Source organism: Succinivibrio faecicola, from assembly GCF_019448115.1.
Taxonomy (GTDB): domain Bacteria; phylum Pseudomonadota; class Gammaproteobacteria; order Enterobacterales; family Succinivibrionaceae; genus Succinivibrio; species Succinivibrio faecicola.
On record NZ_JAGFNY010000002.1, the window covers coordinates 1 to 115,343 of the forward strand.

The window sequence follows — 115,343 nt, forward strand, 5'->3', positions numbered from 1 at the left end:
TCTCTTTGTTATTTAAGTAATTTTACTTTACTGCAATACTTTTTATATTTTATTATTTGACAAGTATATTTTTTATTGTATACTTTAAATGTAAGGTTAACAAAAATAAGTTTTTTCTTACGTTTCTTCTTATAACCTCCTGTTAACCTTACATCCCCCTCAAAAAAAATTCTAATTTTCCAAAATTATCGAAAATAAACTCAAAATGGATACTAGCGATCCGTAAGGAGCATTTATGTTGGATTTTAATAACTGCTTTTATTTATATAGAAGTAACTATGAACTGAGTATTGTTGATAATTTCAGGATCATTGACGACAAGCAAATCGAACTGAATATAAAACACGCTGACAACTCAGTTTCAAATGAAATTGTAGACAAGAGTTTCATAACAAGCTTTCTTAAAGCTCTCGACGAAAAAGAGTTAAATGATCTTATAAATAACAGAGACATCGCCATTGTAGAGAGAAAATTCTACTGTATAGCCCAAAACAATGAAATTTGTCTTGATATTCAGAACGTTATCGATGGAATAAATCAATCGATTTATGGTTACTGTCTGACAGATGGTGATTTTAATGAATACAGAGCTTTAATGTACTACTACGTCATTAAAAATTTCATTGAGTTTAATGTAATTAAAGTAGATACAAAAGTGTCTTTTGAAGCACTTCCATCAAAAAAGGACTGCATTTTAGCCATTCTAGAAGGTTTTTATGACTATATTTGCTATACAAATAAATCAGAGCTTATGCTAAAAGATCTTGAACAAATGACAAAAGCATATTTGAAGGCAAAAAAGATCACCTATGCTAGAGCTTTGTGCAACGACTTTGCAAAACTTCATTTTGTAAAGAACTTCAATAAGTTGTCTGAATGTTCTAATTCTCAAAGAGAATTATATAAAGATGCAGCTTTCTATCTTGCAAAGAAAGGATATAAATCTGCAATGAAGATTTGCATAAACGGTCTTTTCTATGAAGAAAAATGGTGTGGTTCAGATGACAGGCGACTGTTTAGACTCCTTCACAATTCTTTATACAGTTGCAAAAGAGAGATGAGAGAAAACAATGGAGAATGCACCGACAGCATGTTCAGTGAATACTATGTTCTTTTAAGCAAGGTTTATCTTAGAAACAGCAAAGATACAAATGATTATAAGGACATGGCAAAATGCATTCTAAATGAGGCTATACAAATGGGTTTTGATACTGCAAAGATCTATTTAAAAGAGATTGAAGATAAAGAAAAAGCTGACATACAGAATAAAGCGTTTTCAGATAAAAACATTTATTCATACATAACTGTAAATGACATTACCTGTGAAGAAATAGCCAAAAAAGAATTTTTAGAAGGAAAATTCGATAATGCCTTTGCTCTGCTTATGTTAAGAGAGTCTGAGTATTATGAAAACTTTGCAAGAAGAGCTAATTTAAGTTTCGGCTTTTATCAATGCATGTATTTCTCAGCTCAATCTTGCATGATTGCATTAAGAGCACTTCTTTACAAAATGCAAAATAATGAAGAGAAAAAAGACAGAGCTCTATTTGACTCAATTTTAAGCATATTAAAAAAACTGATGAAAGTACGTGATTTTGATGAGCCAAAATACAGGATCATTGAAAATAGCAGAGGCTTTTACTATCTACTTAAATATTCTCTATTTAAGAATGATTATATGAAACTAGTTGTTAACGGCGATTGTATAACTGTCACAAGATACAATGCTGATGGCCAAAAATTACCTGTTTTTATCACCTGCAAAAAGTGCTGGTACTTTGGTTTTGAAGATTCTCTTGTATTAAATATTAAGAACAAAAATGCAAATAAGAATCTATTAGAGAAAAAAGAAATAATTTTTGATGAAGTACACAGCGATTACCTCTCTTATAAAGGAGAAAAAGTATGTTCAATCGAAAATCTAAAGTTTGAATATATTCCACCATATCAGATTGATTTTTCAAAAGGCTATGAAACTATGAAAGAAAACTGCCTACCATTTGATGAGACTGTAAGAAAAGATTTAGGTTCACAAATAGATGGCAAAGATAGAAAAACAGCTGATGCACTTAATAAAGCATATACAGTTATTGAAAAAGAAAAGAATTCATCCTGGAAGATAAAAGAATACTATCTTCATAAAAAAGATGGAAAATCTTATTTTAGTTCAAAAAACGGATCTCTTTTTAATAAGGGTAGTGCTTTACAAACTAAAGGTACTCAGACAGGATTAGAATTTTCAAAAGATGAATTTGAAAAGCTACCTAATTTAGATGAGGATACACTCTCAATGCTTTTAGCATGTCCTACAGAAAAGATGATTGACGATTTTTTAAGTCATGAATACCTGTTAACACAGACAATGTATGCCGATATCGAATCGATGATAAGTAGCTTTGTATATTTACAGAAAATTGATAAAAAACACAGATGTGAGTACAAGAAGATCATCAAATTTTACTGTGCAAATGCAATGTTCTGTTTTCCTGAAAAGCTAGAAGAACAATTTAGAGATGACGGTGTAAGTACCTACGATCTTGTTGAAGAGTTCCTCTTCTTAATAGATCAGGATGAGCTGAGTTTATGTTCATCATTTGTTGAAAAGCTTGAACTTATAAAGGATGGAAAGGATTTTAGTGCTATCGAAAGTAAAAAATACACACCTTCGCAGAAACTAAAAAGAATTAGAGAAATTGCAGATGAAGAGCCGATGTTTGCAAGCAGCCTTAGCAAAGAAGCTGATAGGAATTTAATCAGAGCATTTTTAAAAGAAATAGAACAAACCCACCCTGAGGATTATAAATATTTCAAGAACTCTGAAATGAACGAAATATATGAGGTGATCTGATTATATAAGTTCAGGTAAATGATCTTTTAAAGATCTAAATCATTTAGTTTGCAACTTCTTAGATAAAAGCATTTTATACACAAAGAAAACAAAATACTAACAAGTAAATTCTCAGATGTTGCAAACTTTAATTTACTCTAACAGAATAAGGAATTTTTATGAATAATCTATTTTTTAGAATTAATGATCAGTGGTTAAGATACGATCTTGATAATTCAAAGCCAATTGCAATTCAGTCAAAAGATGATGGTATCGATTTATCAGATAATATTTTCAAAGTAATTGAAGATGACAAGGAATGTTTAAGAAAACTTACTGATTTAGCATATGCTCCTGCATTTGGACTGAATGAACTTATAGAAAATCCATCTGAAATAAAAAACGCACTGTGCTCTTTTAATTTAGCACAATCTGATAATTCTAAAGATTCTTTAACTTACCATGTCAGTGCTGCATTCTGCTGTGAAATAGATATAAATGACGAAATTCCAGTTACAGCAAAAGTATTTGAAAAAATACTGACAGAACTAAAAACTATCGATCAGAAACCAGGTGAAGCGTACTGCTCTTTACTCTTCTTTTTAAAAGAGTCCTACATTATAGAACTTTTGCAGATAAAGGATTACGGCTACGGATTTCCAAAGCTTACAGATTTCTTTGATTTTGCAATGGATGCTGTTAATGAGAAGTTTACTCAAGGACACAATATATTTTTTGATACTTTTATAGAGTGTGCCCACAACATAGCATTCCATGATGAAAAACAGCCTGAAAAATTCAGTTTTTCAACTGATCTTGAGATGCAGTATTACACATCATCAATGACTTCATTATACGGTTTCGATCTTGAACAGGCTCCTGATGAGGTTGTTCAAAGATTCAGAGACTGCATGGAATATTTAAGCTCTCAAGGTGATGCCTGTGGACTATATTATATTGGTAAGGTCAGTGTTCTTGATGGAAACAGAGTTTTTCCAAGAGATGTTAAAACAGGCGAAGAGTATCTGCATATTCTTCTAGAGGATTGCGATGATGAAGAATTCACTCATTCAGATGAGGTATGCACCTTGCTAGGTGATCTGTATAGTGCAGATAGCGAACTTGGTGAAGCTGATTACGATAAGGCCTTTAAGTACTATTCCATTGCAGAAAAATATGGTTCTAAAATGGCAATTAACAGTATATTCAAGTTGCTGCTAGATGACCGTATTGAGCACATACCAAGTTCTCTTGTAGAGAAATATTCTGATCTTTTAAAGAAAGAAATCACAGACAGCTCATTCTTTTTATTTAAAGCTGCTAATGACTATGTTGCCGCAATGCTAGTATCACTTGGCGATGAGTGCAGAAATAATGCTGATTATCTGGCAATTGCATGTTACGACTATGTTAAAGACAATTATCTTCTCAAGGCATTAAAGTACTACCTTGAAGCACAAAAATGCATTGAACTTCTCATGAAAAAAGGCTTTGATTTCAATCTTGTTAAGCTCAACGATGATCTCGAATCAAAAATTGATGAAGTAAAAAGCATTCTAAAAGATAAATGCAACCACAAAGAGATCACTATCAACACAGATAAAATACTTGAAAAATTTGACTATATCGTGCCACTTATGAAGCAATCTGGTTTGTCTTTTATGTTTGAGTACAACAAAAATACAAAAGTGCTGAGCATTACTGCAGATAATACAGAATATCTAGATGATGTAAATTTCATCTGTTGCATACCTGAATGCTCATTTTGCGAATATGTTGACAGGATAATACTTAATGTAGACAACATAGACTTTCTTCCAAAAGATGAAAGATTTGATTTTGAAGATACAATCGAGGTTCCTTTTGATGCAATTGATGGCTTTACCTTGAAGGAAGGTGATGAAGAAGTTGCAACAATAAATAAAACATTCACAATAAGGATCAGCGATCAGACTGCTAGCGAGTATGAAGTAGAAAATTCATAAAAAAAATTTTGCAATGACCTATTGATTCTGTAAGAAAAATTAGTATAATTTCCCGCGTTGACTGGATATCAGAGCGGGAATAGCTCAGTTGGTAGAGCATAACCTTGCCATGGTTAGGGTCGCGAGTTCGAACCTCGTTTCCCGCTCCAGATTACAGTAACCTTCCTTTTACAGCTTTATGCTGTTTTTTGCCCAGGTGGTGAAATTGGTAGACACAAGGGACTTAAAATCCCTCGGAACTTATACTTCCGTGTCGGTTCGACTCCGACCCCGGGCACCACTTTAAATCCCAGACATTTGATTAAAATCGTAAGTATATTTATTACATTTCCTTTGATTGATTCAAAAAGATAGTCGCTATACATGATTTCTCTATTTAATCATTCACTCTGATATAAGAATATAATTAGTGTGACATTAGGCATAAAAAAAAATGCGAATTATATTGCGTTCTACATTAGAAAAAATTTGTGACTTTCTTCTAAGTCTTTGAAATAAAAAGCTCTTTTTTTAACCAATTTCATTAAAATATTCAGATAACTTTTGCAAACCTGAATAATTGCATTTTTATATGCAAACGTTTGTATTCTTATCTATATAAAAAAAATAAATAGAACTAGGCTATATGGCGGTTATCACTTTAAAGAACAATCCATATAAACCACTTCCTATAGGACTTTTTGAAAATATTGCCTATGGAATGGGTGATTTTGCAAGCTGTATGCTCTATGTAGGAGCGCAGACTTTCCTAATGTACTATTACACCGAATTTGCTGGCGTGAATATGGCAATTGTTGCTCTTATCATGCTGTTTTCAAGAATTTTTGACGGTGTTACAGACATCATTATGGGACATATCATTGAGCATACTAACTCCCCTCTTGGAAAAGCAAGAAGCTGGATCTTCAAAATGCTCATTCCCTTTATACTTGGTTCAACTCTCCTCTTCTCAGTTCCTCAAGGATGGAATGATGTCTCAAAGCTCATCTATATATTCTTTACATACAACTTTACAATGAGCTGTGTGTATACAGCAATTAACCTGCCATATGGTGCAATGAGCGCATCAATGACACAGGATCAAAAACAGAGAACTATTCTTGTTCTTTTCAGAATGGTACTTGCTGCAGCTGGTCAGGCTCTGATTGTTAACATCACCATGCCTCTTGTTAATTTCTTCGGTGCTGATGCAAAAGCCTGGACATATACATTCTTGATCGTTGGTTTTGCAGGCTCAATTATTTTCTTTTTTACTTTCTTATTGTGCCATGAAAGAGTTCAAGCAAAAGAGACCATTAAAAATGACGGTGTAGCTGATTCACTAAAGTGTCTGTTCTCTAACAAGTACTGGCTGATGCTGACAATTGCATTCTTCTGTGTATATACAGCAGACGTTACTTTCAATACTGTAAATATCTACTACTGCAAATATTACCTTTCAGATGACGGTCTTGTAGGTATTTTTGGTACCATCTTCAATATATCAAGACTGGTTGTAATGATTGCAATAATACCAATCCTTGTACGTTATATATGTAAACGAAACATGCTTCTTTTTGCATGTGTTCTTATGATAATTTCGGTATCATTCCGTCTTGCAATGCCATACAGCATGAATGCATTTTACGCAGGCTCACTTTTCTGGGGACTAGGTCAGGGTTTTGCTATGGCTAATCTGTATGCAATGATCCCTGATACTGTTGAATATGGTGAATACAAAGATGGTGTGAGACATGAAGGATACATTTATGCAGGTGCATCTTTCAGCTCTAAGGTTGCAGGTGGTTTTGGACCTGTAATCATGGGATTCATTTTAAGTCTTGCAGGCTATATACCAAATGCACAGATTCAGCAGGAGAATGCTTCACAGGCTATTCTTTTGACCAGCACTCTGGTTCCTATGATTATTCTTTTAGTTGCAATTATTGCAATGTCTAAATACCGTCTTGATAAAGAATACACTCAAATTCTTGAAGAAATTAAATTAAGAAAACAAAAAGATTTCTTCTAAGATCAATTAAGCTCTGCAGATTGTTGATTCTGCAGAGTTATTTTTCATGATAAACCTTATATGGACATACCAAAAATCGTCATGGATATTGTAAATAGTGGACTCTCAATATAATGAATGTGCTTCTTTAACTCAACTAAAAAAACGACTTCTTTATTTTGAACTAAGGATCTGTTAGCGGAATTAATTATCCCATATTAAAATATATACGAAGATAATAATATGGCACGCAAAAATAAGTATTCATGTTAAAAATCTATTCAAGATGATCCGGTTTTTTGGGTACAAAAGACGGATCAACTTCGCATGATATTGACGGATCACTTTCGTGATTTTTAACAATACATTAAAAAAAATGAATATCACCAAACTTACATCACGTAGAGCACTCTACACCGGTAGTTTTACCAGAACAGAAATAACTGATGTTTTACACAGGATCTTATCAGTCAGATTTGATTGCGAGCTTATCCCCGCCAGAGATATGAAAGAGGCTTTAAAAGCATCTAAAAAATAAGAAAAAAATTTTTTCTGATTAAAAATATTACTACAAGTTAAAATGACTAACTTGTTGTAATATAAAGATTTTAAGCTGTAACTGTAAAAATCGAGATTATAGCAAAGTCCGCATTATAAAAAGTGGTGTAGCTAGACGAATTTCGGGCGCCTTGCCACCCGAGAACGATTTTATGCCGTCACAGTACCTTGTGAAACATCTTGTTTTGCTTCTTTGTTTGTTCTACCTGGCTTATTATATGATTGTAATCCATCAATATGCTCAAATAAATCATCTGCGACAGGATGCCAGAGAGGATCAAGAACAAAATCAATACCTTCTCTTCTTGCTAATTTTGCAGCAGGAACAAAATCACTATCACCAGCAATAAGGATAATCTGATCAACTTGTTTTTTTAGAGCCAAGGAAGTAATGTCAATGCCAATACGCATATCAACACCCTTCTGTTTTGCATTTATTCTTAAATCGTCTTCTGTTAACTCAGAAAAATTTTTATCTCCTCTAAAGAGTTTCTTTAAAACATCCTCTTTCAAAACATACTGAGGAGCTTCAGATAACCTTCCCATACGTAAAGCAAACTTTCTTCTATGCTTTAATTCATCATAAAAAGCTTCCGTCCACTTAAATACGTCTGACTTTCTGAAATTAACAGTCTTTCCTGTAATAGGATTAAAAATATTATCTGTAAGCCATGGACAATCATAATAAAAGACTCTATACAGATATGAATTACCTACATGTTTATGACAATAAGATTCAAGCTCATCAGCTCTTTCTTTTGCAGACTTTTCTCCCCATAAAGATTTTGCTCTTTTTCTGTAAAATCCACCATCTACAAGAATAGCTGTTCTGATTTTGTCCATAAAACAATATTCCATATACTATAAGACCTCGACTTCGTCACTTCTCTGAGAGTGAGAGGACTAATGTCGAGGTCTGAAACTTTATTTACTAAAAAGATTACAGCAAAAAATAAAAATGTCAATATATTAGGATAAAAAAACATAACTTAGGACAAGTCAGAAATTCTCCATAAACTGCTGATACATTTTGTCTTTGAATTTAGAGTTCCGTTCCTCAGACTTTTGCAAATCCTGCTCATAAAGAAAGGTCTTTGGTTCATTGCTTTTAAACGGTTCTATTCCCAGAAGCCATTTTGCTGCAATGGTTGGATCTTTATGAGCGCGCATATAATGTCTGCAGAGTATTCTCTTCTTCTGATAAGAAACACCGCGCTCTTTACAGAATAAGCTCATTGAGCGATAACACTTGCCTTCAAATTCAAACACCTTCATTCATGATCCTTAGCTGTTGAGAATCAACCGTCCCCCCCTTCTGATTAAATCACAGATAGCCTGAGTAGTAACATATTTTAGAGCAGTATCTACAGCAGGATTAAATCTAAAATAGTTTGAACAATGACGTGAAGCACACTCAATTAAAAGAGTCTTCAAATATTTGTTACCATGAGTGATACTTCCAGAATATCTTTTTCCTGCAGAAACGTTATTACCAGGAGCTAATCCAATCCATCTGCAGAAACGTCGTACTGATGTAAAATTGCTTAAATCATTTCCTAATTCACATACCAAACCAATTGCTGTAATCTCTTTAATTCCTGGTATTGTCATTAATAGAGATATTGCAGCTTTGTCTGCATCATTTAGGTTATCTTTGATATATTGCAATCGTTCATCAAGTGATTTATCTAATGCATGAATGATATTCAGATGATCTTTAATTGAAAACCACACAAGACTATTTTTATCAGATTCTAATGCTTCGTATATTTGCTCAGGTTTTGCTTTTAATCTGCCTCTGCCGACATGACTACAAGCATCATTGATAGCCTCTTTTAAAACATCACCTTCAGCACCGTCAATTAAAGCAGTTAGAATCTTAGTAGCAGTCTTTCCTCTAATATCACTGAATACACTAGAAGCTCTACAACCAACCTGACATAATTCTTTATGCAGTATGTTTAAGTGCTTTTTTCTGGTATTCTTGGCATTAGCGTATGCTCTCCATAAACACCTTAATTGCCTAGTGTGCTTTGAAGGAACAAAAGATGCTTTATAACAGCCTTGTCTTGCAACTTCAGCTAGATGCATTGCATCTGCAATATCAGTTTTGCTACCAGATTTATTCTTTACATCTCGAGCATTTACAACAATGATCTGCCTACTTGTAAAACCTACATCTTCAAGAGATTCGTATAAAGACTGCCAGTAAACACCTGTTGATTCCATAATCAAAACTTCAGGTGATTGTTTCTTACACCAATCTGCAAAATCATGTAGAGGTTTCTTGTTTGCTTCACATTGCCAATCAGCAGTGCTTAATTTACCTCTGATAAGGTAAAGGTTACCGCTATTAGCAATTCTCTGTTCAAGCTCTTCGTCTACGTAGCCTCTATCACAGATAATAAGGCAGTTATGGAATCTGTCAGTAAGAACAGAATCCCTTTCAGAGCCTACAGCTTCTGTGATTTCTACATATACGAAGCTTTGTCTTAACACAGAGAAAGCTATATGAAGCTTTAAACCAGGTCTTGGTGCAGAGCCATCAGTATGTGGCCTTCCTTTGCCTTTACAGTCAAAGTTATCAGCACATGAGTATGATAGGTCAATTTCAGTACCATCTACTAAGATGATGTCATCTACCTTAAGCTTTTCTAATAAAGACTTTAAATCCCCGCTAATGAACTTCTTAATCTTTTTAAGAAAGCTCTTACTAAAGGTAGCTGTCATTAGTTCTGACAACATAGTCTTAATAACTTTAAGAGTATTTTCTGACTGTAACTGCTTATGTATGCATTTATGAGTTAAAAGTGATTTACCTAACTTTTTGCAGCCTCTTAAGTAAGCATCATGTACAGAGCGAAGCGTAAACTCAGACTTCTGTGTGGATTTACTCATCTGTGAAAGTGAAGTCAGAATGTAGTCTGAGATAGAGAACTTACGCTCTCTCTTTAAAGCACCACAATCACGAGCATATTGCTTTAAGTTATCCTTAGATAAAACAGTTGTGAATGAATGAGCAGTTGACAAAGATGCTGGGAATATAGATAATTTTGACATGGGATTTCCTTGTTGTTGACGTACTTTTATTATAACATGGGAAATCCCATTTTTATTTAAAAATCATACAGTTAACATCATTTATCCACTTTCCGTTCAATCGTCCAATTTTTTGGAAAAAACACACCAAAATCAGGCGTTTTAACGAAAAGTTAATTTTTTAACCTATTGATTTGTATATCAAATTTTTAAAGAACTTTACCTACAGATTGTCTGTCAGGTAGTAATTTTATAAATACCCTTGATTTCAAATAGTTACTAAGATCTTGGGTATGTTAAAATATATACGAAGATAATAAAATGGCACGCAAAAATAAGTATTCATGTTAAAAATCTATTCAAGATGATCCGGATTTTTTGGTACAAAAGACGGATCAACTTCGCATGATATTGACGGATCACTTTCGTGATTTTTAACACTAATCTAAGAATTGTAAGTAACGTATGCAATCCATAGGCAGAAGAGAAATAAAACACCCGCAACAAAATATAAAATCATTTATTCCTCCTAAGGGCGCGAATAAGCACTGTACCAAATAATAATAGCAAACTTGATGTACCTATAATTATAGGCTCTAGTAAATTTGATCGCCAATCCGAATATGCCTTGATCGTATCTTAATTTACATAGTAGTAGGAACATACTCCACATAAAATCAAGAAACAGGCCTTGATTATACCGACATAGATCTCTTTTTTATCTTCTATCTTCATATTCTCTCCTTAAAGATCAATAACCCGAAGGCGTTGACAGGTCGTCACAGTACCTTATCAGGAATTAGACAGATCAAGTAAATCAAAATACATCAGTCTGGTATTTGGTTTTTCCTGATTCGCATTCACTTTCTCATAAGCTAATTCCTGGGTATCAGTTGAGAACAAGAAACGAAATTTGTTTTCAGAATAAAATTTTAAAACTCTAGGAGAGTTAAGAGCATCAACTATCACAAAACGACAGCCGGTTTTATTTTCAGGTTCACTAAACCAATTTTTTACATAATCAAGGATCTCACTGCCATAACCTTTACCGCAATAGTCTTTATTAACTCCAAGACGTCCAATCAAAACAGCAGGATATCTTTTCAGGTGCTTATGTGTAGATTCAATTAGTTTCTTTCGTCTGTTGTTTGGCAAATCATAAATTCTCAAACTGTCATTTGCGACAGTAAAAGCAACAATAATTCTGTATTCTTTTCCTAATTGATTAGTTTCTTCTGGAGTAAGAACTTCAATTAAACAATAGGTCTTACCCATAAGCTTTTCTCTGTAAAGAACAGCTTCATTGTTAAAAAAGTCATCTAAATCATCATCACCGCAAGAAAAACAAAAGCTCCTATCAAGGAGCTTTTTAGTCAGTTCGGCGAACCTAAGACCGTCTAATGTACTCATAATTTATAAAACCAAAGGATTGGCAAATAATTTCTTCATACCCTGATATTTAGGATCTTTAGTTATATCTCTTAATTTACCGGCAGCTTTACGCTCTTTATAACGACGCTCAGCATCTTCTGCTATTTTTAAGAAGGTTGCTGCAGCCTCACCCTCTAAAGTAGGGATCACTTTAATTGGTCTAGCCATTTTTCAGTCCTCTTAAACAAATTATTCTTAGAAAGAAGTATAGTTAACTATTCAAAATAAAACTTGTACATTATATACAAATCTTAACCAAAATATACAAACATTACACTTATTGCAACACATAAGAGCAGATAAAGATAAGTTAAAGCACATCAGAATGCGAGTTTTAAATGATTTCGGGATAGGTTAGGATAGATAAGATTTTATAGAATTGGTGCCCAGGACGAGACTTGAACTCGTACTCCTTGCAGAACTACCCCCTCAAAGTAGCGTGTCTACCAATTTCACCACCTGGGCAACGGTTGATATAATAACAAATATATAGATAAAGTAAATACTTAAATAATATTTTTTTACATGCATTTAATTTATTTTTTCAAAATGATCTCTTTTGAAAAATAAATTTAATAAAAATGAGGACCCCACACTTTCAGAACCTTACAAAATCCTTTAAAAGTGACTTTTTCTTTTCTCGATACTGTATTCTAGTATCTGTAATTTTTCTCATGAGAATACAGAAGATTATCCTCTTTTCCGGTCAGAAGCTTTTTATAGATGACATCATACAGGATCACATTCTGCACATATAATCTTGTTTCCTTAAATGGAATATTCTCAATGTACATTGCACTATCACGTACACCTCCATCCTTTGAAGCCCAGATCTTTATTCTGCCAGGTCCAGCATTATATGCAGCTGCTGCAAGAATTCTGTTATTATCAAATCTGTTGAGCATATCCTTCAGATAAGCAGAACCCAATCTGATGTTATACTCAGGATTTACAAGATCAGACGGACCTCTGTAAGACCATTTATTCTTCCTTGAAACAAGTTTTGCAGTTTCAGGCATAAGCTGCATTAAACCTACAGCACCAACTGGAGATTTAATATTTGGATTTAGCATACTCTCCTGTCTTGATATGCCATATAAGAATGAAATAGGCACATTTGAATAGTCAGAGTACTTCTGATACAGCTCAAGATATGGCTTTGGGAATCTGTAATCAAGTGCATCCCATCTTTTTCCTGCAACAACACTTGAAATTGAGTATGCGATATTTCCTGATGATAAAGCCCACTCAGCCATAAGTAAGGCATCTTCGTTTGTAGAGGTCTTTGCAACCTCCTTCCACTCAACAGATGCACAGTAATCATTGAGAACTTTAAATTCAAAGAAACGCACAGCAGCCTTGTTGTGTTTTAGTTTTCCAGGCCAAACTGCTTTTTCAGGCAGTTTTTCATGGTTGAATGGCAGTGGCTTTGACAGCTCTGTTGCGGCAAGGAAACCAAAGAAGCTTCTGTCAGTTGAAACCTGCTCCATTAACTGGTTACTCTGCTCTATACGACCGATTTCACGGGCAGAACGTGCTTTCCAGTATCTCCAGTTAATCAATGAGCGATCATATTCTGTCAGATGATCATACAAGTCATAAACAATCTGCCATTGAGAGAACCAGATTGCCTTTCTCATTCTCATGATTTTGATATCTTCAGTCCACAAAACTGCAGGCAGATTTCTGTCAACCCATGTTACCTCTTCGATAGTAGCCTGTCTTGAAAGGAATGACTGAGCAAAAATCTGCATTATCTCAAGGCGCTGATGATCTGTTACATCGTATTTTTTGCAAAACTGGTCAAAAAGCTCAATTGCATCCTTAGCATTAAGATTTGCAAATCGTTTGAACGCAAGTACAGCAGCTCTGCTCTTATCATCACCATTTATCTGGTACTTTTCATCCATGATTTTTGATGGGTCGTCATATAGATCCATAAGAGCTAATATTCTGTCCTTATAAACTGTATTTGAAAGCGATCTTGCAAGATTCTGTGTAGTCTGCTCATAGTTTCTTGAAATATATGCTCTCTCAAAACGCTCAAGTGTTAGCTTATCTGTAAGATATCCGTGCTTTGCCCAGGTACTAATAAGACCTTCACAACCTTGTGGATACTGCTTTAATCTAAGATAAAGCTTTGAAGCAAATACAGAAGCTGAACTATCTGCAAAACCTCTGTTCCATCTTGCTTCATAATAACGGCACTGTCTTGACAGCTGAACAGAGTTCAGTTCAACATTGTCTTCAAAAGGCTTCTTTCCTATGAGTTCAAGAACCTTTTTATATTGTTTTCTTTTAGACAGATAATCAATATAAACACTCTTAACATAGGAGTTTAACTCCTGATGATGGGACTGCTTTAAAAACTGTTTTACCTGTGAATACTTTTCAATCTTAGGATCTTCAACCAGATAATAGTAGTCAATCCAGACAGCAAGAGGATAGCCTTTTAAATAATTGTGCTTTATATACAGAGCTTTTTGCTCATCTCCCTTTTTAATGGCTGTTTTTGCATCAACAAAGTAATTTCTCTGCATAACAAGCTTGGGAGTTGTTTCAAGAAGCGGATTTTTCAGCATTGAATCTGAAACTGATTTTGGAGTTTCCTTGTTAAAAGGAGGCTTAACATTTAAAGGAGGCTTTTTGACAGATGCAACACTTTTATTTGCAACACTCTTTTTTACTGCAGTTTTCTTTTTTAAATTACTTTTAATCTGAGCTTTTGAGATAGCCTTTTTTATATTCTTTCTGGTATTGGCTTTTTTCAAAGCTCTTGCATTTTTCTTTTTTGCAGCCTTTACAACTTTCTTTTTAGCTGTACTCTTCTTGGTGCTGCTGGTGGTGTTATCTGCAGCATAGGCATTAAATACTGGAGTTACTGATGTAATAAAAAATAAAACTGATAAACAAAGTATCAGTTTTCTAAAAAAAATCTTCATTAAAAAGCTCTTTGTCATGTTCTATCCTACCTTTAAGATTATACGACAAAGAGCTTTAAATGAACTTATTTTTTATCGCAAAGTTTAATTAACTTCTTGTAAATACTGTGTAATAGCCGATTAACAGAAGAACTGCAATTACAGAAGTCAGGATATAGCGGTAATAGATCCTAAGTTTTGATGAAACTCTTGCACCCTTACCAGTATTACACTCATTAATGTAGTTAAGCCAGCCCATACCAGACTTTGATGTTACAAACAGTACTAAAACCAATGATCCGATTGGAAGAATATTGTTTGAAATCAGGAAATCACAAAAATCTGTAATATTTGTATTAGAGCCTATAAGATGTACATCACTTAGCACATTAAAGCCAAGAACAGGAAGAACTGACAGCGCCAGTATTACAAAGAAATTGTATAAAACAGCAGTCTTTCTCTTGATGTTAAACAGCTCAAGACTTGCTGCAATAATATTTTCAAACACAGCAATTAAGGTTGATACTGCAGCAATGAGCATAAACAGGAAGAATAATCCACCCCAGAATGAGCCTAAAGACATATTTGAAAATACGCTTGTCATGGTAACAAACAGAAGATTTGGACCTGCATCTGGCTGAATATCATAGGTAAAGCATGCCGGGAAGATTACAAAGCCGGCTAAAATGGCAACTATAGTATCAAGTGCTGCAATAAACAGAGCCTCATTAAGCAGCGAGTGACGGTTTGACATATAGCTTCCAAAAATAGCTATACCACCCATACCTGTTGATAAGGTAAAGAATGCCTGTCCCATAGCTGCCCAGATTGCCTCATAGATATTCTCACTGAATTTTTCAAAATCAGGCTTCAAATAGAACTCAACACCTTTAGAAAAACCATCAAGTGTGCATGATCTTGCAGCCATGAATACTAAAAGTGCTATAAGAATAATCATAAGTGGCTTTGTATATTTTTCTACGCCCTTTACAACACCTAAAGAAACAATCATGAATGCAAAACATACAACTGCAACCATGCAGCTGAATAATGCTGCAGGATTTGAAAGCAGTGATGTAAAATTATCAATAGCCATCTGCTTTGGCATATTCTTTGGAATTGAATCTGACATGAACAGGAAAAAATTGTAAAGCATCCAGCCTGTTATGATGCCGTAAAATGACATCAGAATATAGTTACCTGCAAGCTGCCACCATTTGTTTACATGCCAGTGAGAGCCTTTTTGCTCTAAGGTCTCATAACACATTGCAATAGACTTTCTTGAGGCTCTGCCAACTGCAAGCTCAACTGTTAAAAGAGGAATGCCTAATGTAAGCAGAAAGAAAAGATATACAAGTACAAAGCATGCACCGCCATACTGACCTGCAATGAAAGGGAAGCGCCAGACATTTCCAATACCAACAGCACAACCTGCGGCAATTAAGATAAAGCCAAGTCTTGTTTTAAAAAGTTCTCTTGTCTGTTCCATATCTAACCTTTAAAAAACAGTGAATAATAACCTAACAGTAATACAGCTGTTACTATTGGTGTCAGAACAAATTTATAGTAGTTTTTAAGCTTTAATGACATGTTAAAGCCCTTACCGATATTGCACTCTTCAATATATTTTTCAAATTTCATACCTGATTTTGATACAACAAACAGGACAAATACTAAAGAGCCAATAGGCATGATGTTGTTAGATACCAGAAAATCAAAGAATCCCAATAGATCAAATCTGCCGTTAACAAGCTTTACATCACTTAGAAGATTGTAACCTAGCAGTGGCAGCAGACACAGTGTAATGATTACAACAAAGTTGATGATTACAGCTGTAAGTCTTTTTACCTTTAGAAGTTCAATTGTTCCTGCAATTGAGCTTTCAAAAACAGCAATCATTGTTGAAATAGCAGCTATAAGCATAAACAGGAAGAATAAGCTTCCCCAGAAGGTACCAAAAGTCATGTGAGAGAATACAACAGTCATTGTAAGATACAGAAGATTTGGACCTGAATCTGGTGAAATTCCGTATGTAAAACAGGCAGGGAAGATTACAAGACCAGAGAGGAAGGCAACGAGTGTATCAAATACAGCAATAAAGATAGCTTCGTTTAAAATCTTGTGACGCTCTGACATATAGCTGCCAAAAATAGCAATTGCACCAAAGCCTACAGACAGTGTGAAGAAAGCCTGACCCATTGCAGCCCAGACAGCCTCTAAAAAGTTATTCTCAAGCTTTGCAAGATCAGGTTTTAGATAAAAGGAAATACCTTCAGAAAAACCATCAAGAGTAAATGAGCGAACTGCCATTGTAATCAGCAGAAGAATAAGGATAACCATAAGAGGCTTGGTTATTCTCTCAACTCCCTTTACAACACCTAAAGCAACTACTGCATAAGAGAATATCACACATACAAGTACTAAGCTGTACATCAGACTTGGGGACGCCAAAAGCTCGGTAAATCTTTTTGCTGCATCAGCTCTATCAATATCATGAGGGATCTCATTGAAGGCAAAAGACATGAAGTAGTACAGCATCCAGCCTGCAACTACAACATAAAATCCCATCAAAAAGTAGTTACCGGAAAACTGCCACCACTTGTTTACATGCCAGTAGGAGCCTTTATCTTCAAGTTTCTCATAGCAGTAAGCCATTGATGATCTTGAGCGTCTTCCAATTGAAAGTTCGATAGTTAGTAAAGGAATACCGATTAGTAACAGGAAGAAAAGGTACATGAGCACAAAATATGCTCCACCATACTGACCTACAATAAATGGGAATCTCCATACATTGCCGATGCCGACTGCACATCCTGAGGCAATGAGAAGAAAACCAAGTCTTGTCTTAAAGATCTCTCTTTGCATATATACTCCAATTTTTATTGATATTTAATTATGCAAATTTTGCTATATAACCTTGAGCAAATAATGCAAGAACTATAACAGGTAGCACATATTTAAAATAGAAACGAAGCTTTGTGCTTATAGAAAAACCAGAACCAAGATTTGCCTCTTTTATATAGGAATCAAAGCCCCAGCCATAGCTATAGCTTGCATACAGGACATAAACTAATGAGCCTAACTCTATAATGTTCTGTGAGAAAACAAAATCATATAAATCAAGGATTACAGATTTTTCACCCATAGGTTTGATGAATGAAAGCACATTGAATCCTAAAATTACAGGAAGGCCAAGCAACAGAATAATTATCATGTTAACTATTACAGCATTTACTCTTGTTGTCTTGAATATATCAAGTGAAATACCAATGATATTTTCAAAAACAGCAATTAAAGTTGAAACAGCAGCAAACAGCATGAAGATGAACAGAAGTGATCCCCAGAAATAGCCAAACTGCATATTTGAAAATACTGACAGTAATGTTACAAAGATAAGACCTGGTCCCTGTCCTGGCTGAACGTCATAGCTAAAGCAGGCAGGAAAAATGATAAGACCTGCAAGTATAGCAACGATAGTATCAAGAATCGCTATGGTAGTTGCCTCATATGGGATAGAGCGTGACTTGCTCATATATGATCCGAAAATCTGTAATGAACCGACACCAAGACCTAATGTAAAGAAAGCCTGACTTACAGCTGCAGACAGGATTTCATAGATAGAATCCTTTGTGAATTTTGAAAAATCTGGTTTTAAGTAGTACTCAAGACCTTTTTCAAAACCTGGCAGGAAAAATGAGTGCACTGCAAGAAAAACAAGAAGAACAAACAGTAGAACCATAAGAGGTTTTGTAATTCTCTCAACACCTTTTCTAAGACCAAATGCACAGATAGAAAAAGCAAATACCGTTACAAGAACAGTACACAGAATCATGGCATTTGGATTTGCCAGCAGTTCACCAAAATACTGACCTGACTGAGCTTGGGTTAATGGCTCAACTGTAAAATCTCCTTTTAGCATTCTGTAGCTGTAGTAAAGCATCCATCCTGTAACCATTGTATAGAATGCCATAAGCAAATAGTTACCAGAGATCATGAAATACTTGCACAGATACCATTTCTTACCAGGTGTCAGTGTTTCAAAAGAGTAGCCTATACTCTTTCTTGAGGCACGGCCTATTGCAAGTTCAATACTTACAAGAGGAATACCTAAAATCACAAGAAAAAGAAGATAGATTAGTACAAATGCAGATCCACCATACTGTCCTGTAATATAAGGAAATCTCCATACATTGCCAAGACCGATAGCACAGCCTGCTGTAATTAAAAGAAAACCAAGTCTGGTTGAAAACTGTTCTCTAAGTTGAGTGTTGTTTTTCATAGAATAGCTCATTAAAAAGGCCCGCAGTATTAGTTACATACGAGCCTTTTGATTATTAAAAATTTTCAGTAAGGATTACTGCTGTTCCTGTTCTTCTGACTGAACAGATTCTACCATCTGTTCTTCAACAGGAACTTCCTGCTCTACAGACTCAGTTGTTGCAGGCTCTTGTGACACAGCAGTCTGCTCTTCAGTAATTGCCTTGATTGACAGACGGATACGACCTGTGTTGTCAATATCAAGAACACGAACACGAACCTCATCACCAATCTGCAGATAATCGTTGATATTCTCAACTCTTTCTTCAGTGATCTGAGAGATGTGAACAAGACCGTCACGACCTGGAAGGATGTTGACGAATGCGCCAAAATCAGTGATTCTTACAACCTTACCTACATAATCCTGACCTACTTCAACCTCGATGAGTAAATCATTGATACGCTTGATTGCACCTTCAGCTGAAAGCTGTGAAGTTGCAGAAATCTTAACAGTACCATCATCCTCAATATCGATCTGGCTGTTTGTATCTGTCTGAATTGAACGGATATTGAAGCCACCCTTACCGATGATTTCCTTAACCTTGTTAGCTGGAACCTTGATGGTTACAACTCTTGGAGCATATGGAGATAATTCCTTGACACCCTCTGGTACAGCCTTCTGCATTACGTTTAACAGATGAATTCTTGCTGCATGTGCATCAGTTAATGCATTTTGCATAATCTCACGGGTAATACCGTCTGTCTTGATATCCATCTGAAGAGCTGTAACACCATCACGAGTACCTGCCACCTTAAAGTCCATATCACCTAAGTGATCCTCATCACCCATGATATCAGTAAGAATTGCAACTCTGTCATCTTCCTTAACAAGACCCATTGCAATACCTGCTACAGGAGCCTTGATAGGAACACCTGCGTCTAATAATGACAGACAGCCTGAGCATACTGAAGCCATTGATGAAGAGCCGTTTGATTCAGTAATTTCTGAAACAACTCGAATTGAATATGGGAACTGCTCTAATGAAGGTAGAACAGCTTTTAATGCTCTCTTTGCAAGACGGCCATGACCGATTTCACGACGCTTTGGAGAGCCGATTAAACCGATTTCACCTACACAGTATGGAGGGAAATTGTAGTGAAGAATGAATCTGTCAGTACGAACACCAGACATATCCTCAAATGTCTGAGCATCGCGCTCTGAACCTAGAGTACATGTACCGATTGACTGAGTCTCACCACGGGTGAATAAAGCTGATCCGTGAACTCTTGGAAGGATGCCGGTTGCAATGGTGATAGGACGAATCATACGTAATGAACGGCCGTCGATTCTCTTTTCACCAGACAGAATTCTTTCACGAACGATGTTGCGCTCAAGGTCAAAGAAGATCTTTGCAATCTCGTTGTCCTTTTCTGCCCACTCTTCTTTTGAAGATTTTATCTTTTCAGCAACGCTCTTTTGGATCTCTTCTAACTTATCCTGACGCTCTAACTTGTCAACGATTCTGAAAGCCTCACCTACAGCTTCAGTTGCCTCTGATTTAACAGCTTCAATTAAAGCGGTGTCCTCTTCTGGCTTTACCCAGTTCCAAACTGGACGGTTAACCTGCTTTGCGAACTCTTCAATCTCATTGATTACAGTCTGCTGCTGCTCATGACCGTACATAACAGCACCTAGCATTACTGACTCTGGCAGGCAGTTTGCCTCTGACTCTACCATCACAACAGCCTGCTTTGAACCTGAAACAACAAGGTCAAGATCTGAAACCTTCTGCTCTTTTGTCAGTGGGTTTAATACATACTGACCATCAATGTAACCTACACGTGCTGCACCAAGAGGACCATTCCATGGTAGACCTGAAGTCTTTAATGCTGCTGAAGCTGCAATGATAGAAATAATATCTGTTGGAATTTCAGGATTTGCTGACATAACTGTAACAACAACCTGAACCTCGTTTACGAAACCTTCTGGGAATAGTGGACGTAAAGGACGGTCAATCAGACGAGAGATTAAGGTCTCACCCTCGGTAGCTCTACCCTCACGGCGGAAGAAGCTTACCGGAATTTTGCCAGCTGCGTATGAACGCTCCTGGTAATTAACTGTTAATGGAAAGAAATCACGACCTGCAACTTCCTCTTTTCTGTTACAAACTACTGTTGCAAATACTGTAGTGTCATCCATAGAAGCCATAACGGCTGAGTCTGTTTGACGACCAATTGCACCTGTTTCTAAAGTAATTGTATGACGACCGTATTTAAAGGTGCGGATTATTGGTTTTAAATTCATTATATTTTCTCCACTACACCCACTTTTTGCCTCTTTAAGTGGGGCCTATAAAATTAGGGCGGCATTCAAGCCGCCCAGCCAGACGCTAATTATTAGCGACGGAGCTTTAACTTCTCAACGATTGCTGTATAACGAGCAACATCTGAAGTCTTTAAGTAGTCAAGCAGCTTACGACGCTGAGCAACTAAACGTAATAAACCACGGCGGCTGTGGTGATCCTTCTTGTGAGCCTCAAAGTGAGGTTGAAGATCAGAAATTCTTGCAGTTAATAATGCAATCTGAACCTCTGGATAGCCTGTGTCCTGTGGGTTACGACCAAATTCAGCAACGATCTTTGCTTTCTGTTCTACTGTTAACATTTAAAATGCTCCTTTGTGATAATTAAACAATATGACTCTCAGACCGATCACAAACTCAGTTGAAAGCCGACTAATTTTAACATAATTTTGCTTACTTTATTATTAGATATAAAAAAAAGGTGATATAAAGAATAAAATTTCTATACAACGCACGAAATTTCAAGCAAATCATCAGTACTTTTTCTGAAGTTCCTTCTTATTTGATATTTTTCTTACTTTAGACTGTTTTTGATATTTCCACGCACTTAAAAAGTAAGGATTCCTTGTCACCACATCATTCTGTTCAATTGGCCTAACGGCAAAGCATAAAACTCTTATTTGCCAAAACTAAAATTTCCTTAAGTGTTGTCACAAATGAAGTGAACTTCGATGAATTAAGAGAATTTTCTCTTTAATTTATGTACAAAAACAAGGTAATTTCCTACAAAAGGATTGCTGTCAAATAAAATATAATTCGTGGTCTCATCCAAACGGTTAAACCGTGGTCTTTCACGCCAGCATAATTTATAAAAAAAATGCCTGAATGGTAATTTCATGCACTTTTCTCATAAAAGTAAACTGCTTTTATTAAGACAGCTTATTGCTATCCATGTTATCCAATATTCGATGCTATCTTGATAATGGTCTCGGTAAAATAATCTGTTCCTGTTCTATTTGAATTAGATCCAGACAACAACTGATAGGCTCTTTTAATTGACTGATATCCCTGAACAAAAGGCTCCTGACAGATAACGAATTTAAAAATACCTGCTCTTACAAGCTCCACCGTTGTATAGATATCATCAAAGGCTATTCCAAAAATATCCTTTCTGCCACTTGCTATGATTGCAGAGCCAACGCCCTGAACGGCAGCTCCTGTAACATAAACACAGTTGATTTTAGGATTTTCCTTTAGGTATTTTTGAACAAGGATCTGAGCTTTTATATCTGAATCGTCAGACTCAATGGTATTTACAACACTGTAGTCACACCCAAGCCTGTCCAACTCATCTTTAAAACCAGAAATTCTCTGCTGATGTCCACGCATTTTTTCAGAGCCGGTTACAATAAGAATATTGATATGCTCTTTTTGTTTCATCAAAGATAACAGACCAGCACAGGTTTTGCCTGCTTTTATATAGTCAGATCCTACATAACAGATCCTGCCAGAACCTTCTATGTCAGAATTTACAAGAATAACCTTTATACCTGATTTCTGGCACTCTTTAATCTTCTGAGCAATCGCTTCTGTCTGCATTGTTGCAAGACACAAAGCACTGCAACCTTTTGATACAAGCTCGTCAATTGATTTTAAATGAACATCCTCCTTGTAGCCTTGCACCTTTGTAAATACAACTTCTACACCAAGCTCTTCATATTCTCTTATAGCTTCTTCAATACCGTTTGTAACTCCATCAAAAAAGACGTTGCCTATACTTGGCAGAAGAACACCTATTTTGTAGCTTAGTTTAAAACCGGACAGTTCTCGTCCTGCTCTGTTTGGTACATATCCAAGCTCTTTTGCAAGAGCTTTGATTTTTACGGCAACCTCTTTTTTGACGTTACCTCTGTTATGCAGAACTCTATCAACTGTTCCTCTTGAAACTCCAGCGGCAAGAGCAAGGGTCTTTACAGTAACACTCATATGCAACCTTTTTTGTTATAAATTCAAACGGTATTTTTATTTATTTCAGACTCTAAGATTTTCACCTATCAGTCTGCCGGTGCTTACCTTGGATTTTCCTTCGTTTGAATCCTTATGGGCAAACAGCCATTTATTGTTATGGGTAAGATATCCTGACTCTCCACATCTGTGTAGAGCTGAAGGTCTTTGTGTATTTGTGCCTTTAGGCAACACAACCATCATTTTAAAATGCTCCTCATTATCTGCAACGCATGGTGCATAATGAAGAGTTGTTTCATAAAACAGTACAGCCTGACCTTTCTTGACTCTGAAAATCTCTACACTCTGAGAATCAATGATTCCATCCTTGACAGCTGTAGCAGGAGCTACCATTAGATAGGCATCATTTGCTGCAACATTAAGCTCACTATTTCTATGATACTCAAGAGCATTGAGATCTTTATTATGACCGTTACAGTATCCTATTTGAATATCAAGTCCGCCAAAAACCTGATTTTTCATGATATCGACAAATTTTTCGGTCTCTAAAATCTCACTTGATGCAACATAGTCAGTACCATCTGTAAGAGGAGTCTTTTCAAGAGCACTTACAAGCTCATCTGTTGGAATATCGCTAATAACCTTGCCGTAACGCTCGAACTCAACATCAGTTACATCCTTGTATTTTCTTCTGCCACCGTCAAGTACATCACGAAGAGCTGAAAGCTTTGAGAATGCAGGTCTTAACTGAGGATATAAGAATCTGTAAACCTCATATACAGCATTGTATTTTTCAACATCCTCTGTATTTGCCTTGCAGTTGATATCTGATTTATGAACAAGCATTGAACAGGCTTTTTCAACTGATGGGAATACACCTGATGCAACACCTGCAAGAATTGCAGCACCAAGAGCAGGACCTTCTTTTGAGGTGGTTGTTGTAATTGAACAGCCAAGAATGTTTGCCAGCAGATAACGCCAGAATTCAGATCTTGCACCGCCACCACAGGCAATAAGCTGTGATGGTTTAATATCCATCTGTTTTAGCACTTCAAGATTATGACGCTGAGATAGAGTGATTCCCTCTAAAAGAGCTCTTGTCATATGTGCCTTGCCATGTCTTGCACTTAATCCAAAGAATACACCACGTGCATTTGGATCAAGAACAGGTGATCTTTCACCCATTAAATATGGAAGAAAAATCAGGCCATCGGAGCCTAAAGGAATCTTTGATGCATTCTCTGTCATAAGATTATATACATCACGCCCTGCTTTTTGCTCCTGTTCATTTTCATAAGAGAAAAGCTCATCGCGAAGCCAGCGAAGTGAAAGGCCTGCACTTAATGTACATGACATTGCAGTCCATCCATTCTTTACAGCAGCACAGAAAGTATGTACACGACCTAAAGGATCAATTGATGGTTTGTCAGTATGAGCAAAAATAACTCCAGATGTACCAAGAGTGATAAATGCATCTCCACATGAACATACACCTGTACCCAAAGCTGCAGCTGCATTATCACCTGCACCTGCTGCCACAACTGTACCTGCCTTGAGGCCTGTTAGTTTTGCAGCTTCATCACTGATATGTCCTGCAACTTCCTCTGATTCAATGATAGGTGGTAGAAGAGACTTATCAATATTGAGTTTTTCCAAAATCTCATCTGACCACTTTCTTGCCTTGATATCAAGAAGATTTGTACCTGATGCATCAGATACTTCCATAAAGAGTTTACCTGTAAGCTTGAATCTTACATAATCTTTTGGAAGTAAAATGGTACGGCACTTTTTGTAAACATCAGGTAAATGCTTTCTTACCCATAGAATTTTTGGAGCAGTAAATCCTGTTAGTGCAGGATTTGCATTAATCTCAATTAGTCTTTGTTTTCCAACAAGAGCTTCAATCTCATCACACTCTTCTTGTGTTCTTGAATCACACCACAAGATTGCATTGTTTAAAACATTGCCATTTTCATCGAGCATTACAAGACCATGCATCTGACCTGCAATTGCAAGACCAGAAACATAAGATGGGTCAATCTTGCTTTCTTCTAATACGGATTTAATCGAATCTACTGCTGCATGATACCAGCATTCAGGATCCTGCTCTGCCCAGCCGTTTTTTGGTTGAATCAAAGGATATTCAATTGTCTTTGATGCTACAGTTGCTCCCTTTTCATCAAATAAAACTGTCTTTGTACCGGAAGTGCCTAAATCAACACCTAAAAGATAGCGCATAAATAAACCCCTCGATGAATTGTCTGTATATGATTTGTTTTAAAATTTCTTTGTAAGATCTTCTAGTTAAAAGACTTTAGAAAGAAATCTTGAAAAAAAGGGGGCTATGCCCCCTATTACTGGATGATTAGTTCTGTACTCTCTTCTTTGACATAACGTCAACTACAACAGCTGCAAGAAGAACTAGACCTTTAACAGCCTTCTGCCAGTTGGCGTCAACACCAAGAATTGACATACCGTTGTTCAGAACACCCATGAAAACTGCACCAATAACAGCACCACCAACAGTACCTACACCACCGTATGCTGATGCACCACCAATAAAGCAGGCGCCGATTGCATCAAGCTCATAACCTGTACCAGCCATTGGAGATGCTGAATTGAAACGAGCCACACAAACTAAAGCTGCTACTGCTGCCAACAAGCCCATGTTTACATAGGAGAGGAATAATAGACGGTTTGTGTTAACACCTGACAGCTTGGCTGCCTTTTCATTACCGCCAAGAGCATAGATTCTTCGACCGATAACAGTCTTGTTGGCAATGAATGCATAGATGATAACGATAGCCAGAATCAAGATTAAGATAACTGGGATACCCTTGTTCTTGCCTAAAAGTACGCTTGAAGCAATTACTGCTGCAAGAATAATAATATGCTTGAACAAGAATGCATACATAGGATCAACTTCATAGCCCTTCTTAATCTTGTTAAGACGGTCAAAGAGAATTCCAAATACATATACAACCACAATGAAGCCTGTTACAACCATTGTTGTATCAAATGCATTTGCTCTGTTTGCAGGAATAAATGAGGTAAACAGATCAAGATATTCTCTTGAGAATGGGCTGATTGTAATACCATCAAGTACAATCAGTGCCAGACCTCTGAACAGTAACATACCTGCTAAAGTTACAATGAATGATGGGATTCTGATATATGCAATCCAGAAACCATGCCATGCACCTATGAGAATACCCAAGAGCAGACATACTGCAATTGCAAAGTACATGTTCATTGTAGGATTAGAGAAGAAAGCTGTTTCATTCTCTGGCATTACTACCATAAGAACGCCGGCTACCGCTCCTATAAGTGCGACTACAGATCCTACAGACAAGTCGATGTTACCGCAGCCGATAATCAAGAAGAGCATACCGACAGCAAGAATAATAACATAGCTGTTCTGGTAGATAATGTTAGTGAAGTTCTGTGGTGAGAATAATGAAACTGCACCACCTGTCTTTAAACGAATTGCGATCTCAAAGAGGATCATTACCAGTATAAGGGCAATTAACAGTGAATTGCGCTTTAACATATTTAGAATTAGCATAATAGTTTACTGCTCCATTGTAGGTTTCTTATCAGAAGAACGTAAGATTGCACCCATGATGCTTTCTTGAGAGGCATCCTTTCTAGGCATTTCTGCTACGATTTTGCCTTCATTCATCACGTAGATTCGATCAGACATACCAAGTACTTCTGGCAGTTCTGAAGAAATCATAAGCACTGCTTTACCAGCTTCTACAAGTTTGTTGATGAGGCAGTAAATCTCATACTTGGCGCCAACATCAATACCACGTGTAGGCTCATCAAGAATTAGTACATCAGGTAGTGCAAAGATCCACTTTGCAAGTAGAACCTTCTGCTGATTACCGCCTGACAGATTACCTACATTCTGAAGAACTGAAGCACACTTAACGTTCAGATCCTGTTTTAATTCCTTTGACTTAACAAGCTCAAGATCCTTATCAATCACAAGCCTTGATGAAACCGCCTCAAGATTGGCTAAGGTCATGTTTGTTGAAATAGGATTTTCAAGAACAAGACCATCACCCTTTCTATCCTCAGTTACATATGCAAGTCCGTTTTTGATTGCATCAGTTACGGTATTGAGAACGACTTCCTTGCCGTTGATTATTACCTTACCTGAGATCTTTGCTCCATAGGAATGACCAAACAGACTCTTTGCAAACTCTGTTCTGCCTGCACCCATGAGACCTGCAAATCCTACAACCTCTCCTTTGTGAAGTTTGATTGAAACATTATCATTTACCTTTCTGTTTAGATTTAAAGGATGATATACAGTCCAATCCTTAACCTCTAAAAGAACTTCGCTGGAAATTTTATGATCTGGATTTCTCTTAGGGAAGCGGTCAGTAAGGGCTCTACCTACCATTCCTGCAATAATTCTGTCTTCTGAAACGTCGTGATTTGAATTATCCAAAGTTTCAATTGTTGAACCGTCTCTGATAACAGTAATTGAATTTGCAATATATGATATTTCGTTTAATTTATGAGAAATGATAATACTGGTCATGCCCTCTGATCTGAACTTATCAATAAGCTCCAGCAGTTTTTGAGAATCGCTTTCATTTAAAGATGCTGTTGGCTCATCGAGAATAAGCAGTCTGCAGTTTTTTGAAATTGCCTTTGCAATTTCTACAAGCTGCTGCTTACCAACACCAATATCCTTAATTAGAGTATGTGGATCTTCATCTAGACCGACCAGTTCTAACAGCTCTTTTGCTCGCTGGAATGTTCTAGGCCAGTCTAATACTCCTTTTGATAATGAACTTGTACGTTCATTACCTAGAAACATGTTTTCTGCAATTGATAGATAAGGTACAAGAGCAAGTTCCTGGTGAATGATTACAATACCTTTATCTTCTGAATCATGGATTTTACTGAACTTACAGGTTTCATTATCAAAAATAATATCACCATCATAAGATCCATATGGATAAATGCCACTTAAAACGTTCATCAGAGTTGATTTACCAGCGCCGTTCTCGCCTACAAGAGCATGAACCTCGCCTTGCTTCACCTCTAGATTCACATCACGAAGAGCGGTAACTTTACCGAATGTCTTTGTGATATTTTTCATCTTAAGCAGAATATTTTGTTCTGTCATAAGTACCCCTTATAATCAGGCCAGTTTCCTGGCCTGATGAAGTTTGAATAATTGTTGTTTATTTAATTACTTAACTTCTTTTTCTGTGTAGTAACCAGACTCGATTAAAACTTCCTTTAAGTTATCCTTGGTTACAACGATTGGAGTACATAGATATGATGGGATTACACCGGTACCGTTATTGTAGGTTATTGTATCGTTAACTGGAACATCCTTCTTCTCAACGATAGCATTAACCATACGAACTACCTGATCTGCAAGAATACGGGTATCCTTGAAGATTGACATGGTCTGAATACCGCGACGCATGTTCTTTACAGAAGGCTTATCACAGTCCTGACCTGTTAGAATTGGGAAATTTTCTGCATTATAACCAACAGATACTAATGCATTGGTAATACCGTTAGCAACAGAGTCATTTGATGATAAAACAGCATCTAACTTGGTGCCTTCAGGACCATAACCGATTGATGCAATCAAGTTCTCCATACGCTTTTGAGCTTCTTCTGTTGACCAGTTTAAAGTTGCAACCTGTTCCTTCTTGGTCTGGCCTGATTTACAGATTAACTTGCCACTGTCTAAGTATGGCTTTAACACATCCATAGCACCGCCAAAGAAGAAGTTAACGTTGTTGTCATCAATAGAACCTGTAAATAATTCGATGTTCTTTGGATCAGTGCCTTCCTCATTTAGCTTTAAAGCATCAACAAGGTAGTTACCCTGAATCTGGCCTACCTTATAGTTATCAAAGGTAGCGTAGTATGAAATAGCATCAGAATTCATGATAAGTCTGTCGTATGAAACAACAGGAATACCCTTATCCTTAGCTGCAGTTAAAACTTCTGTTAATGAGCTTCCATCAATAGGAGCAATAACAAGAACGTCGCAGTTTGAAGCAATCATATTCTCAACCTGATTCAACTGAGTAGGAATATCGTTATCGCCTGCATATAATAATTCAACTTTATGGCCTGCATCCTGTAACTGTCTTTCTAGATTGTGACCATCCTGATTCCAACGCTGTAATGACTGAGTTGGCATTGAAACACCAATTTTTGCAGCATTTGCTGAGCTGATAGCTAATAAAGCAGCACATAGAGTGGTTAAAGTTGTTTTTAATTTCATAGTAAAGCCTCATGTTTGTATAAAATATTGTGCACGTGCACACATGTTAATAGTAAAGCCAATAAATAAAAATTGCATCTATACTTTATGATTTGTTCAAAATAATTAGAGATGTATCATAATTTAACATAACCATTTGAATTATAAAATAATTTTTTAATTAAATAGTTACTATAGTGTAATATTGGCTATGTTAATAATAATTTTTTATATATAAAAGCTGCTATATTCATATTGTAAAAACAATCGAAAACAATATATGTATTTTATTATTTATCTATCTGATTCATATAGACTTTTAATCATTTTTATTAAATTCGCAAAATATTTAATATTTTTCAAAAAGTTTAGGTAGGTCAAAATTGCGTACTTTTGTACAGAGTGGTTAATTTTGTGTAATCTATTTTTTGTGTTTTTTTTAAATTCTATTATTGGTAACCGTTTTCATTATCGTACATATAATTATTTTCTATTTGATTTATAAAGTTTTTTTATTTTTATAAAAAAAAACAATGCCGGATCCTTTTTCTGGATCAGGCATGTCAAAAATGAGTTATGACTATTTATGATTTTTTAGTAGCTCATAATTATCGCAACCTTGCTTGAATTCAAGTTTGCAAGATTTTTCAAACAGTTTTAATGCTTTATTTCTATCTTTTCTGACTGAGAGGCCATCCTTGTAGAAAAAAGCCTCAAGATTGCATGCTAATGCATTATTCCTGCCGCATGCCCATGATATGTGATGATGCCCCTTGTTTAGATCCTTTTTAGTACCATCACCATATACATACATTAGGCCTAAATTAACACAGGCAAGATTATCTTCTAAAGAACATGCTTTTTCATATAGATTGAAAGCCACTTTAAGATCATCTTTAGATTTAGACTCATCCTTTATCTGAGTTGCAAGATTATTGCATCCTTCTGCACAGCCATTTTGGCAACTGATAAAAAACAACTCTCGTGACTTCTGATAATCCTTATTCTTGTGATAGTAAAGCCCAAGTGATGAACAGGCAAAAGCATTGCCAAGAGAACATGCCCTTGAGAATGATTCTGCTGCAAGTTTTTCATCATAATCGCTAAACTGCTTATCCTGATATAACATTCCAAGATGCAGACAGGCTTGATCATCATTGGCTTTACAGCTTTTTGTAAAAAGGTTTAATGCTGTATTAAGATCAGTTTTTACAGCTATTCCTTTTGCATACATAAGTCCAAGATTAGAGCAAGCGTGCGCATCTCCACCTTTACAGCCTTTATCAAATAGTAAAAATGCCCTGTTAAGATCCTTTTCCACCCCATATCCGTTTATATACATATTTCCAAGATTTGAACAACCCTGTGGTGAATTGTAATCACAGGACAATTTGAACAGATTGAATGACTGACCTAGATTCTTTTTTGAACCAAGTCCGTAATAATACATAAGACCAAGATTAGAACAGCCATGTCCGTTTTTTAAATCACAGCTTTTTTTAAAAGATAATCTTGCCATCTTATTTGATTTTTCTACACCACCAAGGCCTTTTTGGTAAATCTCGCCTAATAGATCACAGGCAACTCCCTCATTCTGTTTACAGGCTTTTTTAAAGAATCTGTATGATTCACCAAGATTTGTTCTTATCTCTTTTTTCTGAGAATACAGCATTCCTGCTGCAGTACACCCCTTTACATACTTTGCATCACAGGCTTTTTCATAAAACTCAAGTGAGGCTACTCTGTCCTGCGTATACTTTGAATTTTCAAACTCAGAACCAACCTTGAAGCAGGATTCGCCATCCTTAAATTCACATGCCTTTGTAAGAAAATGAAAAGCCTGTACTGTATCTACCGGATAATCAACATCATCATCTTTATAACCGTAAAGATGATAATCTACAGCACTAAGACAGCTTTTTAAATTTCCATCAGAGCATCTTTTCTCAGCCTCGGCAACGATATCCTTTTTACAGGATGTTAACAATGAACACAATACAATAAGAATAAGTACTGAAAACCGCATATTTAGTCCTTTTTACAATTAAGTTAAATGTAATGCAAAAAAGAAAAAATCTCAAATTTTTATAATCAATACAGCTTGTTTGACTCTGATTTTTCTGAAGAAAATTCAAAATTGTGGTATCTTGATGTAATCATTTTCTACAATTTTTCAAACACAAAAATGAGCTACACAAAATTACAGATAAAAAAAGAAAAACTAGCAGGAAAAGGTGCATTTTTGCTGACTGGTATTGGAATAGCCCCATGGGCTTCTATTATGCCTTTCGTCAAAGAGAATCTTAACCTTAACGAGCTTTATTATACTTTTCTGCTTTTAAGCTTCGGTATTGGTGCCGTTATAGGTATGCCTCTTGCTGGACCTCTATCTAAAAAATTCGGAGTTAAAAGAGTTCTTACACTATCTTTTATTTCTCTTTTTGTTTGTGTTGCTACAATTTCTATTCCTTGTATTAACTACATTTCCTGCGCTCTTGTAATCTGTATCTGGGGAGCCTCGCTTGGTGTCACAGAGGTTGCTAACAACATTCACGGTACATATTTTGAGGAAATTTCAAAAGAGCATATGCTCTCTGGATTTCATGCTTTTGAAACGATAGGCTGCCTTTTAGCAGCTTTCTTGTTTCCTTTTCTACTTGTTCTTGATATTCAGGTTTTCTATGTAAGTCTTTGCGTATGTATTCCTGCAATACTGCTGTCTTTATGTATCGATCATGGATTGCTAAATACACATGGCATAAAAGAAGAAAATACTATTAAGCAGACACAGAAAACTCCTATACGTACGCTTATCATCATATCTGGCCTTGCCTGTATGCTTATGTATCTTTGTGAAGGTCTTGTATATGACTGGAGTGGAATATACTTATTTGATAAATGCAGTATCTCTTTAAATACAGCTTCTTTAGGTTATGTGTTCTTTCAGATCACAGTAGCTCTCTTTCGTATTAAAGGAGATATGCTTATTACTCTTTTAGGAGCCAGAAAGGTTCTGGTTATAGGCTCTTTATTTGCTTTTATATGCCTGTACCTAATTTCTCTGTGTCACAATCCATATGTGGTTATTGCACTGTTTGCCCTTCTAGGAATCTGCGTTGCCAATGTTGTTCCTGTAATTATTTCTAATGTAGCGCAAAACTGCGGACAGGATAAGGCAAAAGCAATATCAATTGTAGGTACAATAAGTTATGCAGGAGTAATGATTGGACCTGCAGTATTGGGATTGATTGCATCCATTGTTTCACTGGATGCAATCTTTGCCTTTTCAGGTTTTCTTATGATTGTGATGGGTATCTTGTGCTTTGCAGCTTTAAGGCATAAGAGTTTAACTAATTAATAAGTTTTACATCCTTGGCAAATTTTTCAATAAAATCATCCATATTTGACTGTTTTAACTGCCAGTCAAGGCTTTCCTTTTCTGCAAGTTTTTCAATCTCTGTATCGACATAGACATTCTGATCTGGAGATACATAAACAATTGGAGTTCCATAGAACATTCCGACAGTATCCTTGACATTATCTAAATTCCAGTCAGGTTTATGTTCAAACGATCTTGCATACATGAACATAAATCTCATTGTATCAACCTTGCTAACATTCCATTTATCAAGTTCATAACTGAATGAAGCTGCATCGTAAAACATGGACGACATATTCTCTACATTTGAGACATCCCATGAGGAAATATCCTGATTAAAAGCAGAGGCAAACTGAAACATACCACGCATGTTTTTTACCTTTGATACATTCCAGTTTGATATGTTCTGATTGAAATTTTTAGCATAGCAGAACATATAGCTCATGTCAGTCACGTTTGAAACGTCCCATTTTTCAATACCATCAAAAAAGAATCTTGCCTGATCGCCTGTTTCAAGAACAGGTTCAAAAAGATGGCTCATATCAGTAATTAATGAAGTGTCAATTGAACCTAATTCAATATCCTCATTTAAAATGATCCTTCTTAATTCATTTTTGGATTTAGGACGTAATTTTTTTGAAAACATAACCGACTCCATGTTTGTACTGTTTTTTACAATAGCATATTTATGCGATTTCTTGAAACTAATATGGAGTAGTATTTGATGTGATTTTGAAATTTGAAAGGGTGTTCACACACCTAAAAAAAATACCCTCATTTTTGAGGGTATTTGCGTTTTCTTAAATACTTAAGAAGTCAGGATTAAGCACCTAAAGCTGCTTTAGCCTGCATAGCAATAGCCTTGAATGCTTCCTTATCGTTGATTGCAAGATCAGATAAAACCTTACGATCGATTTCGATGTTAGCCTTCTTTAAGCCATTGATTAACTGGCTGTAGCTTAAGTCTAACTGACGAGCTGCTGCATTGATACGAACAATCCATAGCTCACGGAACTGACGCTTCTTCTGACGACGATCACGGTAAGCATACTGACCTGCCTTGGTAACAGCCTGGACAGCAGTACGGAAGGTACGTGAACGAGCACCGTAGTAACCCTTAGCAGCCTTTAAAACTTTCTTGTGACGAGCACGTGCAGTTACACCGCGTTTTACTCTAGCCATTTGTCAAATCCTCCAATTAAGCGTATGGTAACTGACGAGCGATTGCACGTAAGTTACAGGTCTTTACACAGGTCATGCTACGTAGCTGACGCTTACGCTTGCTTGACTTCTTGGTAAGGATGTGACGTAAGTTCTGGTGACGGCACTTGTAGTGACCGCTACCGGTTTTCTTGAAGCGCTTTGCTACGCCTCTATCGGTCTTCATTTTGACCTTGACTTTTCCAGCCATTATATACTCCGCATTTTTAGCAGTTAACACACAATATAGGAGCCTGGTAAACCAGGACTTGTTACCCTATACTATTTCTTCTTAGGAGCCAACACCATAGTAGCCTGTCTACCTTCAACACGTGAAGCAGACTCTACTGATGCGATTCCTCTTTCAACGCATAGATCATTCTCTACACGCTTGAGAACATCTAAACCTAAGGACTGATGTGCCATTTCGCGACCGCGATAGCGCAGAGTTACCTTAGCCTTATTGCCCTCCTCTAGGAAGCGAATTAGGTTGCGTAGTTTAACCTGATAATCCGCTTCATCTGTTCCAGGACGGAATTTGATTTCCTTAACCTGAACAACCTTTTGCTTCTTACTCTTCTGATCTTTACTCTTCTGATAAAGATACTTACCATACTCAATTAGCTTGCAAACTGGTGGCTCTGCATTAGGACTAATTTCAACTAAATCAATCCCCTGCTCTCTTGCCATGTTGATAGCTTCAGCAGTTGGCATTACACCAACTAACTCGTTATCAGCGTCTAAAACACGAACCTCTTTACATCTAATATCGTTGTTAATCCGGTTCTTAGGCATTGCCTTGCCGGTCTTTCTGCTGTTGTTTATAGTAAGTACTCCTAAAAAAAAGTAAACGGCGTTATGCCAGAAAACGCATTTTCATGCGTTTTCTAATCTCCAAAGGATAAGAAGAACTAATCCTTTTTCTCTGCCTCTGCACGGGCTTTTTCAATAGCTACGTCTGCATCAGGCATATTTTTGCGCTGTATGATATCTGATTTTATTAATTTAATCAAGTCATCAACGCTCATTGTTCCCAAATCTGCACCCTTTCTGGTACGTACTGCAACTTTACCCTGTTCAGCTTCTCTTGCACCACATACAACAAGATAAGGAATGTGCATCAAGGTATGCTCTCTGATCTTAAAGCCAATCTTATCGCTTCTTAAGTCAGTTCTTGCACGAAGCCCCTGCTCATCCAACTTCTCGAACACGCTCTTAGCATAGTCTGCCTGATCATCAGTTAAAGACATTACGACTGCCTGAACTGGAGATAACCATGTAGGGAAGGAGCCAGCATATTCTTCTGTCAGAATACCAATGAAACGTTCTAATGAACCTAACATTGCACGGTGGATCATAACAGGTACGTGCTCCTGGTTATCCTCACCGATGTATGCTGCACCTAAACGTCCTGGTAAAGAGAAGTCTAACTGAACGGTACCACACTGCCATTCTCTGTCTAAAGAATCATGCAGAGTGAACTCGATCTTAGGACCATAGAATGCACCTTCGCCAGGCTGTAGTTCATACTCAAGACCGTTTGCCTCTAAAGCCTTCATCAGGTCCTGTTCTGCTCTATCCCAGATCTCATCTGAACCGATTCTCTTCTCTGGACGTGTAGATAACTTGATATCAACGTTGTGGAAATTAAATACGTCGTATACATCGTAAACCATCTTGATACAGTCTGATACTACATCAAGGATCTGGCTGTCGGTACAGAAGATATGACCATCATCCTGCTCGAAGCCTCTTACACGAAGAAGACCATGTAATGAACCTGATGGCTCGTTACGGTGATCCTTACCAAATTCAGCCATTCTGATTGGAAGATCACGATATGATCTTGTACGTGAATTAAAGATCTGAATTGCACCAGGGCAGTTCATTGGCTTAATCGCATAATCGCGATTTTCTGACTTGGTTGTAAACATGTTCTCAGCATATTTCTCCCAGTGGCCAGATCTTTCCCAAAGTACTCTATCCATAATCTGAGGAGTGTTAACCTCTATGTAGTGGTACTTGTGTAACATTTCACGCATGAAGTTTTCAACAACACGGTAAATTGTCCAGCCGTCATTGTGCCAGAAAACTAAACCAGGTGCTTCCTGCTGGAAATGGAATAAATCAAGTTTCTTACCAAGAACACGATGGTCACGTTTTGCAGCTTCTTCTCTGCGCTTTAAGAATACCTTTAATTCATCCTTTGAAGCAAAACAGCAGCCATAAATACGCTGAAGCATCTTGTTCTTTGAATCACCTCGCCAGTAAGCACCAGCAAAGTGTGTTAATTTGAAATTCTGACAGAAACCCATGTGAGGAACGTGAGGGCCACGGCACATATCGGTATATTCATTGTGGTGATACAGGCCGATTGACTTATCGTTTCTATCAATGTTCTCTTCTAGAATGAGTTTCTTGTATGGCTCATTACGCTCTGTAAAGGTGTCATAAGCCTTCTGCCAGTCAGCAACTTCCTTTACAACCTGATAGTCAGTCTTTGCAAGCTCATGCATTCTTTTGTCTAAAGCTTCAAGATCTTCTGCTGTAAGCTTGTGGTCAATATCAACGTCATAATAAAAACCATTGTCAATGACAGGACCAATAGCCATCTGAGTTGAAGGCCATAGCTGCTTGATTGCATGACCTAAAAGATGAGCGCATGAATGACGAATGATTTCAATACCCTCTTTATCCTTTGGGGTAATGATTGATACTTCAGCATCATTCTCAATTAAATCGCAAGCATCGTGTAACTCACCGTTGATTTTACCTGCAACGCAGTTACGAGCTAAACCTGCACCAATTGACTGAGCTAATTCGAATATAGAAATTGGCTTATCAAACTCTTTGATATCGCCGTTTGGAAGTGTGATTTTTGGCATTTTCTAAACCTCGATGCATACTCTGCATCTCAAGGCTCCATAATTAAAGTAAAAAAATATTGAAAGTGAACCTTGTATTACAACTCAAGTTATAAACTTTCAACGAACTGTGAGATTATACGCCTTTTTTAACTGTTCTGAATATAAAGGGAAGTAAAAAAACATTTTTTTGTTTCTACCGATAGAAAGGATACTCTGCTTTTAACTTTACAGGATATGTTTTGTTTTCAAACAAATTTCAAATAACTGATATTTTTTATGATACTTTTTTTACCAAATTATGCCGAAAGGACCTTGGCTTCAACCATGGGGAGCTGTCAATTTTCATTAGAATAATCATACGTTGAAGCTAAGAGAACAAAAAAAGTATTCCTTCTATTATTTGTACAAACATGATGGTTTTTATCTTTTTGTTATAAAATAATTGACTTTAATATTGAAATATAACAATTATTTTGTATAATAAATTCACTTTGCGACCTTAGCTCAGTTTGGTTAGAGCATCACCTTGACATGGTGGGGGTCGGTGGTTCGAGTCCACTAGGTCGCACCATCTGAGAAGGCAACCAGTTGGTTGCTTTTTTTTGTATCCATTTATTGTTTTCTAGTTTTCTCTTTATAATCCGTATAATCTTTAAAAACGAAAATTCGTTATTATTCTGATTTTTTCTAAAAATTACGCTCTGCACAATATAAATATTTAATTACTTTTCTCCTTAACATGACATTATTCCCCCAAATGCACGTATTTTTGGGAGAATAATTTATTATTTTGGGAGAATTCTTAAGATGATAACCTTCGATTTCACTTAACAAGCTAAATGAAGCTAAATAGAATGCTACAGACATCAAAACATCTACCTATACTCTTGGTAAGGCTCCTGAGAACCTTACTTCTAACCAGGCAGCCAGACTTGAAATGATTGCTGATACCAATCCAAGACTGTTCCGAGGCTACAAGTTAAAAGAACAACTAAGACTTGCTTTAAAGTATCCTGACTTAGAAGAAACTAAAGATGAGCATAAATCTTTCTTTTGGAGAGCCACTCACAGCAGAATTCAAGTTTTCAAAGAGCTTGCCTATAAAATTAGGCGACATGAGAAGCATATTCTCAATACAATAGAGACTCAACTGAACAATGCCAAAGTTGAGTCTATAAACGACAAGATTAAGTTGTTTTTACGTAAAGCTTATGGCTGTAGAAACATCCAAAATATGCTCGATATGATCTAGCTTGGATGTTCAAAAATTATAATTCCAACTTCCTAATCGAGGTGGTAAGTGGCTTAGATTAAGGCTCTAACCGTGTTCTGCTTTCATTATTTACCTATAAATATGCACGAAGAGCCTTTTTTTTATTAGCAAAGGTTTATTTGTGTAAATAATTCATCATTGCAAATCAAGAATTTCTTTTTCTGTAAAAGTTTTACATTTTTGCGCTTAACGAAAATTCCATAAAATAACTCTAAAAATAATAATAAATGCTCTAATTCGTTGGTACATAAGGTTTTTAATACTTTTTACAGACAAGTAAAATTATTTTGACGTAATACTCATTTTTTAAACAAAAACTTTCATAATTTGACCAAATATACACTATCTGACATTTTAGTTTACTATTTTTGACTATCTCAAAAATTACTTTTTTCAAAAAAATTTCTTCAGCTAACTTAATGTATCAAAAGGCTTATTTATGCTGTCTAATTGCAAATTCGCTAATTTTGCAAATAAAAATGTTGACGTATATCACAATTTTGTTTAATGTGATATTCATCATATTCACCTTTATGTGCTTTTTAGTGTGCACATTTTTAAATTTATAAATTACAACTAACACATCGATGTTAATCGAGGTATTTATGAACTTTATAAATCTAGCATCAATAAAATCAAAGCTTATTACCAGCTATGTAGTTATTGTTTTAATGACTGTTTTTCTTGCATTCATTGCAATTACAAGCATGAACAATTCTCAGGGAATTGCTGTTGAAAAAATCGAACAGCTAAACCAGCGATACGAGAGAACCAGATTATCAACAAATGCTATGAACAAATTCAATGACGCAGTTAGAAAAATAGCTACAAATTCTCAAAGAAGAGGCTCTAATACTGATATACCTTCTCTTTTAGAAGAGCTCAAGATGCGTGTTGACAAGCTGCAGACAACAAGATTTCCAGTTGAAATTGGAGCTATTAAAAAGAGTACAAAAGACTATATAGACATTTTCAACAACGTTTTTATGCCAGCTGTTCAGGAAGGTGACTACACTCTTGCAAACTCTGTATATGTTTCAAATCTTAGCTACTACTATTCTGACTTTTTAGAAAATATGGCTGAAGTTAACGCAAAGCAGTTAAATGAAACAAAAACAGCAATGCAGTCTCTTCAGAAAAACACAACAGCTCTAATCATTATCGGCTGTGCTGCGATCGAAGCTATAATTGCTGTAATTATGGCACTTAGAATTCCTTTGGTAATTGTTCAGGCAATCAAGAACATTGGTAAGAGCATCAACGTATTTGCAAATGGAAACCTGGTTGAGAAGATCAGTACCGACAGAAAGGATGAGTTTAATCCACTAGCATTGGATCTTGAAGGAATGAGACACAGTCTGCATAAAGATATGTTCAAGGTTGTTGATGTTTCAAACAAGCTTGGCAAGGTTATCGATGAGCTGTCAGACACTTCAGAAAAAATTAACGCTACTGCCGAAGAAAACCAGAAGAGAGCCTTAACTGTTGCTGCAGCCTCTGAAGAAATGGTTCTTACAACAAGCGATATTGCAAAGAACTGTGAAAACGCAACTGTTGCAGCGCAGGAATCAGCAGCATCAACAACTGATGGCGTAAACAAGGTTCAGACTATCATTGACAAGATTGCAAATCAGGTCAAGAAGTCAAAAGAAGATGCTGTTCTTGTTCAGAATCTGTCAGTTCAGGTTCAGAAGATTGAAAGCATTGTTAACACAATTGATGACATTGCATCGCAGACTAACCTGTTAGCTTTAAATGCTGCAATTGAGGCAGCTCGTGCAGGTGAAGCAGGTAAAGGCTTTGCTGTTGTAGCTGATGAAGTTCGTGCTTTAGCATCAAGAACAACAGCATCTACAAACGAAATCACAGCTATGGTTTCAAAGATCCAGACAGATGCGTCTGTTGCAGATTCTGCAATCCAGGAATCAGTAGTTGTAATGGATGAACTTTCAGAGGAAAGTTCACAGGTTGAATCTATCCTTGGCAATCTGACTGCTATGGTTAATACTGTATCAGAGCAGATCACTCAGATTGCTACAGCTGCAGAACAGCAAACTGTTGCAACTCAGGAGATTTCAACAAACATGAAATCAATTACAGATGGCTCCAAGGAACTTTCAAATACTATCAATTTCGTTAACAGCGAAATCAAGGACTCAAACGATCAGGTTGTAACCTTGATGAATATGGTAAGCAAGTTTACTGTTTAAAAATCGTTAATACTCAAAATCAGACTAGTCCATTAACTTTTGTTAATGGACTTTTTTATCTAGAACTCAATACACTCTTTTTGAGCAGGTACAAAAAGATTGGTAAGCGACTCAAGTTTTCCATAGGCTCTTAAACTGTCTGCACTTACTGTTGCATGTGATACACAGTCAAGATGTGTAGCAACTATACTGATATTCTTAACATATCTGCATAGTACTCTAACATCATCAAGCCCCATCATTATGCTGTGAGATGGACACATCTGAGCACATGCTGCATTTACTGCTATAACGTATGGTCTGAATTTTTCAATTGCTTCAAAAACTCTTTCATATAGGATTGTATCTCCAGTAAGATAAAAAGCTCCTTTTTCCTTTTGGGATTCAAGCACAAAACCATGTGCAGTGCCATCAATACCTTTATCCTTGAAAATCTTATGGACAACTGGATCGCCATCTCCATGTTCACAGTCTGTTACGCTGATTTTTATATCTTTGAATGTTACTCCCCCCTGTGCATTTATAACTGTTTTAAATCCTATATCATTCATGAACCAGGCATCTTTACTGTTTGACACTATTACAGGAATATCCTTTGGAATAAGCTGTTTTGCTGCCTCATCAAAATGGTCAAAATGTAGATGTGTCACTAAAAGAGCATCAACATTAAAAAGCTCGTCTACAGGACAAGGCAGCTCCGTTGTTGGATTTCCTTTTGCACAGTTTATTGTTGTTGGTACATCAGGATAAGAAAACTTCTTTGCAAGCATAGGATCAACTAAGAATCTTACTCCTGCATAGGTTACAATGCTCGTTGCACCTCTTATCTGTTCAAATTTCATAACATATCTCCATAATTGTTGAACCGACTGTAGCTGAAGTATAAAATCTACAGTAACTGTAGAGACAAGGACTTTTTTATGAAGATCGGTGAACTTTCAAAACTTACAGGTTTTCCTGTAACTACAATACGATTTTTTGAAGAAAAAAATCTTATCACGCCAGTAAACAGATCACTTAGTGGCCAAAGAATATATGATGAAAAAAGCGTTGAGAGATTACAGTTTATTAAAGCTGCCAGAAACAGCGGAATGCATTTGTCATGCATTTCAAGGATCGTAGACTATGAAAACAAGAAAATAACCGACAATGACGATCTAGAAAAAAGAATTGAATCTATTCTTTATGAATGCGAAGTAAGAAAACAGCAGATGCAGCTTCTTGAAAAGAAGCTTAATGATGTACTCTGTAATATCAGAAAAGACAAAAAACAGTCTAATTCATTAAACAGAATCTATAAAGCATTCAACAAAGATAAATAAGTTATCAAGGAAAGCACTTGAGTGTATTCAAAGTGCTTATATGAACAGTAGGAATATTGAGATTACAAAAAATGTCATCCAGCAGATAAATGGGAGATCGCTGTATCCTTTAAGCTTTTCACCACAGTTTTCAGAAATATAAGCAGCTATCAATGCCGCAACTGCATTAAAAGCAATCATATACAATATCTGACCAATACCAGGCATATACTTCTCTCTTTTTAGTCAAAATAGCCAGGAGCGAGCTCCTGGCTAAACTTACTTGTCTAATCTAAAGGATATATAAGATTAGAATGTGTAGCGAGCACCGATCTGAGCTGACAGTTCGTTAGTCTCAGATGAACCGGTGTAGCTTAAGCCTGCACCAAAGGTTGCAGCACCCTTAGTAGCACTTACACTAGCACCAACGCTATAAGTTACATCATCCATAACCTCAGCATCCAGGTTCAGAGTATTCTTTTTCTTTACACCAGTAAACTGAGTTGATGATGAAACAGTCTTATCACCTGTATTGAATGTTACCTTAGCAGTAAATGCAGGCTTTACATTCCATTCGCCAGCAGTAATCTGCTTAGATAAATCAAATCCTACAGGAATTGAGAAGATATGAGCTGTATCAGCATCAGTGTATGCAACGATACCCTTTGCACTCTTAACAGCATAGCTCTCTAAGTTGAAGCTGGTATAACGAGCACCAACGAAAGGAGAAATGTCTGCAACCTGAGTGTTGAAGGTGTACTTAACATTAGCACCTGCAGTGAATACCTTCATATCAGCATCTGCATTTACAATGCCCTTGAACTCGTTCTGAGCAACTGTATAGCCAACATCTGACAGGATTGAAACACCTGATGCTAACTTAGCTGAACCGTAGATACCAAAGCCGTATGTATCAACATCGTTCTTAACGTTGTGACCTGCGCCCTTGCCATCAACATCACCTGTACCGAAGGTTGCATAAGCACCAACCTTAGAGCCTTCTGCAATACCGTAATCAGCACCGATTACTAATGATGTTAAATCAAGATCAGCACCGTAGTTTGCACCCTGAGTGCACAAATGATTTAGCTGATTTCGCTGTGAAGAAATTTTTCATAACGCTGATTTTTATGTTGTTTTGTATAATGTTTCTTGATAAATCAATACAATTCGACGGTTAAATAGATTATTTAGAATAGATAGTGTATAAATATATATTTTTTATACACTGCAAAAATTTGTGCTAGAATTATAAAAAACTCACCCATATAAGAGAGACATCATGACAAGTATTACTTCATCATTGCTACTTATGTTAGTTATTCTTCTGACAGGATTTATTGGATTTCTTGTATTTTCACTTCTAAAACAGAAGCCGGAAAAAACTGAAGCTGAGGTTGAAAAGGCAAGCCTCTATTCAACTTTAGAAGGAATTGAAAAAAGCCGTACAGATTTACAATCAAAGATAGCTATTCTTGAAGAACAGCTTGTTTTTGCACAAAATGAAAAATTACAGCTGGTATCTGATTTGAATGTTCAAAAGAATACTTGTCTTAATTATGAAAATGAACTGACTGAGCTTAAAAAACTCAATCAGGAACTTGATAGTCAGAATAGAGAGCTAATTGCAAAGAATTCTAATCTATCTGCAAAAATCAACACATCTGAACAGCTTTTTGATGAGCAGCAAAAACGTTTTGATACCTCATATAAGGAATTACAAGAACAGCTCAAAGTAATGGGACATGAGCTAGTTAAAAACGCATCAGAGGATTTGAACAAAAACTCAAATCAGACATTATCAACCGTTGTTAATCCTTTAAAAGAAGAATTAACCAATTTCAAGAAGCTTTTAAATGACAGTCAGGAAACCACTGCAAAACGTCATGGAGAACTTCAAAAGGAAATTGAGCTTTTAGAAAAGAGTCATTCTACTCTATCTAAGCAGGCTGAGGATTTGACAAAGGCTTTAAGACAGGGTGGTAAATCCCAGGGTATGTGGGGAGAGCTTCAGCTTGAAAGAGTTTTAGACAGTGCAGGTTTAGTAAAAGGAATTGAGTATCAAAGAGAAGTTGCAGGATTTAATGCTTCAGGTGATCGTGGCAGACCTGATGCTGTAGTATTTCTTCCTGAGAAAAAATGCATCATAATCGATGCAAAATGCTCTATTACTGCATATATTGATTACATAAATGCATCAGATGATGCCCAAAGAAGCTCAGCCTTAAAAGATCACTGCCAGTCAATTAGAAAGCACCTTGATGAACTAATTAAAAAAGACTACAGCTCATATGAGCAAATGAATTCACCAAGTTTTGTATTCATGTTCGTTCCTGTAGATGATGCTCTATCTGTAGCACTACGTGACGATCCTACAATGTATGACAAGGCTGCAAAGAGCAAGATTTATCTTGTATCACCTTCATCTTTGATGCCATCATTGAGAGTCGTTTCAAATCTCTGGATCCTATCAGAACAGACTGAACATATGAAAGATCTTGCAAAACTTGCTCAGAGAATTATCTCTAAATTCTCTAATATTGAGTCTTCTCTTGATGATGCAATAAAGGCTGGCAACAAGTTCCAGAGTGCAATGCAGGAAGTAGATGCAAGACTTAGAAATGGCAAGGACAACTTAAAGACTATGCTTTCAAGATTTGATGCAAACTCAACTAGAAAATTCAAAGAGCTTGAAGGTGTTACTATAGATGCATCAACAAAAGATCAGCTAACTGTAGTGGATTAAGATCTTTTCAATCTTTTCACGGAAAGACAAACGGATCATATATTCTATGATCCGTTTTTTTAACTAAAAATGGTGCTGCGTTTATTGCACCTGTTATCCGCGCATATAGTGAGTACCCTTAGCAATGCCAAGAACGCCTGAGCGTACAACCTCAACAACCTCTGCAAGCTTGCACAGAGTCTGAATAAAGTTATCAGTCTGCTCTGAGGTACCTACATACTGAAGAGTGAAGATCTCTGCATTGACATCAATGATTTCTGCTTTAAAGATATCAGCAAGACTTTTTACCTCATCTCTTACATTTCTGTTGGGAGTTGATACCTTTACAAGGATCATTTCGCGCTCAATTCCACCTTCAGTTTCTTCTTCAAGGGCAGATACTCTGTACACACATACAAGCTTGTGAAGCTGCTTTGTGATCTGCTCTGCCTCATCAGCATCACCTGTTGTTAAAATAGTACAGCGGGACAAGGTAGGATCGTCAGTTGGAGCAACTGTTAAACTGTCAATGTTGTATCCACGCTGAGAAAACAGACCTACAACACGTGAAAGAGCACCAGCCTCATTCTCTAATAAAATTGAAATAACGCGTCTCATTAGCACTCCTCCTCATTTAACATCATATCAACCATTGATCCGTTTGCTCTCTGCCAAGGCATAACCTTAGTATTGATATCTGTAATAACATCAACCAGAGTAAATTCATCTGAAAGCAGAACTTCCTTAATTGTGCTCTCAAGATCTTCACGTTTGGAAATTCTGATACCCTTGAATCCATAAGCCTGAGCAAGCATTACAAAATCAGGATTTCCATCAAGATTGGTTGCACTGTAGCGTCTGTCATAGAATACAGTCTGGAACTGACGAACCATTCCAAGTACTGAATTGTCAAGGATAAATACCTTAACTGGCAGATTATACTTACGGCATACAGCAAGCTCCTGCATATTCATCTGGAATGAACCGTCACCTGAAATACAGATTACCTTTGCATCAGGAAGAGCAAACTGAGCACCGATTGCAGCTGGGAAACCAAGTCCCATTGTTCCAAGACCACCAGATGTCAAAAAGTGTCTTGGAGTTTCAAACTTGAAATACTGAGCTGTGAACATCTGATGCTGACCAACATCAGTTGTAACATATGGATCAAGATTCAGCTCATGAGAAAGTTTTGAAATGCATTCAATAACTTCCTGAGGTCTTATTACATCCTCAGGCTTCTTATATGAAAGACATTTCTTTGCTCTGTACTCTTCAATCTGAGTCCACCAGGCATACAGTGCTGGATTTACCTTTGCATCTAGCTCGTTGAGAGCCTGAATAACCTGATTTAATACGGTCTTTGCGTCACCTACGATAGGTACATGAGCCTGAACTGTTTTTGAAATGGAAGCAGGATCAACATCAATATGAATAATAGTAGCTTCTGGACAGAATTTTGAAACCTTGTTGGTTGCTCTATCAGCAAATCTAGTACCAACTGCAAAAATCACATCTGAATGATGCAGTGCCTCATTTGCCTCATAAAGACCATGCATACCAAGCATACCAAGATACTGACTGTCAGAGCATGGATAACCGCTGATACCCATAAGTGTACTAGCTACAGGCAGATTCAGTTTCTTTGCAATGGTCATTATCTCCTGTGTAGCATTGCCCTGTACAACACCGCCACCGATAAGCATTACAGGCTTTTTAGCATCGCAAAGTAACTTTGCAGCTCTCTTAACCTGACCTTTATGACCAAATACTGTTGGATTATATGAACGGATAGAAACGTCAGATGTTGGATCATAATCAAAGAAATATGAACGGTTCTGACAATCCTTTGGAATATCGACTACAACAGGACCTTTTCTGCCTGTTGATGCAATATAGAAAGCCTTTCTTAAATTCTTTGCAATATCCTCAGGCTTCTTACATAAGAAACTGTACTTAACAACAGGACGTGTAACGCCCATGGTATCAACTTCCTGGAAAGCATCTGTACCAATTAATGAGGTACTGACCTGACCTGTAATAAGAACAAGAGGAATTGAATCACCATATGCAGTTGCAAGTGCTGTAACGGTATTTGTAGCACCAGGACCTGATGTTACGATGGCAAAGCCAACCTCACCTGTAGCTCTTGCATAACCATCTGCCATATGAACAGCACCCTGTTCATGTCTAGCTAGTGTATGAGTGATCTTTTCTGAATCAAGTAATTCGTTATATATATCTGTAACAGCAGCTCCTGGATATCCGAAGATCCTTGTAACGCCCAGATCTTCAAGTACTCTTACTACCTGCTGTGCACCATTTAGCTGTTCCATATTTCAATTCTCTTTTTAAACTGTCTGTATTTTACACTATTAGATATTTATTTTTCAGTTATTCTTACTTTTCCTAGTACATCATCACGAGTAGCAATAAAAGGTGTTAACGCGATCCTGTTTTCCTTAAAAACATTGAGTAGATCTTCTGCTGAGTGATGTTTTCTATAATTAAGTTCAAAAGGCTTTAAAGGTATCAGCTGATACAGTTTCACGACTTTATCTTCAAGCTTTATCTGCTGATAATCATCATTAAAGTCACCAAGAGCACTTAACATAACCGCATTAAAGGAAGTATGTGCACTAAAACCATTTTCCTTTTCAAGATAATAACCAAAGCCTACATACTCTTTTCTGACAGCAAGGTATTTTAAAACCTCAATCATCATGAATATTTCAAAATTTCCAGTATGCTCTGGATTGAATCTGTACTCTTTTGGAAGAGGTAACATAACCTCATAATACTCAGAAAAACTTTCTGTTTTCTGCTCTATATTGGACATTCCTACAGAGATTATGATGTTATAGTCATGTTTCTGATCGGGACCTATATGATAAAGCTCAATATTGTCAAAAGAGCAAAGTTTTGCAGGATTTCCAAAATAGGATGTTATCTTTTCAAGCAGCTGAGTTTTATGCTTGTCATCAAGTGGCTTATGATCTTTTAAAGCTACAGTATTCTTGGTATTTTCTAAAAGAGTGTTTATCTTGAAGAAAAGATCTGAATCACTGATGTCTACAAGTTTTAATGCCTTTTCAAAACGGATAAGAGCATCTTCGAACAGATCTTGTTTATAAAGAATGTAGCCTTCATAAAAATGCCATTTTGGCTCGTTGTAACATGAAGTTGAAATCTTGTTTAAGATAACAAGAGCCTTTTCATATAGAGAATATGGATCAGATGCCTTTGATGCGGCATTTATATAGGCTCTTACAAGTTCAAGACACAGAGAATCGTCAAGATTTGAATTCTCTAATAATTTAATGACATCAAATATTCTGTTTTCTTTATATAAATTCTCAATTGTATCTAAAATAGCTTTTTTCTGCTCTTTATACTCGTCTATGTTCATTTTTTCTACCACTAAAACTAAAAAGCCCCGCTATTTTGCGAGGCTTGTTGAATCATTACAGCTTATGAATGCAGTGACTGCTCGCCTCTGAATATTCCACACACACCTGAACGCACGGTCTCCACGACCTCAGCCTGCTCTTTGACAGCCTTTAAGAAGCGATCGACCTCAAATGAGGTATCCACATACTGCAGAATATATAGTTCTGGAGTTATATCTACAATCTGAGCCTTGAATATATCGCAAAGAGTCTTGATTTCCTCTCTCTGGGTATGACCGATTGCCTGAACCTTAACAAATAAGATCTCTCTTGAAACTATATTTGAAGAGTCATCCTGTTTGCTAGATACCTTGATAACATTGACAAGCTTGTGAAGCTGTTTTGTAATACGCTCAACAATAGCTTCATCACCATCTGTCAGAATAGTGATTCTAGAAAGAGCAGCGTCTTCAGTTGGAGCTGCTGTGATGTTCTCAATGCTGTAGCCTCTTTGTGAGAAAAGGCCTACAACTCTTGATAATGCACCAACCTCGTTTTCAAGAAGAATAGAAATAATCTGTCTCATTTACTATTCCTCGCTTAAGAACATATCTGACATGCTGCCACCAGATTGCTGCATTGGAAGAACTTTTGCATCAGTGTTACACAGAATATCAACAATAACAAGTTTGTCTTTCATTGAAATAGCTTTCTTTACAGCATCATCAAGCTCTGAAGGCTTCTCTACTCTGATACCCTCATGACCATATGCTTTTGCAAGAGCAATGAAATCTGGATTTGAGTTAAGATTTGTTGAGCTGATATGTCCTTTATAGAACATTCTCTGCCACTGACGAACCATTCCTAAGGTATGATTATCAAGAATAAAGATCTTAACAGGGATACCATACTCTAAACAGGTTGAAAGCTCCTGAATATTCATCTGGAAAGAGCCGTCACCTGTAAACAGACATACCTGTGCATCAGGACAGCCTATCTTTGCACCTATTGCTGCAGGGAAACCATAACCCATGGTTCCAAGACCACCTGAGGTCAAGAAATGACGTGGCTCATCAAACTTGTAATATAAAGCTGTAAACATCTGATGCTGACCAACGTCAGTTGCAATAATTGCCTTTCCGTCTGTTGTTCTGTAAACAGACTCGATGATCTCCTGTGGCTGAATCATATTCTCATCATGACGGTAGTTCAGACAGTCAATATGTCTGAATTTCTCAATTTCTGTCCACCATGATTTCATAGCCTCAGTATTTTCTTTAAGATCAAACTCATTGAAAGCATCGATAAACTGATTTAAAACAATCTTTGCATCACCTACGATTGGAAGATCCGCGTTAACAGTCTTTGAAATTGAAGCAGGATCGATATCGATATGAACAATCTTTGCAGCAGGACAGAATTTAGCAAGATTGTTAGTTACACGATCATCAAAACGACAGCCGACAGCAAAAACCAAATCAGCCTTGTCCATGGCATTGTTTGCCTCATAGGTACCATGCATACCCAGCATGCCAAGGAACTGTCTGTCTGTTGATGGATATACACCAAGTCCCATAAGAGTTGAGGTTACAGGTATATTAAAGCGTTTGGCAATTGCTCTTACCTCATCTTTAGCGCCTGATAACTGAGCACCACCACCAACGAGCATAATAGGATGGCTTGCCTCAGCAATCATTCTTGCAGCTCTCTTTACCTGCCCTTTATGACCCTGAGTTGTTGGATTATAAGCTCTCATCTTAACCTCACCTTCTGGCTCTGGATACTCAAAGCGCATTGATGGGCGAACACAGTCCTTTGGAATATCAACAACAACAGGTCCTGGTCGACCGGTTGATGCAAGATAGAAAGCCTGTCTTATGTACTTTGGAATATCAAGTGCACACTGGCATAGGTAAGAGTGCTTAACGATAGGTCTTGTGATACCTACAGTGTCAACCTCCTGGAATGCATCAGAACCGATAAGTGGAGTTCCAACCTGGCCAGTAAGAATAACCATTGGGATAGAATCCATATATGCAGTTGCAATAGAAGTAACAGTATTTGTTGCACCTGGACCTGATGTTACAAGACATACACCAACCTTACCGGTTGCTCTTGCATAACCATCTGCAGCATGTGCCACACCCTGCTCATGACGTCCTAGAATGTGCTTAATCTTTTTAGACTCCAGCAGTGCATCATAAATATCAAGCACGGCACCGCCTGGATATCCAAATAAACTTTCTACACCTAAATCTTCTAGTGTACGCACAACCATCTGTGCGCCTGACATCATTGTCATGAACTTCTCCTTGAACTATCTTCTTGGTGTTTTTGGCCAAAATCTGTTAGGTACATCCTGTACCCATTTTTCATATTCGTCTTTAAAATCTTTATGTAATCTTTTCTCGTCAACTAATATTGCATACAGATAACTTATAACGAGAAACAAGAATGGAAATAGCAATGTTATAAATGAATTTATAGCACAACTCAAGCCTAAATAAAATAGGATAATTCCCATATGCATGGGATTTCTGCACATTGCATAAGGTCCTGTTGTAACCAGTTTTTCTGTTTTTCGTGTAAATTCAATACCAAAAAGTTCAACAGCTCCACCTCTACCTTCCTTTAAAAGAAGATAATTTGACCATATCACAAAAAACAGTCCTGAAGCTGAACACAATGATGAAAACACAAATGTCAGTGAATTTACCGGCATGAAATCATATACAAAAAGCTCACCTGTATATACCATTGCAACTGGTACCATTACAAACAGTATGAGTGAGCCTATGGTATATGAGAGGATGTTTCTAATCATCTGATAACACTTCTTGTAAAAGGTCATCTAAGACAAACAGTGGATGAACAGCCTCTTTACCTTCCATTCTATGAACCTGAGATCTGCAGCTAAAGCCAGTGATTAGACAGTGGTCAAAATCACGCTTAGCAATCTGTCCTTTCCAGTTCTTGTTATAAACTGCATATGTTTCATCCTGATTCTTTGCAATATGACCGAATAGACCAGCCATACCACAGCAGGCAACATTTACTGGAATTAGATTTAAAGAGAATCTGTTCATAATGTTCTGCCACATAACAGGAGCAGGTGTTACAAGAGCTCTTTCTGTGCAGTGTGTAAACAGATAATATGGATCACTAAATGCTGATGTTGCAGCAACAGCCTTTACTTTGCTTTCAATCTTTTCAAAGTTATCAGCAAACTTCTTTGTTGCCATTATCTGAGTTAACCACTCTTCTGGCAGAAGAACGTTAAAATCGCCTCTTGCATCGCCTAGTAACTGTGTATACTCATCACGATAGCAGATGGTTAAAGCAGGATCATAACCGACTAATGCCTTCTTTGTCTTTGCAATCGCATCAAGTCTTGCAGCCTGTTTTGCTGCAAAATGAACAAAGCTTCTTCTCTGACCTCTGATGATCTTAATCTTTCCGTTTACATAAGGACGCAGGAAAGATACCCTGTAGCCTAATGCTCTTATCACATTAGCCATCTGAATCAGACCATGAGCCTCATAGCAGACAGTGAAAGGATCGGTAACGATAATCACATCATCATCGCTGGCCTTTGCCTTTGATGCTGTAAGAATATTAAAACCGTTTAATCTGCATTCTTCCTTGAAGGTAACCTCGCTGAATAATGGAATATCAACGAATCCGAATACCTTTTTGAATATGCCTTTTACAAGAGAGTTCTTTAAAATGACATTTGACAGCTTAGGGAATTTTGACATTATTGGCAGAGTGAACTCTGCATTTAGTATCAGAATATCCATAAGTGGTCTTAAATATCTGCTGTAATATAAAGACAGGAATCTTGAGTTCATGTCAGCTGCATTTACGTGAGCTGGACATATGCTCTTACATGATTTACATGAAAGACATGTTGAAATATTCTCAAGATATTCTGTTGAAAAATCTTTGCCTCTTGAGTGAATTGTATTAAACACTCTTCTTAAGAAAGTAAGAGGATTTGGCAGTGAGGTCATTATTGAAACTTCCTCAGTTGCAATATTCACACCTCTGTCAGACATAAGTCTCATCCACTCACGCATAAGTTCTGAGTAGCCTTTTGGTGAACGGATATGATTCTTTGTATAACGATAGCTTGGGCACATCAGTGCACTTGTCTGATAGCTAAAGCACTGACCGTTACCATTACAGCTTACTGCCCCCTTAAATGCATTTCTTACTGTCTTTGGAACTGTTCTATCAAGATCGCCTCTCATCAGAGAATCAATTTTTACAAGCTCATCTGTACCATTTGATGCAGGAACACAGATCTTGCCTGGATTGAAAATATTCTGAGGATCGAATGCTTCCTTTACTGTTCTTGCAGCACCATACAGTGACTTGAAGAATTTCTCTCCATAAACAGAACGGTAGCCACGTCCATGCTCCCCCCACATCTGACCTTGGTATTTTGAAACAAGTTCAACAACACCATCTGAAATCTTTACTAGCTTCTCTCTATCCTCATCTGTTGTCAGATCAAGAGCAGGTCTTACGTGCATTAGGCCTGTATCAACGTGACCGAACATACCATAGGTCACATTCATAGAATCAAGAAGTTCACGGAACTCCTTAATATAATCAGCAAGATTTCTTGGAGGAACTACAGTATCTTCTGTAAAGGCAACAAGTTTCTTGTCACCTGCAGCAGCACCTAGTAAACCTACAGCCTTCTTACGCATTCCGTATATAGCAGCAACAGCCTTTTCCGTTACTGCAAGCTGAGCCCCTAGAATACCGTTTTCAAATGTTTTGGCTCTCTTGTTTACAATCTTGAAGATCTTATCTAGTTTAGCTTTTTCCAAAGCCTCATCATTACCGTTGAATTCAACAATATTGATTCCCTGAATATCATGACCTTCAATCTCTTGAATATATTCTTTTACGCTATCCCAGACAGTATCTTTCTTTGCAAGATTTAAAACTCGTGAATCAACGGTTTCAACAGAGAACACACCTGCATCGATAAGTTCTACTGCATGGCGAAGTGCACTGTCAAAGTTTTCATACTTTACAACCATAAGTTCTCTTACCTTTGGAATAACGGTAAGATCCAGTGTTGCACCGAGAATTACAGCTAATGTACCTTCAGCGCCACAGATGATTCTTGCAAGATTTAAAGTATCAGTCTTTGGATCATAACAGTTGTAAAGATCGTATCCTGTCATGAAACGATTAAGTTTAGGGAAGATTTCTTCAATTGTTTCTCTTTTATCTTTAACAATTGAATATACAGTTCTGTAAATTGAACCTAAAAAGTCATCTCTATTTAATTCATGCTTTAACTTATCGCCACTTACAGGACCTAGTGTTGCCTTTGTACCGTCTTTTAAAACTACAGTTACATCCTTGATATGACATGATGTTCTGCCATAGCGAAGAGATCCCTGACCTGCAGCATCGTTTGAAATCATGCCTGACAGACATGCTCTTGAAGAGGTTGAAAGCTCAGGAGAGAAGAAGAGACCATATGGCTTTAAAAATTCATTTAACTCATCTTTGATTACACCAGCTTGAGCATAGATTTCTCTTTTATCTGCATCAAAAGCAGATGTAGATTTCATATATCTTGAACAGTCAATGGTAATACCACTGTTTAATGACTGACCGTTTGTACCGGTACCACCGCCTCTAGGAGTAAAAATCAGTTTTTCATATAAAGACTGATTTCTAAGTTTCATTGCAATGACAACATCATCATCGTCTTTTGGGAAGATAACACCCTGAGGCATTTTCTGATAAACGGAGTTATCTGTTGCAACAAGCAATCTTGATGCATGCGCAGACTCAATATCACCTTTAAAACCTGAAGACTTTAATGCATCAAGGTATTTTTTATACATAGGCTCTATATTTGGTAAATCAGAAATATGTGGAATCATTTAAGAAATTCCTCTTAATCGGATGACAGTTACAAAATATGTATATTCTATCCAATTTTGTGATTAATAGGTCAAAATGTAGGGAACTTAAGTGAAAAAAAGTGGGGAAAATATTTTAGGATGTATAAAAACGAAAAAACCACTCATCTTTCGATAGTGGTATTGGTAGCTATGACTGGAATTGAACCAGTGACCTCAGCATTATGAGTGCCGCGCTCTAACCAACTGAGCTACATAGCCAACGTGGCTGGGGTACTAGGATTCGAACCTAGGTAATGGCGGAATCAGAATCCGCTGCCGTACCACTTGGCGATACCCCAACATAATGGATTGTCTGAACTATCATGGTGGCAGGGGTACCTGGACTCGAACCAGGGAAATGGCGGGATCAAAACCCGCTGCCTTACCACTTGGCTATACCCCTTTACAGAGTATCTAACAATTCGTGACAACGGTGCTCATTATAAGGAATAATTTTGGTATGTCAACAAAAAAAACAACAAAATTTAAAAATTTTTTACCTTATTTTTATTACTTTTTTTACAAATGCGATTTCTTTGCGATTCCATGTATTAACTTACAAAAAATTTTTTTATACCTCGTCATACTTTCTAATATTTTTTTATCTTCACTATATGCGCAGTTTTATACTTTTTATCATTGAACCACCTACCAAATAAAAGGATTACTATGAAAAAGATACTGACAATAGCAGCACTGACTCTTTCACTTTGCTTAAATGCACAGGCAAAACAGAACCTTGATTATCTGCCTACATATGAACAATGGCAGGATCATACCCACTCTCTTATGAAATTCTGGCTTCACAAAGACGCAAAAGGTGTTCCTGAAGGAAATTTCCCAACATGGCGATGTGATGATGGAACTCTTAGAAATCAGAAACATTGCAAAAATGAAAAAAATATAGAATGGATAAAGAATCGAACCGGTTACGACTATGTAAGAATGCAGGCTAGACAGACCTTTGCCTATGGTGCTCTGTTCAATCTTACAGGAGATAAGGAAGCATTAAGACTTCACAAGGCCGGAGTAAAATTCCTTATAGAAAATGCCCTGGATAAAGATGGTGGATTCCACTCTATTCTTGTAAACGGAAAACCACTAAACATTGCAAAAGACGGTATATCAGATGAACGTCTTGCAAGAACAACTCAGGATTTAAGTTATGCTCTTGTTGGTCTTGCAATGAATGCCTATCTGACTCACGATCCTGAAACTATCAGAATTATTCAGGATACAAAAAAATATATCTATGACACCTATTTTGACAATAAGCAGAATCTTATGAAGTGGTGTCTGAAAGATACTGAATTTGATAAGACAACTCAAAAAGAACTTGTTGCACTGCTAGATCAGTTAAATGCTTACATGATCCTGACATGGAGATTACTGCCTGAAGATGATAAGGTTGCATGGAGCAAAAATATAAGAAAGACTGTAAGAGCAATTAACAAGAATTTCTATAACAGAAAATATAACAGATTCTTCGGTTGCACAGACAATAATACATGCTTTGATTATTCAAAAGGCAGACATCTTGATAACGGTCATTCTGTAAAGGCATTCTGGATGGAATATCTTGCAGCATTAGGTCTTGATGATGATAAGCTTGAGCACTTTGCAAAGAAAGGCATGAAGAGCGTTTTAAGAGCTGCACTTAAGGATGATAAGAGTGGCTGGTATGAAGATCTTGCAAAAAACGATGCATCCTGGTGGGTATACGCAGAACTTGATCAGGCTGCATTAACATTAGCATTAACTGATGATTATGTCCTGTCCGATACTTTAAGACCTTGGCTTTTCAAATATACTGACAAGACCTATGGAGAATTAAAGCACTCAGGACTTAAAACACATTTCTGGAGAAATGGATTCCACAGCTGTGAACATGCTCTTATTGGAACTATTCTGTCAAACGGCATCAGATACAATTACTGTGATGAAGACAAACAGTGTAAGACTTTGAATAGAACAAAACTGTATTTTGCTCCAGTAGATATGAATGATAACAATTTCACTCCATATCTATACAGAGGCAAGATTGCTGATGTTAACAATAATGGTGATATAAAAGAAATTACATTCTCAAAGATAAAATTACCAGATGAGGTAATAGACGATTAGCCGTTAGATTTTGTATTAAGAGCGTGCAAATGCACGCTCTTTTTTTCTAATAGCTTAGCTTATCCTTGAGTGTTTCATTATAGAAAGCCTCTTCGTGTTTCTTTACAATTCTTAATAGTCCAAACTCCAGTGCTGCAATATAAAGCATGAAGAGAACTATATCCACACAAAGGCCTACAAAATTCTTTGACATGATTGCAACAACTATCATATATACACTGAACAGCAAAAATAAAATCTCTGCTATAAAAATGCTTGTATGTAGGCTTCTTACCTTTCTTTTTGCTCTTGCTCTGTAATAACCGTTTAAAACGATAATGCCAGGAAGAGCCCATACAAGACCTATGAATGCGGCTGTAAATGATGGCATTGTCGCCATTAAAAGAGCAAAAATTGATGAACTTACCAATGTAAGATATACACAAGAAACATTAAAGAAAAAACGCTCTGTTGATGAAAGAGGAGCCTTTGAATAAGGATTGAATTTGGCAGGTGAAATACCATTTGAGATGGTGGCATCATTAGAATATGGGTGATTCTGCTCTATTATCTTTGAATTATCCTTGTTTTTCATAAATTCCTCTATTTTTTTTCAAAGCCTTGCACTTTACTCAAACAATTGTAGTTTATTTTACAGTAATATTTATAAAAAAGTATTTAGGACAGCACTATGATTTACCAAAAAGAAAATATTCTTGCTATTTGTTATGACTTTGACAGAACACTAACCCCTTTTGAAATGCAGGCACAAGGTTATATTCAACAGATTAATGATGATGTTGATGAATTCTGGAAATGCGCAACCGATCTTGCCATAAAAAATGATATGGATCCTAATCTTGCATACATGTATCTGATGTTAAGCGGTGCTAAAGGTAAATTTCAGGTAAAAAGAGACAAATTAAACGAATTTGGTTCAAAAGTCGAACTTTACAAAGGTGTTGACAGTTGGTTTGACAGAATAAATACATTTGCACAAACTTTGAATATAAAGGTTGAGCATTACATCATATCCTCTGGCCTTAAGGAAATGATTGAAGGCACATCAATTGCTGATAAATTTACTGCAATTTATGCTAATTCTTTCCTTTATGATTTTAACGGCAATGCAATCTGGCCTGCACAGAACATCAATTTCACAAACAAAACACAGTTCCTTTTCAGAATATCTAAAGGAACTCTCAACGTAAACGACAACGATGTTAACCGCTATTACTCAAAGGAAGCTTTAAGGATCCCTTTTGATAATATAGTTTACATAGGTGACAGCCAGACTGATATCCCATGCATGAAGCTTGTAACATCACTTGGAGGAAACTCCATTGGAGTTTATGATCCTAAACTGAAAAACAAAGAGCGTGTTTACGAGCTTATTAAGGATAAAAGAATAAAACATTTTGCTCCTGCTGATTATTCACAGGACAGCACTCTTGAAATACTTATCAAAAAGATCCTATTAAATTCATCTACTGAATTTGATCTAAAAATGCAGTATATGAAAGATCTTGAAGAGGCTGGAGCATAATTACTATTGTAGCGAATATCAGATAATTCCTGTTAATAAGCTATAATAGTGAATAGTTTAGGAGTATAGAAATGAAATCAATCAGTAATTCTGGATCGTTTACAGATTTTTACAATAATAACAGGATCTATATCGATAAAACTGAGACTATCTATAATCTACTGATGACTCATGATAAAGTTTTTATTTCTCGTCCTCGCAGATTCGGTAAATCATTAACTCTCAATACAATTGCAACACTATTTGAAAAAGGTGTTGAACCTTACTTTAAGGATACTTGGATTCACGACAAGTGGTCAGAAGATACATATCCAGTTCTTAAAATCGATTTTCTTGGATACTCTGTGTCAGATATCGATGAGTTTAAAAGAGTATTAGTAAAAAGCATAACTGATTTTGCTACAAAATACAGTATCAGCGGATATACACAAGACAAAGAGCCATATGTTTCACTAGCAAATTTATTAGATTCATGTACAGAACTAGACAAAAGAATTGTAATTCTAATTGATGAATATGATGCTCAGTTATCTGCAAACATTAATAATCCAAATCTTTATAAAAAGTTTCATGATCTTATAAGAAGCATTTATGCAATCATTAAAATAAAAAACTCAATCAAATTTCTTGCTGTAACTGGAGTTACAAGACTAAAGGATACCACCATATTTTCTGTAGGCTCTGACATAAAGGATATTTCAAACTATACAGAATATTCTCAGCTAATCGGTTTTACTAGAGATGAGATAAAGACATTTTATAAAGACTATCTGAAACTTTCTGTTTCTTATGAAAATAAAATACCTACAGAGGATGTAACAGAATCTCAGATAGATAAGATGCTTGACAAGCTTGCTTATTATTATGATGGTTACTGCTTTGATAAAAGAGGACAAAAAAAGGTTTTTTCAACCTGGTCTGTAAACAATTTCTTTCAGGAAGTTAAAAACACCAAAGAAGTACTATTTGGAGATTACTGGTACGATAATGGTGGTATACCTTCAATTCTTGCTAACTATCTGAAATCTCATAAACTAAATGCCGTTGACTATTTTGATAAAAACAAAGTAGTAACAGTGCCTGTTGAAGTATATGCAAATCCAACTTCATTACTTGATATTGACCAGAATGTTCTAATGTGTCAGACTGGATACCTTACATTACGTTCATCTCTAACGGTAGGTGCTTTTGGAGTTAATCTTGGTATACCAAACTATGAAATTCAAAAGGCACTATCTTCTCTTTTAGCAACAAAGATTTTTGAAAGTAACACAATAATGACTCTTTCAATGGATGCAAATGATCTGTTCAATAACGGTTCAACAGATTCCATCATTGAAAGACTGAATTGTATTCTTAACTGCATCACCTATGACAATTATCCTATAACCAGTGAGTCTGCACTTGTAAATTATATAAATCTGTTTTTAACTGCTGTAGGAATACAAACAACTATTGAATGTCATACTTCAAAAGGAAGAGCTGACTTAACACTAGAACTTGCAAGCCGTAGAATTGTCTTTGAGTTCAAATATGCACAGAATCAAGCTGATGCGGTAACTAAACTTGAAGAAGCCGTAAACCAGATTAAGACACATGACTATGGCAACATTATTCCAATAAAGGAACTCATAAGAATTGCAGCTGTTTTTAATGCAGAGCCTGCAGTAAGAAGATTTTCTGAATATATGCAAGTTTAAACAACTTCATATTATCAATCAATAACCACATAATAAGAAAAGGCTGTTCAAAAACTGTACTGATAATACATTGAAGGATGTCTGTGATTTGCCTAGCATACATATTCTTTTACTTTTCTTACAGTTCACCAATATAAAATTCGATTATGGATATGAATGATTTCTTTTAGTGTTTATCAAGAGAGTAATATATCCTGTTAATAAGCTATAATAGTGAATAGTTTAGGAGTATAGAAATGAAATCAATCAGTAATTCTGGATCGTTTACAGATTTTTACAATAATAACAGGATCTATATCGATAAAACTGAGACTATCTATAATCTACTGATGACTCAGGATAAAGTTTTCATTTCTCGTCCTCGCAGATTTGGTAAATCTTTAACTTTAGATACTATTGCTACATTATTTCAATATGGTGTTGATCCTTACTTTAAAAATACTTGGATTTACGACAAGTGGACAGAAGATACATATCCAGTATTAAAGCTAAGTTTCTTAACTTTAGGTGTTGATTCTATTGAGTTATTTAACCGTAAATTAGTATCACAAATATCAATATTTGCTAAAGACAATAATGTTGATAGATACGTTGAAAGTGACGATCCTTCTTCTTGTTTATTTAACCTACTAACAGAACTTAATAAACAAGAAAGACAAATTGTAATTCTTATTGATGAATATGACTGTCAGCTTACAGCAAACATTAACAATCCAATGCTTTATGAAGAATTTAAAGCCGCTCTTAGAAATATATACGGATGTTTAAAAGATCAGTCGTCAATCAAATTTTTTGCTGCAACAGGAGTTACAAGACTAAAGGATACCACCATATTTTCTGTAGGCTCTGACATAAAGGATATTTCAAACTATACAGAATATTCTCAGCTAATCGGTTTTACTAGAGATGAGATAAAGACATTTTATAAAGACTATCTGAAACTTTCTGTTTCTTATGAAAATAAAATACCTACAGAGGATGTAACAGAATCTCAGATAGATAAGATGCTTGACAAGCTTGCTTATTATTATGATGGTTACTGCTTTGATAAAAGAGGACAAAAAAAGGTTTTTTCAACCTGGTCTGTAAACAATTTCTTTCAGGAAGTTAAAAACACCAAAGAAGTACTATTTGGAGATTACTGGTACGATAATGGTGGTATACCTTCAATTCTTGCTAACTATCTGAAATCTCATAAACTAAATGCCGTTGACTATTTTGATAAAAACAAAGTAGTAACAGTGCCTGTTGAAGTATATGCAAATCCAACTTCATTACTTGATATTGACCAGAATGTTCTAATGTGTCAGACAGGATACCTTACATTACGTTCATCTCTAACGGTAGGTGCTTTTGGAGTTAATCTTGGTATACCAAACTATGAAGTTCAAAAGGCACTATCTTCTCTTTTAGCAACAAAGATTTTTGAAAGTAACACAATAATGACTCTTTCAATGGATGCAAATGATCTGTTCAATAACGGTTCAACAGATTCCATCATTGAAAGACTGAATTGTATTCTTAACTGCATCACCTATGACAATTATCCTATAACCAGTGAGTCTGCACTTGTAAATTATATAAATCTGTTTTTAACTGCTGTAGGAATACAAACAACTATTGAATGTCATACTTCAAAAGGAAGAGCTGACTTAACACTAGAACTTGCAAGCCGTAGAATTGTCTTTGAGTTCAAATATGCACAGAATCAAGCTGATGCGGTAACTAAACTTGAAGAAGCTGTAAACCAGATTAAGACACATGACTATGGCAATATTATTCCAATAAAGGAACTCATAAGAATTGCAGCTGTTTTTAATGCAGATCCTGCAATAAGAAGATTTTCTGAATATATGCAAATATAAGCACTTTTTTTCATATTTTCTTATTTCTAAAATTTAGCTAACGGCAATAATGAGTTCTCTATCAAAATCAAAGTCAATTTCTCTACAAAATGTTGAAGATAATTCCATTATGTAAAAAATCCGATAAAAATCATGTTTTGTCATGATTATTATCAATTTCTATTGCATATTATGGAGCAATTTTTATCTAACCTATTATTTCATAAGACTTTCTAAGTATCTTCTAAGTTTTAAAGCATAAAATGAAAACCAAGTTAAGAAGATGCGTTTCTTTCTTAGCGAGTGAAAGGTTTTGATGTACTTTCATAGTGTTTTAGATAATTAGCGTTTTTGCTAATTTTGTACGAGTTCACATACCTCATCAACGCCCAGACCGATCTTGGTCTGGGATTTTTTTATCTTTTTTTCAATAATTCAACCCCATTCTCAATCTAGAAAAATATTTTACTAAGCAAAGCTAAATTCCTAACTTTGAAAAAAGTATAAATATTTATCCTTACAAACCTGACAGGTCATCTAAACTAGATACCAAAGAAGATATTTTCATATAGTTATAAAACTTTGTAGATCCTTATTGATACTATTAGTAAACGTTTTCTTGCAAATGTATTAATCTTTGGATTTGTGATAGAATATGCAAAAAATTTTCGTATATGCAAGGCAGATAAAAAAGGACATATGACCGTTATTCTGCTGTAATTTTGATTATTTAATCGATCAGACATTCAATCATGCTAAAAAAGTTATCATTTATATTATCAGCAGCAATCTTGTGCATCTCACAGGCTGAAGCCACAAACATCTATCCACTCAATGGAAACAGAGTTGTAGGCGAAGAGTTAACCTACAAGCTTAATCCTAATGGAACAACTACCCTTGAATATGTTGCTGCTGAATACCATCTTGGTCTTTCAAACATGATTGAGGCAAATCCAGGAATCGATCCTATTGTTCCACAAAAGGGTGCATCACTTGTTATCCCAACTAAACTGATTCTGCCTGCAACAGTTCAAAACGGAATCGTTGTTAACTCAGCAGAAATGAGACTTTACTACTACACTGGCTCAAAAGTTTATGTTTATCCTATTGGTATTGGACAGCTTGGAAAAGGAACTCCTTTAGACTGGGTAACAAAAGTTGAAAGAAAAAGAGCAAATCCTACATGGACTCCAACTGCAGAAATGAGAAAAGAATATGCAGCTCAGGGTGAATATCTGCCAGCAGTTGTTCCAGCAGGTCCTGACAATCCTATGGGTCTGTTTGCAATGTATGTAGGAAAGCTATTTGCTATTCACGGAACTAACGCTGACTTTGGTATTGGTCTTCGAGTATCTCACGGCTGTGTCCGTCTTAGAAATGATGATAATGAAGATCTGTTCAACCGTGTAGCTGTGGGTACCAGGGTTGAATTTATCAATAAACCAATCAAATATGCTATTGAGAAAAACGGTGATATCTATATTGAGGTTCATCAGCCATTATCTAGATCTCAGTCAGAATTTGACAATTTTGATAGCACAGTTCCTTTTACTTTTTCAAAAGATGAACTAGATTTCTTTAAGGATCCTAGAATTAATCAGGATATTCTGAGCAAGGCCCTTGAAGAGAGAACCGGTAGACCTGTTTTATTAAATCCAGCAGAGTTCTAAAAAGTGAAAAAGCTTTTTCTGGCAGTCATTACTTTAGTGCTTCCACTGCAGTGCTATGCAGAGGATAGCTCGTCATATATTGACTACAGATACGTTAAGCCTAATGCAACCCTTTATGACATTCTCAATTCATCAGCAACACCTGATGAAACATTTATTCTGAACAATACTCTGTTTAGACTTGATTTTGTTTACAACAAAAAGAAAACAGAAAAGCTGTACTCTAACATTCTTTCAAAATCAGAAAGCATTCCTAATTCAACTGATAGATATTTTTCAGACAAACAGATTTATCTTACACGGTCTGTAGAAAGCATTATCACATATATGCTCAAGGATTACGCAAAAGATATAGGTCCTATTAGAATACCTCTTGTTATTTCAGCGGATAAATACAGAGACTCTTTTTTTTACGACACTAAAATATTCTCTGATATCGGTTGTAAAGGTTATGGTATTGCAGAAAGTTATATAAAAGGCTGTGAACTTTCCACTGATGAGAGAACAGACTTTCTTGAGGTTGCCTACCATCCTGATTTAAAAATGTCTGATGATCCTTATCAGCTTAATCAGATCACAAATAACAGCTTAAAAGAGTCTTATTCATATAAGCTTTTATCTAATATCCCTCAGCTTTTAGGATTCAGATCATCCATTAGTACAAAAGGGTATCAGGCGCCATTATCAAGTCTTGATAAGGTACTGTATTCAGATTTTTTAGAAAACAGTGTTCATGAGGGACTCAACTTTTCAGATATTCATGAAAACTGCTTTGTAAATTCTAATGAATCATGTGGCCTGTATGTAAAAACAGATGAGTTAAAAACACTATTCTCACTTAAAAGCAACAGCGATAAAAGCACCAGATTGAATACGAAAGAATATCCTTATATTCACTATGCACTTTATTTAAAGCCATATGTAAATATTCCAAGAACAATACTCTCTTCAGGATCATTCATAAATTATGGTTTTTATACACAGCTTGAACTTGAGCTGTTAAAAGCTATTGGATATAAAATTAATACAAAAGAATTCTTTGGTAACTCTCTGTTTTCATCAGGTTCTCCTACAAAACGCCAAAGCGTCGTTTTCAAGAGCGGTTTTTCAGCATGGTCAAAAGAGAACAATGATTACAAAACAGATCAGGCTTCAAGAGTACCATTAAGCATTGGAACAACTATCTATGGAAGTTACAACGACATAGTTCAGGAAGGAACTATTGCAAGCGTTGGCTACGGCAGTGTTGGAATCAGAGTTGATGGTAGCTTCAATACCATAACAGTTCCAAAAAAGACTTCTATCATTGAAAATGGACACAACTCATCAGGAATTGCTGTCACATATGGTAGAGACAATGTGATTAACATCGATGGCGATGTTACTGCATCAACTGAGGGCGGTATTGCAATCAATCTTGATTTTGGATCAAACGTTCTATCTGATTATGTTGAATTTCAGGGTTCCTACCATAGAGTTAGAACTCTTGATGTAAAAGAAAAAAGAATGACAAGAGAAAAGGGCGCTGCAGTCAGTGCTCCATCAGACATTCGTGGACCTTTAGTATCTAAACTGAATATCACCGGTAATGTTACTGGAAACAAAAACGCTATATATATTGATGATACAGCGCATGTTAAGGAAATTAATATTACTAACAGAGCTAAAATCAATGGTGATATTGTTTCTTTATGGGAGCCTTTTGTTAACGACAAGAAAACTGGTGTTTATGTAAACTCTCAGCATGTAAATCTTATTTCAGGAAAAGTCCAGCTTGATACAAACTACGATGCAAAAAAGTCTCATGTTAGAGCTAAGATCTTAAATGATCTGAAAACAAACCTGTATCTAGGCTCTGATATCAGTCATGTCTCTGAAAAAGCAAAATACAAAAAAGAGAACAGCAGAGCAAATATAAGTATTGATGGAAATATTATCGGTAAAACTATAAACATCTCTGCAATTGGTGGTGTTACAAATCTTAGTGGTTACATTGATACTAATAAACTTCTTATCAATAATGCATCTATAAATATCAAAACACCAAACTATATGACAAACTACGTAAATACACTTGATTTAAGTCATGGTGGTCAGCTTAACCTTGCTAATGGAAATCCTGAGGTTATTGTAATTAGGGATATCATCAAGGCTACAGCAAACAGCGTCATCAGCGTAGATACAAAACTTGATGGAACTGTTATCGATGTGGTGTTATTTACAGGTGAAACAAAGGCTCCTGATGGTGTAATCAACTTTGAACCAGGTCTTTCATACAACGAAATCAAGGCATTAAGCTCTGATCCAAAAGCTCTGTTGAATCTCTTAAACAAGTTTGTAAAAGACAGAAATTTCTTCTTAAGCCAACACGGACTTACAATGAGGTTCCCAAGACACATCTGGTATACTCAAGGACAGATGGGAAGAAAAGTAAAGTGTACTATCAGAGGCTGTTATCTGGGTGATTTCGTTAAAAGTTATGCATACTCAAGTGAGAAGTTGCCTTTATGGAGATATGTTCTAAGCTTTGGTGGTATCATCCTAATGCTTATTGCTGCATATATCTTCCACAGAAAAACATCTTCAAGGTTCTACTAGCTCAAAAAGAGCAGATTTACTGCTCTATGATCTGACCATTTTTTCTATAATTTCAGCATTTGGATCATCTTTTCTTATTATACTTGCAACTCCCATTGTCAGTAATATTACACAAAGTATATATGTAAAGAGATTTCCAAATTTTGAGTATAGAGTCTGACCTTTAACAGGATAGAAGGTTGTTTTTAGAACATCACTCACATCAGATGGGAGCTTATCAACAATATTACCGCGCTCATCTATATATGCGCTAATGCCACTGTTTGTTACTCTTAGCATTGGTTTTTGAAGTTCCATTGCTCTCATTCTTGCAATATTAAGATGCTGAACAGGACCTTTTGTTGGGCCAAACCAGGAATCAACACTGAGCATAACTATACCGTTAGTATCTTTTGAATCTAATGAAGAAACCAAACCTGAGAATATAGCCTCATAACAGATAGCTGGCGTAAAAGAGAGCTTTCCAGTATTTATAGGATTTTGATTTTCCAATCCATATGTAAAACTTGAGTTTGGAATAACAAAAATTGAACCTAAAGGTCTTAACAAAGATGCAAAAGGAACGACCTCTCCAAATGGTACTAGTGCACGCTTGTTATATGAATATATCTGTGAACCGGTTTTATGCGACTGTCCTATTGTAATAATTGAGTTATAAACCTCATCTTTACCCTTATATGAAAGAGTACCTGTAATTAAGGTTGCACCTTTATCCTTAAATGCACTATCAAGATCTGAAATATAATTTTTTAGATATTCATAAGGATATGAAATTGCAGATTCAGGCCAGATTATCAGTGAATCCTTTTCAATTAAGTCTTTAGACAGCTGCCAGTACTTTGCAAGTACATATCTGATATTTGAACCATCATTACGTACAGACTGCTCTATATTGCCCTGCACCATAGCAACGTTAACAGATTGCTCTTCTCTTTTAACAAAAGAGCTTCCTTCTAAAAATACTGCAAAAATTAAAATACTTGCTGCAACAGGAAAGAACAGATATTTTCTGTAAACACTCAAGGACAACGCCGCACACATTATGTATACAAAAAGATTTATACCAAGAACACCTGTAAGAGGAGCATAATTTTTTAAAGGACTGTCGATAAAACCATAACCAATATAGGTCCATGGAAAACCAGTTAGAAAATAATAAATATATACATCGCCAAGAATAAAAGCTACAGGCACAAAGCACATAACATAAATGCTCTTTTTCTTATGAGCAAATTTATATGCAATTGCATTTGTTGTAGCATACGGTAAGGCAATGTAGAATGTACTGAACAGCAGTACTACAAAATAAGATAAAGCTGATGGGATCTTCCCAAAATCAGCCATGACAAATTCAATCCAGTTAATGCTTGAAAAAGCATAAGCACTAAAAAATGAAAGTGTGCAGAAAAATACCTGTTTTTTAGTTTCAAAAAACATACTGAGCATTAAGAACAGTACTAATCCTGCCACACCAAGGACCCACATATTTACAGGTGCCAGTGATAAAGACATGACATAACCTGTAAAAACAGATCCTGCAAATTTACCAGTTTTTGATAAAAGGAGTTTCTTTATTTTTTCAAGATCAATAAAACCAAAGAATACTGCCATTACGGCATACAGATATTTCATTTTTTAGCTGTTCTTTTTAACTTCAAGCATAACAACTCTTCTTTCAGAAGCTTCTATTACTCTGAAAATGAAGTTTTCAATTTCAACACTCTCCCCAACTTCAGGGAATTTACCTAACGTATGTGTTGTAAGGCCTGCTACGGTATCAACGTCAGCTAATGATGACATATCAGTCTTAAAATACTCATCAAACTCTTCAAGTGTGGTAAGTCCGTTTACAAGATAGCTTCCGTTATCCTTGTTCAGAATAATATTCTTTTCGTTTACCTCAGTGTCATATTCATCATCAATATCACCTACGATAACCTCAAGAATATCTTCAATAGTAACAAGACCTGAAACTCCGCCAAACTCATCAACTACAATAGCAATATGATATCTGTTTTGCTGAAACTCCTTTAGCATGGAGTTTACATGTTTTGATTCAGGAACAATAACAGGTTTTCTAAGCAAAGACAGAATACCGTCATCCTTGAGCATTTTAAAACCTGCTGTATAAGGAATAAGATCTTTTGCAAGAAGAATACCTACAACATGATCTTTGTCCTCACCAATTACAGGATATCTTGAATGTCCGAATTCAACTACCTTTTTTGCAGTTTCTGCTAAAGAATCTGTTGCATTGATTGTTACGATATCTGAGCTTGGGATCATGACATCAGATACTCTTAATCTGTTTATGTCAAAAATACCCTGGATCATATCCTCTGTATCTTCATCTATAACATCATTTTCTGATGCCTCATGAATAACCTGTTCTAATTCATTCTGATTTGAAGGCTCGCCTCTTTTGGTAAAAAGTCTTGAAAGAAACGAGGAATGCTCCTCATCATGAATTTCAGTCATATTTCTTATTCCTCTATCTCTATATATGGATCTTTAAAGCCAAGCTCTTTTAAGGCAACTACCTCAAGACCTTCCATCTCATCGGCTTCATCATCCTCTATATGATCAAATCCTAATAAATGAAGGCAGCCATGAATAATTAGATGACAAAAATGCTCTTCTAAAGTCTTATGCTGCTCAACACATTCTCTTTCTAATACTTCTTTACAGATTACAAGATCACCTAGCAAAGGCATATCATCGACACCTTCTGGAAGTTCAAAAGGAAATGAAAGAATATTTGTTGGCCTGTCAACATGACGATATGTATTGTTGAGCTCATGTATTTCATCGCTGTTTACCATTCTTACGGTTATTTCGCTGTCAGCTTTTCTGCCTGCAACTGTAAGAGCAGTTCTTGCCCATAGCTCAATTTTTTCAATGGATGGATAATCTTCAAGTTTCTCATCCGTTGCTATCTGTAGATCTATACTAATCTCCATTTGAGGCCTCTAAAGATAAAGCTTTAATTTTTTCCTGTTTGATTCTTGCCTGTTCCTTATCAAATGCATCATATGCATTAACAATTGCAGCAACAACAGGATGTCTTACAACGTCTGCAGGATCAAAGAATGTAAAGCCGATTACATCTACACTTTTAAGGACTTCTATTGCCTGCTTTAAGCCAGATTTAATACTTCTTGGAAGGTCAATCTGGCTTGGATCACCAGTAATTACAGCTTTTGAATTGAAACCTATACGGGTTAAGAACATTTTCATCTGTTCAACTGTGGTATTCTGAGCCTCATCAAGAATGATAAAAGAATCATTGAGAGTACGACCTCTCATATATGCTAAAGGTGCAATTTCAATGATCTGCTTTTCTATAAGCTTTTCTACCTTTTCAAATCCAAGCATCTCAAAAAGGGCATCATAAAGAGGTCGTAAATATGGATCCACTTTCTGAGACAGATCGCCTGGAAGGAAACCTAATTTTTCACCTGCTTCAACAGCAGGTCTTGTCAGAATTATTCTGCGAACCTCGTTTCTTTCAAGAGCATCAACAGCAGCAGCCACTGCAAGGTAGGTTTTACCAGTACCAGCTGGACCAATACCGAATGTAACATCATGAGATACTATCTGACTTATGTAAGATCCCTGATTTGAGGTTCTTGCCTTAACAAAACCCCGTTTTGTCTTAAAATTATTTGCCTGATGATAAAGGCTTCCAACTGAGCCACGACTCTCGTCTGCCTGATAGTCATGATCGTCTTGCTCTATATGAGAAAATTCTGTAATAGCAAGATGCACCATATCAGGTGTAACCTCTGATGGAGTTTTTGCACCCTTTAACGGAGCTGTATCAATATACAGACTCTTTATCAGTTTCTCTGCTCGTAAGACACTGCCCTTGTCACCCTTTATATGAACAGTACAGTTAACGTAGGTTATTTTTACACCAAGACGCTTTTCAATCTGTTTGAAATTCTCATCCTCAGGGCCAACCAGATATGCCATTCTGTTACTGTCTGATGGTTCCAGAAGAAATTCCTCTTCAACAATTTTAGTCATTTATAAGTTCGCCTTTTAATGTATGAGCATGAGTACTGGTTATCTTTACCTTAACCATTTTTCCAATTAGATCTTCAGAACCTTTAAATACAACGATTCTTCCAGATGATGCTCTTGATTTAAGTTCATTTTCGTCTTTTCTTGAAATGCCTTCAACAATACACTCCTGAACAGTTCCCACAAACTGCTGTGTATATGAAAGGGCAAGCTCTTCTAGTCTGTTTTGGAGTTTATAAAGACGGTTGAATTTCTCTTCTTTTGTAACCTTATCTTCCATTAAAGCTGCAGGAGTTCCCTGTCTTTTTGAATATACAAATGAGAAGCTTAAGTCAAACTTGACCTTTTCAACAACTTCCATTGTTTTTTCAAAGTCTTCTTCTGTTTCACCCGGGAAACCTACAATAAAGTCTGAAGAAATATGAACTGTTGGTCTTGCAGCTCTGAGTTTTTCTGTAAGTTCGATATACTCTTTGGCTGTATAGCGACGATGCATTAATGAGAGGATCCTATCAGAGCCTGCCTGAATTGGAACATGGATCTGATCAGATATCACGCTCAGATTCTTAACTGCGTCAATAATATCGTCTGTAAAATCCATAGGATTTGATGTTGTAAAGCGAAGTCTTCTTAAGCCGGGAATTGCAGCAATTTCATAAAGCAGAGTTGAAAAATTGCATACTGTTCCATCATTCATTACACCATGATATGAATTTACATTCTGTCCTAAAAGGTGGATTTCAATAGCTCCGTTTGAAATGAAGTTTACGCACTCGTCGATAATATCTTGTACTGGTCTTGACTGCTCATCACCTCTTGTATATGGAACAATGCAGTAGGTGCACTTGTTTGAACAGCCTTCCATGATTGTAACAAAAGCGCTCGGACCTTCTGCATGAGATGATGGGAAGTAGTCAAACTTATCAATTGCATCTGCATTTACATCAACCTGAGGTTCATGAGTCTGAATGTATGCACTGATAAGTGATGGCAGACGATGAATTGTTCTAGGTCCAAAGATTACATTTACACTCTTGTCTAGTTTTAAGATTTCCTCAGCAAGTTCTGAACCTACACAGCCACCAAGAGCAATTACTGTATTCTTAGAGATTTTCTGCTGATGACGCCATGCTGCAATCTGATTGAATACCTTGTCTTCAGCCTTGGCTCTTACGGCACATGTTACCAATACTACGATAGATGCATTTTCAACAGCAGCAGTTTCAACAAAACCAGCAGAAGTTAAAAGCTCTCTTATTCTATCTCCATCATATACATTCATCTGGCAACCCCAGACCTGAACGAAGAAAGTACCCTGCTGAAGTTTAAAATCTGGAAGAATTGTAGAATTTGTCATTTTATTGTTTTATCGTTTTAATGCATTTAAAAAACAGATCCTCCATAAGGTGATAATCACCTGCAAAGGATTCTATCGATGCATGTAGCATCATTTCTGGTGAACATAATGAGTAATCAACATGTAGTCCAAGAGGTATAAGAAGCTCTCTTATAAACTCTCGCTGTGCTCTACCATTCCCCTCTCTGAATGGATGGATGGCATTAATTTCGCCAAGATAGTAGGCTGCTCTTTTATACACCTGATCCTTTGGAAGATTTCTTAAGTAATTTTCTGCTTTTAATTTTTCAAAAATCTTTTCAATTTCAGGTTGAATGTAATTCACATCGCAAAAAAGAATCTCTTTTGAAATGTTTACTCTGCGCAACTCACCTGCCCATGGATAAACATCCTGAAAGATATAATGATGAATTTTCTTGAGATGATTCAGATCGAAATTACCTTTTAGAGGTTTTTTGATGAGATCGACAAGTCTTGCACCGGTAAACAACCTTTCATACTGGGAAAGTATTTGGGGATCGGTTTCATTGAAATTATTTTTTAGAATTTCACTGTTTTTATAACAGTATACTTCATCAAAGGTAGATGCTTCCAAAATTCAGGCAGCCCTATTCTCTTTTAGAAGTTTGAAGATTAAAGACTTAAGCTCTTCAAATGAAATAACACCGTCAGCATAATCTTTTAATAATTTTTCCTGCTCAGGAGAAAGAATAAGATTTTCAATTGCAAGAGTAGCTTTTACTTCATCAAGTAACATATAGAACTCCATGTAGATCCTCTAGTTCTTATTATATCAGAAGGTATGAATTTTGACGAATTTTGATGCGAAAAATTTGCGTTTTTTCAAGAGAAAGTCAAAAACTATATGCTTGAAAAAACACAGAGATTATAAAGCTATGACAGATGGAATCATCTAAAAGATCATGACCCCAAAAATTTCATGACTTGATACAGATCCAAAGCAGATTGATTTTTCGTCTGTTCATCTGGATATATTGTATTTTTTTTCACTGAAAAATAGCCTTTAAACATGATTTTGTGGCAAAATATTATGATTATTGTAAATTTATAAATCACTATTTTTTGGAGCTAATCGATGTCAGCTATTAAAGTTGCATACAATCCGCAGGAAATCGAGCCTGCTGTACAGAAGTACTGGGAAGATAATCAGACTTTCCATGCAACAGAAGACAAGACAAAAGAAAAGTATTACTGCCTTGTAATGTTCCCATATCCATCTGGAAGATTACACATGGGCCACGTTCGTAACTACACAATAGGTGATGTTATTGCAAGATATAACCGCCTGTTAGGTAAAAATGTTCTGGCACCTATCGGCTGGGATGCTTTTGGTATGCCTGCAGAAAATGCTGCCATCAAGAATAACAAGCAACCAGGTGAATGGACCTACTCAAACATCAGCTACATGAAACAGCAGCTTAAGTCATTAGGTCTTTCATACGACTGGGCAAGAGAAATTGCAACATGCAGACCTGAATACTTCAAGTGGGAACAGAAGTTCTTTGCTGAACTGTTCAAGAAGGGGCTTGTTTACAAGAAGGTTTCAACTGTTAACTGGTGTCCTGTAGACCACACTGTTCTTGCAAATGAGCAGGTAGAAGACGGCTGCTGCTGGAGATGCGGTCACAAGGTTGAGCTTCGTGAAATCCCTCAGTGGTACCTGAAGATTACAGCTTATGCAGAGGAACTTTTAAAGGATCTTGATAAGCTTGAAGGATGGCCAGAGCGTGTTCGCACCATGCAGAAGAACTGGATTGGTCGCTCAGAAGGTCTTGATATCACATTCAAGGTTGATGGAAGTGACGATACATTCACTGTTTATACAACACGTCCTGATACTTTCATGGGTATCACCTATATTTCAATTGCTGCTAACCACCCTTTAGTTAAGAAGTGCTGTGATACAAATGCAGAACTTGAAGCATTCTGTGCCGAATGCAGAAAGCAGAAGTTTGCAGAAGCTGATATCTCCACCATGGAGAAGAAGGGTATGGCAACCGGTCTTTACGCTATTCACCCAATCAATGGCAGAAAAGTACCTATCTATGTTGCTAACTTCGTTATCATGGATTACGGTACTGGTGCTGTTATGTCTGTTCCAGGCCACGATCAGAGAGATTACGAGTTTGCCAAGAAATACGGCATTGATATTGAATGCGTAATCAAGGAGTCAAAGGACTCAGCAGAACCTGACTTAAGCAAGCAGGCTTTCACCGAGCATGGCGTTGCATGCAATTCAGGCGAGTTTGACGGAATGAACTTTGAAGAGGCTTTCAAAGCTATTGCCGACAAACTAGAGAAGATGGGATGCGCAAAGCGTAAGGTTAACTACCGTCTGCGTGACTGGTGTATTTCCCGTCAGCGTTACTGGGGTGCACCTATCCCTGTTCTTACAATTGATGAAACAGGTGAAATGGTTTGCGAAAAGGAAGAGAATCTTCCTGTAAAACTACCAGAGAACGTAAAGATTGACGGTGTTGTTTCACCACTTAAGACCGACGAGAGCTGGTATAAGACAACATTCGACGGCAAGAGCGCAACACGTGAGACTGATACTTTTGATACCTTCATGGAATCATCATGGTACTATGCCCGTTACTGCTCCGCTCGTGATGACAAGCAGATGTTTGACAAGGATGCTGCAAACTACTGGCTTCCTGTTGATCAGTACATCGGCGGTATTGAACATGCTGTTCTCCACCTGCTTTATGCACGTTTCTTCTTCAAGATGTTACGTGATGCAGGCATGGTAAACTCAGATGAACCATTCAAGAGACTTCTATGTCAGGGTATGGTTCTTGCTGATGCATTCTACTACTTAGACGATCAGGGTACCAAGAACTGGGTAAATCCTTTAGATGCAATAACAACACGTGATGACAAGGGTAATATCATCAGTGCTGTTGACAAGGATGGTCATGAGCTTCACCACGAAGGCATGATCAAGATGTCAAAGTCAAAGGCTAACGGTATTGATCCTGAAGAGATGGTAAGAATGTACGGTGCAGACACCGTGCGTCTGTTCATGATGTTCGCCTCCCCTGCAGAACTTACACTTGAGTGGAGACAGTCTGGTGTTGAAGGTTCACAGCGTTTCTTAAGAAAACTCTGGAACCAGGTTCAGGATCTGATTGTTGATGGTGCCAAGTGCACAACAGATGTATCTAAGTTACCTTCAAATCTCAAGAAGATTCGTCATCAGCTTCACGTTACAATTGAAAAGGTTACAGACGATATCGGTCGTCGCCAGACCTTCAATACAGCTATCGCTGCTATCATGGAGCTTTTAAACGAGGCTGCAAAGCTTAATGCTAAGGATGAACAGTCTCTTGCAGTTCGTTATGAGATCTACAATAACGTTGTGCTGATGTTGTATCCAATCGTTCCTCATATCTGCTTCAAGTTATGGGAAGTTCTTGGAAATACAACCAAACTTGACGAGGAAAGATGGCCTGAGGCTGATAAGAGCGCTTTAACCAAAGATGAAATCACTGTTGTTGTTTCTGTAAACGGTAAGGTTCGCGGTCGCATCAACATTGATCCAAATCTTGATGAACAGAGCGTTATCAACATTGCAACATCTAATGCAGATGTACAGAAATTCATAGATGGTAAGCAGATCAAAAAGACTATCTATGTTAAGGGTCGTCTCGTAAATATCGTTGTTGCATAAATAGAGGTATAGGATGAAGCTAAATCTGTTTTTGATTGGTACTTTACTTGCGCTTACAACAGCGTGTGGTTTTCACTTTCCAAATCAGGGCAGATTAAGCTCCACCGTTACCAGAATGAATGTTAATGGAGACTACCATGGTAAATTTTATAAAATGGTAGTCTCTAAACTGAAGATTCGCGGTGTTGCAGTAAATGAAATAAACTGTAGCAACAGGGATAACTTCAAAAATATTGATAAGGTCCCTACTCTCAACATTGTTGAACCTACCGTATCAACACCAATCAATTCTATTGATGCTCACGGTGCTGCTCTTGAATACTCCATGATTGTAAAAGCAAATGCTTCTTTACAGTTACCAAATTACAATCGCAGAATCATAATGAGCAATACTATAACAAGATCAACACTGAACAAGGCCGATAACACCCTTGCATCAACTAACGAGCAGAACATCATAAGACATGAGTGTTATGATGAACTTTCAGATCAGTTAATCTCAAGAATCAATTATCTTGGAAAACAAACAGATCCAAACTCTCCTGATCTGACAGTTGCCGAGCTGTTACTTGCTAAAGGCGAGAACAATTCTGATATCGTTATACAGAAGGGTGGTAATCTGACCTTATACGAAGCATTAACCGAACATGATAACAAAGAAAGAGAGAACGCAAGCAGCGTTACTTTAAACGAACTTAACAACGGTTCAAAAATTTTAAATTCAAAAGGCTCATATCGTCTTCCAAAAACCAGAGTCAATCTGCCTCATCAGGCACCAGACCTTGATGAACCATCCTTATAATCGAGGTCAGAATGCCTAATCATCCACTTGCACCGGTATATATCATTTCAAGTGATGATCCTTTTTTAAAAAAGGAGCGTTCTGATGCATTAGTAAGACAGGCTAGAGCTACACTCAATGATCCTGTTCTTATGGTATTTACTCAGCAGGATTTTGGCACAAGCGGCAAAGCTAACCTCTCAATGCTTGAAAATGAATTGCTAGATCCTGGTCTGTTTGGTGGCGACAGAATCATAAAAATCTACCTTGGTGAATTAAAATCAATTGCAAATCAGGTTCTTACTCTATTAGGTTCAAGAACAAGACCTGGAGTTGTATGTATTGTCGAAACCGCGAGGATAACCAAAAAGCTAGCTGATGCCAAGGCTCTTGATTATTCAGCTGCAAGTGCAAAAGACAAGGACAAGGCTACAACAGAAAAAGCTCTTGGATTTGTCAAAGGAATTGGCGGCAATATCGAGGTTATATATCCACCTGATGAGAATAAATTTCCTGCATGGATTATAAGTAAGGCTTCTGAGTTTGGTCTTACAATGAATAAAGATGCAGTGGATTTTTTAAGAATTGCTTTTGACGGAAATCTGGGTGCGATCATACAGTTTTTTGAAATCATCTGTGTTCAGTATCCAGGAGCAAACGTTACTTTGCAGATGGTTGAAAGTTTCCTTGAAGAGGATACAAGACATTCTGGTTTTGATTTTATAAATAACGTCTTAAAACCTGATTCATACAAAGCAATAGCAGTATTACACTCTCTTATGGAATCAGGGCCACAGAGTGTTGTAACTCTTTCTGGAATTATTCAGTCTTCTGACAAGAGTTTAAAGGCTGTAGCAGCTCTTAAAAATGATAAGGCATTTTTAAATTCAAATCCTTCTTTCATGCAAAAGCAGTCCTATTTCAGAAATCTTGAAATATACCTTCCTGCAACCTACGATTTCATCATCAAGGCTGCAAGACTTATGAATAACGATCTGTACAGTTACCTTGTACAGGAACTGTCATTAGCATCAAAAGCTCTATCTGCCTTCAATGAGAACGAAGCTGTTCTTCATCTTGAAAATATGGCAGCATCCGTTCAGAACATTGCAGTAAGATCTCTTAGGAGTCTGTAGTGCATATCGGTATATTAGGTGGCTCTTTCAATCCACTTCACAATGATCATATTGAGCTTTTGAACTATATATACAAAAAGCTTAGTCTTGACCGTTTTATTCTAATTCCTAATGCTCTGCCACCACACAAAACAACATGCCATGTTTCCTTTAATGACAGAGTGGATATGATAAATAAAACTGTTGAAAACTTGCCATATATAACTGTTAGCATGGTTGAACAGGATGACAGCATTCCTCATTACAGTTTTGATACTATCAGTGAATTAAAACAGCAGTTTAAAAATGATTCTCTGTACTTTTGCATGGGAATGGATTCATTTAATTACCTAGATAAATGGTACAGAGGACTGCAAATCCCCGATCTTTGCAACCTTGTTATAACCGACAGAACAGGTTACGACATTGAAAAATCTAACAGTGCCGTTATAGAGAAATTATCAGACAGAATAGTAAAGCTTGAAGGCAAAATAGATGATTTGTCTGACTTAGAAATAATCAGAGAGATAAAGAATTCGGAACAACCAAAAATCATATATCTGAAAAAAGAATTTACTGATATATCTTCAAGCAAAATTCGAACTGTTTTTAAAGATTTTTATCAAAAATACAGTAATTCTTTGCAGAATTTTGAAAATTTTAAAGAATTTGACAGCAATTACTATGTTATGCAAAATCTTCCTGAAAGCATAACCCGTTATATTTTGGAAAACAGACTTTATGCAGACTGAAAATCATAATACAGAAAATCTTTTGGAAAGATGCCTTTCAATTCTTTCAGACAGCAAGGCTCACGACATCGTCAATATCGATGTTTCAAAAGCAAGCTCTCTGTGTGATAACGCTGTTATATGCACAGGAACTTCAAACCGTCATGTAAGCGCTATTGCAAAAAGACTTGAAGATAAGCTGTATGAGTATGGCTACAAGCATATAACTCTTTCAGGTGAACAAACTGGTGAATGGGTTATTGCAGATCTTGGTGAAGTAATGGTTCATATCATGCAAGATGAGGTAAGACGCAGATATGAGCTTGACGATCTGTTCAACTGTATGGCACGTGGAGAGGCCTAATGAAAATCATTTTGCTTGCAGTGGGAACTAAAATGCCATCATGGGTAACCACAGCTTTTGAGGATTATCAAAAAAGATTTCCAAAAGAAATGAAATTTGAGCTTCAGGAGATCCCTCCGTGCAAGAGATTTTCTAAAGGATCAGAAGAAAAAGCAAAGGAAGCTGAAGCAAAACTCATTTTAGAGGCAATTCCCAAAAAGGCTTATATCATTGCGCTTGATGAACGTGGAAAACAGTACACATCTATTGAACTTTCAAAAAAGGTAGGCCAATGGCAACAGCTTGGCTGTGACGTGGTTTTGCTTGTCGGTGGACCTAATGGTCTTACAGATGAAATCAGAGAAAAGGCAAATGAACTGTGGTCATTATCAAAACTTACTCTTCCACATCCATTAGTCAGAGTTTTCCTGATAGAAACTGTTTATAGAGGTTATTCAATCTTTGCAAATCTGCCCTATCATAGAGAATAAAAAAACGCATAGTGACCACTATTGCAAAATATGAGTATATATGTGAAAAAAATACACTGTTCATAAGTCTTTAATTGTAGAATATACTCTTGAAATAAAAGAAATTTGAATAATCCTCCGCCAAGACAGAATAAAATTGTTTCACTTGAGTAAGCACAGAAGAGAAAGCGAGCTTTTCAGCTTTAGAAAAAATAAAAAGTACCATCAGACACATAATCTGAATGAGAGAAATGAAGAACTGGAAAATGCAGTTTTTCGTTCAAGGATCTTTGTCTGCTGTAGTATTGCTGTTTTAATGGTGATTATTCTCTTCTGCAATCTTTACTATCTGCAGATTATATCTTTTAAGGATTATCAGACCAGATCAAATGAAAACCGCATCAAGGTTATGCCTGTAGTTCCTCCAAGGGGAATTATCTATGATAGAAACCATGTGGTATTAGCAGAAAATTCTCCTGTATATCACCTTGTGATGTACCCAAATCGTCAGATTAATACAGAAAAAACAATCCGTTCTTTATCAAAACTTCTAGAGCTTGGTTTATCAGAAAAGGAAATCAAACGCCTTTTATATGAATCAAAAACAAGAAAGAGATTCTCTGGAGTTGAACTTTCAAACTTCCTTACAGAAGAGCAAATTGCTACTTTTGCTGTAAATTCATACAAATATCCAAATACTCAGGTTGTAGCAAATCTGAAAAGATTCTACCCATTTGCTGATATAACAACTCATACCACAGGTTATGTGTCAAGAATCAACACAAAGGACGTAAAGAAACTTCAAGCTGAAGGCAAACTGGATAACTACGAAGGCTCAACCGAAATTGGTAAGCTCGGTATTGAAAAATACTATGAGGATTATCTGCACGGTATGACAGGCTCATCAAAGGTTGAAGTAAACAGCCACGGACAGATCATAAGAACATTAAAGTATGATCCTCCAGAGCCAGGTCGCGATCTTACACTTACTATCGATATACGTTTACAGTACTACGCTCAGGAAATCTTCGGAAAAATGAAAGGCGCTGTGATCGCCATTGATCCTGCAAACGGAGAAATTCTGGCTATGTACTCTAATCCAAGCTACGATCCTAATCCTTTTGTTCGTGGTATCCGTAATGGTGAGTATTCAAGACTTATCAATAACCCAGGACGACCTTTAATTAATCGTGCAACACAAGGTGGTTATGCCCCTGCATCTACTGTTAAGCCACTTCTTTGTGTAATGGGATTAAATGAAAAACTAATTTCACCTAATACTCCATTCTTCGGACCACCATACTTCAAACTTCCAGGTTCAACTCATCAGTTCAGAGACTGGAGAGCATGGGGACACGGATGGATGGATCTGTACAGAGCTATTGAAATATCTGCAGATACATATTTCTACGATCTTGCATACAGAGCTGGTATTAACAGAATTCATGACTATCTGGACAGATTCGGTTTCGGTCGCACAACAGGAGTAGATCTATACGAAGAATCCCTTGGAATTAATCCTTCAAGAGAATGGAAAAGAGCCAGGTTCAATCAGCAATGGCATCTGGGTGACACTGTTCCTATTGGTATCGGCCAGGGATACTGGACATCTACACTTATTCAGCTAGCAAAGGCTCATTCAACCCTTGCAAACCGAGGTATTACAAGAACACCGCATCTGCTCAAGGAAGTTATCGATCCTTTAACTGCAAAGATAACAAAATACAAGCAGAAAGAATCAAAGGATACGCTCAAGGTTGAAAGCAAGGATTATTTTGACACATGTGCATCTGGAATGTACCTTGTTGTAAACGGACCTGAAGGAACAGGTAGAAGAGCTTTTTTCGGAGCAAAATATAAAGCTGCCGGCAAATCTGGTACAGCTCAGGTTGTCTCCATCAAGCAAGGTGAAAAGTACAATGCCTCAAAACTAAAGGCAGAACACAGGGATAACGCTCTGTTCGTTGCTTTTGCTCCATTTAAGAAACCAAGAATTCTTGTAGCAGTTATCCTTGAAAATGAAGGTGGCGGCTCTACAAAAGCAGCTCCTATTGCAAGAGCTATGATAGATAAATATTTAATTGATCTGTACCCTAACGGCTACATGGGAGATGAACCTGAAGTCGTTAAGTTCGGTATGGGCGGAACTGTAGTTTTACAATAATTTTATGAGTAATCAGGATAAAACAACTTTAGGTCAGGTTAACTCTAACAGAATCAGAGGCACCTTTTTTTCAAGACACCATATCGATCTGCCTTTACTGTTCGGCCTGTTTGTAGCACTGTGCTTTTCCCTGTTTGTACTGTATTCAGCATCAGGACAGGAACTTGATATGCTTTTGCGCCAGTGCACCAGAACTTTTGCCGCATTTGTTTTAATGATTCTTGTAGCTCAGATCCCTCCACAGTACTATGCAAAGGTATCTATATATCTTTATATTATAGGACTAATCCTGCTTATTCTTGTTGAACTGTTTGGAGATATTTCAAAAGGTGCACAAAGATGGCTGAACCTTGGAATCATCAGAATTCAGCCTTCAGAAATCTTCAAGGTTGTTATGCCTCTTACTGTAGCAACATTCCTGTCAAAAAGCTCAATTCCCCCAAGGTTCATCAATACTGTATTCGCCTTTGGTATCGTACTTGTACCAACTGCACTAATTCTAATGCAACCAGATCTAGGTACAGCTACACTTGTTGCAGTCGCAGGATTTATTGCAATTTTCATTGCAGGTCTTTCATGGTGGTGGATCATTACAGGCGCAGTAGTAGGTGCAGGCGCTCTTCCTATTATGTGGAATTTTGTTCTTCACGATTACCAAAAACAACGTATTTTCACTCTTTTAGATCCAAGCTCTGATCCACTTGGCGCAGGTTATCACATTATTCAGTCAAAAATTGCCATAGGCTCTGGCGGGCTATACGGAAAAGGATGGCTTCAGGGAAGTCAGTCACAGCTTGAATTTTTACCTGAACCACATACTGATTTTATCTTTGCAGTTCTTTCAGAGGAAACTGGTCTTGTAGGCTTCCTAATTCTAATGTCACTTTATTGTTTTATCATAGGAAGATGTATTCTTATAACTCTGAATGCAAAGGATAATTTTGAAAAAATTCTTTGTGGAAGTTTCACGTTTACCTTCATGTTCTACATATTTGTGAATATAGGAATGGTGTCTGGTATTCTTCCTGTTGTTGGTGTGCCTCTGCCACTTATCAGTTACGGTGGTACTGCCATGATTACACTAACAATCTGTTTTGGTATGATTATGTCAATTCAGACTCATAAGAAAGGATCTATCTTCAGACAAGATTAAAAAGGAGGAAGTCTTGTTTTATAGATTATTCAAGAAGGCTGCTACAACAGCGCTATGTTCAGCTCTTCTCATGACTTTAAGCACACAGGTACAGGCTAAAGCAGACCTGAATGAACTTGCTGCATATGCAAAAGTTGACAGATCAGATCTAGAAAACGCATTATCACAGGCAAGGCTTGAGCAGAAAATTATTAATGCTATGAACAAACCAGGTGAAGCAAAACCTTGGTGGCAGTACAGAAAGATTTTCATTACAGTTTCAAGAATCAATGCAGGCGTAGATTTCTATTTTAAGAATGAAAAAATTCTTAATAGAGCTTCAAAGGAATATGGTGTTCCTGAAGAAATCATCTGTGCAATTATCGGTGTAGAAACCTATTTTGGTAAACACAAAGGAACTTTCAGAGTTCTTGACGCTCTATACACATTAGGCTTTAACTATCCAAAAAGAGAAGCATACTTCTCAAAGGAATTTGCAAGATTTGTAGCTTTGGCAAAACGCGAAGGCTGGAACTATGACGATATCAAAGGCTCTTATGCTGGAGCTATGGGATATGGTCAGTTCATGCCATCAGCCTATCTTGATTATGCAGTAGATTTTAATGGCGACGGAAAGATTAACCTTTTTGATGATACTGAAGATGCCATAGGCTCTGTTGCAAGCTACTTTAAAGGCCACGGCTGGGCACAAAACAGAGGCATCTATTATCCTGCCCATGTCCACAATGCTGATGTTAAAAAGCTCATGGATAAAGGATGGGATCTTAGTGTAGATGAACTGTACAAATCAGGTGTAACAACCAAGGTAAACTTATCATCAGATCAGAACATCAGACTCTTTGATTTTGATCTTGAAGATGGCAGCAAAGGTTACGCTGTTGGTCTTAATAACTTCCACTCAATTATGAGATACAATACATCTAAGCTTTATGCAAGAGCTGTATATGAACTCTCAGAATATATTGCAATGGGAGTTGAAAAGAAAAAGAGACAACAAGGAATCTATGTGCCAAAGAGGAGTCGCAAGCCTTAATGAAAAAGTATAAAAATATTGTAATCATTAGTGTTCTTGCTTCAGCACTTTGTGCCTGTTCATCTGGTGGTTCATATTCAAACTACTACTCAGGCTCTGGCTGTCATGTAGGTAGTGGACCTTACTGCACCAAACCAAAAGCTCAGACATCCTTAGTGAATATCCAGGGGGTCGGTGGTGCAAAACCTGTTTATGAAGCACAAAGATCAAACGGCTGCAACAAGGACTATACAGTACTTGGTAAAAATTATATGGTCTGGAGAGGAGCTACTTCCTATGTTGAGGAAGGTACAGCCTCATGGTATGGTCCTGGTTTTCATGGTAAAAAGACCTCAAACGGAGAGGTATACAACCAGAAAGGATATACTGCAGCACACAAGAATCTTCCACTTCCATCTTATCTTAAGGTTACAAACCTTAGAAATGGAAAAAAGGTTATCGTGAGAGTAAATGATCGCGGTCCTTTTGTTGATAATCGTATTATTGACTTATCAGAAGGTTCTGCAAGAGCTATTGATATGGTTGGATCTGGCACAACCAAAGTAAGAATCGAACTGCTAAAAGTTATGCCAAATGGTTATATAGCCAATGCAACAGGTACTCCTGGTGGAAGTGTTGTTACTCCATCTACAGGAAGTCCTGGTGCACTGACTTTACCGTCATCAACAAAGAATACAACAATCAACAGGATCCCTAATTACAAGAACAAGGCAGAAGCGATTGCCGCTGTTAGGGATGCACTGTACAAAAAGACAAATATTTCAGCTGCTGACATTGTCTCTGCAGTCAAGGGAGTATACATCCAGCTTGTTGCCTGCAACTCAGACAAAATGGCACTTGAGATCAAGCAGAGCGTGCAGAACAGACTGCCATACAATGTAATTATTTCCAATCAGGGAAATGTTAATCGTGTACTCGTAGGTCCGTTTACTGAAAGTGCAGCAAAAAATGCTCTTAACACAATAAGACGTAAGGGCTATACTGACAGTTTTATCAAACGAATGTAATATCAAAAGACTTAGGCTAAAAAAATGTCATTTGCAAATACTTTAAAATTAACTTTATTATCAGGTCTTATCTCAATCTGTTCAAATTCATATGCAGAGGATATTCCAAATCCTTTTGCAAATATGAAGTCAAATACCCAAAATGCACAGACAGCAGCAGTTGCAGGCAATGCTCCAGCCCCAACTGTAATTCCAGCACCTCCTGAGTTTGATGCTCAGTCATGGGTACTTATGGACTATCGCTCAGGTCGAGTTATCTGTCAGAAGAATCCTCATGAGAAGATCTGGCCTGCATCTCTTACAAAAATGATGACAGCTTATGTTATCGGTATGGAGCTAAAAGCAGGTCGTCTCCATATGGATGATAATGTAACCATTTCTGAAGATGCCTGGTCAAAGAAATACACTGATTCTTCAAAAATGTTCATCGAGGTTGGCAAGACAATTTCTGTTGGTGACCTTGTAAGAGGAATTATTATTCAGTCAGGTAATGATGCCTGCGTTGCTATGGCAATACATCTTGCAGGAACACAAGAAGGTTTCGTTTCTGTAATGAACAGCTATGCAGCTCAACTTGGCCTTAAGAATACCCATTTCTCAAATGTTCATGGTCTTTTTGATGAGATGAACTACTCTACTGCTTATGATATGGCACTTTTAGGACGTGCAATCATTCGCGATCTTCCAAATGAGTATCCAATCTACTCACAAAAAGAGTTTACATTCAACGGTATCAAACAGTACAACAGAAACCGTCTGTTATGGGATAAGTCACTAAATGTCGACGGTATTAAAACAGGTCACCTGTCTCAGGTAGGATACAACCTGGTTACCTCAGCAACAAATGAAAATATGCGCCTTGTATCTTCAGTAATAGGCTGTAAGTCTGAAAAGGAAAGAGCTGCATACAATAAAGCTCTTTTAACATACGGTTTTAGATACTTTGAACTTACAACACCAATAAAAGGCAATAAAACATTGCTAAATCGTGAAGTTCGCTTAGGAAAAGCAAACTCTGTTGATCTTACAATTAACAGTGATCTTACTGTTCTAATCCCTAGAGGTCGCAGCAAGGATCTGAAGGTTGGCTATCAGCTTAACAAGGCAATCTTCACAGCTCCAATCAAAAAGGGAGAGAAACTTGGTGAACTTGAAGTAAAACTTGATAACACCATCATTGCAAAAAAAGATCTCATCAGCAATTCGGATGTTGAAGAATGCGGTTTCTTCGGCAAGCTTTGGGATAAGATTTATTTATTCTTCAATGATTCAGATGCATCAGTTGAAGATCAGACACAAGAGAACCAATAATGAGCGATCAGTACGCAAAACTTGAAAAACTAATTGAATTTCCAAGTGTTATCGGCTTTAGAGTCATCGTCGATGCAAGTGTAGCTAATGCTCTTTTGGAAGTACTTAAAGTTGTCGACACTATTGAACCTGACTCTGTAAAAGACAGAAATCCTGAGCCTAGAGTCAGCTCAAAAGGCAACTACGTATCATATACTGTGTCCGTAAAAGTCAGAAATATAGACAATCTGAAGGCAATCTATACAAAGGTTGGCTCTTTAGGTTGTGTAAAACACATAATATAGGATAGAACGTGTCATATTCAGATCTAAACGAATTTAAATTTTCCAGTGATTTCTCCAGGTTTGTCAAAGCAATTGCCTACCTGTGTGCATTGCTATGTACACTTGGTATTCTGTTTATTGTCTTAGGTTCATTCAGAATTTCAAGCTATGCATTTAAGACCTATGAAAGCATTGAAAAGGTTCCTTATAATCGTGTAGGTCTGCTATTTGGCACTTCTCCACTTAATTCTGACGGTGAAACAAACGAGTATTTCTCATACCGCATTATGGCAGCATCACAGCTGTTTAAAGCTGGTAAAATCGACTATATTCTAGTATCAGGAGATAATCAGCACCCTTCCTACAATGAGCCAAGACTAATGAGGAAGGCTCTTGTAAAGGCTGGAGTTCCAGCTGAAAGAATTGTTTTTGATTTTGCAGGCATCAGAACTTTAGATAGCGTTGTAAGAGCAAGAAAAGTTTTTCTTCAAAAATCAATAACATTTATTTCTCAGGATTTCCAGAATGAAAGAGCGCTGTTCATAGCTGATAAATACGATCTAAAGGCTGTCGGTTTCAATGCAATCTCTCCTGAAAGATCATTCATCAGCCGTATCGGTATTAGAGAATTCTTCGCTCGTATTATGTGTGTTCTTGATGTATACATATTAGATACTCAGCCAAAATTCCTGGGTGACCCTGTAAAAATTGGAAAAAGCTCCCTGCCAAAGAAGTTATCAAGCAAGCCTGTAAAGCAGACATCACCTATCAAAAAAATTTCAGATAATGCTCAAGTGCTTGCAATTCAAAAAAGAATCGCTGTATATGAACCACTTGCAAAGAAAACTACTGATTCAAAGAGGATCTTAAAGGCAGCATTAAGCATCAATAACACTGATGTAGCTCCTGCGAATGAAATAGTTAATCCAGAAGTAAGCATTGCAGACAGCATGCTCTCAACTCAGCAAAATGAGCTCTTATCATCTCAAAAGGACGAAGCCCTTGATGAAGCTCAAAAGCAGGCTGAAGAAAGCATTTCTGTAAGAGAATAAGGAAGATAGATGCTCCTTTTCAGGAGCATTTTATTTATAGTTTCTGACTAAAATTTCATCAACTACACCTCTTTTTGAAGCCACAGAATTTACTCGTCTGTTAGCCTTAACAATAGTCTTCTTGTAATCCTTATAAAGATCAACAATAAAAGGTGTTGCTGAATTTGAAAGAAGGAATTTATGTCCTTTATCAGTTAATCTGTCGCAGAATTCTTTAAGTTTAATCTGCATGTCCTTATTAAATCCACCATTAGAATAATTTGTAAATGATGCTGATGCAGAAACAGGATCATATGGAGGATCAAGATAAATAAAACTATTTTCCTTAAGATATGGTTCAACATCCTCAAAAGAGCCGTTTATGATGGAAATATTACCATCATTCAGCATCCTGCTTACCATCATAATTCTCTGAGAATTTACAACATAAGGATGAGATGATTTACCATAGGGAGAATTGAAGAATCCTTTTTTAGTAACGCGGTAAAGACCGTTAAAACAGACTCTATTTAAATAGTATGTACGTGCTGCTTTATCGATGTTTGAAAGTTTACTGAATGATTCAGGATCTCTATCTAAATTTCTTATTGAATAAAAAAATTCTTCTGAATCTGTATACGAAAGTAGCTTCTGAATAAGAGGTTCTGGTGAATCTTTAACTACATTGTAAAAATTGATGAGCTCAGAATTTATATCGCATACTACAGCATTTTTGGGCTGTAAATGAAAAAATAAAGCACCGCCACCTAAAAAAGGTTCAACGTAGAAGTCGAAACTTTTTGGCATAACCTTAAGTAAAGATGGTAATAACTGTCTTTTACCACCAACCCATTTGAGCAAAGGCTGTACTTGTTCTTTCATAGTTCATCAGTTATAAAAAAAACGGAGAATAATCTCCGTTTTTATAAGATTATGAGAAAAAATTATTTCTCAGGTACGATTGAAACAACAACCTTAACCTTAACATCAGGGTGAAGCTGGATTTCGATGTCATACTGGCCAACGGAACGTAATACGCCGTCTGGAAGACGAACTTCTGACTTGTGTACTTCTACACCTGCTTCAGTAGCTGCCTCTGCGATATCACGGGTACCAACAGAACCGAATAACTTACCTTCGTCACCAGCCTGAGCTGCGATCTCTAATGTAGCAACCTCAGCTAACTTAGCTGCACGATCCTGAGCTGCTTTTAACTCTGCAGCAATCTTTGCTTCGTACTGAGCACGCTCAGCTTCGAACTTAGCTAAGTTCTCTTTAGTTGCAAGAACAGCTTTCTTTAAAGGTAACAGGTAGTTACGAGCATAGCCGTTACGTACTTTAACCTTGTCACCTAGACCGCCTAAACGGCCAATTTTGTCTAATAGAATAACTTCCATTGTAAGCTCCTAATTAGCGGCTTTGTAGGTCGGTGTAAGGTAATAAAGCTAAGAAGCGAGCACGCTTAATAGCAGTTGCAAGCTGACGCTGATACTTAGCACTTGTGCCAGTAATGCGGCTTGGAACGATCTTACCTGACTCAGTAACATAGTTCTTTAAAAGAGCTACATCCTTGTAGTCGATCTCTGTAACGCCTTCTGCAGTGAAACGGCAGAACTTACGACGGTGATAATAATGAGCCATGTTATTTCTCCTTACTCAGCATCGGTTTCCTGAGCAGGAACTTCAAAATTCTCTGCTTCAGCTTTCTGTGAGTGTTCATCATCACGTGAACGACGGTCATCGCGAGCCTTCATCATAGGTGACTGCTCGGTAACTGGCTCGTTTGTACGGATAACTAAGTTACGGATAACGGCATCATTGAAACGGAAGTTGTTCTCGATTGAATCGATAACTTCCTGTTCAGCCTCAACGTTCATTAAAACGTAGGTTGCCTTGTGAACTTTCTGAATTGGATAAGCTAACTGACGACGGCCCCAATTCTCTAAACGGTGAACCTTGCCACCTGACTTTTCGATCTCGCCCTTATAGCGCTCGATCATGCCTGGAACCTGATCTGTCTGATCTGGGTGTACCAGGAAAACGATTTCGTAGTTACGCATTAAAATGCCCCTTACGGTAAAAGTCTGACAATATCAGTCAAATTATCAGACAAGGAGACGAATGTAGATAAAATCTACACGACTGAGTTCGTGTTATTATACACTTTTTGTGATGTTTTTCAAGAAAAAAAATTTTTGATGCGTTTTTTGAGGATGAAATTATAAAAAATTCTCCATAATAATATGTAATCATGGAGAATCTTCAGAACAACAAATAAGATATTATTTGTCATTAACAAATTTATTCAAATGAGAATCTTCTTACATACTCATAAAGAGCAATACCGGCTGCAACAGAAACGTTCAATGATTCTACGCCCTGAGACATAGGTATCTTTACAAGAGCATCACACTTCTCTCTTGTAAGATGTCTCATGCCAGCTTCTTCAGATCCCATTACAATTGCTGTACGTTTCTGAAGATCATAATCATAGATTGATTTGTCTGTTTCACCTGCAAGACCAATTACTTCAACATTGAATTCTTTTAGAAGTTCAAGTGTTCTTGAAAGATTTGTTACTGCAACAAACGGAACATGCTCTGCAGCACCATCAGCAGTCTTTCTTGCAACAGGAGTCATTGAAGCTGATTTATCCTTTGGAACAATAACAGCCTTTACACCTGCAGCCCATGCACTTCTCATTGCAGCACCAAGATTTCTTGGATCAGTAACGCCATCAAGGATCAAGAACAGCATGTTCTCATCCTGGGTATTCTCTAAAAGCTCTTCTAAGAAATGTTCATCCTTTGGTGGAGTTGCTACAAGCTCTAAAACAATGCCCTGATGAACACCGCCATCAGTCTTTTCATCAAGAAAATGACGCATTGCAGTCTGAACTCTGATTCCGATAGACTCAAGCATTTTTTCAATCTGAATGATTCGCTTGTCTTCTCTTCCTTTAACAATCCAAGCTGCTGTAATTTTCTCAGGAGAAGCTTCGATTGCGGACATTACAGTATTAATTCCGTATACGATCTCTCTTGATTTGCTTTTTTTCTCTTTTACGTACATAAATGCTTTTACCTAAAATTAAGATTTCTTTTTTATTTTTCTTTCTACAAGATCAGTTTCAACAGCATCTCTTGTATTTGAAATATCCTTGATGCGATTTAGAATTTCCTCTTTGTCAGCAGCTTTCTTCTTTGATACTAGCTTTGCGCGCTCATCAAAGATCTTTTCTTTCATTTTTTTCAGTGCTTTATGCTGTTTTGCATTTATCTCTTCAGGAAGCAGATCAACCTTATGCTCCTCAAGATCAACTCCTGCAACAACAACCGATATCTCATCACCAACGCAATAGGTTTTAAATGGGGAACTAAGAGTCTGATTTTTATCATTGTACTGCATATAGTATGGCATATTTCCCACATAAATCATACCATCTACGCATAAATCGTCCAGGTGAACAAATACGCCAAAACGTGAGCAGCCTGTAATGGTACCCTTTACGGTTTCTCCAATAAAGTTCAGTGCATAAATACAAGCTAATGCTGCATCAACTTCCTTTTCAGCTGTATCAGATGCTATTTCTCTTTGTGTACATTTTGAACCAAGAGCGACAAGTTCTGCCTTTGTATACGATCTCTGGCCCATTTTACCAATATCCATATGGCACTCTTTTGCAAGGATATATTTGATTACACGATGAAGCTGCAAATCAGCATAACGTCTGATTGGAGATGTAAAGTGAGCATACTTTTCAAGAGCAAGTCCAAAGTGACCAATATTTTCAGGAGAATACTCAGCCTTTGCCATTGCTCTTAAAATCATCTCATTGATAACCTTTCCATCCTCTCTGTTTTCTATTAGAGTTGTAAGTTTCTGAATATCCTTTGGAGTTGGAGATTCTCCACCTGGAATTGTAAGACCATATCTAGCAAGCTGTCCTTTGAGCATTTCAAGCTTCTTTTCTGGCATCTTTGCATGATCACGATATAAAGTCTGATAACCATGCTCTGCAACAAAGCTTGCAGCTGCAACGTTTGCAGCAATCATACACTCTTCGATAAGCTTATGAGCATCATTTCTGACAACAGGCTCTACTCCCTGTATTTCAAGATTCTCATCAAAAATGAAGTGCATTTCCTGGCTTTCAACAGAGATACCACCACGTCTTGTTCTATCCTTTATAAATGCCTTATAAAGATTGTACAGCTCCTTTACATCCTGTACCTGTGCCTGATGATCATCATTTAATGCTTCACCCTTTTCAATCATATGCCAAGCTTCAGTATAGGTCAGTCTTGCATGTGATCTCATAACTGCAGGATAGAATTTGTATTTCTCTATTTTTCCATTTGGAGAAATTTCCATTTCACATGTCATACAGCATCTGTCTACATTTGGATTAAGAGAACATATGCCGTTTGACAGTTTTTCAGGAAGCATTGGAATTACATAGTTTGGAAAATACGAGCTGTTGCATCTGTTAGAAGCTTCCTTATCAAGTAAGGAGGCTGGTCTTACATAGTACGATACATCTGCAATGCTGACATAAAGTCTGTAGTTTTTGCCTTCTTTCTTGCAGTAAACAGCATCATCAAAATCTCTTGCATCCTCACCATCGATTGTAACAAGAGGGAGTTTTCTTAAATCTACTCGACCATACAGATCGTCCTTACCTACATTATCAGGAATTTTATTTAAGGAGCGAATCAAATTATCTGGCCAAACATTTGGGATCTCATTTCGTAAAACTGCCATCACGATAATATTATTGAGATTACCTATATCGTGAACAACTTCTCTTACTTTTACAGAACAGCAACGAGCATTAATTCTCTTTTTGATTTCACAGATAACCACGTCACCTGAGCGGGCACCGCTAAGATCCTGCTTTGAATCAAGAGTAAAAACAAAGCCTTCAAGCTCTTTTTCGTCAGCCTTAATAGTTCCAAGATTACTATCTGGCATAAATCTGCCAAGTACTGACTGCCTAACTTTTGTAATTTTGTCTACATAGGCTTTATTTGAGAACTTCACACTTGAAACTAGAACTTCATCTTTTGGCAAAAGCATAAGATCTGAAATCAGTGTATATTCCTTGCCCTCATCATCCTCAACAAAGTAAAAGTAATTAATATTTCTTTTTTCGTAATTAGAAAAATCTCTAACTGTTGCACTGAATGTCTGAGTTTTTACCTTTACTTTTGCAGTAAACTGCTGAATATAACTTTTTGCAACATAGATTTTAGAATGAATATTTACAAGTGAGCCTGACTCTACAAGTGAATCTAATGTAGAGTTAATCTGCTCTGATGAAATCTTTGAAAAATCATTAAAACCTACAGAGCAGAAAAAATGATTAGCCATCGCAAGATCCGATGGCTTTGAAAAATCAAGTTCATATATTGTTGCTACGACAAAAAGTGCTACAGAAAATTCTTTGCTTATGTCACCTTTAGGAGCAATTTTACTCTTTAGTAGTTTGCTTATTTCATTTTTTAAATTTTCTTTCATAAAGCTTTTGCCTATATTGATTCTTTCTTGAGTGTCTTACTGATAAGTATAGTTGTTATTTGAAATATTAGCTTGAAAACAAAGCTATTACATACGTTTTTTTATATTATGTTTTACAAAAATAATTCAAGTACATCATTTAACATGATGCGACCAAAGGTCGTTAGATAAAAACCACTGTCAGTGAATTCTAACAGTCCTTTTTGTGCAGCCTTTAAAAGCTTTTCTTTTACACAGTCAAATTTAAGACCAGTGGTTTTTTCAAATTCTGAAAATTCAATGAAATCAAATACTCTCAAACGATTTAACATGAATTCAAAAGGAAGATCATCTGCTAAAACCAAATTCATGTTATCCAAATTTGAATCATGATCTTTAAAGTAATCCAAAACTCTCTGCTCGTTTGCTCTTCTGTATACTGTATTATCAAGTGTAAGCTTAGAATGGGCCCCTGCTCCTATTCCAAGATAATCATTAAAAAGCCAGTAGTTTAGATTATGAACACAGCGGCGACCTTTAGTAAAAGCTGAAACTTCATAATGTTCAAAACCTGAACTTTCAAGAAATTCAAATCCTTTAAACTCTATCTGAGCCATCAGATCTTCATCTAGAAGTTCTGGTGGATTATCTCCAAAAGCAGTCCCCTCCTCAATTGTCAGTTCATAAAAACTGATATGAGTTGCACCTGATTCAACGGCTTTTTTCAGATCATCTAAAGCCATTTGCTCTGTCTGCTCTGGTAAAGAGTGCATCAAATCAATATTGAAATTTTCAAAACCTGCCTCTTTAATATAATCAACAGCTTTTAATGCGGTATAACCGTCATGAATTCTGTTTAAAACTTTAAGAGAACCATCATTAAAACTTTGTACTCCAAGGCTGATTCTGTTAATACCCATTTGCCTTAAATTAGATAACTGTATGGCACTGACTGTTCCAGGATTTGCCTCTGTTGACACTTCACAGTCATCTAAAAGGTAAGGTTTTATTCTTTTGAGAATTTTTTCAAAACATCTTTCAGGAAATAGTGTAGGTGTTCCTCCACCAAAATAAACAGATGAAAATTTTCTGCCATCTAGCTTATCTATATATCTGTCAAACTCACTGACAAGATAATTAGCATAAGTATCATCAATTGCTGTATCAGAACTTTTCTTATACGAATTAAAATCGCAGTAAGGACATTTTCTGATACAGTATGGATAGTGAATATAAAGACTAATAGGAAGCATTATCTGCTCATATGCTCAAGTTTGTAAACCAGAGACTGAAGAGCTCTTCCCCTGTGTGATATGAGATTTTTAATCTGAGGTGGAAGCTGTGCTGCGGTGCAGTTTCTATTTGTCACTACAAACAGAGGATCATACCCAAAACCACCTGAGCCTACTTCCTCAAAACCGATGTTTCCATCCCATGAACAAAGAACAGTCAGAGGAACTGGATCATCATAAGAGCGAACCAAAGCAAGAGCACAGCAGTAGCGGGCTGTTCTTTTCTCAAAAGGAACATTCTTTAACTCTTCAAGAAGCTTCTTATTACAGCCCTTTTCATCTCCGTGGACACCTGAGTATCTTGCTGAATATATACCAGGAGCACCGTTTAGTGCATCCACACAGATACCAGAATCATCTGCAAGAGCCCACTGATTTGAGTATTTTGCAGCATTTCTCGCTTTGATAATCGCATTTTCAATAAAACTTAAACCATCCTCATTAGCCTCAGGCACATTAAATTCTTTTTGCAGAACCACATTGTAACCAAGAGGCTCTAACAGTGCCTTAAATTCGCGGGCTTTACCCTGATTTGAAGATGCCAACACTATCTGTCTGTTCATATCTGTTGCTTTTTTCTCAATTTCTTTATATTAAGTCTTTCTACAGCTTCTCTTGCAGCATCACCTATTGCACTTTCGGCTGATAAATGAAAATATTCATAGGATGCAAGCATTTCAACTGTCATGGAATTTTCCATAGCCAATGCTAAAAACTGCGCTATCTTATCACCTTTATATGCACAAATCTCAGCACCAAGTATTTTATGTGTCTTTATAGATGTATAAATGCTTAAAATTCCACCATCCTCTCTTAGACCTCTAAAATGTCCCTGAGAAAGTCGGCTTTCTGTTGTAATAAACAGATCACCTGTCTTTTTTGCATACTCTCTCATTTGATCAAGAGTATTTCCGACAATTGCAAGAACAGGATCTGTATGAACTATTTCAAGTCTAACCGGTTCTTTCTTTTCAGTTAAATTTGGATAAGTAGAAGCATTTAGGCCTGCCTGCTTACCTTCTGCAATTGCAACAGAAGATAGATGATGATCATGGCATACGTCGCCTGCAGCAAAAATATTAGGTACAGACGTCTGAAGAGTTTTTGGATCACATTTAATGCAGCCAGTAAAATCCATCTTCACACCAATCTTCTGCAGATTCATACCAGAAACATTTGGAATTCTGTCAGTTGCAGCTACGACAGAATCCATATGAAGATAGTTTTCATAGCTTCTGCCGTCAATATAGTAGATAACATATCCATCTTCATCATTTTCCATTGAAGTGATATATGTATCAACATACAGATTAAATCTTGATGAAAGCATCTGATGTGCAGTAGTAAGTACGGCATCATCAGTTAAAAACCACAGTTTTCTCTGACCGAATACTACAACATCTACCCCCAGATAGGATAATGCCTGACCTAATTCCAATCCGACTTTAGAACTTCCAAAAATTGCAACTGAACTTGGTAGATTATCAAGTTCAAAAAATTCATTAGTTGTAAGAATATTCTTTAGTCTTGACTGTTCATATGTTACAAGTGGTGATGAACCTGTTGAAATAATAGCAGTTTCAAAAGTAATTAAAATTGAATTATCTACACTAAGAGTATGATCATCTACAAACGAGGCCTGTCCTCTTATACGTTTATTCTCAGGAATTCTGTACATAAAAGCCAGAACTTCTGCTGTAGCACGAGCTCTTACAGATCTAAGAGAACTCAGCACATTTGATGTATCATAGACAAGTTTTGAAGAAAAAGTAACTCCGCATTTAGACAGGTCGTCATAGGCATGCATTGCTTTACCAGCAGACATCAGAAGAGAGATCGGCAGCTCACCTGAACGCTGAGCTGTAGTACCTAAAGGACCTGTATCGACAATAATACAGGATTTTCCTCCTAAGGTAGCATGCTTATAGGCTTCAATGCCAGCAGTTCCTGCACCGATTACAACAGTATGACAGGATAGTTTTTTAATATCCATTGTATAGTCACTTAATTTTCCGCTAAAAATGCAGCTCTCTTTATTATAGAAGACATGCCGCAGCTGCTGATTGAATTTACATGATCATAAGAAAAAAAACTTTTATCTTTCCTAACTTGTTAAATTCTAACAGAGAAAATCTTAAAGTTTTGAGGTTGCATTCACTCATATTCTTTATTCGTATATTCTCGTTTTTCTATTTTATCCGATTTACTGTCAGATTCAACATTGCACACTCATCAATCAGATTCATAAAAAAAAGCCATACTAAAAAAGAATAAGATTGGACATATTTCATTTGGTATACTTTATCCTGTCTATTTATATGGAGTCACATATGCAGATAAGTGCTTTATCAAAATACAAAGGTTTTATATTCGATCTTGATGGAACACTGATTAATTCAATGCCCTATCATGCTAAAGCATGGAGACAGACCAGCAATGAGTACGGATTTGATATTGATGAACAACTGATATTTGACATGGGTGGAGCTTCAAGCCTTGATATTGCACTTCACCTAAAGAATATGGGAAATCCAGTTGATGATCCTAAAAGCTTTGTTGCAAGAAAAATTCAGATCTTCACTGAGCATATTGAAGAGCTTGAAGATTTCAAATCAATTCAGAGTATTCTTATTGATGCAAAGAAAAGAGGATGTAAGATAGCAATAGGTACTGGTACAAGAGAGCCTAATGCTCTGAAGATCCTTATCTTGAAAAATCTGATGTGCTATGTTGATGCTTTAGTTACATCAGAGCTGGTTGAAAAACACAAACCACACCCTGATACATTCTTGCTAGCTGCAAAGAAACTAGGTCTTAAAAATGATGAATGTGTTGTTTTTGAAGATGGACAGCTTGGTATTCTTGCAGCTATTAATGGTGGTTTTGACTGTGTTGAAGTATCACAGGACAGAATCAAAAACTTCTACGAAATTGACAGATAGAATTAGATAAGCCTGCATTGCAGGCTTTATTCTTTATAGAGATTCAGTTGTTCTTTCTGAATAGTGGAAATTTTCTGAAGATTTTCTGAAACCGTGATGAGGACGGTTTTCTGAATGAGATTCTGATTTCTTTATTGAAATAGTAGAAATCTTGTCCTTGTATATCATCTGTTCTATGCCGTTAGAATCAGTAATACTGATAGTAAACGCATCATGAGATGAAATAACACCTTCAAACTTTACGCCTGCTGTCAGGAAAATACTTACTGGCATTTTATTATCAGCAAGATACTGCAAAGCAGCATTCTGGCCTTTTCCCTGAACAAATGCAGTTACAAATCCCTTCTGTTTGTCATGACCACGATTGAATGGTCTTTTGCCTTTTGAATTCATTTTAGAAAAAGACCTATGAGGAGCAGCTCTGAAAGGACGCTTCTCTGATGAAAAATTATTATTAAATGATTCCACGATGAAACACTCATAAAAAGTTATTATTATCGTTTAATAGCTTATCACGAAAACAATAATCAACCTATAAAAATTTTAGAGTTTTGTGTCAGTTAGCAGGATTTTTTTTGAAGCGTTCTGAAATGGTGCCCAGAGACGGAATCGAACCGCCGACACGGGGATTTTCAATCCCCTGCTCTACCGACTGAGCTATCTGGGCAACGGCGTGTATTAAATCATATACAAGGTATTCAGTCAAGAAAAAATTTGTTTTTTTTCAAAATAAATACTTTCAATAAGAAACAATTAAGTGTGTTTTGTTTCTTAAATTTTTGAAAATCGCATATATATCGAATTGCAAAAAACAATTAGGCCAGAAACATAACGTTTCTGGCCTTGATGTCCTAATTAGAGATCATTAAATGAATCTTCCATGACATACTTTAAATTTCTTTCCAGAACCACAAGGGCAAGGATCATTTCTTCCAATATGCATATTTGCATACTGTTTAGCCTCATCTCTCATCTTCTGTTCTAAAGCCTGCTGTTCCTGAGCCTGCTTTACCTGCTCAATCTCTTCAGGTGTACGAACGCGTACTTGAATTCTGCATAGAATTGAAACTACCTGCAACTTGAGATTGTCAAGCATCTTTGAAAACAGATTGAATGACTGGATCTTGTATTCATTCTTTGGATTCTTCTGAGCATAGCCCTGAAGGCCGATACCCTGACGCATATAATCCATTGCTGCTAAATGCTCTTTCCACAAGGTATCAATGCACTGAAGCATAATCTGCTTTTCAAGATTTTTCTGATTCTCTTCACCGATTGCCTGGCACTTTTCCTTATAAAGTTCATGACCTAGAGAAATAATCTTTTCTCTTACGTCATTCTCAACAAGTTTTTCATCCGCTTCAAGCCACTTTGCTACAGGTGCATCAATATCGAATACAGACTTCAACTTATTTGTTAAACCTTCAATATCCCATGTTTCTGCAAGAGAATTTGGTGTAATGAATTCAGAAACTGTTGAATCAAGAACATCCTCAAAAATATTATGGATAGTATCTGAGATATCCTGACCATCTAAAAGAGAATTTCTCTCCTCATAGATAACCTTTCTCTGCTCGTTTGCTACATCATCATATTCTATTAGATTCTTACGGATATCAAAGTTTCTTGTCTCAACTTTTCTCTGAGCTGATTCAATAGCTCTTGTGATGAACTTATGCTCTAATGGCTGACCATCTGTCATACCCATTCTCTTCATAAAGTTCTTTAATCTTTCTGAACCAAACAGTTTCATCAGATTATCATCCATTGACAGATAGAATCTTGATGAACCAGGGTCACCCTGACGTCCTGCACGGCCTCTTAACTGATTATCGATACGTCTTGATTCATGTCTTTCAGAACCGATAATGTGAAGACCACCAGCAGCTAAAACCTCATCATGACGCTTCTGCCACTGAGCCTTACATTCATCAATCTGCTCTTTAGTAGGATTCTCGCCTAATGATGCAATATCAGCCTGCAGATTACCACCAAGAATAATATCAGTACCACGACCTGCCATATTTGTTGCAATTGTTACAGTACCAGGACGACCTGCCTGAGCAACAATATAAGCTTCTTTTTCATGGAACTTAGCATTTAAAACCTGATGAGCAATTCCTTTTTTCTTTAACAGATCGGATAGACGCTCTGAATTCTCAATTGAAATTGTACCAACCAGTACAGGTCTTCCTGCTGCAATTGTCTTTTTGATATCCTCAACAATTGCATTGTACTTATCTTCTTCGTTAAGGTAGATAAGATCGGCTTCATCCTTTCTTATCATTGGTCTGTTTGTAGGAAGAACTACTGTCTGAAGACCATAGATCTGCTGGAATTCATATGCCTCAGTATCTGCTGTACCGGTCATACCGGCAAGCTTCTTGTACATACGGAAATAATTCTGGAAAGTAATAGATGCTAATGTCTGGTTTTCTGAATTTACCTGTACACCTTCTTTTGCCTCAATTGCCTGATGAAGACCATCTGACCAGCGTCGGCCTTCCATCTTACGGCCGGTATGCTCATCAATAATCATGATCATGCCGTTTTCTACAACGTAATCTACATCTTTCTTGAATAAAGTATGAGCACGTAAAGCAGCCATTACATGGTGTAAAAGTGTAATATTCTCTGATGAGAACAGCTTGTCACCCTCTTTTAAAAGACCAGCCTTAACAAGATTCTCTTCAATCTTAATCTGACCACGTTCTGTCAAATAAGCCTGCTTTGCTTTAAGATCTAAGGTATAGTCGCCATCGCCTGTATAGGTTTCAGTATCTTCCTTTTCCTGATAAATAAGACCAGGAATCAGCTTATCAACAGCATTGTACAGACCAACAGCATTTTCTGCAGCACCTGAAATAATAAGAGGGGTTCTTGCCTCATCAATTAATACTGAGTCAACCTCATCAACAAGAGCATAATTAAGTTCTTTTTGAACCTTCTGCTCTTTTGTGTAGGCCATATTGTCGCGCAGATAGTCAAAACCGAATTCATTGTTTGTACCATAGGTTACATCGCAATTGTAGGCATCACGCTTTTCCTCAGGAGACATACCAGGAACATTTACCCCCACAGTCATACCCAGGAATGAATAGAATGGTCTAGACCACTCACTATCGCGGCGGGCAAGATAATCATTTACTGTAACGACATGAACGCCCTTACCTTCAAGAGCATTCAGATAGCAAGGCAATAAAGCAGTTAAAGTCTTACCTTCACCTGTTTTCATTTCGGCAATCTTATTTGCATTTAAAACAATGCCACCCATTAACTGAACATCAAATGGTCGGAGTCCTAAAGAACGCTTTGCAACTTCTCTTGCAATAGCGAATACTTCAGGAAGCATTGACTCAAGGGATTCTCCTTGAGAAATACGTCTCTTGAAATCAAGAGTGTACTGAGGAAACTCTTCGTCTTTTAAAGATAAATACTTTTCTTCTAATGAATTTATGGTTTTTACTATTTTAGTAAGCTTGCGGACAGTTCTCTGATTTGAGCTGCCGATGATTTTTGTAACAAGTGTGGTAACAAACATTTTTAAAACTTATATAACTGTTGATAAAAAACTAATTTGCTGATTATACATTAAAGAACAATCAAATACAGAACTATAAGTTTATATGTAGATGTGTGTAATGTTTTTCAAGAGAAAGGGTAAAAAAAAAGAACAGCCTTAACTGTTCTCATTATTTGGAGCGGGAAACGAGGTTCGAACTCGCGACCCTAACCATGGCAAGGTTATGCTCTACCAACTGAGCTATTCCCGCATCCGATGTGTGTCATTATATTGATTTTTTATTGAGTGTCAACACTTATTAAAAATTTTTTTATTTTTTTTATATTTCTAAATCAATAAGTTAAAAGAAAAATATAAAAATTCTTTTACAGTTTTTATAATAAACGGCTTATATATGCTTTTCATTAACAGTGCATAAATGTTCAATCAAATGCAAAAATAGATATTTCATTGATCACATAATTGAAATAAATTTTCTTAAAATCAAAAAAAATCATGTTTTGTACATCTGTACATAATTATCTTATTTTTCAAGTAATTATGTAAGAAAATGGCTTATTTTTCCTATTTTGCAACCAACAAAATTAAAAAATAAATGAATGTATTAGTAATGACTACTGTTTAAGTCAATAATTTTGTTAGTTTTTTAAATATAATTAAAGCAGATATTTAATGACATTCACGTCATCAAATATCTAAACAATTATTATAAAAAAAACTTAATCAAACAAACATAAGGAATTACTATGCATGCACTTCTCAGGTCTCTTTCAATAAGGCAGAAGATTGTAATCGGTTTCATTCTAATCATTATGACTACACTTACACTGGTTGGTTGGTCATTATGTTCACTGTCACAATCAAAAATTAAAGCAGAAGGCTATATTGAATTTTTAAATCAAAGATATGAAAGAACAAGGCGCTCAGCAGATGCCATTACAAAACTTCAGACTGTTTTAAAAGAAATTGCAACAAATCCAGCTGATGCAAATGACGCAAATATTGCAAAAATTACAGCAGCAGAAACAGAGCTTAAGGAAGCAACTGATGCTCTTCAGATGCCAAGATATCCAAAAGAAATTGGTGCTGTAAAGGAGAATGCAAAAGAATATATTTCATTAGTCAATACAAAATTCCTGCCATTATTAAATTCTGATTCTTCAGAAAAGAAGCACAAGTTAGTTGATCTTGTTTATGTTGACATGGCAAAAAGCTTTTTTGCCGTTACAGATTATATCACTATCGTAAACGGATATCAGATTAGAGAAACAAAATCTAAAATGTCCACTTTAACATCAAGTTCTACAAAATTTGTTCTTCTTGTCTTCACAGTCATCGAAATAGTTATTGCTGCATTCTTATCAGCATACATTCCAAATGTTATCGTAGGCCAGTTAAAAGGCATATCAAAGCATGCATTGGAGCTGGCAAAAGGCGATCTGACAAGAGAAATTTTCGTAAAACGACATGATGAATTCAAGCATCTAGTTGAAGATCTGGAACAAATGCGTCAGTCATGGCGTAAGAATATCGGCGATATTATTGAAATTACTAATACTGTCAGTGCTGCATTTGAAGGTATCGGGCAGTCAGCTGAAAAAATTAATACGACTGCATATGATAATCAGTCAAGGGCTGTAACTGTTGCTGCAGCATCAGAGCAGATGGTTTCAACTACAGCTGATATTGCAAAGAACTGTGAACAGGCATCAGCAACAGCTGAAGAGTCCTCAAATTCAACTACAAGAGGTACTCATGAGGTTCACGATATTATCGACAAACTTACAAGCCAGATCGAAAAGACAAAAGAAGATGCAAAACTTGTTCAGAAACTTGCAGATCAAGCTGTTAAGATCGGGACTATCGTTCAAACCATTGACGATATTGCCTCTCAGACAAACCTTCTTGCTTTAAATGCTGCAATTGAGGCTGCAAGAGCTGGTGAAGCTGGTAAGGGATTTGCTGTGGTAGCAGATGAAGTTCGTGCACTTGCATCAAGAACATCTTCATCTACGCAGGAAATCACAAAGATGGTTACACAGATTCAGACTGATGCCCGTGCTGCAGATGATGCTATGCAGTTATCAGTAAACAGCATGGATTCTCTTGCTAACGAAGCTAGTGGCATCGACACAATTCTGAACGAAATCAACGATACAGTAAGCACAGTTTCATCTCAGATTTCTCAGATTGCTACTGCTGCTGAAGAACAGACAGTAGCAACATCAGAAATATCTTCAAATATGAAGAATATTACGGATGACTCAAAGGTTCTTACCGATTCTATTGATTCAGTCAATAAAGAAATGCAAGACTCAAACGATCAGCTTGCAAAACTTATTGTTATGGTCAATACATTTAAGCTCTAATTCAAAATTTGTACATTCCTTTTGAGACCTTAACGTTCTGTTAAGGTCTTTTTTCTGTGATATATGTATATGTACTAGATTTATTTCACTTCAAAAGCGTGAAGAGTTTCAAAATTATCGGTTTTATATACCTTTTTTAACCTTTCACGTATATATGATTAAGAAAGATGGAACTTGCCGTCTAATAATAAAAATTCAAACTATAACATCGGACAGCACTATGAACTTTCTTGAAAATATATCTATAAAAAAGAAACTAATATTAAGCTATTCACTTCTTATTTTTGTTTCATTTGTCCTTGCATGGACATGTATTTCAAATATGCTATCTGTAAAGAGTGTAGCAGGATTTGTACATACCACTCTTCAAGAACGATATGGAAGAACAAGAGCTACTGCAGACTATGCTTTTGAAATTGTTGACGCAGTTGAAAAGATTATTGATGGCAACAATGTTGATGCTCAGCTACAAATGATTTCTCAGTTCGCACCCAAAATGAATGCGGCTCAAGAAAAACTGCAGATGACAAGATATCCAACTGAAATCGGTGCGGTAAAACAGGCTTCAAAGAAATTTTTATCATTCTTAAATAACGAGGTTATTCCAAACATTAAGGATCCTAAAAAATTTGCTTATGTATATAACAATAAAATGTTGCCTCAGTTTGTAATCATCCAGAAAAATATTGTTAAGGTTAACGGTTATCAGATTAATGCAACAAAAGCCTCTGTAGAAGGGCTTATCTCAAATGCACCTCTTATCACAGCAACGATTGTTACTCTACTTGAAATAGGTATTGCAATCTTCATTGTTTTCTCAATGCCAAAACTAATTGTCAGCAGCATAAACAAGGTAATAAAAATTGCAGAAAAGCTTGAAAATTGTCAGTTAGATGAAGAAATATCATTCAGACGAAAGGATGAGTTCAGACCTCTTCTTGTAGCATTTGAAAATATGAGAAGCTCATGGCATGCAAGCATTTCAAAGATTCACGGCATCACAAACAATATTCACGATACCATGAACAGAATTTACAATGAAACGCAGAACATGAGTAATGTTGCCCATGATAACGAATCTCACTCTATTACTGTTGCTGCAGCTTCAGAGGAAATGGTTTCAACTACAGCTGATATTGCAAAGAACTGTGAACATGCATCTCAAAGTGCTAATGAATCATCTGAGTGCACTGAAAACGGCATAATGCGAGTTGAACAAACAATTAATCTTTTAAACGATCAGATAGAAAAATCAAAAGACGACGCTAGACTTGTTAAAGAGCTTGCAACTCAGGCTGAGAAGATTGGAACAATTGTTCAGACAATTGATGATATTGCATCACAGACAAATCTTCTTGCTCTAAATGCTGCAATTGAGGCTGCAAGAGCTGGCGAGGCTGGAAAGGGATTTGCTGTTGTAGCAGATGAGGTAAGAGCATTAGCTTCAAGAACATCCAAGTCAACTTCAGAGATTACCAGCATGGTATTTCAGATTCAAAACGATGCAAGAAATGCTGATGAAGCTATGCAGGCATCCTCAAAAACAATGGATACAATTTCATCTGAGGCATCGGAACTTCATAATATCCTTCATGAAATTACACAGAGAGTTAATGAAGTAAATACCCAGATTTTGCAGATTTCAGCAGCAGCAGAACAACAGACAACTGCAACAGCTGAAATTTCATCAAATATGAAAAACATCACTGACGGTTCAAAAAATCTTGCATATGGTAATGCTTCAATCAATGAAAGCGTAGAAAACACAAATCAGAATGTAGCAGTTCTTACCGATATTGTTAATAAGTTCGTGATTTAAGATAAGATTTCTCTTAATTTTGCCTTCAAAGGATTAAACTTTGAAGGCTTTTTATTCAACTATTGAAGAAGACAAATATGTTGTGTTTTCTTGAAAGATATAAAATCGACTGTTAGAATGCAGTTAGTTAACAAAATAAAGGTATATATATGACATTTACAACTGCTCTTTTAAAAGTTGTCCAGTTTATTACCCCTTTTACTACACTGACATCTTTATCAGCAAAGCTGACAGATGTTCCTATGGGAAAATTCACACAGTTTTTAATCAGAAATTTCATTAAGACCTTCAATATTAATATGGAAGAGATCGCAAACAAGGATATTCTTTCATACAAAACATTCAATGAATTCTTTATTAGAAAACTATCAGAAGGTGAAAGACCTATTGATACTGAAGCTTTGGCAGTTTCACCTGTTGATGGAACAATAGGCCAGGCAGGCGCTATAAAAAACGGTCTTTTAATTCAGGCAAAAGGTCTTGATTATTCTCTTAAAGCTCTTGTTGGTGGTGACAAAGCTGACAGTAATTTCTTTGAAGATGGAAACTTTGCCTGTATCTATCTGTCACCTTCTAATTATCACAGAATTCATATGCCAATTGATGGCACACTAGTTAAGACAATACATGTTCCAGGAGAGCTCTTCCCTGTTGGTACAAGAAATATTTCAAACACCAAAAATCTTTATACAAGAAACGAAAGACTTGTATGTATCTTCCAGACTCAAATTGGCCATATAGCTGTAGTCATGGTAGGTGCAGCTCTTGTTGGCAGTATCTCTACAACCTGGGATGGTACTGTAGTAAGAAGGAAGGGTATTGAAGTTAAGGATTACTCAAAAGAGAATCTTCGTTATAAGAAAGGAGATGAAATCGGCTACTTCAAGTACGGCTCTACTGTTATTGTTCTTTGGGAAAAGGACGGTGGTGTTCTTCCACTGGATGTCGAACCAGGTCTTGCAGTAAAGATGGGGCGCTCTCTGATTATGGAAGATGCAGCTGAAAGCTCAAAAGATAACATCAAGCACTCTGATACTGATGATATGAATAACTAGACAGCTCTACTGACGAAATAAGGTCACATTTATTGTGACCCTTTTTGTATTCAAAAATAAAAAACTGCCCCTTCAATGCGTGATTTCATGCACAAATCTAGTAAAAAAAACTTAATTCTAAAATACTAGATTTATTTTTTTATTATTTTTCAACACGTTAATAAAAACTGACATTTAAAATTCTTAAAAAGAAATTTATTTTCAGCTATAATTAACGTGATTTTTTGCTTGCTATCCAAAGATACTGTGCATAATGCACATAATTTTTTTGGTTATTAGGAGATTCACGTGGAAAAATATCAAGCTGATGTTGCGATCGTGGGTGCTGGTGGTACTGGTCTTCGTGCAGCTATTGCTGTAGCACAGGCCGATCCAAAACTTCGTGTTGCACTCATTTCAAAAGTATATCCAATGCGTTCACACACTGTTGCTGCCGAAGGTGGTGCTGCAGGTGTAGTAAGAGATGATGATTCTTATCAGAAGCACTTTGAAGATACAGTTGCTGGTGGTGACTGGCTTTGTGAACAGGACGTTGTAGAACGTTTCGTTCGTCAGGCTCCAGAAGAATTATATCAGTTAGAGCACTGGGGCTGTCCTTGGAGCCGCAAGCCAGATGGCAATGTTAACGTTCGTCGTTTCGGTGGTATGAAGGTTCCTCGCACCTGGTTCGCAGCTGATAAGTCTGGTTTCCACATGTTACATACTCTATACCAGACATCAGTAAAATTCCCTTCAATTCAGCGCTTTGATGAGCACTTCGTTTTAGATCTTCTAGTTGAAGATGGCGAGTGCCGCGGTGTTGTTTGCTATGATCTTCAGAACGGTGTATTCCGTCAGATCAATGCTAAGGCAGTATTCTTAGCTACTGGTGGTGCAGGTCGTTGCTATCTGTTCAATACCAACGGTGGTATCGTTACCGGTGACGGTATGGCATTAGCTTATCGTCATGGCGTACCTTTACGTGATATGGAATTCGTTCAGTATCACCCAACCGGCTTATTAGGTTGCGGTCTGTTAATGACTGAAGGTTGTCGTGGTGAGGGTGGTGTTCTTTATAACAAGGACGGCTACCGTTACTTACAGGATTACGGTTTAGGCCCTGAGACTCCAGTTGGCCAGCCAAAGAACAAGTACATGGAATTAGGTCCACGTGATCGTCTGTCACAGGCTTTCTGGAACGAATCAAAGAAGGGTCGTACCATTAAGTACCCATTAGGTGAGGCTGTTCACTTAGACTTAACTCACTTAGGTGAAAAGTACTTACACGAGCGTCTACCATTAATCTGCGAATTAGCTCAGACTTACTCAGGTGTTGATCCTGTTAAGCAGCCAGTTCCAGTACGTCCTGTTGTTCACTATACAATGGGTGGTATTGAGACTGACGGCAATACCCAGACTCGTATGCCAGGTCTATATGCTGGTGGTGAGTGTGCTTCAGTAGGTATCCATGGTGCAAACCGTTTAGGTTCTAACTCATTAGTTGAGACCATCGTATTCGGTAAGATCGGTGGTGACGCTATGGCAGAAAGAGCACACCAGATTAAGGATCACGATTCAGCAGAGCTAGATCGTCAGGCTGAGGCAGCTCAGGCACGTGCACTTTCATTATTCGATGTTAAGGGCACTGAGTCATTATCTAAGATCCGTCATGAGATGGGTCAGACAATGGAAGAAGGCGTTGGTATCTATCGTGAAGAAGAATCAATGCAGAAGACCATTGACACCTTAAAGGAATTACAGAAGCGCGTTAAGAACGTTGGCTTAACCGACAGAGGTCGTGTATTCAATACTGAATGGATGAACTTAATCGAGTTAGGTTACACCCTAGACGTTGCTCAGTGTATGGTTCACTCAGCAATCAACCGTAAGGAATCACGTGGTTCACACCAGCGTTTAGATGGCCCTAACGGTGCATACAGACAGCGTGATGACGAAAACTTCTTAAAGCACTCACTAGCTTTCAAAGTTGCTGGTGCAGATGAGCCAGAAATTAAGTACAGCGATGTTAAGATCACAACCTTCCAGCCTGCTAAGCGTGTATACGGTGCTGAAGCAGAAGCTGCTGAAGCTGCAAGAAAGGCAAAGGAGGCTAAATAATGGAAGCAACTCAGAAGACTATGAAAGTTACTGTTCTTCGCTATCGCCCAGAGCAGGACAAAGAGCCTTGGGAACAGACCTTTGATGTTCCTTATCACAAGGACACCTCAGTATTAGAGGCTCTTTTCTACATCAAAGACAACTTTGAGCCAAGCCTATCTTTCCGTTGGTCATGCCGTATGGCTGTCTGCGGTTCATGTGGTATGATGGTTAATGGTGTTCCTCACTTAGCATGTAAGACCTTCTTACGTGACTACGAAGGCAAGTCAATGAAGATTGAGCCATTAGCAAACTTCCCAATCGAGCGTGATCTTGTTGTTGACTTAAGCGATCTGATTGAAAAGATTGAGCGCATCAAGCCTTACATCATTCCTGATGCTAAGAATGCTAACATGCCATTAAACAAGAACTTCAAGCAGACTCCTATGCAGATGGAAGCTTACTTACAGTTCGCTCAGTGTATCAACTGTGGTTGCTGTTATGCAGCATGTCCTCAGTACAAGCTAAATCCTAAGTTCATCGGCCCTGCAGCGTTAACATTATTATATCGTTACAATGTTGATAACCGTGACGCTGGTGCTAAGTTAAGAGCTCCTTTCCTAAATTCAGAGGAAGGTGCTTGGAGCTGTACTTTCGTTGGCTACTGCTCAGAAGTATGTCCAAAACACGTAGATCCTTCTTCAGCTATTCAGTTAGGTAAGAAGATGAGTGCTACTGATTACGTATTTAACATGATCAAACCGGAGCATTAATAATGAGCGAAGTTAAATCATATCGTAAGCCATACAACCCACCAGTAAAGAAAGCTACCTGGTGGCTTGAGAATCCATTCTATGTATTCTATATGGTTCGTGAAGCTACTGCTGTACTAGCATTATTTGCTGTTCTTGAGATCGTACTTGGTATCTTCTCATTAGCATTATGTGAGTACTCACAGGCTGCTACATTAACCGGCATTTCACCATACATCTGGTACTTACAGGACTTCCTGGGTAATCCAGTAGTTATGGGTTTAAATGTTGTAATTCTTGTTTCACAGCTATTCCATGCTGTAACTTGGTTCGCTCTTATGCCAAAAGCTGTTCGTGTATTCATGAACAAAAACTCAACCGAGTTATTACCAGAGTGGGTTACTAAAGCTGCATTATATGCAGGCTTAATTGGTGCTACCGTTGTAATCCTAGCTGTTGCTTACTTAACCAAATAAGGAGAATTTACAATGCGTCAGTTCTTACCAACCCGTTCAGATGAGCCAATGTACTGGTTATTATTTGGTGCAGGCGGTATGGTTGCATCAATGGTATTACCAGCAATCATGGTGGTTTTAATCGCTGCAGGTTATACCTCAGATGATTTAAACAGCGGCTTTTTAAACCTAAACCAGGTTCACAACATCTTCTCTAACTGGCTATTAAGCCTGATCGTTTTTGGTGTTGTATTCCTGTTATCATTCTATGCTCTGCACAGAATGCACCATTCTAGCCATGACTTTGGTATTCATTCAAAACTTACCTGGTACATCGCTTATGGTCTTGCAGCTGCAGTATCATTCGTATCATTAGGTTTACAGCTTTTAATGTACGTTAAATACTTCTAATTTAAGGTATTTAAATACTTGAAATATCGGGGGATTTTATCCCCCGATTATTTTTGATAACATTAATCAAAAATTAACATAAATCACAAAATTTTTCTGATATAATTTGCCGTGATTTTTAAACAACTATTCATCAACCTTAACTCCATCTGGAGAGTATTATTATGAAAAAGACTAAAATGGTCTGCACTATCGGTCCTAAATCCGAGAAGCGCGAAATCATGGAAACCCTATTATCTACTGGTATGAACGTAATGCGTTTAAACTTCTCTCACGGTGACTTCGAAGAGCACGGTGGTCGTATTACCAATATCAACGATATCATGGAAAAGACTGGCAAGATCTTTGCTGTTCTTTTAGATACCAAGGGTCCAGAAATCAGAACATGCGATCTAGAAAATGGTGAAGATGTTTCTTTAAAGACTGGCGATGTAATCACTTTATGCGCTGATGCATCATTTGTTGGTAACAAGTCAAAAGTTGGCGTTACCTATCCAGACTTAGCAAAAGACTTAAAGGTTGGCTCAACTGTTCTATTAGACGACGGTTTAATCGGCTTAAAGGTTATCGAGATTTCAGGTACTGACGTTGTTTGTGAAGTTCAGAACAACGGCGACCTAGGTGAGCACAAGGGTGTTAACTTACCATGCACTCACATTTCAATGCCATTCTTATCAGAGAAGGATAAGGGCGACTTATTATTCGGTATCAAGCGTGGCGTAGATTTCATCGCAGCTTCTTTCACAAGAACAAAAGAAGACGTTCTTGATATCCGCAACTTCTTAGACGCTAACGGCGGTAACGACATCAAGATCATCTGTAAGATCGAAAACCAGGAAGGTTTAGACAACTTCGAAGACATTCTTGCTACTGCTGACGGTATCATGGTTGCACGTGGTGACATGGGTGTTGAAATCCCAGCTCAGGAAGTTATCTTCGCTCAGAAGCATATCATCAAGCGTTGTAACGAAGTTGGTAAGCCAGTTATCACTGCTACCCAGATGCTTGATTCTATGATCAAGAACCCACGTCCTACCCGTGCAGAGGCAGGTGACGTAACCAACGCTATCTTAGACGGTACTGATGCAGTTATGTTATCAGGTGAGTCAGCTAAGGGTAAATACCCACGTGAGGCTGTTTCTACAATGAACACCATCTGTGAGCGTACTGATGCTTACTGCTTAGAGAACAAGGTTTTACGTCGTGTAGAGTCAAAGCACACTGTAACTGATTCAGCTTGCTTAGCTGCTGTTAAGGATGCAGAGAGCTTAGATGCACCAGTTATCGTTGTTGCAACCAACCACGGTCACTCAGCACGTGCAATCCGTAAGTTCAATCCAAATGCAACTATCTTAGCATTAACACCAAACATGAAGGCTGCTCGTCAGTTATGTGTAACTCGTGGTGTTGTACCTAAGGTTATCCCTGCATTAAAGTCAACTGACGAATTCTTCGAGCTTGGCAAGAAGTTCGCTGTTGAGGCTGGTTTAGCTAAGGCTGGCGATAAGATTGTTATGGTTAACGGTGCATTAGTACCTGATGGCGTAACAAACACAATGTCAGTTCACACTATCTAATAAGATAGTTCACCATTCTTAAAAAGGAGCTTCGGCTCCTTTTTCTTTTCTTAAAATAAATTCTGTTTTAGATATGCTCTACTCTTATTTTTTGAGTAATAATCAGTATTGTGTGTTGAATTGAGAGGTGACTGTCAGAAGACAGTCAGAAGAATGATTATAAATCAGGAGAGTTCAGTATCTTAGCGTTGGTTTCATCCTTTACATCCTGAGGGATCTTATCCCAAGCCTGCTTAATTGGCAGAATAAGATTAATGCACTCATCAATAGGAGCAATATCAAGGGAAACTGAAGCCTTATTCAATAGCTCTTTCATGTATTCATACAGAGCAAACATCCTGTCAGCAAGTTCAGGATTCTGCTTTTTGTCTAATGATGACTGAAGGCCATTAAGAATACCTATAGCCTTATTGATTCTGTCAGCCTTGTATTCATAGTCATGTCTGACAATTGCACCTTTTGCCTGAGATAATCTTTCAATAAAACCTTCATACATCATCTGAATGATACGGTGAGGATCTGCAACTGAAAGCTCAGCTTCTAGGTTTGTCTTTTTATATGCTTTAAGGTTACGTCCGTACATTTGATCTCCTGCAAATCAAAAATACACATTTTTTAATTATAATTATTATCACTAACTTAGTTAACGGCAAATCTTAGAATATTTTAAGTATTATTTTCAAATCGGACAAGCTGTCTTTTGAGTTTAACTAATCAATGTTTGATTTGTGTTGCAACTACAGTATGTTTACAAATATAATTAGCATCGTTGGCGTAGTTTAAAAAAAACATCCCCACATTTGTGATGAGCCAATATATATGTTGTTTATCAAAGTGTGGTGGTATCTTGCTTCTTGTAATCGATAATTATGATTCATTTACATGGAATCTTATTCAGTATCTAAAAATCCTTAAAATTCCATTCTGCATTCGTGCCAATGACGAAATAGATGCAAATTTTGTTATCAGCCTTAATCCATCAGGAGTTCTCTTATCTCCAGGTCCTGGTGAGCCTAAAGATGCAGGAAACTGCATTGATATTGTAAAGAAAATTTCAAAAAACAAATTCGAATCAATTCCTGTGCTAGGTGTTTGTCTCGGTCATCAGATCATAGCTGAGGCTTTTGGCGGCTCAATCAGAAAAGCAAAATCTCCTATGCATGGAAAGATAAGTTCAATAACAAATATTCAGACAGACATCTTCAGTACAACGCCTAAAACATTTGATGTAGTCAGATATCACTCTTTAGTTGTTGATAAACTGCCACCTGATTTTAAGATTAGCGCAGTATCAAATGACGATCATGAGGTAATGGCAATTTCAAGTCAAAAATATCACTGCTACGGAATACAGTTTCATCCAGAAGCTTTGCTTACTGAGTTTGGATTATCCTTGCTTGATAATTTTTATAAAATCTGCAAAAAGGATCATTGTCAAATATGAAAAATTTACATGAAAGAATAAGGCAGATAACAGAGAATAACTGCAATATATCAGCAGTTAAATTAGATTTAAACAAAATAATATCATGGTCTGAAATTGAAGAGTATTTTATAAGTGAATACTCTGATGCAATTTATCTTGATAGTCAGGAAAAAGAAGTCTCAAAAACCAACCAGTATTCAATTATTGGATTCAATACAATTGAAACTGTATATACAAAATACAATGAAGACTGCTCATATATCTCCTGCAGAGAAGATGAAAAAAAGACCTCAGAACAAATAGATGACGCACTTGAATATATATCTGATTCTATAAAGATCATAAAACAGCAATTCAGTGCAGATTTATCTGGATCCCTTCCTTTTTATTCAGGCTTTATAGGAATGATATCTTATGATTATCAATGCCATCTGCCTAAAAACAAGATCTCTTTGCCAAATGTAAAAAACAGAATAGGACTTCCAGTTTTGATGTTTCGATTCTGCCTAAATTCAATAATTAGAGATCATAAAGATAACTGTATTTATCTTACTGGTTTTAACTGTTCTGCTCTATCAGAGAAATTAATCAGCGGTTTAAAGGATTTTATACAAAAGAAAAAAACTAAAAATATCACCCAAAAGAAAACTAAAGAGTTATCTGCCAAAAGTACATTTAAATCAGATGTGACGTACGAGCAGTATATTGCCGATCTCAATGAGGTTCACAATGCTATCTTTAAAGGTGATGTTTATCAGATTAACTATACAGCAAGATTCAGCACAGATTATTTAAAGTCGCCAATAGATCTGTTCAAGAAACTAAAAAAGATAAACCCATCTCCTTTTGCTTCATTTTTTAAATGCGACAACTTCCATGTGGTGTCATCATCACCAGAGCTATTCATAAAAGTTCAAGATAAAACAATTCAAACAAGACCTATAAAAGGAACAATCAAAAAAACGGATGATGAAAAACTAAATGAAAAACTTGTAAATAAGCTTAAAAACAGCAAAAAGGATCGATCTGAACTTCTTATGATTGTAGATCTTGAGAGAAATGATTTTGGAAAAATCTGCAAGGCAGGATCTGTAAAAGTAACCTCTCTATTTGAAATTGAAGAATATCCAACTCTTTATCATCTTGTATCTAACATTGAAGGCAAACTAGATGATTTTGTAACTGTTGCTGATGTACTAAAGGCAACCTTTCCTGGTGGATCTATTACAGGTGCTCCAAAATTATCTGCAATAAATCATATTAGAAAACTTGAGCATTCACCAAGAGAGCTGTATACAGGCTCTATTGGGTATATCGATATATCAGAGAACATGCAGTTTAATATCGCCATAAGAACTGTTGTTGTGTCAGATTCAAAAGCATATATCAGCGCTGGTGGAGGCATTGTATGGGATTCAGATCCTGACAGTGAATATTCAGAAAGTTTATTAAAGGCAAGAGTATTTAAGGATGTATTATGCTCATAATTAAAAATAAAACAGTAAATAAACTCAATAGTGAGGAGTGTGAAAAATTAGTAAATTGTGCTGGATTAAAAAACGGCATTGGTGTCTTTGAAACAATAAAGGTCATAAAGACAGAAAATGAAACTGCAACAGGCGAATATCTTTTAGAGCACTATGAAAGACTCATAAGAGCTGCACAAAAAACAGGTCTTGAAACTGATCTTGATTATAAAACAATAAAGAGCTGCGTTGAGTCTCTGCTAAAGGATTTAAATGTTCTAAGAGGAGCTATCAGAATTTCTCTTTTAGCTGATGCATATCCTGACACTATCTGTCTTATTGAGTGGCAGAACAGATTTTATACAAAGGAGCAAAAAGAAATAGGCTATAAACTTTGTATCAGCGACTATAAGATAAATCCATATGCACTTACATCAGGAATAAAATGCCTGTCTAATGCAGAAAATATCCTTGCTTTACATGCTGCAAAATCAAGAGGCTTTAATGAGGCAGTTAGACTGAATACAGATGGTTTTATTACAGAATGCTGTATATCAAATATATTCTGGATAAAGGAAAACACGCTTTATACTCCATCATTAGCTACAGGATGCCTTGATGGAATCATGCGCGCTCATGTAATTGAAGATTACAGAAAATCAGGATTTAAGATAGTTGAAGGACTGTTCACAATAGACTGTCTTTATAATGCTGACAGAATATTCATTACAAATGCACTTATGGGACAAATGATTGTTAAAAGCATAGATTAAAAAGAATAAAGCCACTATCTAAAAGAATAGTGGCTAAAATTCAGGAGCAGAATAGCAGGTTATGCGTTCTCGTCAAAGATTATGCCCTTGGCTATACTCTTTTTATCATCCTGGCTAAGACCAGTCTTTGCCTGGAGATCGTCTAAACGCTCAGACATTTTCAAAAACTCTTCAGATGGGATCTGTCTTACGAGTTTTTTCGTATTCATGTCTGTAACCTTTACAACAGTGCTCTCGGTTTCCTTATCAATACTGAAATTCAAACCGATATACTGCCTGTTAAGAGCTTCCATTCGCTCCTTGATTCTTTTCTCGTTGATTTCCTGAACAGCCCTTGATACCTGCTTTTCAGAATCTACCTGTTCAGTATCTTTATTTTTTTCTACGTCTTCTGTCTTTTTATCAGATAAAGTAGAAATTCTATTCTCTTTTTTAAGCTCTTGAGTGTCATTTACAGTTTTATCTGTTTTTGACTGAGCATAGGAACTTTCTTTCTGTGTACTGATATATTTACCGACATCTGACGCTACTGCATTTGAATAAGTAATAGTAATATCGCTCATAGCCCACCTCCCCTCAGTAACTGAGGAGTCATCCTCTCTCTCCTGAAAAGAAATAATACTTTTTCAGCTATATAAATTATCGGATGAAAATTTGCAAACTTTAATAAAAAAACAAAAAAAATTATTTTTTTCTGCAGTTTTATTGAGAAATATAACTATGCTTATGATTTTTAAGTAAAAAAAATACCGACAATGAAAAATCCTTTGTCAGTATTTTTTCTAAAAGATCTGATAATTTAGGTTATGACAGTAATCTTGCTGCATCAAAACCATTCAGATTTGACTGAAATGCACCATCTGTTTTTAACAGCATTGATGTAATATCTGATACAAAAGATTTTGCATTTTCAGCTGTTACCTTTGACTCAGCTTTTGAATTTACATCACCAACCTTTGTCTGAAGTTCAACAATTGATGACTTCTGATTAAGATTAGCTCTGTTATCCATAACAGATCCTGTAGCATTACTCTTTGCAGATACTAAAGGAACTTGTCCTGTCTGAACTGAATTAATATTGTTAATCATAATTCTCACCCCTTTGCATTATATATAATCGAACAATGACTGCTTTTGCAGCATACTGTAAATCTGTCTTGAAACTGTCAGCTGATTCTGTGACTGCACGAGATTTGATGCAGCCTCAAACGCGTCCATCTCTGATACATTTGCCTTTGATTCGGTTTTAATGTCTGATAGAGATGTATTAGAAGTCATAACAGTTTGAATAGTATTCTGTCTTGCGCCAATCTGACCACGGTATGAGTCATAACGGTTCATTGCAATCTGAACATCTTTCTGCCCTGCTGCGATTCTGGCAGTCTTTTCTGTCTTTGATAAAGACTCATTTTGAATATCATTAGCAAGATTGGTTAGAACATTTAAAATATTGTCTGTTTTAGGTGCATTGAGCTCTACGTCAATATTTCCAACGTAATTGCTTGATGGAAGATAAAACTCCATTCCCTTTACAGTAATGGTGGAATTCATTTTATCTATTTCACCAGTTTCAATTACGTCAGTACCAGTTACTGCACCTGTTGCATCAAGTCTATCTTTTACAAGAGAAAAAGTACCGTCTGCCAGGACCTCTACTCTTAAATGATTGTTAACAGTTGGGCCTATTGATGATGAGTAATAGTTTTCATACAAATCATCAAAATCTCCATAATTGCTGATAACAGCTGCTGTGACAGCAGGTGTACCGGCTACTGTCATTGAATTTGACTTTCTGCAGTTTTCAAAGATATCAAGACCAGAATCTGAAACCTGCACTGTTACACCAGGTGCTACAAGAACTTCTCTTACAGAGCCGTCAGCCTGACATGTATAATGACCATCAGATGTTAATGAGAATGTAGGAACATCTGATCTTGCACCTGAGAAGATATACTCACCTTCAGTATTCTGAGTATTCATCAGATTATAAAGATGATCACGCATCTGCTCTATTTCTGCAGCTAAAGCATCAAGACTGTTCTGATCGTTTGAGCCATCAACACACTGAATCAGTCTTGAATGGATACTTGATAAAGCAGACCACATTGATTCTAGAGCAGTTTCTTCCTCTGATAAGGTATTGTTGGCAAGACCGCCATC

The 115,343-nt window shown here is 36.7% G+C and carries 94 protein-coding genes and 9 tRNA genes (1 of these 103 running past the window's edge); 42 read left to right on the forward strand and 61 right to left on the reverse strand.

The genetic code is table 11. The features are described from left to right. Positions 1-235 precede the first annotated feature (235 nt). The 5 genes from J5V48_RS01155 to J5V48_RS01175 all read left to right on the forward strand — a co-directional run bounded on the left by J5V48_RS01155 (position 236) and on the right by J5V48_RS01175 (position 6,823). Positions 236-2,848, forward strand: a complete 2,613-nt coding sequence (locus tag J5V48_RS01155) for a hypothetical protein (RefSeq protein WP_219936108.1) — start codon at positions 236-238, stop codon at positions 2,846-2,848. Between the two features lie 158 nt (positions 2,849-3,006). Then, positions 3,007-4,812, forward strand: a complete 1,806-nt coding sequence (locus J5V48_RS01160) for a hypothetical protein (protein WP_219936110.1) — start codon at positions 3,007-3,009, stop codon at positions 4,810-4,812. Between the two features lie 73 nt (positions 4,813-4,885). Beyond that, positions 4,886-4,961, forward strand: a tRNA-Gly gene (locus J5V48_RS01165). A 41-nt stretch (positions 4,962-5,002) separates the two neighbouring features. Continuing rightward, a tRNA-Leu gene (locus tag J5V48_RS01170) sits at positions 5,003-5,092 on the forward strand. A 345-nt stretch (positions 5,093-5,437) separates the two neighbouring features. After that, the gene (locus J5V48_RS01175) at positions 5,438-6,823 is read left to right on the forward strand and encodes an MFS transporter (RefSeq protein ID WP_219936112.1); all 1,386 of its coding nucleotides are present in this window, start codon (positions 5,438-5,440) and stop codon (positions 6,821-6,823) included. 687 nt (positions 6,824-7,510) lie between these two features. Here the strand turns inward: J5V48_RS01175 and J5V48_RS01180 are convergent. From J5V48_RS01180 to J5V48_RS01265, 18 genes are all read right to left on the reverse strand, one after another. Then, entirely contained in the window at positions 7,511-8,203 is a 693-nt protein-coding gene (locus tag J5V48_RS01180; protein ID WP_219936114.1) for an NYN domain-containing protein, read from the reverse strand. Between the two features lie 156 nt (positions 8,204-8,359). Further along, complete coding sequence (locus J5V48_RS01185) at positions 8,360-8,635, reverse strand: hypothetical protein (protein ID WP_219936116.1); 276 nt, start codon at positions 8,633-8,635, stop codon at positions 8,360-8,362. Positions 8,636-8,644: 9 nt separating this feature from the next. Beyond that, positions 8,645-10,420 carry an IS110 family RNA-guided transposase gene (locus J5V48_RS01190; protein WP_219936118.1) on the reverse strand — a complete coding sequence of 592 codons (1,776 nt, stop codon included), beginning with the start codon at positions 10,418-10,420 and terminating at the stop codon, positions 8,645-8,647. A gap of 771 nt (positions 10,421-11,191) precedes the next feature. Then, a complete protein-coding gene (locus tag J5V48_RS01195; RefSeq protein ID WP_219936120.1) occupies positions 11,192-11,809 on the reverse strand; it encodes an N-acetyltransferase in 618 nt (205 codons plus the stop codon). A 3-nt stretch (positions 11,810-11,812) separates the two neighbouring features. Further along, a complete protein-coding gene (locus tag J5V48_RS01200) occupies positions 11,813-11,998 on the reverse strand; it encodes a hypothetical protein (protein ID WP_219936122.1) in 186 nt (61 codons plus the stop codon). Between the two features lie 212 nt (positions 11,999-12,210). After that, a tRNA-Leu gene (locus tag J5V48_RS01205) sits at positions 12,211-12,295 on the reverse strand. A gap of 188 nt (positions 12,296-12,483) precedes the next feature. Continuing rightward, positions 12,484-14,772 (reverse strand): transglycosylase SLT domain-containing protein, encoded by a 2,289-nt coding sequence (locus J5V48_RS01210; protein WP_219936124.1) that lies wholly within the window; start codon positions 14,770-14,772, stop codon positions 12,484-12,486. An 88-nt stretch (positions 14,773-14,860) separates the two neighbouring features. Continuing rightward, the gene (locus J5V48_RS01215) at positions 14,861-16,240 is read right to left on the reverse strand and encodes a sodium-dependent transporter (protein ID WP_219936126.1); all 1,380 of its coding nucleotides are present in this window, start codon (positions 16,238-16,240) and stop codon (positions 14,861-14,863) included. 2 nt (positions 16,241-16,242) lie between these two features. Continuing rightward, a complete protein-coding gene (locus J5V48_RS01220) occupies positions 16,243-17,616 on the reverse strand; it encodes a sodium-dependent transporter (RefSeq protein ID WP_219936128.1) in 1,374 nt (457 codons plus the stop codon). Positions 17,617-17,644: 28 nt separating this feature from the next. Beyond that, positions 17,645-19,030, reverse strand: coding sequence for a sodium-dependent transporter (locus tag J5V48_RS01225; RefSeq protein ID WP_219936131.1), 1,386 nt, complete (start codon positions 19,028-19,030; stop codon positions 17,645-17,647). A gap of 75 nt (positions 19,031-19,105) precedes the next feature. Beyond that, the gene (pnp, locus tag J5V48_RS01230; protein ID WP_219936133.1) at positions 19,106-21,313 is read right to left on the reverse strand and encodes a polyribonucleotide nucleotidyltransferase; all 2,208 of its coding nucleotides are present in this window, start codon (positions 21,311-21,313) and stop codon (positions 19,106-19,108) included. 92 nt (positions 21,314-21,405) lie between these two features. After that, positions 21,406-21,672 carry a 30S ribosomal protein S15 gene (gene rpsO, locus J5V48_RS01235; RefSeq protein ID WP_219936135.1) on the reverse strand — a complete coding sequence of 89 codons (267 nt, stop codon included), beginning with the start codon at positions 21,670-21,672 and terminating at the stop codon, positions 21,406-21,408. Between the two features lie 592 nt (positions 21,673-22,264). Next, positions 22,265-23,296, reverse strand: a complete 1,032-nt coding sequence (locus J5V48_RS01240; protein WP_219936137.1) for a LacI family DNA-binding transcriptional regulator — start codon at positions 23,294-23,296, stop codon at positions 22,265-22,267. A 45-nt stretch (positions 23,297-23,341) separates the two neighbouring features. Continuing rightward, positions 23,342-25,513, reverse strand: coding sequence for a xylulokinase (gene xylB, locus J5V48_RS01245; protein WP_219936139.1), 2,172 nt, complete (start codon positions 25,511-25,513; stop codon positions 23,342-23,344). 127 nt (positions 25,514-25,640) lie between these two features. Continuing rightward, entirely contained in the window at positions 25,641-26,840 is a 1,200-nt protein-coding gene (gene mmsB, locus J5V48_RS01250; RefSeq protein WP_255557553.1) for a multiple monosaccharide ABC transporter permease, read from the reverse strand. 6 nt (positions 26,841-26,846) lie between these two features. Continuing rightward, a complete protein-coding gene (mmsA, locus tag J5V48_RS01255) occupies positions 26,847-28,421 on the reverse strand; it encodes a multiple monosaccharide ABC transporter ATP-binding protein (protein ID WP_219936141.1) in 1,575 nt (524 codons plus the stop codon). A 66-nt stretch (positions 28,422-28,487) separates the two neighbouring features. Further along, on the reverse strand, positions 28,488-29,546 hold the full coding sequence (gene chvE, locus J5V48_RS01260) for a multiple monosaccharide ABC transporter substrate-binding protein (protein ID WP_219936143.1): 1,059 nt from the start codon (positions 29,544-29,546) through the stop codon (positions 28,488-28,490). A 559-nt stretch (positions 29,547-30,105) separates the two neighbouring features. Beyond that, a complete protein-coding gene (locus tag J5V48_RS01265) occupies positions 30,106-31,551 on the reverse strand; it encodes a tetratricopeptide repeat protein (protein ID WP_219936145.1) in 1,446 nt (481 codons plus the stop codon). Between the two features lie 159 nt (positions 31,552-31,710). Here J5V48_RS01265 and J5V48_RS01270 point away from each other — a divergent pair, with 159 nt between their 5' ends. Beyond that, on the forward strand, positions 31,711-32,883 hold the full coding sequence (locus tag J5V48_RS01270) for an MFS transporter (RefSeq protein ID WP_219936147.1): 1,173 nt from the start codon (positions 31,711-31,713) through the stop codon (positions 32,881-32,883). Here the strand turns inward: J5V48_RS01270 and J5V48_RS01275 are convergent. The 5 genes from J5V48_RS01275 to thrS form a co-directional block, all read right to left on the reverse strand. Beyond that, positions 32,876-33,550 carry a BspA family leucine-rich repeat surface protein gene (locus J5V48_RS01275; RefSeq protein ID WP_219936149.1) on the reverse strand — a complete coding sequence of 225 codons (675 nt, stop codon included), beginning with the start codon at positions 33,548-33,550 and terminating at the stop codon, positions 32,876-32,878. The two genes, J5V48_RS01270 and J5V48_RS01275, sit on opposite strands and share 8 nt — an antisense overlap. Positions 33,551-33,726: 176 nt before the next feature. Then, positions 33,727-34,086, reverse strand: a complete 360-nt coding sequence (rplT, locus tag J5V48_RS01280) for a 50S ribosomal protein L20 (protein ID WP_219936151.1) — start codon at positions 34,084-34,086, stop codon at positions 33,727-33,729. Positions 34,087-34,102: 16 nt separating this feature from the next. After that, the gene (gene rpmI, locus J5V48_RS01285) at positions 34,103-34,315 is read right to left on the reverse strand and encodes a 50S ribosomal protein L35 (protein WP_219936153.1); all 213 of its coding nucleotides are present in this window, start codon (positions 34,313-34,315) and stop codon (positions 34,103-34,105) included. 71 nt (positions 34,316-34,386) lie between these two features. Continuing rightward, positions 34,387-34,899, reverse strand: a complete 513-nt coding sequence (gene infC, locus J5V48_RS01290; RefSeq protein ID WP_219936156.1) for a translation initiation factor IF-3 — start codon at positions 34,897-34,899, stop codon at positions 34,387-34,389. 116 nt (positions 34,900-35,015) lie between these two features. After that, positions 35,016-36,989 (reverse strand): threonine--tRNA ligase, encoded by a 1,974-nt coding sequence (gene thrS / locus J5V48_RS01295; RefSeq protein WP_219936159.1) that lies wholly within the window; start codon positions 36,987-36,989, stop codon positions 35,016-35,018. A gap of 475 nt (positions 36,990-37,464) precedes the next feature. Between thrS and J5V48_RS01300 the strand changes: the two genes are divergently transcribed. The 3 genes from J5V48_RS01300 to J5V48_RS01310 all read left to right on the forward strand — a co-directional run bounded on the left by J5V48_RS01300 (position 37,465) and on the right by J5V48_RS01310 (position 40,454). After that, positions 37,465-37,542: transfer RNA gene (locus J5V48_RS01300), tRNA-Val, on the forward strand. Between the two features lie 294 nt (positions 37,543-37,836). Next, positions 37,837-38,223: a transposase gene (locus tag J5V48_RS01305; protein ID WP_219936347.1), complete on the forward strand. Its 387-nt coding sequence runs from the start codon at positions 37,837-37,839 to the stop codon at positions 38,221-38,223. Between the two features lie 626 nt (positions 38,224-38,849). Next, entirely contained in the window at positions 38,850-40,454 is a 1,605-nt protein-coding gene (locus J5V48_RS01310) for a methyl-accepting chemotaxis protein (RefSeq protein ID WP_219936161.1), read from the forward strand. A gap of 59 nt (positions 40,455-40,513) precedes the next feature. Here the strand turns inward: J5V48_RS01310 and J5V48_RS01315 are convergent, their stop codons facing one another. Then, positions 40,514-41,296: an MBL fold metallo-hydrolase gene (locus J5V48_RS01315; RefSeq protein WP_219936163.1), complete on the reverse strand. Its 783-nt coding sequence runs from the start codon at positions 41,294-41,296 to the stop codon at positions 40,514-40,516. A 78-nt stretch (positions 41,297-41,374) separates the two neighbouring features. Here J5V48_RS01315 and J5V48_RS01320 point away from each other — a divergent pair, with 78 nt between their 5' ends. Next, on the forward strand, positions 41,375-41,776 hold the full coding sequence (locus J5V48_RS01320; protein ID WP_219936165.1) for a MerR family transcriptional regulator: 402 nt from the start codon (positions 41,375-41,377) through the stop codon (positions 41,774-41,776). A 36-nt stretch (positions 41,777-41,812) separates the two neighbouring features. Here J5V48_RS01320 and J5V48_RS01325 read toward each other — a convergent pair whose 3' ends face one another. Further along, complete coding sequence (locus J5V48_RS01325; protein WP_219936167.1) at positions 41,813-41,983, reverse strand: hypothetical protein; 171 nt, start codon at positions 41,981-41,983, stop codon at positions 41,813-41,815. Between the two features lie 81 nt (positions 41,984-42,064). Next, entirely contained in the window at positions 42,065-42,865 is an 801-nt protein-coding gene (locus J5V48_RS01330) for an autotransporter outer membrane beta-barrel domain-containing protein (protein WP_336244979.1), read from the reverse strand. Positions 42,866-43,037: 172 nt separating this feature from the next. On the opposite strand from J5V48_RS01330, the gene J5V48_RS01335 reads away from it, so the two are divergent. After that, positions 43,038-44,501, forward strand: a complete 1,464-nt coding sequence (locus tag J5V48_RS01335) for a DNA recombination protein RmuC (RefSeq protein ID WP_219936171.1) — start codon at positions 43,038-43,040, stop codon at positions 44,499-44,501. Between the two features lie 93 nt (positions 44,502-44,594). Here the strand turns inward: J5V48_RS01335 and ilvN (J5V48_RS01340) are convergent, their stop codons facing one another. The 10 genes from ilvN (J5V48_RS01340) to J5V48_RS01385 form a co-directional block, all read right to left on the reverse strand. After that, complete coding sequence (gene ilvN, locus J5V48_RS01340; RefSeq protein WP_219936173.1) at positions 44,595-45,098, reverse strand: acetolactate synthase small subunit; 504 nt, start codon at positions 45,096-45,098, stop codon at positions 44,595-44,597. Beyond that, positions 45,098-46,816: a biosynthetic-type acetolactate synthase large subunit gene (gene ilvB, locus J5V48_RS01345; protein ID WP_219936175.1), complete on the reverse strand. Its 1,719-nt coding sequence runs from the start codon at positions 46,814-46,816 to the stop codon at positions 45,098-45,100. Before ilvB (J5V48_RS01345) ends, ilvN (J5V48_RS01340) begins: the two co-directional genes overlap by 1 nt. 47 nt (positions 46,817-46,863) lie before the next feature. Continuing rightward, on the reverse strand, positions 46,864-47,889 hold the full coding sequence (locus J5V48_RS01350; RefSeq protein ID WP_219936177.1) for a suppressor of fused domain protein: 1,026 nt from the start codon (positions 47,887-47,889) through the stop codon (positions 46,864-46,866). Positions 47,890-47,951: 62 nt separating this feature from the next. Beyond that, on the reverse strand, positions 47,952-48,455 hold the full coding sequence (ilvN, locus tag J5V48_RS01355; RefSeq protein WP_219936179.1) for an acetolactate synthase small subunit: 504 nt from the start codon (positions 48,453-48,455) through the stop codon (positions 47,952-47,954). Positions 48,456-48,458: 3 nt separating this feature from the next. Further along, a complete protein-coding gene (ilvB, locus tag J5V48_RS01360; protein ID WP_219936181.1) occupies positions 48,459-50,171 on the reverse strand; it encodes a biosynthetic-type acetolactate synthase large subunit in 1,713 nt (570 codons plus the stop codon). 15 nt (positions 50,172-50,186) lie between these two features. After that, positions 50,187-50,693, reverse strand: a complete 507-nt coding sequence (locus J5V48_RS01365; RefSeq protein ID WP_219936183.1) for a methyltransferase family protein — start codon at positions 50,691-50,693, stop codon at positions 50,187-50,189. After that, complete coding sequence (locus J5V48_RS01370; RefSeq protein WP_219936185.1) at positions 50,686-53,787, reverse strand: FAD-binding and (Fe-S)-binding domain-containing protein; 3,102 nt, start codon at positions 53,785-53,787, stop codon at positions 50,686-50,688. Before J5V48_RS01370 ends, J5V48_RS01365 begins: the two co-directional genes overlap by 8 nt. Before the next feature lie 163 nt (positions 53,788-53,950). After that, a tRNA-Met gene (locus J5V48_RS01375) sits at positions 53,951-54,027 on the reverse strand. 4 nt (positions 54,028-54,031) lie between these two features. After that, positions 54,032-54,107 (reverse strand) — tRNA-Gln (locus J5V48_RS01380). Positions 54,108-54,135: 28 nt separating this feature from the next. Beyond that, positions 54,136-54,211, reverse strand: a tRNA-Gln gene (locus J5V48_RS01385). A 266-nt stretch (positions 54,212-54,477) separates the two neighbouring features. On the opposite strand from J5V48_RS01385, the gene J5V48_RS01390 reads away from it, so the two are divergent. Continuing rightward, complete coding sequence (locus J5V48_RS01390; protein WP_219936187.1) at positions 54,478-55,932, forward strand: AGE family epimerase/isomerase; 1,455 nt, start codon at positions 54,478-54,480, stop codon at positions 55,930-55,932. A 46-nt stretch (positions 55,933-55,978) separates the two neighbouring features. On the opposite strand, the gene J5V48_RS01395 is transcribed toward J5V48_RS01390, so the two are convergent. Beyond that, the gene (locus tag J5V48_RS01395; protein ID WP_219936189.1) at positions 55,979-56,506 is read right to left on the reverse strand and encodes a hypothetical protein; all 528 of its coding nucleotides are present in this window, start codon (positions 56,504-56,506) and stop codon (positions 55,979-55,981) included. A gap of 96 nt (positions 56,507-56,602) precedes the next feature. Here J5V48_RS01395 and J5V48_RS01400 point away from each other — a divergent pair, with 96 nt between their 5' ends. The 5 genes from J5V48_RS01400 (at position 56,603) to J5V48_RS01420 (ending at position 65,269) form a co-directional block, all read left to right on the forward strand. Then, a complete protein-coding gene (locus J5V48_RS01400) occupies positions 56,603-57,457 on the forward strand; it encodes an HAD family hydrolase (protein WP_219936191.1) in 855 nt (284 codons plus the stop codon). A 71-nt stretch (positions 57,458-57,528) separates the two neighbouring features. Further along, positions 57,529-59,157: an AAA family ATPase gene (locus J5V48_RS01405; RefSeq protein ID WP_219936193.1), complete on the forward strand. Its 1,629-nt coding sequence runs from the start codon at positions 57,529-57,531 to the stop codon at positions 59,155-59,157. A gap of 236 nt (positions 59,158-59,393) precedes the next feature. Further along, positions 59,394-61,022: an AAA family ATPase gene (locus tag J5V48_RS01410; RefSeq protein ID WP_219936195.1), complete on the forward strand. Its 1,629-nt coding sequence runs from the start codon at positions 59,394-59,396 to the stop codon at positions 61,020-61,022. Positions 61,023-61,753: 731 nt separating this feature from the next. After that, positions 61,754-62,671, forward strand: coding sequence for a L,D-transpeptidase family protein (locus J5V48_RS01415; protein ID WP_219936197.1), 918 nt, complete (start codon positions 61,754-61,756; stop codon positions 62,669-62,671). Positions 62,672-62,674: 3 nt separating this feature from the next. Continuing rightward, positions 62,675-65,269: a hypothetical protein gene (locus J5V48_RS01420; protein ID WP_219936199.1), complete on the forward strand. Its 2,595-nt coding sequence runs from the start codon at positions 62,675-62,677 to the stop codon at positions 65,267-65,269. 24 nt (positions 65,270-65,293) lie between these two features. Here the strand turns inward: J5V48_RS01420 and lnt are convergent, their stop codons facing one another. The 7 genes from lnt to J5V48_RS01455 are packed head-to-tail and all read right to left on the reverse strand — an operon-like array spanning position 65,294 to position 71,409. Then, positions 65,294-66,901, reverse strand: coding sequence for an apolipoprotein N-acyltransferase (gene lnt, locus J5V48_RS01425; protein WP_219936201.1), 1,608 nt, complete (start codon positions 66,899-66,901; stop codon positions 65,294-65,296). A 3-nt stretch (positions 66,902-66,904) separates the two neighbouring features. Next, positions 66,905-67,747, reverse strand: coding sequence for an HlyC/CorC family transporter (locus J5V48_RS01430; RefSeq protein ID WP_219936203.1), 843 nt, complete (start codon positions 67,745-67,747; stop codon positions 66,905-66,907). Between the two features lie 5 nt (positions 67,748-67,752). After that, positions 67,753-68,229, reverse strand: coding sequence for an rRNA maturation RNase YbeY (gene ybeY, locus J5V48_RS01435; RefSeq protein ID WP_219936205.1), 477 nt, complete (start codon positions 68,227-68,229; stop codon positions 67,753-67,755). Next, on the reverse strand, positions 68,219-69,298 hold the full coding sequence (locus J5V48_RS01440; protein WP_219936207.1) for a PhoH family protein: 1,080 nt from the start codon (positions 69,296-69,298) through the stop codon (positions 68,219-68,221). Before J5V48_RS01440 ends, ybeY begins: the two co-directional genes overlap by 11 nt. After that, a complete protein-coding gene (gene miaB / locus J5V48_RS01445) occupies positions 69,291-70,652 on the reverse strand; it encodes a tRNA (N6-isopentenyl adenosine(37)-C2)-methylthiotransferase MiaB (protein ID WP_219936209.1) in 1,362 nt (453 codons plus the stop codon). The genes J5V48_RS01440 and miaB overlap by 8 nt, the downstream gene beginning before the upstream one ends. A gap of 1 nt (position 70,653) precedes the next feature. After that, positions 70,654-71,247, reverse strand: coding sequence for a Fic/DOC family protein (locus tag J5V48_RS01450; protein ID WP_219936211.1), 594 nt, complete (start codon positions 71,245-71,247; stop codon positions 70,654-70,656). A gap of 3 nt (positions 71,248-71,250) precedes the next feature. Further along, positions 71,251-71,409, reverse strand: coding sequence for an antitoxin VbhA family protein (locus tag J5V48_RS01455; RefSeq protein WP_219936213.1), 159 nt, complete (start codon positions 71,407-71,409; stop codon positions 71,251-71,253). A 348-nt stretch (positions 71,410-71,757) separates the two neighbouring features. Here J5V48_RS01455 and leuS point away from each other — a divergent pair, with 348 nt between their 5' ends. From leuS to J5V48_RS01520, 13 genes are all read left to right on the forward strand, one after another. Then, positions 71,758-74,346, forward strand: coding sequence for a leucine--tRNA ligase (gene leuS / locus J5V48_RS01460; RefSeq protein WP_418896161.1), 2,589 nt, complete (start codon positions 71,758-71,760; stop codon positions 74,344-74,346). A 13-nt stretch (positions 74,347-74,359) separates the two neighbouring features. Further along, positions 74,360-75,148, forward strand: a complete 789-nt coding sequence (locus J5V48_RS01465; protein ID WP_219936218.1) for an LPS-assembly lipoprotein LptE — start codon at positions 74,360-74,362, stop codon at positions 75,146-75,148. 11 nt (positions 75,149-75,159) lie between these two features. Further along, complete coding sequence (locus tag J5V48_RS01470; protein WP_219936220.1) at positions 75,160-76,263, forward strand: DNA polymerase III subunit delta; 1,104 nt, start codon at positions 75,160-75,162, stop codon at positions 76,261-76,263. Further along, positions 76,263-76,994 carry a nicotinate (nicotinamide) nucleotide adenylyltransferase gene (gene nadD, locus J5V48_RS01475; RefSeq protein WP_219936222.1) on the forward strand — a complete coding sequence of 244 codons (732 nt, stop codon included), beginning with the start codon at positions 76,263-76,265 and terminating at the stop codon, positions 76,992-76,994. Before J5V48_RS01470 ends, nadD begins: the two co-directional genes overlap by 1 nt. Next, positions 76,984-77,337: a ribosome silencing factor gene (gene rsfS, locus J5V48_RS01480; protein ID WP_219936224.1), complete on the forward strand. Its 354-nt coding sequence runs from the start codon at positions 76,984-76,986 to the stop codon at positions 77,335-77,337. Before nadD ends, rsfS begins: the two co-directional genes overlap by 11 nt. Further along, a complete protein-coding gene (gene rlmH / locus J5V48_RS01485) occupies positions 77,337-77,807 on the forward strand; it encodes a 23S rRNA (pseudouridine(1915)-N(3))-methyltransferase RlmH (protein ID WP_219936226.1) in 471 nt (156 codons plus the stop codon). Before rsfS ends, rlmH begins: the two co-directional genes overlap by 1 nt. Positions 77,808-78,024: 217 nt before the next feature. Continuing rightward, positions 78,025-79,950, forward strand: a complete 1,926-nt coding sequence (gene mrdA / locus J5V48_RS01490; RefSeq protein ID WP_418896162.1) for a penicillin-binding protein 2 — start codon at positions 78,025-78,027, stop codon at positions 79,948-79,950. Positions 79,951-79,954: 4 nt separating this feature from the next. Further along, on the forward strand, positions 79,955-81,103 hold the full coding sequence (gene rodA, locus J5V48_RS01495; RefSeq protein ID WP_219936228.1) for a rod shape-determining protein RodA: 1,149 nt from the start codon (positions 79,955-79,957) through the stop codon (positions 81,101-81,103). Between the two features lie 13 nt (positions 81,104-81,116). Further along, positions 81,117-82,136, forward strand: coding sequence for a lytic murein transglycosylase B (gene mltB, locus J5V48_RS01500; protein WP_219936230.1), 1,020 nt, complete (start codon positions 81,117-81,119; stop codon positions 82,134-82,136). Continuing rightward, positions 82,136-83,143: a septal ring lytic transglycosylase RlpA family protein gene (locus J5V48_RS01505; protein ID WP_219936232.1), complete on the forward strand. Its 1,008-nt coding sequence runs from the start codon at positions 82,136-82,138 to the stop codon at positions 83,141-83,143. Before mltB ends, J5V48_RS01505 begins: the two co-directional genes overlap by 1 nt. Positions 83,144-83,266: 123 nt before the next feature. Continuing rightward, positions 83,267-84,454 carry a serine hydrolase gene (locus J5V48_RS01510; RefSeq protein WP_418896163.1) on the forward strand — a complete coding sequence of 396 codons (1,188 nt, stop codon included), beginning with the start codon at positions 83,267-83,269 and terminating at the stop codon, positions 84,452-84,454. After that, positions 84,454-84,738 carry a DUF493 domain-containing protein gene (locus tag J5V48_RS01515; RefSeq protein WP_219936237.1) on the forward strand — a complete coding sequence of 95 codons (285 nt, stop codon included), beginning with the start codon at positions 84,454-84,456 and terminating at the stop codon, positions 84,736-84,738. The genes J5V48_RS01510 and J5V48_RS01515 overlap by 1 nt, the downstream gene beginning before the upstream one ends. Before the next feature lie 8 nt (positions 84,739-84,746). Then, on the forward strand, positions 84,747-85,769 hold the full coding sequence (locus J5V48_RS01520) for a SanA/YdcF family protein (protein WP_336244978.1): 1,023 nt from the start codon (positions 84,747-84,749) through the stop codon (positions 85,767-85,769). A gap of 30 nt (positions 85,770-85,799) precedes the next feature. On the opposite strand, the gene J5V48_RS01525 is transcribed toward J5V48_RS01520, so the two are convergent. The 9 genes from J5V48_RS01525 to J5V48_RS01565 all read right to left on the reverse strand — a co-directional run bounded on the left by J5V48_RS01525 (position 85,800) and on the right by J5V48_RS01565 (position 94,532). Next, complete coding sequence (locus J5V48_RS01525; protein WP_219936239.1) at positions 85,800-86,630, reverse strand: DNA adenine methylase; 831 nt, start codon at positions 86,628-86,630, stop codon at positions 85,800-85,802. A 62-nt stretch (positions 86,631-86,692) separates the two neighbouring features. Then, positions 86,693-87,145, reverse strand: coding sequence for a 50S ribosomal protein L9 (rplI, locus tag J5V48_RS01530; protein WP_219936241.1), 453 nt, complete (start codon positions 87,143-87,145; stop codon positions 86,693-86,695). Positions 87,146-87,158: 13 nt separating this feature from the next. Continuing rightward, positions 87,159-87,389, reverse strand: a complete 231-nt coding sequence (rpsR, locus tag J5V48_RS01535; protein WP_021890783.1) for a 30S ribosomal protein S18 — start codon at positions 87,387-87,389, stop codon at positions 87,159-87,161. An 11-nt stretch (positions 87,390-87,400) separates the two neighbouring features. Next, positions 87,401-87,808: a 30S ribosomal protein S6 gene (gene rpsF / locus J5V48_RS01540; RefSeq protein ID WP_219936243.1), complete on the reverse strand. Its 408-nt coding sequence runs from the start codon at positions 87,806-87,808 to the stop codon at positions 87,401-87,403. Positions 87,809-88,049: 241 nt separating this feature from the next. Beyond that, complete coding sequence (gene rlmB / locus J5V48_RS01545; protein ID WP_219936245.1) at positions 88,050-88,820, reverse strand: 23S rRNA (guanosine(2251)-2'-O)-methyltransferase RlmB; 771 nt, start codon at positions 88,818-88,820, stop codon at positions 88,050-88,052. A gap of 18 nt (positions 88,821-88,838) precedes the next feature. After that, positions 88,839-91,268, reverse strand: coding sequence for a ribonuclease R (gene rnr, locus J5V48_RS01550; protein ID WP_219936248.1), 2,430 nt, complete (start codon positions 91,266-91,268; stop codon positions 88,839-88,841). A gap of 113 nt (positions 91,269-91,381) precedes the next feature. Next, on the reverse strand, positions 91,382-92,500 hold the full coding sequence (hemW, locus tag J5V48_RS01555) for a radical SAM family heme chaperone HemW (protein WP_219936250.1): 1,119 nt from the start codon (positions 92,498-92,500) through the stop codon (positions 91,382-91,384). Beyond that, positions 92,500-93,102, reverse strand: coding sequence for an RdgB/HAM1 family non-canonical purine NTP pyrophosphatase (gene rdgB / locus J5V48_RS01560; protein WP_219936252.1), 603 nt, complete (start codon positions 93,100-93,102; stop codon positions 92,500-92,502). The genes hemW and rdgB overlap by 1 nt, the downstream gene beginning before the upstream one ends. Then, entirely contained in the window at positions 93,099-94,532 is a 1,434-nt protein-coding gene (locus J5V48_RS01565; RefSeq protein WP_219936254.1) for an FAD-dependent oxidoreductase, read from the reverse strand. Before J5V48_RS01565 ends, rdgB begins: the two co-directional genes overlap by 4 nt. Before the next feature lie 337 nt (positions 94,533-94,869). Here J5V48_RS01565 and J5V48_RS01570 point away from each other — a divergent pair, with 337 nt between their 5' ends. Then, a complete protein-coding gene (locus tag J5V48_RS01570; protein ID WP_219936256.1) occupies positions 94,870-95,481 on the forward strand; it encodes an HAD family hydrolase in 612 nt (203 codons plus the stop codon). Between the two features lie 33 nt (positions 95,482-95,514). On the opposite strand, the gene J5V48_RS01575 is transcribed toward J5V48_RS01570, so the two are convergent. The 4 genes from J5V48_RS01575 to J5V48_RS01590 form a co-directional block, all read right to left on the reverse strand. After that, positions 95,515-95,949 (reverse strand): RNA chaperone Hfq, encoded by a 435-nt coding sequence (locus J5V48_RS01575; protein WP_219936258.1) that lies wholly within the window; start codon positions 95,947-95,949, stop codon positions 95,515-95,517. Positions 95,950-96,072: 123 nt separating this feature from the next. Next, positions 96,073-96,148 (reverse strand) — tRNA-Phe (locus J5V48_RS01580). Between the two features lie 198 nt (positions 96,149-96,346). Further along, a complete protein-coding gene (gene secA, locus J5V48_RS01585) occupies positions 96,347-99,022 on the reverse strand; it encodes a preprotein translocase subunit SecA (protein ID WP_219936260.1) in 2,676 nt (891 codons plus the stop codon). 156 nt (positions 99,023-99,178) lie between these two features. Then, positions 99,179-99,254, reverse strand: a tRNA-Gly gene (locus J5V48_RS01590). 496 nt (positions 99,255-99,750) lie between these two features. Here J5V48_RS01590 and J5V48_RS01595 point away from each other — a divergent pair. The 8 genes from J5V48_RS01595 (at position 99,751) to pykF (ending at position 109,518) form a co-directional block, all read left to right on the forward strand. After that, the gene (locus J5V48_RS01595) at positions 99,751-101,373 is read left to right on the forward strand and encodes a methyl-accepting chemotaxis protein (protein WP_219936262.1); all 1,623 of its coding nucleotides are present in this window, start codon (positions 99,751-99,753) and stop codon (positions 101,371-101,373) included. A 220-nt stretch (positions 101,374-101,593) separates the two neighbouring features. Then, positions 101,594-103,192: a methyl-accepting chemotaxis protein gene (locus tag J5V48_RS01600; RefSeq protein ID WP_219936264.1), complete on the forward strand. Its 1,599-nt coding sequence runs from the start codon at positions 101,594-101,596 to the stop codon at positions 103,190-103,192. Positions 103,193-103,341: 149 nt separating this feature from the next. Then, positions 103,342-104,247, forward strand: a complete 906-nt coding sequence (gene asd / locus J5V48_RS01605; RefSeq protein WP_219936266.1) for an archaetidylserine decarboxylase — start codon at positions 103,342-103,344, stop codon at positions 104,245-104,247. Between the two features lie 288 nt (positions 104,248-104,535). Further along, on the forward strand, positions 104,536-106,344 hold the full coding sequence (gene frdA / locus J5V48_RS01610) for a fumarate reductase (quinol) flavoprotein subunit (RefSeq protein ID WP_219936268.1): 1,809 nt from the start codon (positions 104,536-104,538) through the stop codon (positions 106,342-106,344). Next, positions 106,344-107,096 carry a succinate dehydrogenase/fumarate reductase iron-sulfur subunit gene (locus J5V48_RS01615; RefSeq protein ID WP_219936270.1) on the forward strand — a complete coding sequence of 251 codons (753 nt, stop codon included), beginning with the start codon at positions 106,344-106,346 and terminating at the stop codon, positions 107,094-107,096. Before frdA ends, J5V48_RS01615 begins: the two co-directional genes overlap by 1 nt. Positions 107,097-107,098: 2 nt before the next feature. Further along, a complete protein-coding gene (locus tag J5V48_RS01620; RefSeq protein WP_219936272.1) occupies positions 107,099-107,551 on the forward strand; it encodes a fumarate reductase subunit C in 453 nt (150 codons plus the stop codon). 12 nt (positions 107,552-107,563) lie between these two features. Beyond that, the gene (gene frdD, locus J5V48_RS01625; RefSeq protein WP_219936274.1) at positions 107,564-107,941 is read left to right on the forward strand and encodes a fumarate reductase subunit FrdD; all 378 of its coding nucleotides are present in this window, start codon (positions 107,564-107,566) and stop codon (positions 107,939-107,941) included. Between the two features lie 164 nt (positions 107,942-108,105). Next, positions 108,106-109,518: a pyruvate kinase PykF gene (pykF, locus tag J5V48_RS01630; RefSeq protein ID WP_219936276.1), complete on the forward strand. Its 1,413-nt coding sequence runs from the start codon at positions 108,106-108,108 to the stop codon at positions 109,516-109,518. Positions 109,519-109,675: 157 nt separating this feature from the next. Here pykF and fliS read toward each other — a convergent pair whose 3' ends face one another. Then, positions 109,676-110,101 carry a flagellar export chaperone FliS gene (gene fliS, locus J5V48_RS01635; protein WP_219936278.1) on the reverse strand — a complete coding sequence of 142 codons (426 nt, stop codon included), beginning with the start codon at positions 110,099-110,101 and terminating at the stop codon, positions 109,676-109,678. Positions 110,102-110,365: 264 nt separating this feature from the next. Between fliS and J5V48_RS01640 the strand changes: the two genes are divergently transcribed. Genes J5V48_RS01640 through J5V48_RS01650 form a run of 3 tightly spaced genes read left to right on the forward strand, consistent with a single transcriptional unit; the run spans position 110,366 to position 113,183 of the window. Beyond that, positions 110,366-110,962, forward strand: a complete 597-nt coding sequence (locus J5V48_RS01640) for an anthranilate synthase component II (protein WP_219936280.1) — start codon at positions 110,366-110,368, stop codon at positions 110,960-110,962. Beyond that, entirely contained in the window at positions 110,959-112,431 is a 1,473-nt protein-coding gene (gene pabB / locus J5V48_RS01645; protein ID WP_219936282.1) for an aminodeoxychorismate synthase component I, read from the forward strand. Before J5V48_RS01640 ends, pabB begins: the two co-directional genes overlap by 4 nt. Then, the gene (locus J5V48_RS01650) at positions 112,422-113,183 is read left to right on the forward strand and encodes an aminotransferase class IV (protein WP_219936284.1); all 762 of its coding nucleotides are present in this window, start codon (positions 112,422-112,424) and stop codon (positions 113,181-113,183) included. Before pabB ends, J5V48_RS01650 begins: the two co-directional genes overlap by 10 nt. Before the next feature lie 59 nt (positions 113,184-113,242). Here the strand turns inward: J5V48_RS01650 and J5V48_RS01655 are convergent, their stop codons facing one another. The 3 genes from J5V48_RS01655 to flgL all read right to left on the reverse strand — a co-directional run. Then, entirely contained in the window at positions 113,243-113,746 is a 504-nt protein-coding gene (locus J5V48_RS01655) for a flagellar protein FlaG (RefSeq protein WP_219936286.1), read from the reverse strand. Positions 113,747-113,987: 241 nt separating this feature from the next. After that, positions 113,988-114,272 (reverse strand): hypothetical protein, encoded by a 285-nt coding sequence (locus J5V48_RS01660; protein ID WP_219936290.1) that lies wholly within the window; start codon positions 114,270-114,272, stop codon positions 113,988-113,990. Between the two features lie 18 nt (positions 114,273-114,290). Continuing rightward, on the reverse strand, positions 114,291-115,343 hold the 3' portion of the coding sequence (gene flgL / locus J5V48_RS01665; RefSeq protein ID WP_219936295.1) for a flagellar hook-associated protein FlgL. Its footprint extends 192 nt past the window's final position; 1,053 of the gene's 1,245 nt are visible here — the last part of the coding sequence; the start codon falls outside the window, past its right edge; the stop codon is at positions 114,291-114,293.

Bases quoted from the DNA above. Each gene is read 5' to 3' on its own strand.
- J5V48_RS01390 (WP_219936187.1), top strand. From the start codon at position 54,478: ATGAAAAAGATACTGACAATAGCAGCACTGACTCTTTCACTTTGCTTA.
- J5V48_RS01365 (WP_219936183.1), bottom strand. From the start codon at position 50,693: ATGATTAGAAACATCCTCTCATATACCATAGGCTCACTCATACTGTTT.
- J5V48_RS01655 (WP_219936286.1), bottom strand. From the start codon at position 113,746: ATGAGCGATATTACTATTACTTATTCAAATGCAGTAGCGTCAGATGTC.
- J5V48_RS01180 (WP_219936114.1), bottom strand. From the start codon at position 8,203: ATGGACAAAATCAGAACAGCTATTCTTGTAGATGGTGGATTTTACAGA.
- ilvB (WP_219936175.1), bottom strand. From the start codon at position 46,816: ATGGAACAGCTAAATGGTGCACAGCAGGTAGTAAGAGTACTTGAAGAT.
- J5V48_RS01220 (WP_219936128.1), bottom strand. From the start codon at position 17,616: ATGCAAAGAGAGATCTTTAAGACAAGACTTGGTTTTCTTCTCATTGCC.
- J5V48_RS01155 (WP_219936108.1), top strand. From the start codon at position 236: ATGTTGGATTTTAATAACTGCTTTTATTTATATAGAAGTAACTATGAA.
- J5V48_RS01615 (WP_219936270.1), top strand. From the start codon at position 106,344: ATGGAAGCAACTCAGAAGACTATGAAAGTTACTGTTCTTCGCTATCGC.
- ilvN (WP_219936173.1), bottom strand. From the start codon at position 45,098: ATGAGACGCGTTATTTCAATTTTATTAGAGAATGAGGCTGGTGCTCTT.
- J5V48_RS01215 (WP_219936126.1), bottom strand. From the start codon at position 16,240: ATGGAACAGACAAGAGAACTTTTTAAAACAAGACTTGGCTTTATCTTA.
- lnt (WP_219936201.1), bottom strand. From the start codon at position 66,901: ATGAAATATCTGTATGCCGTAATGGCAGTATTCTTTGGTTTTATTGAT.
- J5V48_RS01465 (WP_219936218.1), top strand. From the start codon at position 74,360: ATGAAGCTAAATCTGTTTTTGATTGGTACTTTACTTGCGCTTACAACA.
- J5V48_RS01395 (WP_219936189.1), bottom strand. From the start codon at position 56,506: ATGAAAAACAAGGATAATTCAAAGATAATAGAGCAGAATCACCCATAT.
- rlmH (WP_219936226.1), top strand. From the start codon at position 77,337: ATGAAAATCATTTTGCTTGCAGTGGGAACTAAAATGCCATCATGGGTA.
- asd (WP_219936266.1), top strand. From the start codon at position 103,342: ATGACATTTACAACTGCTCTTTTAAAAGTTGTCCAGTTTATTACCCCT.
- miaB (WP_219936209.1), bottom strand. From the start codon at position 70,652: ATGACAAATTCTACAATTCTTCCAGATTTTAAACTTCAGCAGGGTACT.
- J5V48_RS01470 (WP_219936220.1), top strand. From the start codon at position 75,160: ATGCCTAATCATCCACTTGCACCGGTATATATCATTTCAAGTGATGAT.
- J5V48_RS01515 (WP_219936237.1), top strand. From the start codon at position 84,454: ATGAGCGATCAGTACGCAAAACTTGAAAAACTAATTGAATTTCCAAGT.
- mmsA (WP_219936141.1), bottom strand. From the start codon at position 28,421: ATGACAGAACAAAATATTCTGCTTAAGATGAAAAATATCACAAAGACA.
- J5V48_RS01370 (WP_219936185.1), bottom strand. From the start codon at position 53,787: ATGATTCCACATATTTCTGATTTACCAAATATAGAGCCTATGTATAAA.
- mmsB (WP_255557553.1), bottom strand. From the start codon at position 26,840: ATGCTAATTCTAAATATGTTAAAGCGCAATTCACTGTTAATTGCCCTT.
- rdgB (WP_219936252.1), bottom strand. From the start codon at position 93,102: ATGAACAGACAGATAGTGTTGGCATCTTCAAATCAGGGTAAAGCCCGC.
- pabB (WP_219936282.1), top strand. From the start codon at position 110,959: ATGAAAAATTTACATGAAAGAATAAGGCAGATAACAGAGAATAACTGC.
- infC (WP_219936156.1), bottom strand. From the start codon at position 34,899: ATGCCTAAGAACCGGATTAACAACGATATTAGATGTAAAGAGGTTCGT.
- ilvB (WP_219936181.1), bottom strand. From the start codon at position 50,171: ATGACAATGATGTCAGGCGCACAGATGGTTGTGCGTACACTAGAAGAT.
- J5V48_RS01600 (WP_219936264.1), top strand. From the start codon at position 101,594: ATGAACTTTCTTGAAAATATATCTATAAAAAAGAAACTAATATTAAGC.
- J5V48_RS01415 (WP_219936197.1), top strand. From the start codon at position 61,754: ATGCTAAAAAAGTTATCATTTATATTATCAGCAGCAATCTTGTGCATC.
- J5V48_RS01175 (WP_219936112.1), top strand. From the start codon at position 5,438: ATGGCGGTTATCACTTTAAAGAACAATCCATATAAACCACTTCCTATA.
- chvE (WP_219936143.1), bottom strand. From the start codon at position 29,546: ATGAAATTAAAAACAACTTTAACCACTCTATGTGCTGCTTTATTAGCT.
- J5V48_RS01225 (WP_219936131.1), bottom strand. From the start codon at position 19,030: ATGAAAAACAACACTCAACTTAGAGAACAGTTTTCAACCAGACTTGGT.
- J5V48_RS01510 (WP_418896163.1), top strand. From the start codon at position 83,267: ATGAAGTCAAATACCCAAAATGCACAGACAGCAGCAGTTGCAGGCAAT.
- J5V48_RS01620 (WP_219936272.1), top strand. From the start codon at position 107,099: ATGAGCGAAGTTAAATCATATCGTAAGCCATACAACCCACCAGTAAAG.
- J5V48_RS01335 (WP_219936171.1), top strand. From the start codon at position 43,038: ATGACAAGTATTACTTCATCATTGCTACTTATGTTAGTTATTCTTCTG.
- J5V48_RS01320 (WP_219936165.1), top strand. From the start codon at position 41,375: ATGAAGATCGGTGAACTTTCAAAACTTACAGGTTTTCCTGTAACTACA.
- J5V48_RS01455 (WP_219936213.1), bottom strand. From the start codon at position 71,409: ATGTTACTTGATGAAGTAAAAGCTACTCTTGCAATTGAAAATCTTATT.
- rplT (WP_219936151.1), bottom strand. From the start codon at position 34,086: ATGGCTAGAGTAAAACGCGGTGTAACTGCACGTGCTCGTCACAAGAAA.
- xylB (WP_219936139.1), bottom strand. From the start codon at position 25,513: ATGCGCTATCTTTTAGGTGTTGATTTAGGCACTTCCGGTACAAAGACA.
- J5V48_RS01405 (WP_219936193.1), top strand. From the start codon at position 57,529: ATGAAATCAATCAGTAATTCTGGATCGTTTACAGATTTTTACAATAAT.
- J5V48_RS01350 (WP_219936177.1), bottom strand. From the start codon at position 47,889: ATGAACATAGACGAGTATAAAGAGCAGAAAAAAGCTATTTTAGATACA.
- rsfS (WP_219936224.1), top strand. From the start codon at position 76,984: ATGCAGACTGAAAATCATAATACAGAAAATCTTTTGGAAAGATGCCTT.
- rlmB (WP_219936245.1), bottom strand. From the start codon at position 88,820: ATGTACGTAAAAGAGAAAAAAAGCAAATCAAGAGAGATCGTATACGGA.
- J5V48_RS01185 (WP_219936116.1), bottom strand. From the start codon at position 8,635: ATGAAGGTGTTTGAATTTGAAGGCAAGTGTTATCGCTCAATGAGCTTA.
- J5V48_RS01650 (WP_219936284.1), top strand. From the start codon at position 112,422: ATGCTCATAATTAAAAATAAAACAGTAAATAAACTCAATAGTGAGGAG.
- J5V48_RS01595 (WP_219936262.1), top strand. From the start codon at position 99,751: ATGCATGCACTTCTCAGGTCTCTTTCAATAAGGCAGAAGATTGTAATC.
- J5V48_RS01270 (WP_219936147.1), top strand. From the start codon at position 31,711: ATGAGCTACACAAAATTACAGATAAAAAAAGAAAAACTAGCAGGAAAA.
- ilvN (WP_219936179.1), bottom strand. From the start codon at position 48,455: ATGAGACAGATTATTTCTATTCTTCTTGAAAACGAGGTTGGTGCATTA.
- rnr (WP_219936248.1), bottom strand. From the start codon at position 91,268: ATGAAAGAAAATTTAAAAAATGAAATAAGCAAACTACTAAAGAGTAAA.
- J5V48_RS01325 (WP_219936167.1), bottom strand. From the start codon at position 41,983: ATGCCTGGTATTGGTCAGATATTGTATATGATTGCTTTTAATGCAGTT.
- hemW (WP_219936250.1), bottom strand. From the start codon at position 92,500: ATGCTTCCTATTAGTCTTTATATTCACTATCCATACTGTATCAGAAAA.
- J5V48_RS01570 (WP_219936256.1), top strand. From the start codon at position 94,870: ATGCAGATAAGTGCTTTATCAAAATACAAAGGTTTTATATTCGATCTT.
- rodA (WP_219936228.1), top strand. From the start codon at position 79,955: ATGAGTAATCAGGATAAAACAACTTTAGGTCAGGTTAACTCTAACAGA.
- J5V48_RS01660 (WP_219936290.1), bottom strand. From the start codon at position 114,272: ATGATTAACAATATTAATTCAGTTCAGACAGGACAAGTTCCTTTAGTA.
- J5V48_RS01410 (WP_219936195.1), top strand. From the start codon at position 59,394: ATGAAATCAATCAGTAATTCTGGATCGTTTACAGATTTTTACAATAAT.
- J5V48_RS01160 (WP_219936110.1), top strand. From the start codon at position 3,007: ATGAATAATCTATTTTTTAGAATTAATGATCAGTGGTTAAGATACGAT.
- J5V48_RS01400 (WP_219936191.1), top strand. From the start codon at position 56,603: ATGATTTACCAAAAAGAAAATATTCTTGCTATTTGTTATGACTTTGAC.
- J5V48_RS01525 (WP_219936239.1), bottom strand. From the start codon at position 86,630: ATGAAAGAACAAGTACAGCCTTTGCTCAAATGGGTTGGTGGTAAAAGA.
- rpsO (WP_219936135.1), bottom strand. From the start codon at position 21,672: ATGTTAACAGTAGAACAGAAAGCAAAGATCGTTGCTGAATTTGGTCGT.
- J5V48_RS01240 (WP_219936137.1), bottom strand. From the start codon at position 23,296: ATGAGTGTTACTGTAAAGACCCTTGCTCTTGCCGCTGGAGTTTCAAGA.
- J5V48_RS01430 (WP_219936203.1), bottom strand. From the start codon at position 67,747: ATGACTGAAATTCATGATGAGGAGCATTCCTCGTTTCTTTCAAGACTT.
- J5V48_RS01505 (WP_219936232.1), top strand. From the start codon at position 82,136: ATGAAAAAGTATAAAAATATTGTAATCATTAGTGTTCTTGCTTCAGCA.
- J5V48_RS01195 (WP_219936120.1), bottom strand. From the start codon at position 11,809: ATGAGTACATTAGACGGTCTTAGGTTCGCCGAACTGACTAAAAAGCTC.
- J5V48_RS01210 (WP_219936124.1), bottom strand. From the start codon at position 14,772: ATGAAGATTTTTTTTAGAAAACTGATACTTTGTTTATCAGTTTTATTT.
- secA (WP_219936260.1), bottom strand. From the start codon at position 99,022: ATGTTTGTTACCACACTTGTTACAAAAATCATCGGCAGCTCAAATCAG.
- J5V48_RS01200 (WP_219936122.1), bottom strand. From the start codon at position 11,998: ATGGCTAGACCAATTAAAGTGATCCCTACTTTAGAGGGTGAGGCTGCA.
- J5V48_RS01565 (WP_219936254.1), bottom strand. From the start codon at position 94,532: ATGGATATTAAAAAACTATCCTGTCATACTGTTGTAATCGGTGCAGGA.
- rplI (WP_219936241.1), bottom strand. From the start codon at position 87,145: ATGGAAGTTATTCTATTAGACAAAATTGGCCGTTTAGGCGGTCTAGGT.
- rpmI (WP_219936153.1), bottom strand. From the start codon at position 34,315: ATGGCTGGAAAAGTCAAGGTCAAAATGAAGACCGATAGAGGCGTAGCA.
- J5V48_RS01315 (WP_219936163.1), bottom strand. From the start codon at position 41,296: ATGAAATTTGAACAGATAAGAGGTGCAACGAGCATTGTAACCTATGCA.
- J5V48_RS01275 (WP_219936149.1), bottom strand. From the start codon at position 33,550: ATGTTTTCAAAAAAATTACGTCCTAAATCCAAAAATGAATTAAGAAGG.
- ybeY (WP_219936205.1), bottom strand. From the start codon at position 68,229: ATGGAGATTAGTATAGATCTACAGATAGCAACGGATGAGAAACTTGAA.
- pnp (WP_219936133.1), bottom strand. From the start codon at position 21,313: ATGAATTTAAAACCAATAATCCGCACCTTTAAATACGGTCGTCATACA.
- J5V48_RS01440 (WP_219936207.1), bottom strand. From the start codon at position 69,298: ATGACTAAAATTGTTGAAGAGGAATTTCTTCTGGAACCATCAGACAGT.
- rpsF (WP_219936243.1), bottom strand. From the start codon at position 87,808: ATGCGTAACTACGAAATCGTTTTCCTGGTACACCCAGATCAGACAGAT.
- frdD (WP_219936274.1), top strand. From the start codon at position 107,564: ATGCGTCAGTTCTTACCAACCCGTTCAGATGAGCCAATGTACTGGTTA.
- J5V48_RS01190 (WP_219936118.1), bottom strand. From the start codon at position 10,420: ATGTCAAAATTATCTATATTCCCAGCATCTTTGTCAACTGCTCATTCA.
- J5V48_RS01310 (WP_219936161.1), top strand. From the start codon at position 38,850: ATGAACTTTATAAATCTAGCATCAATAAAATCAAAGCTTATTACCAGC.
- rpsR (WP_021890783.1), bottom strand. From the start codon at position 87,389: ATGGCTCATTATTATCACCGTCGTAAGTTCTGCCGTTTCACTGCAGAA.
- fliS (WP_219936278.1), bottom strand. From the start codon at position 110,101: ATGTACGGACGTAACCTTAAAGCATATAAAAAGACAAACCTAGAAGCT.
- pykF (WP_219936276.1), top strand. From the start codon at position 108,106: ATGAAAAAGACTAAAATGGTCTGCACTATCGGTCCTAAATCCGAGAAG.
- J5V48_RS01265 (WP_219936145.1), bottom strand. From the start codon at position 31,551: ATGCGGTTTTCAGTACTTATTCTTATTGTATTGTGTTCATTGTTAACA.
- thrS (WP_219936159.1), bottom strand. From the start codon at position 36,989: ATGCCAAAAATCACACTTCCAAACGGCGATATCAAAGAGTTTGATAAG.